The 108697-nt window shown below is 67.9% G+C and carries 111 protein-coding genes, 2 tRNA genes, 2 rRNA genes and 1 pseudogene (2 of these 116 cut by a window edge); 69 read left to right on the top strand and 47 right to left on the bottom strand.

Annotated features, from left to right (window positions below):
- The 8 genes from ACRAQ3_RS01960 to ACRAQ3_RS01925 form a co-directional block, all read left to right on the top strand.
- On the top strand, nucleotides 1-542 hold the 3' portion of the coding sequence (locus tag ACRAQ3_RS01960; RefSeq protein ID WP_269397717.1) for an ABC transporter ATP-binding protein. It extends 1060 nt beyond the left edge of the window; only the last 542 of its 1602 coding nucleotides appear in the window; its start codon lies beyond the left edge, outside the window; the stop codon is at nucleotides 540-542.
- Nucleotide 543: 1 nt separating this feature from the next.
- Nucleotides 544-1665: an ABC transporter permease gene (locus ACRAQ3_RS01955; protein WP_269397716.1), complete on the top strand. Its 1122-nt coding sequence runs from the start codon at nucleotides 544-546 to the stop codon at nucleotides 1663-1665.
- A 4-nt stretch (nucleotides 1666-1669) separates the two neighbouring features.
- The gene (locus tag ACRAQ3_RS01950; protein ID WP_085896827.1) at nucleotides 1670-2641 is read left to right on the top strand and encodes an ABC transporter permease; all 972 of its coding nucleotides are present in this window, start codon (nucleotides 1670-1672) and stop codon (nucleotides 2639-2641) included.
- On the top strand, nucleotides 2625-3428 hold the full coding sequence (locus ACRAQ3_RS01945; RefSeq protein WP_432255464.1) for a purine-nucleoside phosphorylase: 804 nt from the start codon (nucleotides 2625-2627) through the stop codon (nucleotides 3426-3428). The genes ACRAQ3_RS01950 and ACRAQ3_RS01945 overlap by 17 nt, the downstream gene beginning before the upstream one ends.
- Before the next feature lie 96 nt (nucleotides 3429-3524).
- Complete coding sequence (locus ACRAQ3_RS01940; protein WP_269397714.1) at nucleotides 3525-4442, top strand: sulfite exporter TauE/SafE family protein; 918 nt, start codon at nucleotides 3525-3527, stop codon at nucleotides 4440-4442.
- Entirely contained in the window at nucleotides 4439-5203 is a 765-nt protein-coding gene (locus ACRAQ3_RS01935; RefSeq protein WP_432255463.1) for a TIGR02186 family protein, read from the top strand. The genes ACRAQ3_RS01940 and ACRAQ3_RS01935 overlap by 4 nt, the downstream gene beginning before the upstream one ends.
- Nucleotides 5204-5303: 100 nt before the next feature.
- Nucleotides 5304-5486, top strand: a complete 183-nt coding sequence (locus tag ACRAQ3_RS01930; RefSeq protein ID WP_269397712.1) for a hypothetical protein — start codon at nucleotides 5304-5306, stop codon at nucleotides 5484-5486.
- A gap of 50 nt (nucleotides 5487-5536) precedes the next feature.
- Nucleotides 5537-7069, top strand: a complete 1533-nt coding sequence (locus tag ACRAQ3_RS01925) for an ATP-dependent DNA helicase (protein WP_432255462.1) — start codon at nucleotides 5537-5539, stop codon at nucleotides 7067-7069.
- Here ACRAQ3_RS01925 and ACRAQ3_RS01920 read toward each other — a convergent pair.
- Nucleotides 7044-8459 carry a 1-acyl-sn-glycerol-3-phosphate acyltransferase gene (locus tag ACRAQ3_RS01920; protein ID WP_432255461.1) on the bottom strand — a complete coding sequence of 472 codons (1416 nt, stop codon included), beginning with the start codon at nucleotides 8457-8459 and terminating at the stop codon, nucleotides 7044-7046. The two genes, ACRAQ3_RS01925 and ACRAQ3_RS01920, sit on opposite strands and share 26 nt — an antisense overlap.
- A 322-nt stretch (nucleotides 8460-8781) precedes the next feature.
- Between ACRAQ3_RS01920 and ACRAQ3_RS01915 the strand changes: the two genes are divergently transcribed.
- The 3 genes from ACRAQ3_RS01915 (at nucleotide 8782) to deoD (ending at nucleotide 11487) form a co-directional block, all read left to right on the top strand.
- Nucleotides 8782-10299, top strand: coding sequence for a methylmalonyl-CoA mutase family protein (locus ACRAQ3_RS01915; RefSeq protein WP_432255460.1), 1518 nt, complete (start codon nucleotides 8782-8784; stop codon nucleotides 10297-10299).
- A gap of 104 nt (nucleotides 10300-10403) precedes the next feature.
- A complete protein-coding gene (locus tag ACRAQ3_RS01910; protein WP_085896819.1) occupies nucleotides 10404-10724 on the top strand; it encodes an H-NS family nucleoid-associated regulatory protein in 321 nt (106 codons plus the stop codon).
- A gap of 58 nt (nucleotides 10725-10782) precedes the next feature.
- A complete protein-coding gene (deoD, locus tag ACRAQ3_RS01905) occupies nucleotides 10783-11487 on the top strand; it encodes a purine-nucleoside phosphorylase (RefSeq protein ID WP_269397708.1) in 705 nt (234 codons plus the stop codon).
- On the opposite strand, the gene ACRAQ3_RS01900 is transcribed toward deoD, so the two are convergent.
- The 9 genes from ACRAQ3_RS01900 to ACRAQ3_RS01860 all read right to left on the bottom strand — a co-directional run bounded on the left by ACRAQ3_RS01900 (nucleotide 11484) and on the right by ACRAQ3_RS01860 (nucleotide 17919).
- Nucleotides 11484-12329 carry an urea carboxylase-associated family protein gene (locus tag ACRAQ3_RS01900; protein WP_432255459.1) on the bottom strand — a complete coding sequence of 282 codons (846 nt, stop codon included), beginning with the start codon at nucleotides 12327-12329 and terminating at the stop codon, nucleotides 11484-11486. The two genes, deoD and ACRAQ3_RS01900, sit on opposite strands and share 4 nt — an antisense overlap.
- Nucleotides 12326-13105 (bottom strand): succinate dehydrogenase iron-sulfur subunit, encoded by a 780-nt coding sequence (locus ACRAQ3_RS01895; protein ID WP_085896817.1) that lies wholly within the window; start codon nucleotides 13103-13105, stop codon nucleotides 12326-12328. The genes ACRAQ3_RS01900 and ACRAQ3_RS01895 overlap by 4 nt, the downstream gene beginning before the upstream one ends.
- Before the next feature lie 64 nt (nucleotides 13106-13169).
- A complete protein-coding gene (locus ACRAQ3_RS01890; protein WP_370162010.1) occupies nucleotides 13170-13457 on the bottom strand; it encodes a hypothetical protein in 288 nt (95 codons plus the stop codon).
- Complete coding sequence (sdhA, locus tag ACRAQ3_RS01885; protein ID WP_432255458.1) at nucleotides 13457-15262, bottom strand: succinate dehydrogenase flavoprotein subunit; 1806 nt, start codon at nucleotides 15260-15262, stop codon at nucleotides 13457-13459. Before sdhA ends, ACRAQ3_RS01890 begins: the two co-directional genes overlap by 1 nt.
- 13 nt (nucleotides 15263-15275) lie before the next feature.
- Nucleotides 15276-15647 (bottom strand): succinate dehydrogenase, hydrophobic membrane anchor protein, encoded by a 372-nt coding sequence (sdhD, locus tag ACRAQ3_RS01880; protein WP_269397704.1) that lies wholly within the window; start codon nucleotides 15645-15647, stop codon nucleotides 15276-15278.
- Nucleotides 15648-15658: 11 nt separating this feature from the next.
- Entirely contained in the window at nucleotides 15659-16042 is a 384-nt protein-coding gene (gene sdhC, locus ACRAQ3_RS01875; protein ID WP_269397703.1) for a succinate dehydrogenase, cytochrome b556 subunit, read from the bottom strand.
- A gap of 289 nt (nucleotides 16043-16331) precedes the next feature.
- Nucleotides 16332-16535, bottom strand: coding sequence for a DUF1737 domain-containing protein (locus tag ACRAQ3_RS01870; RefSeq protein WP_085896812.1), 204 nt, complete (start codon nucleotides 16533-16535; stop codon nucleotides 16332-16334).
- Nucleotides 16532-17083 carry an NnrU family protein gene (locus ACRAQ3_RS01865; RefSeq protein WP_432255457.1) on the bottom strand — a complete coding sequence of 184 codons (552 nt, stop codon included), beginning with the start codon at nucleotides 17081-17083 and terminating at the stop codon, nucleotides 16532-16534. The genes ACRAQ3_RS01870 and ACRAQ3_RS01865 overlap by 4 nt, the downstream gene beginning before the upstream one ends.
- Nucleotides 17080-17919: an HpcH/HpaI aldolase/citrate lyase family protein gene (locus ACRAQ3_RS01860; RefSeq protein WP_432255456.1), complete on the bottom strand. Its 840-nt coding sequence runs from the start codon at nucleotides 17917-17919 to the stop codon at nucleotides 17080-17082. The genes ACRAQ3_RS01865 and ACRAQ3_RS01860 overlap by 4 nt, the downstream gene beginning before the upstream one ends.
- A 141-nt stretch (nucleotides 17920-18060) precedes the next feature.
- On the opposite strand from ACRAQ3_RS01860, the gene ACRAQ3_RS01855 reads away from it, so the two are divergent.
- The 12 genes from ACRAQ3_RS01855 (at nucleotide 18061) to lpdA (ending at nucleotide 31139) form a co-directional block, all read left to right on the top strand.
- A complete protein-coding gene (locus ACRAQ3_RS01855; protein ID WP_432255455.1) occupies nucleotides 18061-18366 on the top strand; it encodes a hypothetical protein in 306 nt (101 codons plus the stop codon).
- Between the two features lie 183 nt (nucleotides 18367-18549).
- A complete protein-coding gene (locus ACRAQ3_RS01850) occupies nucleotides 18550-19782 on the top strand; it encodes a PRC-barrel domain-containing protein (RefSeq protein ID WP_432255454.1) in 1233 nt (410 codons plus the stop codon).
- A 160-nt stretch (nucleotides 19783-19942) separates the two neighbouring features.
- Nucleotides 19943-20905 carry a malate dehydrogenase gene (gene mdh, locus ACRAQ3_RS01845; protein WP_085896807.1) on the top strand — a complete coding sequence of 321 codons (963 nt, stop codon included), beginning with the start codon at nucleotides 19943-19945 and terminating at the stop codon, nucleotides 20903-20905.
- Nucleotides 20906-20962: 57 nt separating this feature from the next.
- Nucleotides 20963-21808: a putative nucleotide-diphospho-sugar transferase gene (locus ACRAQ3_RS01840; protein ID WP_432255453.1), complete on the top strand. Its 846-nt coding sequence runs from the start codon at nucleotides 20963-20965 to the stop codon at nucleotides 21806-21808.
- 321 nt (nucleotides 21809-22129) lie between these two features.
- On the top strand, nucleotides 22130-23323 hold the full coding sequence (gene sucC, locus ACRAQ3_RS01835; protein ID WP_085896805.1) for an ADP-forming succinate--CoA ligase subunit beta: 1194 nt from the start codon (nucleotides 22130-22132) through the stop codon (nucleotides 23321-23323).
- 5 nt (nucleotides 23324-23328) lie between these two features.
- A complete protein-coding gene (gene sucD / locus ACRAQ3_RS01830) occupies nucleotides 23329-24210 on the top strand; it encodes a succinate--CoA ligase subunit alpha (protein ID WP_085896804.1) in 882 nt (293 codons plus the stop codon).
- Between the two features lie 110 nt (nucleotides 24211-24320).
- On the top strand, nucleotides 24321-27284 hold the full coding sequence (locus ACRAQ3_RS01825) for a 2-oxoglutarate dehydrogenase E1 component (RefSeq protein WP_432255452.1): 2964 nt from the start codon (nucleotides 24321-24323) through the stop codon (nucleotides 27282-27284).
- A gap of 2 nt (nucleotides 27285-27286) precedes the next feature.
- Nucleotides 27287-28531: a 2-oxoglutarate dehydrogenase complex dihydrolipoyllysine-residue succinyltransferase gene (gene odhB, locus ACRAQ3_RS01820; RefSeq protein ID WP_432255451.1), complete on the top strand. Its 1245-nt coding sequence runs from the start codon at nucleotides 27287-27289 to the stop codon at nucleotides 28529-28531.
- A gap of 57 nt (nucleotides 28532-28588) precedes the next feature.
- Nucleotides 28589-28831, top strand: coding sequence for a hypothetical protein (locus ACRAQ3_RS01815; RefSeq protein WP_432255450.1), 243 nt, complete (start codon nucleotides 28589-28591; stop codon nucleotides 28829-28831).
- Between the two features lie 83 nt (nucleotides 28832-28914).
- Nucleotides 28915-29301 carry an MAPEG family protein gene (locus tag ACRAQ3_RS01810; RefSeq protein ID WP_432255449.1) on the top strand — a complete coding sequence of 129 codons (387 nt, stop codon included), beginning with the start codon at nucleotides 28915-28917 and terminating at the stop codon, nucleotides 29299-29301.
- A gap of 16 nt (nucleotides 29302-29317) precedes the next feature.
- Nucleotides 29318-29731: an MAPEG family protein gene (locus ACRAQ3_RS01805; protein ID WP_085896799.1), complete on the top strand. Its 414-nt coding sequence runs from the start codon at nucleotides 29318-29320 to the stop codon at nucleotides 29729-29731.
- 19 nt (nucleotides 29732-29750) lie between these two features.
- Entirely contained in the window at nucleotides 29751-31139 is a 1389-nt protein-coding gene (lpdA, locus tag ACRAQ3_RS01800; protein ID WP_432255448.1) for a dihydrolipoyl dehydrogenase, read from the top strand.
- Nucleotides 31140-31217: 78 nt separating this feature from the next.
- Here lpdA and ACRAQ3_RS01795 read toward each other — a convergent pair whose 3' ends face one another.
- The 3 genes from ACRAQ3_RS01795 to ACRAQ3_RS01785 all read right to left on the bottom strand — a co-directional run bounded on the left by ACRAQ3_RS01795 (nucleotide 31218) and on the right by ACRAQ3_RS01785 (nucleotide 33057).
- On the bottom strand, nucleotides 31218-32087 hold the full coding sequence (locus ACRAQ3_RS01795) for a CAP domain-containing protein (protein WP_432255447.1): 870 nt from the start codon (nucleotides 32085-32087) through the stop codon (nucleotides 31218-31220).
- 450 nt (nucleotides 32088-32537) lie between these two features.
- A tRNA-Ala gene (locus ACRAQ3_RS01790) sits at nucleotides 32538-32613 on the bottom strand.
- Between the two features lie 111 nt (nucleotides 32614-32724).
- Nucleotides 32725-33057 (bottom strand): TIGR02300 family protein, encoded by a 333-nt coding sequence (locus tag ACRAQ3_RS01785; protein WP_085896796.1) that lies wholly within the window; start codon nucleotides 33055-33057, stop codon nucleotides 32725-32727.
- 148 nt (nucleotides 33058-33205) lie between these two features.
- Between ACRAQ3_RS01785 and ACRAQ3_RS01780 the strand changes: the two genes are divergently transcribed.
- From ACRAQ3_RS01780 to ACRAQ3_RS01770, 3 genes are all read left to right on the top strand, one after another.
- Entirely contained in the window at nucleotides 33206-33916 is a 711-nt protein-coding gene (locus ACRAQ3_RS01780; protein ID WP_269397690.1) for a M48 family metallopeptidase, read from the top strand.
- On the top strand, nucleotides 33913-34575 hold the full coding sequence (locus tag ACRAQ3_RS01775; RefSeq protein ID WP_269397689.1) for a GntR family transcriptional regulator: 663 nt from the start codon (nucleotides 33913-33915) through the stop codon (nucleotides 34573-34575). Before ACRAQ3_RS01780 ends, ACRAQ3_RS01775 begins: the two co-directional genes overlap by 4 nt.
- Nucleotides 34576-34739: 164 nt before the next feature.
- Nucleotides 34740-35144, top strand: a complete 405-nt coding sequence (locus ACRAQ3_RS01770) for a hypothetical protein (protein ID WP_432255446.1) — start codon at nucleotides 34740-34742, stop codon at nucleotides 35142-35144.
- Here ACRAQ3_RS01770 and ACRAQ3_RS01765 read toward each other — a convergent pair.
- The gene (locus tag ACRAQ3_RS01765) at nucleotides 35122-36231 is read right to left on the bottom strand and encodes an ABC transporter ATP-binding protein (protein WP_432255445.1); all 1110 of its coding nucleotides are present in this window, start codon (nucleotides 36229-36231) and stop codon (nucleotides 35122-35124) included. The two genes, ACRAQ3_RS01770 and ACRAQ3_RS01765, sit on opposite strands and share 23 nt — an antisense overlap.
- Complete coding sequence (locus ACRAQ3_RS01760; protein ID WP_432255444.1) at nucleotides 36216-37271, bottom strand: substrate-binding domain-containing protein; 1056 nt, start codon at nucleotides 37269-37271, stop codon at nucleotides 36216-36218. The genes ACRAQ3_RS01765 and ACRAQ3_RS01760 overlap by 16 nt, the downstream gene beginning before the upstream one ends.
- A gap of 193 nt (nucleotides 37272-37464) precedes the next feature.
- Here ACRAQ3_RS01760 and malE point away from each other — a divergent pair, with 193 nt between their 5' ends.
- The 5 genes from malE to ACRAQ3_RS01735 all read left to right on the top strand — a co-directional run bounded on the left by malE (nucleotide 37465) and on the right by ACRAQ3_RS01735 (nucleotide 43287).
- On the top strand, nucleotides 37465-38631 hold the full coding sequence (gene malE / locus ACRAQ3_RS01755; RefSeq protein ID WP_432255443.1) for a maltose/maltodextrin ABC transporter substrate-binding protein MalE: 1167 nt from the start codon (nucleotides 37465-37467) through the stop codon (nucleotides 38629-38631).
- Between the two features lie 103 nt (nucleotides 38632-38734).
- A complete protein-coding gene (gene malF, locus ACRAQ3_RS01750) occupies nucleotides 38735-40279 on the top strand; it encodes a maltose ABC transporter permease MalF (protein ID WP_432255442.1) in 1545 nt (514 codons plus the stop codon).
- A complete protein-coding gene (gene malG, locus ACRAQ3_RS01745) occupies nucleotides 40276-41166 on the top strand; it encodes a maltose ABC transporter permease MalG (protein WP_432255441.1) in 891 nt (296 codons plus the stop codon). Before malF ends, malG begins: the two co-directional genes overlap by 4 nt.
- A 77-nt stretch (nucleotides 41167-41243) precedes the next feature.
- Complete coding sequence (locus ACRAQ3_RS01740; RefSeq protein WP_432255440.1) at nucleotides 41244-42431, top strand: NAD(P)/FAD-dependent oxidoreductase; 1188 nt, start codon at nucleotides 41244-41246, stop codon at nucleotides 42429-42431.
- A gap of 22 nt (nucleotides 42432-42453) precedes the next feature.
- Nucleotides 42454-43287, top strand: coding sequence for an NAD-dependent epimerase/dehydratase family protein (locus ACRAQ3_RS01735; RefSeq protein ID WP_432255439.1), 834 nt, complete (start codon nucleotides 42454-42456; stop codon nucleotides 43285-43287).
- Between the two features lie 121 nt (nucleotides 43288-43408).
- Here the strand turns inward: ACRAQ3_RS01735 and rpe are convergent, their stop codons facing one another.
- A complete protein-coding gene (gene rpe / locus ACRAQ3_RS01730) occupies nucleotides 43409-44095 on the bottom strand; it encodes a ribulose-phosphate 3-epimerase (protein ID WP_269397680.1) in 687 nt (228 codons plus the stop codon).
- Between the two features lie 113 nt (nucleotides 44096-44208).
- Between rpe and ACRAQ3_RS01725 the strand changes: the two genes are divergently transcribed.
- Entirely contained in the window at nucleotides 44209-45057 is an 849-nt protein-coding gene (locus ACRAQ3_RS01725; protein WP_432255438.1) for an AraC family transcriptional regulator, read from the top strand.
- Here ACRAQ3_RS01725 and ACRAQ3_RS01720 read toward each other — a convergent pair.
- From ACRAQ3_RS01720 to ACRAQ3_RS01710, 3 genes are read right to left on the bottom strand one after another with little or no spacing between them, the layout of a single operon-like run.
- A complete protein-coding gene (locus tag ACRAQ3_RS01720) occupies nucleotides 45054-45701 on the bottom strand; it encodes a DUF1523 family protein (protein ID WP_432255437.1) in 648 nt (215 codons plus the stop codon). The two genes, ACRAQ3_RS01725 and ACRAQ3_RS01720, sit on opposite strands and share 4 nt — an antisense overlap.
- Nucleotides 45702-45747: 46 nt before the next feature.
- A complete protein-coding gene (locus ACRAQ3_RS01715; RefSeq protein ID WP_432255436.1) occupies nucleotides 45748-46080 on the bottom strand; it encodes a hypothetical protein in 333 nt (110 codons plus the stop codon).
- A 1-nt stretch (nucleotide 46081) separates the two neighbouring features.
- Nucleotides 46082-46924, bottom strand: coding sequence for a L,D-transpeptidase (locus ACRAQ3_RS01710; protein WP_269397676.1), 843 nt, complete (start codon nucleotides 46922-46924; stop codon nucleotides 46082-46084).
- Between the two features lie 213 nt (nucleotides 46925-47137).
- Here ACRAQ3_RS01710 and ACRAQ3_RS01705 point away from each other — a divergent pair, with 213 nt between their 5' ends.
- A complete protein-coding gene (locus ACRAQ3_RS01705) occupies nucleotides 47138-48121 on the top strand; it encodes a P1 family peptidase (RefSeq protein ID WP_432255435.1) in 984 nt (327 codons plus the stop codon).
- 105 nt (nucleotides 48122-48226) lie between these two features.
- On the opposite strand, the gene ACRAQ3_RS01700 is transcribed toward ACRAQ3_RS01705, so the two are convergent.
- Nucleotides 48227-49036, bottom strand: coding sequence for an alpha/beta hydrolase (locus ACRAQ3_RS01700; RefSeq protein ID WP_432255434.1), 810 nt, complete (start codon nucleotides 49034-49036; stop codon nucleotides 48227-48229).
- Between the two features lie 79 nt (nucleotides 49037-49115).
- Here ACRAQ3_RS01700 and ACRAQ3_RS01695 point away from each other — a divergent pair, with 79 nt between their 5' ends.
- Nucleotides 49116-50594 carry an NAD-dependent succinate-semialdehyde dehydrogenase gene (locus ACRAQ3_RS01695; RefSeq protein ID WP_432255433.1) on the top strand — a complete coding sequence of 493 codons (1479 nt, stop codon included), beginning with the start codon at nucleotides 49116-49118 and terminating at the stop codon, nucleotides 50592-50594.
- A 252-nt stretch (nucleotides 50595-50846) separates the two neighbouring features.
- Here the strand turns inward: ACRAQ3_RS01695 and ACRAQ3_RS01690 are convergent, their stop codons facing one another.
- Nucleotides 50847-51434 carry a DUF1285 domain-containing protein gene (locus tag ACRAQ3_RS01690; RefSeq protein ID WP_432255432.1) on the bottom strand — a complete coding sequence of 196 codons (588 nt, stop codon included), beginning with the start codon at nucleotides 51432-51434 and terminating at the stop codon, nucleotides 50847-50849.
- A 59-nt stretch (nucleotides 51435-51493) separates the two neighbouring features.
- Here ACRAQ3_RS01690 and ACRAQ3_RS01685 point away from each other — a divergent pair, with 59 nt between their 5' ends.
- Genes ACRAQ3_RS01685 through ACRAQ3_RS01670 form a run of 4 tightly spaced genes read left to right on the top strand, consistent with a single transcriptional unit; the run spans nucleotide 51494 to nucleotide 58300 of the window.
- Complete coding sequence (locus ACRAQ3_RS01685) at nucleotides 51494-52510, top strand: AAA family ATPase (protein ID WP_432255431.1); 1017 nt, start codon at nucleotides 51494-51496, stop codon at nucleotides 52508-52510.
- On the top strand, nucleotides 52507-53397 hold the full coding sequence (locus ACRAQ3_RS01680) for a DUF58 domain-containing protein (RefSeq protein ID WP_432255430.1): 891 nt from the start codon (nucleotides 52507-52509) through the stop codon (nucleotides 53395-53397). Before ACRAQ3_RS01685 ends, ACRAQ3_RS01680 begins: the two co-directional genes overlap by 4 nt.
- The gene (locus tag ACRAQ3_RS01675; protein WP_432255429.1) at nucleotides 53397-56228 is read left to right on the top strand and encodes a DUF4159 domain-containing protein; all 2832 of its coding nucleotides are present in this window, start codon (nucleotides 53397-53399) and stop codon (nucleotides 56226-56228) included. The genes ACRAQ3_RS01680 and ACRAQ3_RS01675 overlap by 1 nt, the downstream gene beginning before the upstream one ends.
- Nucleotides 56225-58300, top strand: a complete 2076-nt coding sequence (locus tag ACRAQ3_RS01670) for a hypothetical protein (RefSeq protein WP_432255428.1) — start codon at nucleotides 56225-56227, stop codon at nucleotides 58298-58300. Before ACRAQ3_RS01675 ends, ACRAQ3_RS01670 begins: the two co-directional genes overlap by 4 nt.
- A gap of 134 nt (nucleotides 58301-58434) precedes the next feature.
- Here ACRAQ3_RS01670 and ACRAQ3_RS01665 read toward each other — a convergent pair whose 3' ends face one another.
- A complete protein-coding gene (locus ACRAQ3_RS01665) occupies nucleotides 58435-58905 on the bottom strand; it encodes a GNAT family N-acetyltransferase (RefSeq protein ID WP_432255427.1) in 471 nt (156 codons plus the stop codon).
- Between the two features lie 172 nt (nucleotides 58906-59077).
- A complete protein-coding gene (locus tag ACRAQ3_RS01660) occupies nucleotides 59078-59770 on the bottom strand; it encodes a DUF599 domain-containing protein (protein WP_432255426.1) in 693 nt (230 codons plus the stop codon).
- A 105-nt stretch (nucleotides 59771-59875) separates the two neighbouring features.
- Here ACRAQ3_RS01660 and ACRAQ3_RS01655 point away from each other — a divergent pair, with 105 nt between their 5' ends.
- The 5 genes from ACRAQ3_RS01655 (at nucleotide 59876) to ACRAQ3_RS01635 (ending at nucleotide 65230) form a co-directional block, all read left to right on the top strand.
- Nucleotides 59876-61306 carry an FAD-linked oxidase C-terminal domain-containing protein gene (locus ACRAQ3_RS01655; protein WP_269397666.1) on the top strand — a complete coding sequence of 477 codons (1431 nt, stop codon included), beginning with the start codon at nucleotides 59876-59878 and terminating at the stop codon, nucleotides 61304-61306.
- Nucleotides 61303-62412: an FAD-binding protein gene (locus ACRAQ3_RS01650; RefSeq protein WP_432255425.1), complete on the top strand. Its 1110-nt coding sequence runs from the start codon at nucleotides 61303-61305 to the stop codon at nucleotides 62410-62412. Before ACRAQ3_RS01655 ends, ACRAQ3_RS01650 begins: the two co-directional genes overlap by 4 nt.
- Before the next feature lie 10 nt (nucleotides 62413-62422).
- Nucleotides 62423-63712 (top strand): glycolate oxidase subunit GlcF, encoded by a 1290-nt coding sequence (gene glcF, locus ACRAQ3_RS01645; RefSeq protein WP_432255424.1) that lies wholly within the window; start codon nucleotides 62423-62425, stop codon nucleotides 63710-63712.
- Between the two features lie 82 nt (nucleotides 63713-63794).
- On the top strand, nucleotides 63795-64613 hold the full coding sequence (locus ACRAQ3_RS01640; protein ID WP_432255423.1) for a trypsin-like serine peptidase: 819 nt from the start codon (nucleotides 63795-63797) through the stop codon (nucleotides 64611-64613).
- 146 nt (nucleotides 64614-64759) lie between these two features.
- Nucleotides 64760-65230 (top strand): Hsp20 family protein, encoded by a 471-nt coding sequence (locus tag ACRAQ3_RS01635; protein ID WP_269397663.1) that lies wholly within the window; start codon nucleotides 64760-64762, stop codon nucleotides 65228-65230.
- Between the two features lie 207 nt (nucleotides 65231-65437).
- Here the strand turns inward: ACRAQ3_RS01635 and ACRAQ3_RS01630 are convergent, their stop codons facing one another.
- From ACRAQ3_RS01630 to ACRAQ3_RS01620, 3 genes and pseudogenes are all read right to left on the bottom strand, one after another.
- Nucleotides 65438-65929 carry a pyridoxamine 5'-phosphate oxidase family protein gene (locus ACRAQ3_RS01630; protein ID WP_432255422.1) on the bottom strand — a complete coding sequence of 164 codons (492 nt, stop codon included), beginning with the start codon at nucleotides 65927-65929 and terminating at the stop codon, nucleotides 65438-65440.
- Nucleotides 65930-66013: 84 nt separating this feature from the next.
- Nucleotides 66014-68809, bottom strand: a complete 2796-nt coding sequence (gene polA / locus ACRAQ3_RS01625; RefSeq protein ID WP_432255421.1) for a DNA polymerase I — start codon at nucleotides 68807-68809, stop codon at nucleotides 66014-66016.
- A 167-nt stretch (nucleotides 68810-68976) separates the two neighbouring features.
- Nucleotides 68977-69150 (bottom strand): annotated as a pseudogene (locus ACRAQ3_RS01620) (zinc-finger domain-containing protein); the annotation flags it as partial.
- A 108-nt stretch (nucleotides 69151-69258) separates the two neighbouring features.
- Between ACRAQ3_RS01620 and ACRAQ3_RS01615 the strand changes: the two are divergent.
- Nucleotides 69259-70209 carry an ABC transporter ATP-binding protein gene (locus tag ACRAQ3_RS01615; RefSeq protein ID WP_432255420.1) on the top strand — a complete coding sequence of 317 codons (951 nt, stop codon included), beginning with the start codon at nucleotides 69259-69261 and terminating at the stop codon, nucleotides 70207-70209.
- 30 nt (nucleotides 70210-70239) lie between these two features.
- Nucleotides 70240-71247, top strand: coding sequence for a mechanosensitive ion channel family protein (locus ACRAQ3_RS01610; protein WP_432255419.1), 1008 nt, complete (start codon nucleotides 70240-70242; stop codon nucleotides 71245-71247).
- A 48-nt stretch (nucleotides 71248-71295) separates the two neighbouring features.
- On the opposite strand, the gene ACRAQ3_RS01605 is transcribed toward ACRAQ3_RS01610, so the two are convergent.
- Complete coding sequence (locus ACRAQ3_RS01605; protein WP_432255418.1) at nucleotides 71296-71661, bottom strand: HIT domain-containing protein; 366 nt, start codon at nucleotides 71659-71661, stop codon at nucleotides 71296-71298.
- A 10-nt stretch (nucleotides 71662-71671) separates the two neighbouring features.
- Complete coding sequence (locus ACRAQ3_RS01600; protein ID WP_432255417.1) at nucleotides 71672-73243, bottom strand: DUF5928 domain-containing protein; 1572 nt, start codon at nucleotides 73241-73243, stop codon at nucleotides 71672-71674.
- A 142-nt stretch (nucleotides 73244-73385) separates the two neighbouring features.
- Between ACRAQ3_RS01600 and ACRAQ3_RS01595 the strand changes: the two genes are divergently transcribed.
- A complete protein-coding gene (locus ACRAQ3_RS01595; protein ID WP_432255416.1) occupies nucleotides 73386-74204 on the top strand; it encodes a sulfotransferase family protein in 819 nt (272 codons plus the stop codon).
- 45 nt (nucleotides 74205-74249) lie between these two features.
- On the top strand, nucleotides 74250-74975 hold the full coding sequence (locus ACRAQ3_RS01590) for a phosphatase PAP2 family protein (RefSeq protein WP_269398546.1): 726 nt from the start codon (nucleotides 74250-74252) through the stop codon (nucleotides 74973-74975).
- On the opposite strand, the gene ACRAQ3_RS01585 is transcribed toward ACRAQ3_RS01590, so the two are convergent.
- The gene (locus ACRAQ3_RS01585) at nucleotides 74972-75955 is read right to left on the bottom strand and encodes an adenosine kinase (protein ID WP_432255415.1); all 984 of its coding nucleotides are present in this window, start codon (nucleotides 75953-75955) and stop codon (nucleotides 74972-74974) included. The genes ACRAQ3_RS01590 and ACRAQ3_RS01585 overlap by 4 nt on opposite strands.
- A complete protein-coding gene (gene nth, locus ACRAQ3_RS01580; protein ID WP_085896759.1) occupies nucleotides 75952-76596 on the bottom strand; it encodes an endonuclease III in 645 nt (214 codons plus the stop codon). The genes ACRAQ3_RS01585 and nth overlap by 4 nt, the downstream gene beginning before the upstream one ends.
- 221 nt (nucleotides 76597-76817) lie before the next feature.
- Between nth and ACRAQ3_RS01575 the strand changes: the two genes are divergently transcribed.
- From ACRAQ3_RS01575 to ACRAQ3_RS01560, 4 genes are all read left to right on the top strand, one after another.
- On the top strand, nucleotides 76818-77648 hold the full coding sequence (locus ACRAQ3_RS01575) for a methylated-DNA--[protein]-cysteine S-methyltransferase (RefSeq protein ID WP_432255414.1): 831 nt from the start codon (nucleotides 76818-76820) through the stop codon (nucleotides 77646-77648).
- A gap of 152 nt (nucleotides 77649-77800) precedes the next feature.
- Nucleotides 77801-78460: an OmpA family protein gene (locus ACRAQ3_RS01570; RefSeq protein WP_269398542.1), complete on the top strand. Its 660-nt coding sequence runs from the start codon at nucleotides 77801-77803 to the stop codon at nucleotides 78458-78460.
- Nucleotides 78461-78571: 111 nt separating this feature from the next.
- Nucleotides 78572-79345, top strand: coding sequence for a FadR/GntR family transcriptional regulator (locus ACRAQ3_RS01565; RefSeq protein ID WP_269398541.1), 774 nt, complete (start codon nucleotides 78572-78574; stop codon nucleotides 79343-79345).
- 60 nt (nucleotides 79346-79405) lie between these two features.
- The gene (locus ACRAQ3_RS01560) at nucleotides 79406-79645 is read left to right on the top strand and encodes a hypothetical protein (RefSeq protein WP_432255413.1); all 240 of its coding nucleotides are present in this window, start codon (nucleotides 79406-79408) and stop codon (nucleotides 79643-79645) included.
- Nucleotides 79646-79719: 74 nt separating this feature from the next.
- Here the strand turns inward: ACRAQ3_RS01560 and ACRAQ3_RS01555 are convergent, their stop codons facing one another.
- The 5 genes from ACRAQ3_RS01555 to ACRAQ3_RS01535 form a co-directional block, all read right to left on the bottom strand.
- Nucleotides 79720-80280, bottom strand: a complete 561-nt coding sequence (locus ACRAQ3_RS01555) for a F0F1 ATP synthase subunit B (RefSeq protein WP_085896754.1) — start codon at nucleotides 80278-80280, stop codon at nucleotides 79720-79722.
- Complete coding sequence (locus ACRAQ3_RS01550) at nucleotides 80277-80834, bottom strand: F0F1 ATP synthase subunit B' (RefSeq protein ID WP_269398539.1); 558 nt, start codon at nucleotides 80832-80834, stop codon at nucleotides 80277-80279. Before ACRAQ3_RS01550 ends, ACRAQ3_RS01555 begins: the two co-directional genes overlap by 4 nt.
- Nucleotides 80835-80910: 76 nt before the next feature.
- Nucleotides 80911-81147, bottom strand: coding sequence for a F0F1 ATP synthase subunit C (locus ACRAQ3_RS01545; RefSeq protein ID WP_085896752.1), 237 nt, complete (start codon nucleotides 81145-81147; stop codon nucleotides 80911-80913).
- A gap of 71 nt (nucleotides 81148-81218) precedes the next feature.
- Nucleotides 81219-81995 (bottom strand): F0F1 ATP synthase subunit A, encoded by a 777-nt coding sequence (locus ACRAQ3_RS01540; protein WP_085896751.1) that lies wholly within the window; start codon nucleotides 81993-81995, stop codon nucleotides 81219-81221.
- Between the two features lie 4 nt (nucleotides 81996-81999).
- Complete coding sequence (locus ACRAQ3_RS01535) at nucleotides 82000-82338, bottom strand: AtpZ/AtpI family protein (RefSeq protein ID WP_269398538.1); 339 nt, start codon at nucleotides 82336-82338, stop codon at nucleotides 82000-82002.
- Nucleotides 82339-82558: 220 nt separating this feature from the next.
- On the opposite strand from ACRAQ3_RS01535, the gene ACRAQ3_RS01530 reads away from it, so the two are divergent.
- On the top strand, nucleotides 82559-82924 hold the full coding sequence (locus ACRAQ3_RS01530) for an ArsR/SmtB family transcription factor (RefSeq protein WP_269398537.1): 366 nt from the start codon (nucleotides 82559-82561) through the stop codon (nucleotides 82922-82924).
- A 148-nt stretch (nucleotides 82925-83072) separates the two neighbouring features.
- Here the strand turns inward: ACRAQ3_RS01530 and ACRAQ3_RS01525 are convergent, their stop codons facing one another.
- Nucleotides 83073-83948, bottom strand: a complete 876-nt coding sequence (locus ACRAQ3_RS01525) for a LysR family transcriptional regulator (RefSeq protein WP_269398536.1) — start codon at nucleotides 83946-83948, stop codon at nucleotides 83073-83075.
- 234 nt (nucleotides 83949-84182) lie between these two features.
- Between ACRAQ3_RS01525 and ffh the strand changes: the two genes are divergently transcribed.
- The 11 genes from ffh to ACRAQ3_RS01470 all read left to right on the top strand — a co-directional run bounded on the left by ffh (nucleotide 84183) and on the right by ACRAQ3_RS01470 (nucleotide 90696).
- Nucleotides 84183-85679 carry a signal recognition particle protein gene (gene ffh, locus ACRAQ3_RS01520; protein WP_432255412.1) on the top strand — a complete coding sequence of 499 codons (1497 nt, stop codon included), beginning with the start codon at nucleotides 84183-84185 and terminating at the stop codon, nucleotides 85677-85679.
- Nucleotides 85676-86194 carry a GNAT family N-acetyltransferase gene (locus tag ACRAQ3_RS01515; RefSeq protein ID WP_432255411.1) on the top strand — a complete coding sequence of 173 codons (519 nt, stop codon included), beginning with the start codon at nucleotides 85676-85678 and terminating at the stop codon, nucleotides 86192-86194. Before ffh ends, ACRAQ3_RS01515 begins: the two co-directional genes overlap by 4 nt.
- Complete coding sequence (locus ACRAQ3_RS01510) at nucleotides 86191-86487, top strand: chorismate mutase (protein ID WP_085896745.1); 297 nt, start codon at nucleotides 86191-86193, stop codon at nucleotides 86485-86487. The genes ACRAQ3_RS01515 and ACRAQ3_RS01510 overlap by 4 nt, the downstream gene beginning before the upstream one ends.
- A gap of 42 nt (nucleotides 86488-86529) precedes the next feature.
- Nucleotides 86530-86892, top strand: a complete 363-nt coding sequence (gene rpsP / locus ACRAQ3_RS01505) for a 30S ribosomal protein S16 (protein ID WP_269398533.1) — start codon at nucleotides 86530-86532, stop codon at nucleotides 86890-86892.
- Nucleotides 86892-87542, top strand: a complete 651-nt coding sequence (bluB, locus tag ACRAQ3_RS01500) for a 5,6-dimethylbenzimidazole synthase (protein ID WP_432256251.1) — start codon at nucleotides 86892-86894, stop codon at nucleotides 87540-87542. Before rpsP ends, bluB begins: the two co-directional genes overlap by 1 nt.
- Before the next feature lie 61 nt (nucleotides 87543-87603).
- On the top strand, nucleotides 87604-88113 hold the full coding sequence (gene rimM / locus ACRAQ3_RS01495; RefSeq protein WP_432255410.1) for a ribosome maturation factor RimM: 510 nt from the start codon (nucleotides 87604-87606) through the stop codon (nucleotides 88111-88113).
- An 83-nt stretch (nucleotides 88114-88196) separates the two neighbouring features.
- Nucleotides 88197-88361, top strand: a complete 165-nt coding sequence (locus ACRAQ3_RS01490) for a DUF1328 family protein (protein WP_017929173.1) — start codon at nucleotides 88197-88199, stop codon at nucleotides 88359-88361.
- Between the two features lie 66 nt (nucleotides 88362-88427).
- Complete coding sequence (trmD, locus tag ACRAQ3_RS01485; protein ID WP_432255409.1) at nucleotides 88428-89258, top strand: tRNA (guanosine(37)-N1)-methyltransferase TrmD; 831 nt, start codon at nucleotides 88428-88430, stop codon at nucleotides 89256-89258.
- Between the two features lie 52 nt (nucleotides 89259-89310).
- Nucleotides 89311-89703, top strand: coding sequence for a 50S ribosomal protein L19 (rplS, locus tag ACRAQ3_RS01480; protein WP_183473305.1), 393 nt, complete (start codon nucleotides 89311-89313; stop codon nucleotides 89701-89703).
- Between the two features lie 11 nt (nucleotides 89704-89714).
- Nucleotides 89715-89936, top strand: coding sequence for a 50S ribosomal protein L31 (gene rpmE / locus ACRAQ3_RS01475; protein WP_269398530.1), 222 nt, complete (start codon nucleotides 89715-89717; stop codon nucleotides 89934-89936).
- A 247-nt stretch (nucleotides 89937-90183) separates the two neighbouring features.
- Nucleotides 90184-90696, top strand: coding sequence for a hypothetical protein (locus tag ACRAQ3_RS01470; protein WP_432255408.1), 513 nt, complete (start codon nucleotides 90184-90186; stop codon nucleotides 90694-90696).
- A 59-nt stretch (nucleotides 90697-90755) separates the two neighbouring features.
- Here ACRAQ3_RS01470 and ACRAQ3_RS01465 read toward each other — a convergent pair whose 3' ends face one another.
- Nucleotides 90756-92024: a DEAD/DEAH box helicase gene (locus tag ACRAQ3_RS01465; protein WP_432256250.1), complete on the bottom strand. Its 1269-nt coding sequence runs from the start codon at nucleotides 92022-92024 to the stop codon at nucleotides 90756-90758.
- A 373-nt stretch (nucleotides 92025-92397) separates the two neighbouring features.
- On the opposite strand from ACRAQ3_RS01465, the gene ACRAQ3_RS01460 reads away from it, so the two are divergent.
- Nucleotides 92398-93207 carry a division plane positioning ATPase MipZ gene (locus tag ACRAQ3_RS01460; RefSeq protein ID WP_432255407.1) on the top strand — a complete coding sequence of 270 codons (810 nt, stop codon included), beginning with the start codon at nucleotides 92398-92400 and terminating at the stop codon, nucleotides 93205-93207.
- Complete coding sequence (locus ACRAQ3_RS01455; protein WP_432255406.1) at nucleotides 93207-93707, top strand: N-acetyltransferase family protein; 501 nt, start codon at nucleotides 93207-93209, stop codon at nucleotides 93705-93707. Before ACRAQ3_RS01460 ends, ACRAQ3_RS01455 begins: the two co-directional genes overlap by 1 nt.
- 45 nt (nucleotides 93708-93752) lie before the next feature.
- Here the strand turns inward: ACRAQ3_RS01455 and ACRAQ3_RS01450 are convergent, their stop codons facing one another.
- The gene (locus ACRAQ3_RS01450) at nucleotides 93753-94607 is read right to left on the bottom strand and encodes an SDR family oxidoreductase (protein ID WP_432255405.1); all 855 of its coding nucleotides are present in this window, start codon (nucleotides 94605-94607) and stop codon (nucleotides 93753-93755) included.
- Nucleotides 94608-94797: 190 nt separating this feature from the next.
- On the opposite strand from ACRAQ3_RS01450, the gene ACRAQ3_RS01445 reads away from it, so the two are divergent.
- Nucleotides 94798-96102: a dihydrolipoyl dehydrogenase family protein gene (locus ACRAQ3_RS01445; RefSeq protein ID WP_432255404.1), complete on the top strand. Its 1305-nt coding sequence runs from the start codon at nucleotides 94798-94800 to the stop codon at nucleotides 96100-96102.
- Between the two features lie 81 nt (nucleotides 96103-96183).
- Here ACRAQ3_RS01445 and glgX read toward each other — a convergent pair whose 3' ends face one another.
- The 3 genes from glgX to treZ all read right to left on the bottom strand — a co-directional run bounded on the left by glgX (nucleotide 96184) and on the right by treZ (nucleotide 102689).
- The gene (gene glgX / locus ACRAQ3_RS01440) at nucleotides 96184-98343 is read right to left on the bottom strand and encodes a glycogen debranching protein GlgX (RefSeq protein ID WP_432255403.1); all 2160 of its coding nucleotides are present in this window, start codon (nucleotides 98341-98343) and stop codon (nucleotides 96184-96186) included.
- Nucleotides 98344-98520: 177 nt separating this feature from the next.
- On the bottom strand, nucleotides 98521-100929 hold the full coding sequence (treY, locus tag ACRAQ3_RS01435; RefSeq protein ID WP_432255402.1) for a malto-oligosyltrehalose synthase: 2409 nt from the start codon (nucleotides 100927-100929) through the stop codon (nucleotides 98521-98523).
- Nucleotides 100926-102689 carry a malto-oligosyltrehalose trehalohydrolase gene (gene treZ, locus ACRAQ3_RS01430; protein ID WP_432255401.1) on the bottom strand — a complete coding sequence of 588 codons (1764 nt, stop codon included), beginning with the start codon at nucleotides 102687-102689 and terminating at the stop codon, nucleotides 100926-100928. The genes treY and treZ overlap by 4 nt, the downstream gene beginning before the upstream one ends.
- Nucleotides 102690-102842: 153 nt before the next feature.
- Here treZ and ACRAQ3_RS01425 point away from each other — a divergent pair, with 153 nt between their 5' ends.
- Nucleotides 102843-103637, top strand: a complete 795-nt coding sequence (locus ACRAQ3_RS01425; protein WP_432255400.1) for an SDR family NAD(P)-dependent oxidoreductase — start codon at nucleotides 102843-102845, stop codon at nucleotides 103635-103637.
- A 56-nt stretch (nucleotides 103638-103693) separates the two neighbouring features.
- Here ACRAQ3_RS01425 and ACRAQ3_RS01420 read toward each other — a convergent pair whose 3' ends face one another.
- The gene (locus ACRAQ3_RS01420; RefSeq protein ID WP_432255399.1) at nucleotides 103694-104065 is read right to left on the bottom strand and encodes a rhodanese-like domain-containing protein; all 372 of its coding nucleotides are present in this window, start codon (nucleotides 104063-104065) and stop codon (nucleotides 103694-103696) included.
- Between the two features lie 351 nt (nucleotides 104066-104416).
- On the opposite strand from ACRAQ3_RS01420, the gene ACRAQ3_RS01415 reads away from it, so the two are divergent.
- Nucleotides 104417-105568 carry a THUMP domain-containing class I SAM-dependent RNA methyltransferase gene (locus ACRAQ3_RS01415; protein WP_432255398.1) on the top strand — a complete coding sequence of 384 codons (1152 nt, stop codon included), beginning with the start codon at nucleotides 104417-104419 and terminating at the stop codon, nucleotides 105566-105568.
- A 6-nt stretch (nucleotides 105569-105574) separates the two neighbouring features.
- Here ACRAQ3_RS01415 and ACRAQ3_RS01410 read toward each other — a convergent pair whose 3' ends face one another.
- The gene (locus tag ACRAQ3_RS01410) at nucleotides 105575-105964 is read right to left on the bottom strand and encodes a hypothetical protein (RefSeq protein ID WP_432255397.1); all 390 of its coding nucleotides are present in this window, start codon (nucleotides 105962-105964) and stop codon (nucleotides 105575-105577) included.
- 253 nt (nucleotides 105965-106217) lie between these two features.
- Between ACRAQ3_RS01410 and ACRAQ3_RS01405 the strand changes: the two genes are divergently transcribed.
- Complete coding sequence (locus ACRAQ3_RS01405; RefSeq protein ID WP_432255396.1) at nucleotides 106218-106628, top strand: hypothetical protein; 411 nt, start codon at nucleotides 106218-106220, stop codon at nucleotides 106626-106628.
- 11 nt (nucleotides 106629-106639) lie between these two features.
- Here ACRAQ3_RS01405 and ACRAQ3_RS01400 read toward each other — a convergent pair whose 3' ends face one another.
- The 4 genes from ACRAQ3_RS01400 to ACRAQ3_RS01385 all read right to left on the bottom strand — a co-directional run.
- Nucleotides 106640-107128, bottom strand: coding sequence for a molybdopterin-dependent oxidoreductase (locus ACRAQ3_RS01400; RefSeq protein WP_432255395.1), 489 nt, complete (start codon nucleotides 107126-107128; stop codon nucleotides 106640-106642).
- A 393-nt stretch (nucleotides 107129-107521) separates the two neighbouring features.
- Nucleotides 107522-107598 (bottom strand) — tRNA-Met (locus tag ACRAQ3_RS01395).
- Nucleotides 107599-107693: 95 nt separating this feature from the next.
- Nucleotides 107694-107808, bottom strand: a 5S ribosomal RNA gene (gene rrf / locus ACRAQ3_RS01390).
- A 187-nt stretch (nucleotides 107809-107995) separates the two neighbouring features.
- Nucleotides 107996-108697: ribosomal RNA gene (locus ACRAQ3_RS01385) — 23S ribosomal RNA — on the bottom strand (it continues 2130 nt past the right edge of the window).

The raw sequence follows: 108697 nt of genomic DNA, 5'->3' as shown, positions 1-108697 counted from the left end.
TCGACTTCACCGCTTGGGAGAACGTGGCCTTCGGCTACCACGACAAGCCCGAGTTCAACAAAGGCGTCTTCATGGACAACGCGGCCATCAAGGCCGATGCCGCCGCGAAGATGGAGCGCTTCGACGTGCGCCCGCCGAACCCGAACCTCGCCGCCAAGAACTTCTCTGGCGGCAACCAGCAGAAGATCGTCGTGGCGCGCGAGATCGAGCGCAATCCCGACCTGCTGCTGATCGGTCAGCCGACCCGAGGCGTCGACATCGGCGCAATCGAGTTCATCCACGAGCAGATCGTGGCGCTGCGCGACATGGGCAAGGCCGTGCTTCTGGTGTCGGTCGAGCTCGACGAGATCATGTCGCTGTCGGACCGCATCGCGGTGATGTTCGACGGCCAGATCATGGGCGAGCGCCTGCCGTCCGAAACCGACGAGCGCGAGCTGGGCCTGTTGATGGCGGGCATCACCGATACCGACAAACCGCATAGCGAGGCCGAGATCGAGGCCAACCTTGCCAAGAAGCGCGCCAGCGCCGCGAAGGAGGCCTGAGATGCAGAAGATGCCGCAATGGGCGGATGTCGTGCTGATCCCGCTGATCAGCCTGATCCTCGCCGCCCTGCTCTCGGCCCTGGTGATCCTCGCCATCGGCGAGAACCCCTGGGCCGCGCTGAAGCTGATGGTCGAGGGCTCGCTCGGCTCGACCTATGCCTGGGGCTACACGCTCTACTACACCACCAATTTCATCTTCACCGGCCTCGCCGTGGCGATCGCCATCCATGCGCGCCTGTTCAACATCGGCGGCGAGGGTCAGGCGATGCTGGGCGGCCTCGGCGTGGCGCTGATCGCGCTCTTCATCCCGTGGCCGCACTGGACCCTCGCGCTTCTGGGCGGTGCGGTCGGCGCGGCGCTGTTCGGCGCAGCCTGGGCGCTGATCCCGGCCTGGCTGCAGGCCAAGCGCGGCAGCCACATCGTGATCACGACGATCATGTTCAACTTCATCGCCGCGGCGCTTCTGAACTACCTACTGATCGGCGCGCTCAAGCCCTCGGGCTCGATGGAGCCCGCCACGGGCCGCTTCCCCGAGGCCACGCATCTGCCGACCTTCCAGGACATGTTCTCGACCGCCGAGACGGCGCTGTTCCGCGGCGCGCCGGTCAACGTGTCGTTCTTCGTGGCGCTCTTGGCCTGCGTCGCGGTCTGGGCGCTGATCTGGCGCACCCGGCTCGGCTACGAGATCCGCGCCTTCGGCCAGTCTGAATCGGCCGCGAAATACGCGGGCATCTCGCCCACCCGGATCATCGTCGTGACCATGCTGATGTCCGGCGGACTGGCGGGCATGATGGCGATCAACAACGTCATGGGCGAGGCCGAGCGGCTGGTGCTCAACGCCGTCGAGGGCGCCGGCTTCATCGGCATCGCGGTGGCGCTGATGGGCCGCAGCCATCCCTTCGGCGTGCTGCTCGCGGCGCTGCTCTTCGGCTTTCTCTACCAGGGCGGCGCCGAGCTGGCGCTCTGGACCTCGATCCCGCGCGAGCTGATCGTGGTGATCCAGGCGCTCGTAATCCTGTTCACCGGCGCGCTCGACAACATGGTGCGGATGCCGCTCGAAGCGATGTTCCTGAGGCTGAGGCCGGCGCCGAAGCCCGCCCGCAAGACCGAACCGGCGGAGTGAGCCCATGGATTTCCTGACCCTTCTTCAGGTGCTCGACACCACCATCCGGCTTGCCACGCCGCTGCTGCTGGCCTGTCTCGCCGGGCTGTTCTCCGAGCGCGCGGGCATCTTCGACATCGGCCTCGAAGGCAAGATGCTGGCCTCGGCCTTCCTCACCGCCGCCGTCGCCGCCGTCACCGGCTCGGTGCTGATCGGCACCGCGGCGGGCATCGGCGCGGCGCTGATGCTCTCGGGCATCCACGGCCTCGCCTCGATCACCTTCCGCGGCAATCAGCTGATCTCCGGCGTCGCGATCAACTTCCTCGCCGCCGGCCTCACCGTGGTGATCGCCCAAAGCTGGTTCGGCCAGGGCGGCCGCACGCCGCAGCTTTCGGGTAGCGCCCGCTTCGAGACGATCGACCTGCCGCTGGCCGGCGAGATGCGCGGCGACATTCCGTTCATCGGCCCGATCTATGCCGAGCTGATCTCCGGGCATTCGCTGCTGGTCTATATCGGCCTGCTGGCGGTGCCGGTGACTTGGTGGGTGCTGTTCCGCACCCGCTTCGGCCTGCGGCTGCGCGCGGTGGGCGAGAACCCCGCCGCCGTCGATACCGCCGGCATCTCGGTGGTGGGGCTGCGCTTTGCCGCCGTGGCGATCTGCGGCCTGCTCACCGGCCTCGCCGGTGCCTATCTTTCGACCGGCCTGCAGGCGGGCTTCGTCAAGGACATGACGGCCGGGCGCGGCTATATCGCGCTCGCCGCGCTGATCTTCGCCAAGTGGCGGCCATGGTACGCGCTCGGCGCCTGCCTGCTGTTCGGCTTCCTGCAGGCGCTGGCGCTGCGCCCGGACGTGATCGAGAGCACGCTCGGCTTCGAAGTGGGCGTGCAGCTGCTCGACGCCCTTCCCTACATTCTCACGGTGGTGATCCTCGCGGGCTTCGTCGGCCGCGCGATCCCGCCCCGCGCCGGAGGCGAACCCTATGTCAAAGAGCGTTGAACTCGCGGGCCTGATCCGGGCCCAGGCCGGGCAGGAACCGGTCAAATACGGGCTGATCCTCGGCTCCGGCCTCGGCCATATCGCCGGTGCCGTCGACGGCGTCACCATCCCCTATGACAAGCTCGCGGGCTTCCCGCATGCGGGCGTGTCGGGCCACAACCCGGTGCTCGCCGTGGGGAACCTCGAGGGGCAGCGCGTCGCGGTGTTCGGGGGCCGGGCGCATTACTACGAGAACGGCAATCCCAACGAGATGCGGCTGCCGCTCGAGGTGCTCAAGGCGCTCGGTGCCGAGGCGGTGATCCTGACCAACGCCGCCGGGAGCCTACGCGCCGACATGCCCACCGGCTCGATCATGGCGCTGTCGGATCATGTCAATTTCTCGGGGCTAAACCCGCTGATCGGCGAAAAGACCGATGCCCGCTTCGTGCCGATGGGCGACGCCCACGACCCGGAGTTGCGCGCGAAGCTGCGCGCGGCGGCCGAGGCCGAGGGGGTGGATCTGCACGAGGGCGTCTATGCCTGGTATTCCGGCCCCTCCTTCGAGACCCCGGCGGAGATCCGCGCGATGCGCACGCTGGGCGTCGACGCGACCGGCATGTCGACCGTGCCGGAGGTGATCCTCGCCCGCTTCCTCGGGCTCAAGACGATGGCCGTTTCGGCGATCACCAACATGGCCGCCGGCATGTCCGACGAGGCGATCGGCCATGAGCACACCAAGGCGATGGCGCCGCTGGGCGCGGCCAAGCTCGAGCAGGTTCTGCGGCGGATGCTGCGCGACGCGGGCTGAGCGAAGCGCCGCCGCCGCATCGCGGCATTCTTCCCTGCCGGGGCTTGGAAAACCCGGCGGGGGCTGCCTTAATCGACCTACCGCAAGGGGTCGATCATGCAGCTCTACCTCCCTATCGCCGAGGTTTCGGTCAATATCTTCCTGATCCTCGGCCTCGGCGGGCTGGTGGGCGTGCTGTCGGGCATGTTCGGTGTCGGCGGCGGTTTCCTGATCACGCCGCTGCTGTTCTTCGCGGGCATCCCCCCGGCGGTCGCGGTCGCCACCTCCCCCAACCAGATCGTCGCCTCCTCCTTCTCGGCACTGCTGGGCCATCTGCGACGGCGCACCGTCGACATCGCGATGGGCTCGGTGCTGCTCGCGGGCGGGCTCGCGGGGTCGGCCTTGGGCATGGTGGTCTTCAACTGGCTGCGGGCGCGGGGCCAAGTCGACCTGCTGGTCGAGCTGAGCTACGTGATCTTCCTCGGCACCGTCGGCGCGATGATGTTCGTCGAGAGCGTGAACGCGCTGGTGAAATCGCGCCGCCCCGGCGCCCGGCCCAAGCGGCGCCGGCACAACTGGGTCCATGCCTTGCCGCTGAAGATGAAGTTCCGCGTCTCGGGGCTCTATATCTCGATGATCCCGCCACTGCTCGTGGGGCTTGCGGTCGGGGTACTGGCGGCGATCATGGGCGTGGGCGGCGGCTTCGTCATGGTGCCGGCGATGATCTACCTGCTCGGCATGCCGACCAAGGTGGTGATCGGCACCTCGCTGTTCCAGATCATCTTCGTCACCGCCTTCACCACCATGCTGCACGCCATCACCAACCAGACGGTGGATATCGCCCTGGCGCTGCTGCTGATCGCGGGCGGCGTGGTCGGCGCGCAGCTCGGCAGCCGCATCGGCGCCCGGATGCGCGCCGAACAGCTGCGCATCCTGCTGGCGCTTCTGGTGCTCGCGGTCTGCGGCCAGCTGGCGCTCGGCCTCGTGCTGCGGCCGGCCGAGCTCTACGAGATCGAACTGGTGGACGCCGCATGATCCGGCTCGCCATCCTGCTCGTCGCGCTTGCTCTGCCCGCCGCCCAGCCCGCCCGCGCCGAGGAGATCGTGCTCGGGCTGAGCCGCGACGAGGTGGCGATCACCGCCACCTTTGACGGCTCCGAGATCCTGATCTTCGGCGCGGTGCGGCGCGAGGCGCCGCCGCCCCGGAACGCGGCGCCGTTGCAGGTGATCGTGACGGTCTCCGGCCCGCTCGCCCCGGCCATGGTACGGCGCAAGGAACGCCGCGCCGGGATCTGGACCAACACCGAGGCCTTCGAGGTGGATGCCGCGCCCTCCTTCTACGCGGTGGCCACCACCGCGCCCCTGGCGCAGGTGCTGACCGCCACCGAGGACCTGCGTCACGCGATCTCGATCCCGCGCGCGATCCGCGCCGTGGGCAACCGCATCGCCGGCGCCGGGGATTACGTCTCGGCGCTGGTGCGGATCCGCGAGGACGCCGATGTCTACCGGCTGCAGGAGGGCGCCGTCGACCTCGAGGAGGAGACCCTGTTCCGCACCTCGCTGGCGCTCCCCGCCAACCTCGTCGAGGGCAATTACACCACGCGGATATTCCTCACGCGCGAGGGCGCGGTGGTCGACAGCTACGAAACGGTGATCGGCGTGCAAAAGGTCGGCATCGAACGCTGGCTCTACAATTTCGCCCAGGAGCGGGCTGCGCTTTACGGGCTGATGTCGCTGGCCTTGGCAATCATGGCGGGTTGGGCGGCCTCGGCCGCCTTCGCCGGTTGGCGGCGCTGAGACCCGTTAAAATCCCGGCTATTCGGCGGCTCCCCGGTGACGGTATCCTCATGCTAACTTGGCATTTGGGTGAATTGCACACAGGCCAAGAGGAGCACCGATGTCTCATCGCTGGATGTTCGAGGTATTGAGCGATCTTGAAACCTACGCCCGCTGCAACGGGCTGCCCCAACTCGCCAATAGGTTGTCACTCGCCGCGGGTCAGGCCGCGCATGAACTGGCCGCCGCGCAGCGAACGGAGCGCGGCGAGCCGCCGCTGTTGCTGTCGCGGCGTGCCGAATAGGCGCAGCCCCGCCTCTGGCCCCCGCTGCGGCGCGGGGATAGGGTCGCGCCATGACACTTCCCGCCGTGACGTTCTCCTCCGACCAGGCCGAAGCCTGGGATGCCGTGACGCAGCTCCTGCGCCTCACCGGCATCGATCTCGACGACGAGCTGCTGAGCGCCCCCGCCTCGGAAGCGCGCCGCGCCATCGCCGTCATCGGCAAGGCCGGCTCGGGCAAGACGCTCCTGCTCGCCGAGCTGACGCGAAAGCTCAAGGAGGCCGGCGTCGACATCGTTTCGGGCGATTGGGAGGGCCGCAAGAAGAAGGACCGCCGCACGCTGGCGATCCTCGCACCGACCAACAAGGCGGCGAGCGTGCTGCGCAATCGCGGCGTGCCCGCGACGACGATCCACCGCATCCTCTACACCCCCGTCTATGATCCGGAATACGAGAAGATCGCCGAATGGCTCGCCGGCGAAGGCGAGCGTCCCAACATCGAGGGGCTGTCCGATGAGGCGCTGGCCCGCGCCGCCAGTGCCTTTGCCACCCACGGCTCGGTGCCCGCGGCGCTGGCCGCGGCCGGGCTCAGGGGTTCGGATTTCATCACCGGCTGGAAGCGTCGCGAGGAGCCGCTCGACATCGGCTTCATCGACGAAAGCTCGATGCTCGACGAAAAGCAGGTCGAGGACCTCAAGGAGATCTTCCCGACTCTGGTGCTGTTCGGCGACCCGGCGCAGCTGCCGCCCGTGCAATCCTCGGGCGGCATGGTGTTCGACGCGATGCCCGACAGGGACAAGCACGTCCTGCACCGGATTCACCGGCAGGACGCCGACAACCCGATCCTCGACCTTGCCCATGCGCTGGCCGATCCGCAGGTCGATTTCTACGCCTTCGAGCGGCTGGTGCAGGAGGCCGCGAACCGCGACGAGCGCGTCGTCATGGCGCGGCGGGTCGAGGCCGAGCTGATGGCGCGCTCGCCGGTGCTGGTCTGGCGCAATGCCACGCGGATTCGCCTGATCCATGCCTTCCGCGCGGCCTATGGCGCGCCCGAGGGCGATCTGCTGCCCGGCGAGCCGCTGATCTGCGACGGCATCGAGCTGCCCTTGAAGCATCGCAAGAAGCGGCTCGACCTCGAGGCGCGCGGCCTGATCAAGGGCGCGCAGGTGGTCTATATGGGTCCCGGTCGCAAGCCGGGCTTCTCGCGGCTGCATGTGATGGGCGCGCCTGAGCCGCAGCTCTCGGCCGCCTCGATCGTGCGGATCGAGCAGGAGGGCGACGCCGAGCCCTTCATCCCCTATGCCGCGCGGATGGGCGCCACCTTCCTGCACGGCGCGGCGGTGACGATCCACAAGGCCCAAGGGTCCCAGTGGGACACGGTGCAGGTCTTTGCCCCCGACATCGAGATCGCCTCGCGCATGGGCCGGGTCGAGGCCGGGCAGCCGCTATGGAAGCGGCTGGCCTATGTCGCGATCACCCGCGCCGAGCGCGAGCTGCGCTGGGTGGTGCGCTCGATGCTGGCCAAGCCGAGCGACAGCCTGAACACCGACGACCTCGTCGCCCCGGCCGCGCCCTTCGAGCTCAGCGCGCAGGCGGCAGGGGAATAGCGGCCGGAACAGGTGCCGCAAGCCGCGCGGGTGCGAAGTGGTGCGCCACCGAATCCGCGTAGAAGCGCAGCAGCGGCTCGGCCCCCGGCGCCGGGCGCAGCCCCTCGCCCCCCTCGCGCAGCAGCCCCCGCTTCCGCAGGATCTCCAGCGCATCGGCGGTGATCCGCTTGGCGTCGCGGCGCGGCAGCGCCACGCCGCGCGCATGCAGCATACCGAGCCGCGCCGCCACCCGGATCTCGATCCGTTCGGGGGGCAACGGCGAGACGTCGAGCAGGATGCCAGCGACCAGCGGCACCGGCAGCACCGGCATCACCTCCTCGATCCGCGTCTTCATCTCGTGCGCGAGCCGCGCCGTGTCCTGCGGTCCGGGCGTCGCGCCGCCCAGGAACTCGGCCAGCGAAAGCGGACGGCCGAAGCCCACCGAGGCGGTGCCGAAGCTTCTGAACCGGCCGGAGATACGTTGCCACAGATGCGCCAGCACCGCGCCCACGAGCCGCGAGGGCGGCACGCGGAAGCGTCGGTTTCCCGCCGCCGCCGCGCCGATCAGCACCCGGTCCTCGAGCACCCGGTCGTAGTTGAGCGCCACGGGCACGAAGATCACGTCGCGCCCGTGATTGCCGAAATCCTCGACGATATGCCCCAGAAGACCGGTCTTGGGCGTGGCCATGCGACCGGTCAGGCTGAGCCCGCCTTCGGGAAAGATCGCCTGCGTGACGCCCCCGGCGGTCGCCATCTGCACGTAGCGCTGCAGCACCCGGCGATAGAGGGCACCGCGGTCGCGCCGCCGGATGAAATAGGCCCCCATCGCCCGGATCACCGGCGACAGCGGCCAGACCCGCGCCCATTCACCCACAGCGTAGGAGAGCGCCGAGGTGCGCGCGGCCAGCCAAGTGACGAGGACGTAATCCATGTTGGAGCGGTGGTTCATGACGAACACCACCGCCGCGCCCGGATCGATCGCGTCGAGCGCGTCGCGATCGAAGGCCCCCAGCCGGATCCGGTAGAGTGCACGGCTGAGCCACTTCGCCAGCCGTGTGCCGAAAGTGAAATAAGCGGTGGCGGAAAAGGAGGGCACGATCTCGCGGGCGTAGTCGCCGGCCAGCTCGAAGGCCACGTTCTCGGGCACGCCGTGACTCTGCGCGTGTTCGACGACCGCCTGCGCCACGGCGGGATCGTAGATCAGCCGCTGGATCATGTCGTGGCGCCGCGCCAGCTTGAACGGCTCGATCGGGCGCGCGAGCCGCGTGTTGAGCCGTGCCACCGCCCGCTCCATCCGCTTGCGAAAGAACCAGCGCACCGAGGGAAACAGGAAATGCGAGGCAAAGGTGACCGTGGCGAAAAGCACGATCAGCACCAGCAGCCAGAGCGGGATCTCGACGGATCTGAACATGGGGCGACCCTGCCGCAATCCGGCGCGGAACGGTAGCGTCCAGCATCGCGCCCGTGGGGCGGGCACGCCTTCGGACAAGGGAGCGATGCGTTTCGATCACGCCTGGGCGTCGCGCCTGTCATCACCCCGCATACCGCCGAAACCGTGGCCGGATGGCCCGTCCGGGGCGTTTCCTTTGGGCCGGTCTGGACGCTTCCTTGCGGAAAGCCCATCATGAGGCTCCGCAGAATGCGGGCCAATTTCAGTGGTGGGGTACCGGCGGAAGCGCCGGTTTCCCGGGCATGGCATGTCCGGCCTCACCCCCGCGAACCGGACGATTGCCATGACCGATCACCGCCGCCAGCCGCTCCGGCCATCCGATGCCGCCGTCCTGACGCTGCGGCCCGATTTGCCGAGCCGGGCGGGTTTCGATTCCGATCACCCCCTTGCGAAAGGGATGGCAGCGGTCGATGGCCCCGCTCTCTCGCATCTGGGTGACCTTGCCGCGCTCTTGCCAAATGGCGATGCAGGACCGGTCGAGATCATGTCCGACGCGACCGGCCCATGGATGCTGGCGATGCTGGTGGCACTGACCGAGAACCGGGGCGCGGCACGCGCGACGCTGCGCGGCGCGCTGTGCAACGACGTGATCGCCGACGCGCAGTCCCCGGCGGCCCCGCGCTGGTCGACCGCCGCCGCCCTGGACCTCGGGGCGGACACCTTGTCATGGGCCCGCCGGGCTCTGCCGGATCTGCGGGGTGCGCGGCTGCAGGTGTCGCCAGAGGGCGATCCGGTCACCGCGATGGCCATGGCCCTGCGATCGGGGCTGGCGCTGCTCGCAGCATCGGCACGGCGCGAGAAACCGGAGCATCTGCGTGCCGCCGCCCAAGGCGTCGAGTTCGTGATGCCCGGCGATAGCGCGCGGCATCGTGCCGCCGGCGCGACCCTCGCCGCGCTGTGGCATGATCTGCTGGTCGAGCGACACGGGCCGGATTTCGCCCGCCGCGATGATCTCGTTCTTTATCGAAGCGATGCCGTGGCCCCCGCTTGGATCGAGAATGCGATTGGCGCGGCCGAGTTGCGTGAGGCACTCGAACGGGTCGAGCGCGAGGCGATCTGCCCTTCCCTCGCGGACACCCCTCGCCCTCCCGGTGCTGTGCCGAAGGACCGGACAGAAGCGCTGGCGCGGTGGCGGCGCGAGCGTGACGGCAACGCGGTGCAGAAATCGCTTCTGGCCCTGCGCGAGGCGGCCAAGCGCGGCATCAACATCATGGGCCCCTCGGTGGCCTGCGCCAAGGCGGGGGTGACGACGGGCGAATGGGCCCGCGTGCTCGCCGATGCCCTGCCCGCGGCCGAACCGCTGCTCGTTCACGAAATCCCCCCCGTCACGAACCTTGGCGATCTGGACGATGCCTGCGCGTCGATTGAGCAGGCCGCCCGTGGTCTTGCCCGTCCGGTTACCGTTCTCGTGGTTCGCCCCGGCCTCGATGCGCGGCCACCCGCCGGGCTGCCTCTGCTGCGCGCGGCACAGGATTGCGGCGTCGAATTGCGCGATCCCGGGCCGCGCCGTTTGCCCGGCGATATCGCCGCAGCGGTGTCGCGCGACCGGCCGCATGTGGTGATCTTCGCCATCCATTCGCCGCAATCGGTCGAAATGGCGATCGAAAGCATCGACGCATTGAGACAAGCCGGTTTCGGCATGATCCCGATGCTCTGCCTCTTGGGCTTCGATTGCAAATACGCCACAAAAGATGAATTTCCGAAGGAGGTTCACCTCAGAGTGGCCGGCGAAATATCGGCTCAGGCCTTTCTGAATGACTTGGCCGCGCTCGTGACGTTGCGAAAATCCGATACATCCTGATACAAAATATTGCTTCGCCTGAACTTTTAGCCATCTCGCAGCTTTCCAATATTCACTACAATGAGCAGTGACGAAAACATCGCTCTAATACGGAAAGAGAAACCATGGCGCATAACCTGCACGAAATGTCCCGCAAGGAACTCGAGAAGCTTCGGAAGGATATCGACGAAGCATTGTCGACCGTTTCCCAGCGGGAGCGTAAAGCCGCCCTCGAGGCTGCCGAGCGGGCCGCGGCCGAGCATGGGTTTTCGCTGGCCGAGCTGGCCGACGCTGCCGGCAAGGGCCGGAAATCCAAGACGAAGAATCCCGCGAAGTACCGCAATCCCGAAGATCCGACCCAGACCTGGTCGGGCCGTGGCCGCAAGCCGCGCTGGATCAACGAGGCGGAAGCGGCCGGCCGGCCCCTGTCGGATTTCGAAATCTGATTTATCGACGCCGGGTCGCAGGACCCGGCCTGAACCCATCGTAATGAGCGAGGCGCATATGAGCACGCATATCGGAGCGGAACCAGGGGACATCGCATCGACCGTGTTGATGCCGGGCGATCCGCTGCGCGCCAAATGGGCCGCAGAGCGCTTTCTCGATGCGCCGCGCTGCATCAACGAGGTTCGCGGCATGCTCGGCTTTACCGGGAAATGGCGCGGAAACGAGGTCACGATTCAAGGGTCGGGCATGGGAATGCCCTCCCTTTCGATCTATGCGAACGAGCTGATCCGGGAATACGACGCCCGGACGCTCATTCGCATCGGCTCCTGCGGCGCGATGCAGGCGGATATCGCGGTTCGCGACGTGGTGCTCGCGATGACCGCCTCCAGCGTCGGAAATCCGTCGCGCGCGATGCTGCGCGAAATTCATTACGCGCCGCATGCCGATTACGCGCTGCTGCGCGCGGCGCATGACGCGGCCGCGCGTCGCGGCACGCCGGTGCATGTGGGCGGGATCTATTCCTCGGACACCTTCTATGACGAGCGCCCCGACCTGCACGAGCAGATGGTGCGGCACGGCATCCTCGCGGTCGAGATGGAGGCGGCGGAACTCTACACCCTCGCCGCGCGCCACGGGCGTCGCGCTCTCGCCGTGCTGACCGTCTCGGACCATCTCGTCACCGGCGAGGACCTGCCGGCGATCGAACGCGAACAGAGCTTCGGCGACATGGTCGAAATCGCGTTGGAGGCGGCCTTCACCTAGGCCCCGTGCCCGCCCGCATAGCCGTTGCGCGACGGGCTCTCCCACCCGTTCAGCATACCCGGCTCCGGCCGCAGCACGGTCATGGAGAGCGGGTAGCAGGCTGCGCGGTCGCTCGAATGCCCGGCCCCGCAATCACCGCCCGGGCAGGCGCTCATCACTGCCAGCAGATCGATCTCGGCGAAGAGGTCGAGGTGGTCCCCCGCCCTGACCGGGCTCGCCTTCATGAAATAGCGCCCGGTATCGCGGGTGAAGCCGGTGCACATGAAGACGTTCAGCACGTCATGCACATGGCGCTCGGCTTCGGCCAGCGACAGCCCTGCATGCGCCGCCAAGGCGCGGGCCAGGTTGGAATGGCAGCAGCGGTCGTAATCCTCACCCGAGAGCAGGTGATGCGTATAGGGATCGCAGCGCGTGCCGATCACGTCATGCACCGAGGCGCCATCGGCGTCTATGCCGTACCAATCGAGGCTGTCGGCGATGATCGTGGCCATCGGGCGCAGATACGGGAAGCAGGACCAGAGCCGGTCGCCGGCACTCACATGGGTGCCGTGCAGGGCGCGGGTCTTGCCGGAGAAGAAGCGCTCGCAGAGGTCGCCGCGGGCGAAGAGGTTCAGATCCCCCACCTGAGGCCCCTCCGGGCAGCCCAGCCGCAGGATCGAACCCGCCGGAACCTCGATCGCGGCCGCGTCGCGCGGCGGCACGATCACCTCCGACACCGGCCGCGCCGTCGCGGCGGCGCGGCCGTAGAGGTGCATCGGCGGCGGGCTCAGGCTCCCGTCAGGATAGACGAGAACCGGAGACGCCGCCCGGCGCGCATCGGCGTCGGGCGGCGGCTGCGTCATACGGCGCGCTCGACCATCATGTGCTTGATCGACTGGATCGCCTTCGCGGGGTTCAGCCCCTTGGGGCAGGTCTTGGCGCAGTTCATGATGGTGTGGCAGCGGTAGAGCTTGAACTCGTCCTCGAGATCGTCGAGCCGCTCGCCCGTGGCCTCGTCGCGGCTGTCGACGATCCAGCGATAGGCATGCAGCAGCGCCGCCGGCCCCAGATAGCGATCGCCGTTCCACCAGTAGGACGGGCATGCCGTCGAGCAAGACGCGCACATGATGCACTCGTAGAGCCCGTCGAGCTTCTTGCGGTCCTCGATCGACTGGCGCCATTCCTTGGCCGGGGTGTTGGTCTCGGTCTCCAGCCACGGCTTGATGCTCGCGTGCTGGGCGTAGAAATGGGTCAGGTCGGGGATCAGGTCCTTGACCACCGGCATGTGCGGCAACGGGTAGATCTTGATGTCGCCCTTCACCTCGTCGAGGCCATAGGTGCAGGCCAGCGTGTTGATGCCGTCGATGTTCATCGCGCAGGAGCCGCAGATCCCCTCGCGGCAGGAGCGGCGGAAGGTCAGGGTCGGGTCGATCTCGCTCTTGATCTTGATCAGGGCGTCGAGAATCATCGGCCCGCAGCTGTCGACATCGACGAAATAGGTATCGACGCGCGGGTTCTTCCCGTCATCGGGGTTCCAGCGATAGATCTGCACCTTGCGCAAGTTGGTCGCGCCCTCGGGCTTGGGCCAGGTCTTGCCATGGGTGATGCGGCTGTTCTTCGGAAGGGTGAGCTGGACCATGGTCAGGTCTCCTTGGGGAAAGCGCCGGGGGTCGTGCCCCCGGTCGTCGTCGCATGGATCTGGATCATCTGAGGCGCGGCGGCCGCACCGGCGCCTGACCGCTGCGGGCCACCACGCAATCCTCGTAGACCTCATAGGGGTCACGACCGCGCAGGTAGTCGTCGGTCACCCCGATCGAGATGCCCGAGGACAGGCCGCTGCGCGAACTGGCGCCGACGCTGACGCTGCCGGTGGGGCCCTGCGCGGCGCGCGCGCGCTCCTCGCAGACCCGCGCCGCGTCGAGTGGCGAGAGCGGGGCCTGCGTACAGGCCCCGGCCAGCAGCGGCAGCGCCAGGAAGAGCGCCGCGCGCATCAGTAGACCCGCGCCTTGGGCGCGATCTTCTTGAGATCGATACCACCCTCTTCGGCCTTGGTCAGCGGATCGAGATGCACCGGGCGATAGTCGAGCCGCGCGGTGTTGCCCTCGATCCAGGCGAGGGAGTGCTTGCGCCAGTTCTCGTCGTCGCGGTCGGGATAATCCTCGTGCGCATGGGCGCCGCGGCTTTCCTTGCGTGCCTCGGCGGCGGTGATGGTGGCCAGCGCGTTCGGCATCAGGTTGGCCAGCTCCAGCGTCTCCATCAGGTCCGAGTTCCACACGAGGCTGCGGTCGGTGACATGGATGTCGTCCATCTTCGCTGCCGTGGCCTGCATCTTCTGCATGCCTTCCGCGAGGGTCTTGTCGGTGCGGAACACCGCCGCGTCGGCCTGCATGTTGCGCTGCATCTCGAGCCGCAGCTCGGCCGTCGGCACGCCGCCCTTGGCGTGGCGCAGACCGTCGAAGCGGTCGAAGGCCTTCTCGATCGACGACTTGGCCGGGGCCTTCACGGAGGTCGCGGGATCGACCACCTCGCGCGCCCGGATCGCCGCGGCGCGGCCGAACACCACGAGGTCGATCAGCGAGTTGGAGCCGAGCCGGTTGGCGCCATGCACGCTGGCGCAGCCCGCCTCGCCAACAGCCATCAGACCCGGGGTCACCGCGTCGGGGTTCTCGGCCGTCGGGTTCAGCACCTCGCCCCAGTAGTTCGTGGGGATGCCGCCCATGTTGTAATGCACGGTCGGCAGCACCGGGATCGGCTCCTTGGTGAGATCCACGCCGGCGAAGATCCGCGCCGATTCCGAGATGCCGGGCAGGCGCTCGGCCAGCGTCTCGGGCGGCAGGTGGTTGAGGTGCAGGTGGATGTGGTCGCCATCCTTGCCGACGCCCCGGCCTTCGCGGATCTCCATGGTCATGCAGCGCGAGACCACGTCGCGAGAGGCGAGATCCTTGTAGGTCGGCGCGTAACGCTCCATGAAGCGCTCCCCCTCGGAGTTGGTGAGGTAGCCGCCTTCGCCGCGCGCGCCTTCGGTGATCAGGCAGCCCGCACCGTAGATGCCGGTCGGGTGGAACTGCACGAACTCCATGTCCTGCAGAGGCAGCCCGGCCCGCGCCACCATGCCGCCGCCATCGCCGGTGCAGGTATGCGCCGAGGTGGCGGAGAAATAAGCGCGGCCATAGCCGCCGGTGGCCAGGACGACGGTCTTGGCGGCGAAGACATGCATCGTGCCGTCGTCGAGCTTCCACGCCAGAACGCCACGGCAGGTGCCGTCATCGTCCATCAGCAGGTCGATGGCGAAATACTCGATGTAGAACTCGGCCTTCTGCTTGAGGCTCTGTCCGTAGAGCGTGTGCAGGATCGCGTGGCCGGTCCGGTCGGCGGCGGCGCAGGTGCGCTGCACCGGCGGGCCCTCGCCGAACTCGGTGGTGTGCCCGCCGAAGGGGCGCTGATAGATCCGGCCCTCCTCGGTGCGCGAGAAGGGCACGCCGTAATGCTCCAGCTCGTAGACCGCCTTCGGGGCCTCGCGGGCGAGGTACTCCATGGCATCGGTGTCGCCGAGCCAGTCGGAGCCCTTCACCGTGTCGTACATGTGCCACTGCCAGCTGTCGGGGCCCATGTTGCCCAAGCTGGCGGCGATGCCGCCCTGCGCCGCGACGGTGTGCGAGCGGGTCGGAAAGACCTTGGAGATGCAAGCGGTGCGCAGGCCCTGCTCGGCCATGCCGAGCGTGGCGCGCAGGCCCGCGCCGCCGGCGCCGACCACCACCACGTCGTATTCGTGGGTCTCGTATTCGTAGGCTGCCATCAGGGGTCTCCGATCAGAGGGCGAGGCGGATCAGGGCGAGAACGCCGATCGCGGCCAGAGCATAGGAAAGACAGGTCACGCCGATGATCAGCGCCTTGCGGGTCAGGCCCTGCGCGTAATCCTCGATCATGATCTGGGCGCCGGCCCGGAAATGCCAGAAGCCGACGAGGAAGGTCAGGACGGCGATCGCCGCCGGGATCGGCCGCTGGTAGTAGATCACCACCTCTTCATAGGTGCCGCCCAGCACGGCGCCGAAGGTGAAGACGAAGAGCGGGATCAGCAGCGCCAGCGCCACCGAGGACATGCTCATGCGCCAGTGCTGCCGGGTTCCGGAATGCGACGCCCCGAGGCCGTGCGCGCGCTTGCGATCGGTCAGATAAGCCATTGGGTGCCCCTTCAGAGAACGACGACGGTGAAGATGGTCAGCAGGACCGAGACGATCAGGATGATCTGGCTCAGCAGCTCGGCCTTGTCGATCTCGAGCATCTTCACCTCGTCCCAAATCAGGTGCCGGATGCCCGCGAGCGTGTGGTACCACAGGCCGAGAACCGAGAAGAACAGCACCAGATCGCCGAACCAGCTGCGCAGGAAACCGTCGGCGGTGGCAAAGCTTTCGGGCCCGGCAGCGGCGGCGGCGAACCACCAGACGATCAAGGCGGCGGCGACGATCATCGCGTTGCCGGTGATCCGGGTCAGGATCGAGGTGATCGCGGTGATCGGCCATCTGTAGATCGTCATATGGGGCGAAAGCGGGCGGTTGCCCCGGTTCACGTCGGCCATGGCGTCGTCCTTATCTGGCGTGCGGGCCGGCTCTCGGGCGGCCCCGGCTGGCTTATCCCTAGCGATTTTGGACCGTCTGTCACCCATGCCTTCGCTGAAAGCCGTGGGAAATTCGCCAAATCAGGCGGGAAAATGCCGGGCGTGATCACAGTCCTCGAGACTGTGATCACGGGATCTTCCATGCGGGTTGCGCTGCGAGTGACCGACATGCGCCTCATTTAGAGGCGGCGATTCCCCGGCCCAGCCTCTGCGGCGATCCGCCTCGTCCCGGGGCGGGCTCGAGGCCGGCTCAGAGTTGGCCGAGCTTGAGATCCGCGGAATAGTCGACATCCGCCTCCTTGGTGACGGCCTGCCCGCAGCGCATCACGCCATTGGCGGCGTCATAGGCGTAGCTGGGCTCGCCATAAAGCTCCCAGCCCTTCGACAGGGCCTCGGTCACCTTGTGGCAGAAGGCCGAGGTGTCGTCCCCGGTGAGAAAGCGGTAGATCTTCATGACATGGCTCCGAATGGGTTGGGTCCGATCCAGCCATGCACCAGCCCGATCAGGATGAAAACCACCACCCCGCCGATCACGGCCCGCACCTCGCGCGCCTTGGTGGAGGGCGCGAATTGCGGGACGGGCGCGCGGGCGTCGAGCAGCGCCATCTCGGTCACAGCCCAGAGCCCGAGCCCTCCGAACAGCACGAAGGAGGCCCAGTCGCCATTGGCCAACAGATGCGCCCCCGCCCAGAGCGTCACCGCGAGAAGCTGTGGATGGCGCAGCGCGGCGGCGGCGCGCGTCTTCAGCCCCGAGGCGGCGAAGAGATAGACGGCGACCAGCATCATCAGGTTGTTGAGGTGGCGCGTCCACGAGGCGGGCACATGGTGATGGGCCGCGTCCCAGGCGCCGTATCCGAAGATCATCAACAGCAGCCCGAGCAGTACCAGCCCCGCCACGACCCCGCGCGCGGAGCCGCCCAGCCGGGTATGCAGCCCGGGCGCGAGGCGTGGCATCAGATGCGCCGCGCTCCACAGCGCCAGCCCGAGGACAAGCGCCGTCATGCGTCCGCTTCCGCCGCGATCCGTTCGGCGAGCGCCAAGGTCCTGCGGGCGGTTTCCACGTGCAGCGCCTCGACGATCTCGCCATCGACCACCGCCACCCCCTGCCCCGCCGCCTGCGCGGCCTCGAAGCCCGCGATGCGGCGCCGCGCCAGGTCGATCTCCTCGGCGCTCGGCGCGAAAGCCGCGTTGGCGGCGGCGATCTGGGCCGGGTGGATCAGGCTCTTGCCATCGAAGCCCATGTCGCGCCCCTGCGCGCATTCGGCGGCGAAGCGCTCGGGCTCGTCGAGCGCGTTGCACACGCCGTCGATCGCCGGCACCCCGGCGGCACGCGCCGCGAGCAGCACGCCCTGCAGCGCGGTCCAGAGCGGCATCCGATCGGCGCGCGATCTCGCCCCCAGTTCGCGCGCGAGATCGTTGGTACCCATGATCACCCCGGCGAGGCGGGGATGCCCGCAGATCGCGGGCGCCGACAGCACCCCGCGCGCCGTCTCGATCATCGCCCAGAGCGGCAGATCGCAGCGCGCGGCCACAGCGTCGAGACCGGCGGGGTCGGACACCTTGGGCACCGCAACCCCGTCACAGCCGAGACCGCCCAGCGCGTCGAGATCGTCTTGGCCCCAAGGGGTCGACAGCGCGTTGATCCGCACCAGCCGCAGCCGGTTACGGCCCCCGCCCCCCTCCAGAGCGGCGGGCAGCGCCGCACGCGCGGCCGCCTTCGCCTGCGGCGCGACCGCATCCTCGAGATCGATGATCACGCCGTCGCATGTCAGGGAGCGCGATTTTTCCAGCGCGCGGGCATTCGAGGCGGGCACGTAGAGAAGGGAGCGGATCGGCAAGGCAGGCCTCCTGGAATGGACCACCCGGAGAGTGCAGCGCCGCGACCCCGGGCGCAACGGGGGCACCGTTAACGGCATCTTCGCCGGAAGGCGGCAGGCTGTCCGGTGACCGAAAGGCTGCCCGATACCGAGGAGACACCCATGGACCCGATCCGGACGATGCTATTCTCGCTGCCGCTCTGCGCGCTCGCTCTTCCGGCGGCCGCGATGCCACGCTGCGGGGCGCATGACGCGATCGTGGCGCAGCTGGTGGAACGCTACGGAGAGAGCCGGAAGGCCATCGCGCTCGACGGTGCGAATCAGGTGGTCGAGGTTTTCGCCTCGGACGCCACGGGCAGCTGGACGCTGCTGGTGACCCGCGCCGACGGGCAAAGCTGCCTTCTGGCGGCAGGGCAGGCATACGAGCCGCTCAACGAGCGCCCCGCCCTGACGGATCCCGAGGCCTGAGTGGCTGAAAACAGCTTGTTTTGCCCTCGGGGTTGCGCCGGTTTCAGCCACCCGCGCCCAGAGTGAAAAAAATTCGTTCCAGCCATGCAACCCGTGCCCACACCACGTGTTCAACTTTCGTAACGGGTAGCGCATCCGAACCGGATCGGCGCGGAACCCGGAAGGACGAAAGGTTCTGGAACGATGAAAATTCTTCTGACCACTGCGGCGACCGCGCTCGTCATGGGGACGACCGCCTACGCCGAATCGCATGCGATGGGCATGGGGAGCTACGAAGTCTCGGCAGACGACTTCTACGCCTCCAACCTGATGGGAATGCGCGTCTACTCCTCCGAGCAGGAGCTTGGCGAGAATGGCGACCCGATCAACTTCACTGAACAGCAGTGGGACGACATCGGCGAGATCAACGACCTGATCATCTCCGAAGACGGCTCGGTGCAGGCGGTGATCGTCGGCGTCGGCGGTTTCCTCGGGATCGGCGAGAAGGACGTCGCCCTCACCATGGATCAGATCCGCACCTATGATGACGAGAACGGCGAGCGGTTCCTCGTGATCAACTCCAGCCAGGAGGCCCTCGAGGCCGCCCCGGCCTTCGAGCGCGCGACCGCCGAAGAGACCGCGATGACCGAGGGCGAGGCTGCCGAGCCGGGCATGGTCGAGCAGACCGATGCCGCCGCCGCGACGGCGGCCGCCACGGCCACCATGGCCGAGGGCGAAGCCGAAATGGAAACCGAAGCCGAGGTCGAGACCGAGATGGCCGAGGGCGAAGCCGAGATGGAGGCCATGGAGACCGAGGTCGAGACCGAGATGGCCGAGGGCGAGGCCGAGATGGAGGCCATGGAAGCCGAGGTCGAGACCGAGATGGCCGAGGGCGAAGCCGAGATGGAGGCCATGGAGACCGAGGTCGAGACCGAGATGGCCGAGGGCGAAGCCGAGATGGAGGCCATGGAAGCCGAAGTCGAGACCGAGATGGCCGAAGGCGAGGCCGAGATGACCGAGACCGCCCCGGTGGCCGGTGCCACCGGCATGGTCGAGCGTGAAGGCTACACCACCGCGGCCGTCAGCGATCTCAGCACCGACGAGTTGAACGGTGCCACCGTCTACGGCGCCGATGACGACAATATCGGCGAGATCGAGGACCTCGTGGCTTCCGACAGCGGCGAGATCACCGAGGCCGTGATCGGCGTCGGCGGCTTCCTCGGCATCGGCGAGAAGAAGGTCGCCGTGAACTTCGAGGATCTGCAGATCCTGACCAACGAAGACGGCTCGGACATCCGGGTCTATATCAGCGCCACCGAGGACGAACTGAAGGCGCTGCCGGCCTATGAGGCGCCCGAAGAGGCGGCAATGGATGCCGGCATGGAGACCGAAACCGAGATGGAAGTGGAAACCGAAACCGCGCCTGCCGCGCAGTAAGGTCTTTCCCTGCCTGACGAGATGGCCGCCCTCCGGGGCGGCCATTTGCGTTTGCGCAAACATCCGGCGCCTTGACCCCCGCCGGGCCCGTCAGCCTTGCAAGAGCGTTCCGCGCGGCTTAGGCAAAGCCTCGCAAACACATTCTCGACAGGAGCCATTCATGGCCAGACCCAAGATCGCCCTCATCGGCGCCGGTCAGATCGGCGGCACGCTCGCCCATCTCGCCGCGATCAAGGAACTCGGCGATGTCGTGCTGTTCGACATCGCGGAAGGCACTCCCCAGGGCAAGGCGCTGGACATCGCCGAATCCGGTCCGGCCGAGGGCTTCGACGCCGTCCTCAAGGGCACCAACGACTATGCCGACATCGCCGGCGCCGATGTGTGCATCGTCACCGCCGGTGTGCCGCGCAAGCCCGGCATGAGCCGCGACGACCTGCTCGGCATCAACCTCAAGGTCATGAAATCGGTGGGCGAGGGCATCGCCAAGCACGCCCCCGACGCCTTCGTCATCTGCATCACCAACCCGCTCGACGCGATGGTCTGGGCGTTGCGCGAATTCTCGGGCCTGCCGCACGAGAAGGTCTGCGGCATGGCTGGCGTGCTCGACAGCGCCCGCTTCCGCCACTTCCTGAGCCTCGAGTTCAACGTCTCGATGCGCGACGTCACCGCTTTCGTGCTGGGCGGCCATGGCGACACGATGGTGCCGCTGGCGCGATACTCCACCGTCGGCGGCATCCCCCTGCCCGACCTGGTGCAGATGGGCTGGACCACCCAGGAAAAGCTCGACGCGATCATCCAGCGCACCCGCGACGGCGGCGCCGAGATCGTCGGCCTGCTGAAGACCGGCTCGGCCTTCTACGCCCCGGCGACCAGCGCGATCGAGATGGCCGAGGCCTATCTCAAGGACCAGAAGCGCGTGCTGCCCTGCGCCGCCTATGTCGATGGCGCGCTGGGCCTGAACGGCATGTATGTCGGCGTGCCGACGGTGATCGGCGCCGGCGGCGTCGAGCGGATCATCGACATCAAGATGAACCGCGACGAGCAGGCGATGTTCGACAAATCCGTCGATGCGGTGAAGGGCCTCGTCGACGCCTGCAAGGGCATTGATCAGAGCCTCGCCTGATCGTAGGCCTCCGGGGCGGGCCATACCGGGCCCGTCCCAGCAAGGACCCCGGCGCAGATGACGGATCAAGACCTCGACCGCGGTTTCGTTTTCGCGGTGACCGGCAAGGACTACGTCACCCTCGCCCGGCGCGCAGCGCGCAATCTCAGGGGGGTCATGCCCTCGGCGAAGATCGACCTCTTCACCGACGCGCCCCTCGAAGATGAGGTCTTCGACCGGGTTCACCTCCTCGAACAGGTGTCCCGCCGACCCAAGATGGAATCCCTGCAGCGATCGAGATTCGCGCGGACCATCTATCTCGATGCCGACATCGTCACGCTGGCGCCGCTCGACGACGTGTTCGACATTCTCGACCGCTTCGACATCGCCGTGACGGCGAGTCAGCGGCGTAACGACTACCGAAACCGCGAACAGTATCCGGGCCATCCGGTGCCGCCAGCCTTTCCGCAGATGAATGGCGGTGTGATGGCGATCCGGCGCAACCCCGCGACCGACCGCTTTCTCGAGGACTGGCATGCCATGGTGCATGACGGCACCCAGAAATTCGATCAACCGGCGCTGCGGGTGCTGCTCTACGAGGGCGACCTTCGGCTGCATGTGCTGCCGGTGGAATACAACGTCATGTTCTTCCGCCCCTTCATGCTGAACGGCAACGGCTACACGGCGCCGCGCCTGCTTCACGAACCCAAGCTGCACCAGAAGCCCGCGGGTGACCCGCTCCGCCCCTTCTCGCCGAGTGAGGTTCTGGCCCCGCCGCAGATCGCCAAGCTGGCGGAGTTCCTCGACAACGACCAGACGCTGACCCACTACGCCCCGGTCAACGGTGGCGCGCCGGTCGCGCCGACGCCGCACCGAACGGGCTGGCGCAGCTTTCTGGGCAATCTCAAGCGCCGGGTCATCTGAACGGCCCGATACGGAGACCGCTGGTCACCTTTCGAAGCGCGCACAGATGTAGCCTGTATCGGCGGAACTCCGAATCTTCTGCCGGCAAAGAAGGCCAAATGACCTCTCCTGCAGGTTCTTTTCGGATATTGCGCAGGCAGGTTTTTGCCGGTGCGAAGACCCACCCCGACCAACGCGATCATGAGCGATCCAAACGTGATCACATGATTTTTTCTTGTGATCACGTTGGTCGCATTTATGGGCCGCGATCCGACAAACCGGTTCTTTTGTAGGTTTCGATATGGTTCAAGGGGCCAAATCACGGCAACCGAGGACCGGTCCATGAACATCCACGAATATCAGGCCAAGGCCCTTCTGCGCAGCTACGGCGCGCCCGTCTCGGACGGGCGACCCGTCATGCGCGCCGAAGAGGCGAAAACCGCGGCTGGCGAACTCGACGGCCCGCTTTGGGTGGTGAAGGCGCAGATCCACGCAGGCGGCCGCGGCAAGGGCAGCTTCAAGGAGGCCGATGCCGGCGAGAAGGGCGGCGTCCGCCTGGCCCGCTCCGTCGAGGAGGCGGCCGAGGAAGCCAAGAAGATGCTCGGCCGCACGCTGGTCACGCACCAGACCGGCCCGGCGGGCAAGCAGGTCAACCGCATCTACATCGAGGACGGCTCTGAGATCGAGACCGAACTCTATCTCGCGCTGCTGGTCGATCGCGCCACCTCGCGCATCTCCTTCGTCTGCTCGACCGAGGGCGGCATGGATATCGAGGAGGTCGCCGAGAAGACGCCCGAGAAGATCCTGAGCTTCTCGGTCGATCCGGCCACCGGCTACCAGCCCTATCACGGCCGCCGCATCGCCTTTGCCCTCGGCCTCAAGGGCCAGCAGGTCAAGCAGTGCGTCAAGCTGATGGACACGCTCTATCGTCTCTTCGTCGAGAAGGACATGGAGATGCTGGAGATCAACCCGCTGATCGTCACCGACAAGGGCGACCTGAAATGCCTCGACGCCAAGATGGGCTTCGACGGCAACGCGATCTACCGCCACGACGACATCGCCGCGCTGCGCGACGAGACCGAGGAGGACAGCAAGGAGCTGGCCGCCTCGAAATACGACCTGAACTACATCGCGCTCGACGGCGAGATCGGCTGCATGGTGAACGGCGCGGGCCTCGCCATGGCGACGATGGACATCATCAAGCTCAAGGGCGCGGAACCGGCCAACTTTCTCGACGTGGGCGGCGGCGCGACCAAGGAGAAGGTCACCGAGGCCTTCAAGATCATCACCTCCGACCAGAACGTCAAAGGCATCCTGGTCAACATCTTCGGCGGCATCATGCGCTGCGACGTCATCGCCGAGGGCGTGATCGCGGCGGTCAAGGAAGTCGGTCTGCAGGTGCCGCTGGTCGTGCGTCTCGAAGGGACGAATGTCGATCAGGGCAAGGAGATCATCAACAATTCCGGTCTCGACGTGATCGCGGCGGACAACCTGTCCGACGCCGCCGAGAAGATCGTCAAAGCGGTGAAGGGGTAACAGCAATGGCGATTCTCGTCGACGAAAACACCAAGGTCATCTGTCAGGGCCTGACCGGCTCGCAGGGCACGTTCCACACCGAGCAGGCGATCGCCTACGGCACCAAGATGGTCGGCGGCGTCACCCCGGGCAAGGGCGGCCAGACCCATCTCGACCTGCCCGTGTTCGACAGCGTGCACGAGGCCAAGGCCAAGACCGAAGCCAATGCGAGCGTCATCTACGTGCCGCCGCCCTTCGCGGCCGACAGCATCATGGAGGCGATCGACGCCGAGATGGAGCTGGTGATCTGCATCACCGAGGGCATCCCGGTGCTCGACATGATGAAGGTCAAGCGGGCGCTTCTGAACTCCAAGACCCGGCTGATCGGGCCGAACTGCCCCGGTGTCATCACGCCCGACGCCTGCAAGATCGGCATCATGCCCGGCCATATCCACAAGCGCGGCTCAGTGGGCGTCGTGTCCCGCTCGGGCACGCTGACCTACGAGGCGGTCAAGCAGACCTCGGATTCGGGCCTCGGCCAGTCGACGGCCGTGGGCATCGGCGGCGACCCGATCAAGGGCTCGGAGCATATCGACATCCTCGAGATGTTCCTCGCCGATGACGAGACCCAGTCGATCATCATGATCGGCGAGATCGGCGGCACCGCCGAGGAAGAGGCGGCGCAGTTCCTGGCCGACGAGAAGAAGCGCGGCCGCTGGAAGCCGACCGCCGGCTTCATCGCCGGGCGCACCGCCCCTCCGGGCCGCCGCATGGGCCACGCGGGCGCGATCGTCTCGGGCGGCCAGGGCGACGCGGAGAGCAAGATCGAGGCGATGAAATCCGCCGGGATCGTGGTCGCCGACAGCCCCGCCTCGCTCGGCGAAGCCGTGCTCAAGGCGATCGGCTGAACCCCTCGCGAAGGGGGCCGCGCCGCCCCCTTCGCATGACATCCGCGCCGCGCGCCCTATCTGGGCCCGGCGCATCCCCAGTTTTTGCCCCGAGGATCAAGGATCCTGCCATGACCGAGCAAAGCCCCAACGACGTGTTCCACGCCTCTTCCTTCCTGCAGGGCACGAACGCCGACTACATCGAACAGCTTCACGCGCGCTATGCCGAGAACCCGTCGAGCGTCGACGAGGCCTGGCAGGAGTTCTTCCGCAGCCTCGGCGACAGCGGCTCGGATGCCCGCGCCGAGGCCGCCGGCCCGTCCTGGGCCCGCGCCGATTGGCCGATGCAGCCCAATGACGACCTGACGGCCGCGCTCGACGGGCAGTGGGCCGCGCCTGCCGAAGCCAAGGGCGCGCGCGACAAGATTGCCGCCAAGGCCGCCGAGAAGGGCGTGGGCCTGTCCGAGCAGCAGCTGCGCGCCGCCGTGCTCGACAGCATCCGTGCGCTGATGATCATCCGCGCCTACCGGATTCGCGGCCATCTCGCCGCCGATCTCGATCCGCTGGGCCTGCGCGAGCAGACGCCGCATCCCGAGCTGGACCCCGCGAATTACGGTTTCACCAAGGCCGACATGGACCGGCCGATCTTCATCGACAACGTGCTCGGCCTCGAGATCGCGACGATGAACGAGATCCTGGCGCTGGTGAAGCGCACCTATTGCGGCACCTTCGCGCTGCAATACATGCACATCTCCGATCCCGAGCAGTCGGCTTGGCTCAAGGAGCGGATCGAGGGCTACGGCAAGGAGATCCAGTTCACCAAGGAAGGCCGCAAGGCGATCCTGAACAAGCTGGTCGAGGCCGAGGGCTTCGAGAAATTCCTGCACGTCAAGTACATGGGCACCAAGCGCTTCGGCCTCGACGGCGGCGAGGCGCTGATCCCGGCGATGGAGCAGATCATCAAGCGCGGCGGCCAGCTCGGCGTGAAGGACATCGTGATCGGCATGCCGCATCGCGGTCGCCTCTCGGTGCTCGCCAACGTCATGCAGAAACCCTACCGGGCGATCTTCCACGAATTCCAGGGCGGCAGCTTCAAGCCCGAGGAGGTCGATGGATCGGGCGACGTGAAGTACCACCTCGGCGCCTCGTCGGACCGCGAGTTCGACGGCAACAAGGTGCACCTGTCGCTGACCGCGAACCCCTCCCACCTCGAAGCGGTGAACCCGGTCGTGCTCGGCAAGGCGCGCGCCAAGCAGAGCCAGCTCGGCGACACCGACCGCACCCAGGTGATCCCGATCCTGCTGCATGGCGACGCGGCCTTCGCGGGCCAGGGCGTCGTGGCCGAGGGCTTCGGCCTGTCGGGCCTCGTCGGTCACCGCACCGGCGGCACGATCCACATCGTGGTGAACAACCAGATCGGCTTCACCACCGCGCCGCATTTCTCGCGCTCCTCGCCCTACCCCACCGACATCGCGCTGATGGTCGAGGCGCCGATCTTCCACGTCAACGGCGATGATCCGGAGGCCGTGGTGCACGCCGCCAAGGTGGCGACCGAGTTCCGGCAGAAGTTCCACAAGGACGTCGTCATCGACATCTTCTGCTACCGCCGCTTCGGTCACAACGAGGGCGACGAGCCCATGTTCACCAACCCGGTGATGTACAAGAAGATCAAGAACCAGAAGACCACGCTCACGCTCTACACCGAGCGGCTCGTCCGCGACGGGCTGATCCCCGAGGGCGAGATCGAGGACATGAAGGCGCAGTTCCAGGCGATGCTGGGCGAGGAGTTCGAGGCCGGCAAGACCTACCGCCCGAACAAGGCCGACTGGCTCGACGGGCGCTGGAGCCATCTCGACCGGCGCGACCACGAGAGCTACCAGCGCGGCCAGACCGCGATCGACGAGAAGACCATGACCGAGATCGGCCGCGCCATCACCCGCGCGCCCGAGGGCTTCCCGCTGCACCGCACCGTCTCGCGCCTGCTCGACGCCAAGGGGCAGATGTTCGAGACCGGCAAGGGCTTCGACTGGGCCACGGCCGAGGCGCTGGCCTTCGGCTCGCTGCTGACCGAGGGCTACCCGGTCCGGCTCTCGGGCCAGGACAGCACCCGCGGCACCTTCTCACAGCGCCACTCGGCCTTCATCAACCAGGAGAACGAGGAGCGCTACTACCCGCTCAACAACATCCGCGAGGGGCAGGCGCGTTACGAGGTCATCGACTCGATGCTCTCCGAATACGCGGTGCTGGGTTTCGAATACGGCTACACGCTGGCCGAGCCCAACGCGCTGGTGATGTGGGAGGCGCAGTTCGGCGATTTTGCCAACGGCGCGCAGATCATGTTCGACCAGTTCATCTCCTCGGGTGAATCGAAGTGGCTGCGCATGTCGGGCCTCGTGATGCTGCTGCCGCATGGCTACGAGGGTCAGGGCCCCGAGCACTCCTCGGCGCGGCTCGAGCGGTTCCTGCAGATGTGCGGCCAGGACAACTGGATCGTCGCCAACTGCTCGACCCCGGCGAACTACTTCCACATCCTGCGCCGGCAGCTGCATCGCACCTTCCGCAAGCCGCTGGTGCTGATGACGCCGAAATCGCTGCTGCGCCACAAGATGGCGATCTCGGACGCCGAGGATTTCACCACCGGTTCGTCCTTCCACCGCGTGCTGTGGGACGACGCCGAGAAGGGCCACAGCGACACCCAGCTCAAGCCCGACAGCGAGATCAAGCGCGTCGTGATGTGCTCGGGCAAGGTCTATTACGACCTTCTGGAAGAGCGCGACGCGCGCGGGTTGGACGACGTCTACCTGATGCGGATCGAGCAGTTCTATCCCTTCCCGGCGCTGAGCCTCGTGAAGGAGCTGGAGCGGTTCAAGGGCGCCGAGATGGTCTGGTGCCAGGAAGAGCCCAAGAACCAGGGCGCCTGGAACTTCATCGAGCCCAACATCGAATGGGTGCTGAGCCGGATCGACGCCGCGCATAAGCGCCCCACCTATGTCGGCCGCCATGCGAGCGCCTCGCCCGCGACCGGCCTCGCCAGCCAGCACAAGACCCAACAGCAAGCGCTGGTGAACGAAGCGCTGAGCATCGAAGGAAACTGAGAATGAGCACCGAAGTCCGCGTCCCCACCCTGGGCGAAAGCGTCACCGAGGCGACCGTCGCCACCTGGTTCAAGAAGCCGGGCGACGCCGTCGCGGTGGACGAGATGCTGTGCGAGCTGGAAACCGACAAGGTCACGGTCGAGGTGCCCTCGCCCGTCGCCGGCACGCTGTCGGAGATCGTCGCGGCCGAAGGCGACACCGTCGGCGTCGACGCGCTGCTCGCCCAGGTGAGCGAGGGCGACGCGCCCGCCAAGTCCGAGCCGGAGGCGCCGGCCGAGGACGGCCCCAAGGAGCAGCAGGCGGCGACCAACGTCTCGGGCGATCCCAAGGGCGAGCCCGCGGAGAAGGGCGAAGCCAGGGGCGACACCGAGGACGCGCCCTCGGCCAAGAAGCTGATGGCCGAGAACGACCTCAAGGAAGGCGACGTCAAGGGCACCGGCAAGGATGGCCGGGTGATGAAGGAAGACGTGCTGAAGGCGCTCAACGCGCCCAAGCCCGCCGAAACCTCCAAGCCCGCCGCGCGCGGCCCGGTGTCGTCGGACGACGCCGACCGCGAGGAGCGGGTCAAGATGACCCGTCTGCGCCAGACCATCGCCCGCCGCCTCAAGGAGGCGCAGAACACCGCCGCGATGCTGACCACCTACAACGAGGTGGACATGACCGCGGTGATGGAGCTGCGCAACGAGTACAAGGCGCTGTTCGAGAAGAAGCACGGCGTGAAGCTCGGCTTCATGTCCTTCTTCACCAAGGCCTGCGTGCACGCGCTCAAGGAGGTCCCGGACGTCAACGCCGAGATCGACGGCGATCACGTGGTCTACAAGAACTACGTCCACATGGGCATCGCGGTGGGCACCCCCACCGGCCTCGTAGTGCCGGTGATCCGCAACGCCGACAGCATGGGCTTTGCCGAGATCGAGAAGTCGATCGCCGAGATGGGCGTGAAGGCGCGCGACGGCAAGCTCAGCATGGCCGACATGCAGGGCGGCTCCTTCACCATCTCCAACGGTGGCGTCTACGGCTCGCTGATGTCCTCGCCGATCCTGAACCCGCCGCAGTCGGGCATCCTCGGCATGCACAAGATCCAGGACCGTCCGATGGCGATCAACGGCAAGGTCGAGATCCGGCCGATGATGTATCTGGCGCTGAGCTACGATCACCGTATCGTCGACGGCAAGGGCGCCGTGACCTTCCTCGTGCGCGTCAAGGAAGCGCTCGAGGATCCGCGCCGGCTGTTGATGGATCTGTGAACATGTGAAGGGGCCGGGCGTTGAGCCCGGCCCCATTCCACAACGAAGGCCCGTGCCATGCAGATGCTCTGTCAAATCGACACCCCCGATTTCGCCTCCTGGAAGGCCGCCTTCGACGATGATTACGAAGAGCGGATGCAGGCCGGCCTGAGCCAGCTGCAGATCTGGCGCGACGCCGACCACGGCTCCACCGTGCTGGTGCTGTTTGATGTCAACGACCGCAAGCGCGCCGAGGCCTGGATCGCCAAGGAGCAGGGCTTTGGCGGCGCGATGACCTGCACCTTTCTCGAGACCGCCTGACATGGCCCATGCCTCTTCCGAGCACTTGCTGCACGCGATCGTGTTACACTCGCCGCGTGCAGATCGGTTGTGGGAGGGGTTTCATGTCCAGCGAACTCAATATCTTGGCAATCTACGGGCTTCTGGTGCTCGCGCTGATCCTCGTGCAGGTGCTCTACGCCATATCGCAGGTCGGCCTGCCGATGCTGGCGCGACCGCGCGACGACATGCCCCGGCTGACCGGCGTGGCCGGGCGGATGGAGCGCTGCGTCGCCAACTCGGTCACCGCGATGGCGCTCTTCGCGCCCGCCGTGCTGATCCTGGCGGTGCGCGAGGGCTTTGGCGGCGGCACGCTGCTGGCGGCGCAGGTCTTCCTGATCGCGCGGCTGGCCTATGCGCTGCTCTACCCGGCCGGCATTCCCTGGGCGCGCACCGCGGTCTGGGGCCTGGGCTTCTTCGCGACGCTCTACCTCTACGCCGCTGCCCTCTAACGTCGCCGGGGCCGCGATGACGGCCCCCGAGCTTCAGGTTCTGGCCTTGGCCGGGCTGCTGCAGGCCGGGCAATATGTCTGGCTGTCGGTGCGCGCCAACCGCGAGTTGGGATTTGGCCGCACGCTCGGGCCGCGCGATCCGCAGCGGCTCGGCGCGCCGCTCGAAGCCTTGGCCAGCCCGCGCACCGGGCGGCTCTACCGGGCGCTGAACAACCATTTCGAGGGGTTGATCCTGTTCACCCTCGCCGTCGTCGTGCTGATCCTCGGCGACAAGACCACCGGTCTTTCGGGCCTGCTGGCCTGGACCTATCTCGCGGCGCGGGTGCTCTACGTCCCCGCCTATTATTTCGGGCTCCGGCCCTGGCGGTCGCTGATCTGGCTGGTGGGGTTCTGCGCCACCATCGCGATGATCGGCCTCGCCCTCGTCTGACACCCCACAGGAGTTTTCCATGGCATCCTACGATCTCATCGTCATCGGCGCCGGCCCCGGCGGCTATGTCTGCGCCATCAAGGCGGCCCAGCTCGGCCTCAAGACCGCGGTGGTCGAGGGGCGCGAGACGCTGGGCGGCACCTGCCTCAACGTGGGCTGCATCCCCTCCAAGGCGCTGCTGCACGCCACCCACGCGCTGCACGAGGCCGAGCACAACTTCGCCAAGATGGGCCTGAAGGCCGAGACGCCGACGGTGGATTGGGACCAGATGCTCGCCTACAAGCGCGACAGCGTCGGCCAGAACACCGGCGGCATCGAATTCCTGTTCAAGAAGAACAAGATCGACTGGCTCAAGGGCTGGGGCTCGATCCCCGAGGCGGGCAAGGTCAAGGTCGGCGACGAGACCCACGAGGCCAAGCACATCGTCATCGCCTCGGGCTCCGTCCCCACCTCGATCCCCAATGTCGAGATCGACGAGAAGGTCGTCGTGACCTCGACCGGCGCGCTGGAGCTGGGCCGCATCCCCGAGAAGATGGTGGTGATCGGCGCCGGCGTGATCGGGCTCGAGCTGGGCTCGGTCTATCGCCGTCTCGGCAGCGAGGTCACCGTGGTCGAGTATCTCGACGCGATCACGCCGGGCATGGATGCCGAGGTCGCTCGCAACTTCCAGAAGATCCTGACCAAGCAGGGGCTGAAATTCGTGCTGGGTTCGGCGGTGCAGGGTGTCACGGTCGAGGGCGAGAAGGCCACCGTGACCTGGAAGAGCCGCAAGGACGACAGCGAGGAAAGCCTGACGGCCGATTGCGTGCTCGTGGCCACCGGTCGCAAGCCCTATGTCGAAGGGCTCGGGCTCGAAGAGCTCGGCGTCGATATGACCGATCGCGGCCAGATCAAGATCGACGATCATTTCAAGACCAGCGTCGACGGCGTCTATGCGATCGGCGACGCGGTGCCCGGGCTGATGCTCGCGCACAAGGCCGAGGATGAGGGCGTGGCGATCGCCGAGATCCTCGCGGGCCAGAAGGGCCACGTGAATTACGAGGTGATCCCTGGCGTCGTCTACACCCACCCCGAGGTGGCGACCGTCGGCAAGACCGAGGAGCAGCTCAAGGAGGAAGGCCGCGGCTACAAGGTCGGCAAGTTCCCGTTCCTCGGCAACGCGCGGGCCAAGGCCAACTTCTCGGCCGAGGGCTTCGTGAAGATCCTCGCCGACAAGGAGACCGACCGGATCCTCGGCGCGCATATCATCGGCCCGATGGCCGGCGACCTGATCCACGAGGTCTGCGTGGCGATGGAGTTCGGCGCCGCCGCCGAGGACCTGGCCCGCACCTGCCACGCCCACCCCACCTATAGCGAGGGCGTGCGCGAGGCGGCACTGGCACTGGGCGACGGCGCGATCCACGCCTGATCGCCAAGGCTGCCGCAAAACGAGATACGGCCGCCCGAAGGCGGCCGTCGAAGTTCTCCGAGCTGGGCGCAGCCTCAATCAGGCGAGCCAGTCCTCGGCACTCAGAGTGGTGAGGGTGAAAACCTCCCACTCGCCGGAATCCTGCCCGTCGGAGGCCCGCACTTCGAGTTCTGTCTCGCCGAGACGGCGATTGACCCGCAGCCGGATCATGTCGAGATCGTCGGCGGCGATCCGAACCCCGTCATCGGCATCGATCCGGCCCTGGCCCTTGAAGATGAAGTTGTCGCGCCCCGCGGTGTCGCGCAGTTCGAACCACTTGATCGCGTCGCCATCGGTGTCGGCAACCTCGAGATGCTTGTCGAGACGGGTCCGATAGCCGCCCTTCACCTTGCCGAGCGTCACATCGTCCACGGTAACGACCGGTGCGGTGTCCTGAGCGACCGGCCTGTTCTGGGGCGCCGAGGTGTCCGAGGGTGTCGTCGAAGCGCCCTTATCCAGATCAACCTGTCCGCCGGTGCGGGCAAAGTTCTGGGTGACCATGACACCATCCCAACCCTTGAAATCGCCCCGCTCGATCCCGATGCCGACATATTCGAAGTCGGGGTTCAGGATGTTGGCGCGGTGGCCCGGGCTGTTCATCAGCGATTCGTGCAGATCGACCACGTCATCGGAGAGCCCGGAGGCGCCGCGCTCGGATTGCCAGGCGAGGTTCTCGCCCGAGGCCCAGCTTCCGGAGAAGTCGAAATCGGCGGCGCGCATGCGGTCGGTCGCGCTCGAGCCGCCCTGGCCGGTATGGGAGAAGGTATCGCTCTGCAGCATCCAATTGCTGTGATCCTCGCTCGAGTCGTTCAGGTTGAGTTCGAGCTTGAGGGAGCTGAGACCGAGCGTGCTCCGCTCTTCGTTGATCAACGACAGCATCTGCCGTTCGAGGTCGTTCGCGATAGACATGTGTAGTGGTGATCCTTGATCGGTACCGGTTTGCGCCGGTTGCCCTATGCAGGATCATGCGAATTGCGAAGCCGGTGAGGCGGTACGGGGGAGAAAAGGCGGTTTCGCGCCGCGAAACGCCGTTCGACCTAGCCGAACTTTGCCGAACAAGTACCACTTAGCGGCTATGCCCCCCAACCGCGAAAACATGCCTGATGGTTGTAAAAGCGCAACGGGACGGCCTGCGTATGGGGTGGGCAGCCCCCGAACCCGCGGTCACGGGCTTACGGCAGAGCCGGGGCGGACGAACGCGGCGCGGAACGCCGTAATATCCTGCCGGGCCGGCACTACGAAGGAGCGGAGATAGGCCGTTTGCACGCTCAAGGGCCCGTCGGGACCGCTCAGGGCAAATGAAGCATGTTCGGATCAGGTTCGATCCGCATGGCTAATATAAAGGCGTCTGGAAGATGATGGTGGAGCCTAGGGGGATCGAACCCCTGACCTCTTGCATGCCATGCAAGCGCTCTCCCAGCTGAGCTAAGGCCCCATCATGTCCGGCGTTTCCGCCGTGTCGGTCAGCGTCGCTGCCCGTGTGCCGCTCTCTAAGGGTGGCGCCGGGCGGGTGCAAGCGGAAAACACGCGCCCGGGCCGAAAAATCTTACTCGTCGTCCTCGGCCGGAACATCGGCCAGCTCGTCGAGCGACACGTCATCGCTGTCGTCGTCATCATCGAGCACGTCATCGCCCAGATCGACGTCGTCATCGTCGCTGTCGTCGTCGTCGAGCAGCAGCTCCTCGTCATCCTCCGAGGACTTCTTCATCTTCTTGGTCTGCGCGTCCTCGGCATCCGCCACCATGGTGCGGTGCTTGCCGGTGTCGAGCGTGACCACCTGCCCGGTATAGGGGCTGATGATCGGGTTTGCGTTCAGGTCATAGAAGCGCTTGCCCGTGGTCGGGCAGATGCGCTTGGTTCCCCATTCTTCCTTCGGCATGGGCTGTCCTTCCAGTTCCGTGCGACGATGATCGGCGGGCGCGCCGGCCCGGGCGCGAAACGCGCCTCGGCCTTGCGGCGGATCGCGCTCCCCTGCCATAAGCGCGGCAGGCTGTCAAAGCCTTTGGGCGGAGGGAGGCAAGCGGGATATGGGTGAACACGTGCTGCCGGGCAACCCGCCCCTGACGGTGGCGCTGCGCCGCTCGGATCGGGCGGGGCGAATCACGCTTCGGGTCTCGCATCGCGACGGGCGGGTGACGCTGACGCTGCCCCGACGCACGCCCGAGCGCGAGGCGCTGGCCTTCCTGCGCGAACGCGAGGCCTGGGTGCGCGGTCATCTCGAACGGGTGGCGCCGCCACGCGCGGTGCGGCTGGGCGGCTCGCTGCCCTATCTGGGCGAGGAAATCGCGCTGCGGCCCGCCGCCCTGCGCAGCCCACGGCTCGAGGGTCGGGTGCTGCTCCTGCCCGATGACGCGGCGCGCGCCCCGGCGCGGGCGATGGCCTTCCTCAAGGCCCGCGCCCGCGATCGCCTTTCGGCCGCCGTGGACCGCCACGCCGCCGCGCTGGGCCGCCGTACCGGGCGGCTGAGCTTTCGCGACACCCGCTCGCGCTGGGGATCGTGCAGCTCGAAGGGCGACATCATGCTGTCCTGGCGGCTGGTCATGGCGCCGCCCGAGATCGGCGACTACGTCGCCGCCCACGAGGTCGCGCATCTGGCCGAGATGAACCACTCGCCCGCCTTCTGGGCGGTGTGCGAGCAGCTGTTCCCGCAGCATCGCGCCGCGCGCGACTGGCTGCGTCTGCATGGCGACGCGCTGCAGCGGATCGATTTCACCGCCCCCGCCGGAGCCACCGCGTGATCCCGCCCGCCGTCGCCACCCCCCGCGCCCCCGACCCCGCCGGGGCGGCGCATGACCGGGTGTATCGCTCGCTCAGAACCCGCATCATGCATGGCGAGATCGCCCCCGGTGAATCGCTGACGCTGCGCGGCATCGGCAAGCTGTTCGAAGTGTCGATGACCCCCGCCCGCGAAGCGGTGCGGCGGCTGGTGGCCGAGGGCGCGCTGTCGCTCTCCTCCTCGGGCCGCGTCGCGACGCCGGCACTCACCAACGAGCGGATCGAGGAGCTGGCAGCGCTGCGCGCCATGCTCGAGCCGGAACTGGCCTCGCGGGCGCTGCCACGGGCGCATTTCGCGCTGATCGACCGGCTCGAAGCGATCAACGCCGGGGTCAGCCAGATGGTCGCCCGGCACGACGCCACCGGCTATATCCGCATGAATCTCGAATTTCACCGCACGCTCTACCTGCGGGCCCAGTCGCCCGCGATCCTCGCCATGACCGAGACCGTCTGGCTGCAGCTCGGCCCCACCATGCGGGCGCTTTACGGGCGACTGCGTCGCACCGAGCCGCCCTATCATCACAAGCTGATCCTCGCGGCGCTCAGGGCCGGGGACGAGCCGGGGCTGCGTCTGGCAGTGCGGACCGATGTGACCCAGGGGCTGCGGCTGCTCAAGGGGTGATTGACATACCCGACATTTATTGTCAGGTATGGCTCAGCCACGACGGACCAGCCGTCGCAAGCCGGACGCGTTCAGGACCATCGAGGCCCGTCATGCCCCGCGACTTTCCCCAGGATTTTCCTTCCGACGATTCTCGTCCCCGCAGTCCCATCGGCGGTGCGCCGGTGGGGCGTCTCGACGATCTCGGCGCGATCGAGGCGCGCGCCGTGCGGCTGCTCAGGCTGTGGTGCGATGCCGGCTTCGAGGCCGTGGCCGCCCGGCTCGCCCCCGATCTCGACCCCGGCCCGGCCGGTGCGGCGGCGCGCGCGCTCGACGCGCTGGCGCGGCTCTGCGCCACGACGGGACGTCGGCCGCTGATGCGCCACGCCGCCGACTGCGCCTGTCTCGGTGCCGATGAAGCCTGGTTCGCGCGGCTGATCGGCCATGGCTCCGAAGCCGCGCGGGAAGAGGCGATGATGCTCGCCATGGCGTTCCTGCGGCCGGAGGCCGCGGCGGAGGCCGCCCATCTGGCCGAGGCGCTGGGCCTCGGCCTGCGCCGCGCCGGGATCAGCCGGCGACGGCTGCACTGAGCGCCGGCGCCCGCTCGATCCGGGTGCCGGTCTCGATGTCGAACAGGCACAGCCCCTCTCGCGCCACCGCGAGATCGACATGGTCGGTGGCGTCCTCGGGGATGCGGCCCGGCAGCCGCGCGGTGATGGTTTCGCCACCGAGCACGAAATTGACATAGGCCTCGGCGCCGGTGTTCTCGATCATCTTCGGCGCGACCACGAGGTCGGGGGTGCCGGTGGCCCGGCTCAGATGCTCGGGCCGGATACCGAGCGTCACCCGCGCCGGCAGATCGGCCGCGCGCCAACCCGGCCCCATGGCGAGCGCGATGCCGTCGATGTCGAGACCGGTCTCGGTGACGCGGGCGGGTACGAGGTTCATCGGCGGCGAGCCCATGAAATCCGCGACGAAGGTATTGGCGGGCGTGTCGTAGATCTCCTGCGGCGTGCCGATCTGCTGCACCACACCGCCCTTGAGCACGACGATCCGGCTGGCCAGAGTCATCGCCTCGATCTGGTCGTGGGTGACGTAGACGATCGAGGCATGGGTGGTCTTGTGGATGCGCTTGATCTCGGCGCGCATCTCGACGCGAAGCTTGGCATCGAGGTTCGACAGCGGCTCATCGAACAAAAACAGCTTGGGATCGCGCACCAGCGCCCGGCCCATCGCGACGCGCTGGCGCTGGCCACCCGAGAGCTGGGAAGGCTTGCGGTCGAGCAGGTGGTCGATCCGCAGGAGCTTCGCGACCTCCTCGATCCTGCGCTGCGCCTCGGCCTTGGGGACCTTGCGTACCTTCATGCCGAAGCCGATGTTCTCGGCCACGTTCATCGTCGGGTAGAGCGCGTAGGACTGGAACACCATGGCGATGTCGCGGTCCTTTGGCGGCTCGTGCGTCACGTCGCGCCCCCCGATCTCCAACGCGCCGCCCGATATCTCCTCGAGCCCGGCGATGCAGTTGAGCAGCGTGGACTTGCCGCAGCCGGACGGGCCGACGAGGACGAGGAATTCGCCCGGCTTCATGTCGATATCGATCGAATGCAGCACCTCGACGCCGCCATAGCTCTTCTTGAGCTGGTCGGCGCGCAGTGCGCTGGTCACGGGGTCTGCCATGGTCTCTCCTCTCCCTTCGGGACGGGGCCGGTCGAGGCCCGGACGATCAGCCCGGCCCGGTTCACGGTTTGCAGGCGCGCGGGCGGCGCGCCGTTCAGATGGTCGACGAGCATCTGCGCCAACGGTGCGCAGGCGTCGCGCAGCGGCGCGTGGGTCACGGTCAGGGCCGGGTTGAAATGCGCGGGCCGGATGCCGGGCAGCGCGTCGTCATGCGCGATGACCGAAAGGTCCCCCGGCATCGAAAGCCCGAGATCGCGCGCCGCACGCAGCACGCCCTGTGCCACCGGGGTGGTGGCGCAGAGAATCGCGGTGGGCCGCGGCCCGGCTCGTCCCGAGAGCCAAGCCAGCGCCTGCGTGTAGCCGGTGCTCTCGGTCGGCGCGCCACCCGCGACGAAGCCATCGGGCACCGCCAGCCCCTCCACCGCCATGGCGGCACGAAATCCCTGCTCGCGCTCCTCGGCAAAGGCGAAGCGCGCCTCGCCGTTGATCAGCGCAATCCGGGCATGGCCGAGGCTGGCAAGCAGCTCGACCGCGTCGGCGCAGACGGCGCGATTGTCGATGCCGAAGAAGGCGTAATCCGGCGCGGCATGGGCCTGGCCGTGCATCACGAAGGGCACGCCGCGCGCACGCAGAAAGCCCGGCCGCGGATCGTTCGGCACCGGCGCGTTCAGCACGAAGCCGTCGAGCAGGTCGCGCTCCAGCATCCGCTCGTAGGGCGCGACCGGGTCGTTGCCCTGATCGACCGAGAGCACGAGGTCGAGATCGCGCGCCGCCAACTCGGCAGTCAGCGTGGTCAGCACGTCGAAGAAGGTCTGGTCGGCCGACATGTCGGCGCGCAGCTTGACGATCATGCCGACCACGCCCGAGCGGCCGGTCGCCAGCCGCTGCGCCGAGCGGTTGGGCCGGTAGCCCAGCCGCGTCGCCGCCTCCTGCACCCGGGCCCGGGTCCGGGCGCCGACCTCCGGAAAGCCGTTGAGCGCCCGGCTCACCGTGGCGACCGAGAGACCGAGCTCGGTGGAGATGTCCTTGAGAGTCGCCATGCCGCGACCCCTCCCCCGGCCGTTCAAAGCGCTTGCAGCGGCAATCTATGCCTCGCGCCCCCGCAATTGCAACGAAAAGCTCGGTGTCCCGCCGTCAGCCTCAAAGCGGTTTGAGAAAACCGGCCGCTTTGCTATCGTGCCGCGAATCGCGCCGTGGGGAGGACCCGGCGGCGGGACGATCTGGGAGGATGACATGACCAAGACCAAGACCCTCGGCGCCGTGGCGCTGTTGATGCTGTCGGCCGCGCCGGCGCTGGCCTTCGAGGATGGCAAGCTGCTGATCTGGACCGGCGACAACCGCGCCCCCGACGCGCTGCGCGAGATCGGCAAGACCTTCGAGGAGGAGTTCGGCGTACCGGTCGAGGTGGCCGTGGTCGAGCCGCTGCCCGAGAAGTTCCAGCAGGCCGCCGCCACCGGTGACGGGCCGGACATCGTGATGCACGCGCATGACCGCCTCGGCGAATGGTCCACGGGCGGCATCATCGCCCCCGTGACCCCTGGCGCCGATTTCACCGACGGCATCCTGCCCGCCGCGATAGAGGCCGTGACCTTCGACGGCGCCACATGGGGCTACCCGGTCGCGGTCGAGGCCGCGCACCTGATCTACAACAAGGAATACGTCGACACCCCGCCCGCCGATTTCTCGGAGATCGCGGCGATGGAGTTGCCCGAGGGCGTGGCGCCGATCCTGTGGGACTACAACAACACCTATTTCACCTTCCCGATGCTCGCGGCCAATGGCGGCTTCGCCTTCCAGAAGGTCGAAGGCTCCTATGACGGTGCGACCTCGGGCGTGAACACCGAGGGCGCGGTCGAGGGCGCCGAGGTGCTGGCCTCGCTGATCGAGGACGGCGTCATGCCCAAGGGCGTCGATTACGGCGTCATGGAAGGCGCGATGAACAATGGCGAGGTCGCCATGGTCATCAACGGGCCGTGGGCCTGGGCCAACCTCGCCGGATCGGGCATCGATTTCGGCGTGGCGCCGCTGCCCAAGGTCGATGGCGAGCTGGCCCCGCCCTTCCTTGGGGTGCAGGCGCTGGCCCTGAACGCCGCCTCGCCCAATCTCGACCTCGCGCAGGAGTTCATCGAAAGCTACCTGCTCACCGACGAGGGGCTGAGCGTCTGGAACGAGAGCGGTGCGCTGGGTGCGCTGGCCGACCAGTCGGCCGCCGCGGCGCAGGACGACGAGAAGGTGAGCGCCATGCTCGACGTCGCCAAGGACGGCATCCCGATGCCCTCGAACCCCGAGATGGGCGCGTTCTGGGCCGCGATGCAGCCGGCGCTGACCAATATCACCAACGGCGCGCAGGAGCCGCAGGCGGCGCTCGACGACGCCGCCGCCCGGATCAAGGGCGAATAAGCGCCAAGCCCGGGGCGGCATCGTCGCCCCGGCCCCCTGCCCCGTCGCCGCCGGGGCAGCCCAAGGGCCAAGGACGCGGCGTGCTCCGGGAGGGATCACCGACATGACCATCGCCGATGCGGGCCCCGGCCCGTCCGAGACGCATATCGAAACCCGGCCCTGGCTGCGCCTGGCCGTCGTGGCGGTGCTGGGCGTGGCGATGCTCTACGGCGCCTTCTTCCTCTATCAGATCGCGCAGCCGCTCTTCGGCGCGATCCTGCTCGCGGTGGCCACCGGCTTCGTGGTGATCTTCGGTGCCAACCGCTTCTACGGCGCACGTTTCATCTTTCCCGGCGTCGCGGCGGTGCTGGTCTTCATCGCCTTCCCGGTCGCCTACACGATCTGGCTCGGCTTCACGAACTACTCCTCGTTCAACCTGCTGTCCTACGAGCGAACGATCGAGGTGCTGACCTCGCGCGGCACGGTCGATCCAGAGACCGAACAGCCTTTCACGGTGGCCCGCGATGGCGACGGCCACCGCATCTGGCTGCCCGAAAGCGGGCTGCTCTCCGAGCCGGTGACGCTGGCGGTCGAGGAGGAGGCGGTGACGCTTGCGCCTGCCGAGCCGCCGTTCGACCTGCTCAGCCCCCGGGAGGCGATCAAGCTGCGCGCGGGTCTGCAGAGCCTGACCCTGACCACCCCCGACGAGATCGACCTGCGCAATGCCGGGCTCAGGACCTTCGCCAGCGTCACGCCCGACTTCGTGCGCAGCGGCGAGGACATGCTGACCCGCAGCTCGGACGGGCTCGTCCTCACCGCCAATCACGACACCGGTTTCTTCGAGACGCCGGATGGCGAGCCGGTGCCGCCGGGCTGGCGCGTGGGCGTCGGCTTCGACAATTTCAAGCGCATCCTCGAATCCAAGGGCGTACGCGGCCCGATGCTGTCGATCTTCGCCTGGACCTTCGCCTTCGCGGCGCTGTCGGTGGCGGGCGTCTTCGCCGTGGGGCTGTTGCTGGCGGTGATCCTCCAGTGGGAGCATCTGCGTTTCAAGACGCTGTACCGGATCCTGTTGATCCTGCCCTACGCGGTGCCGGGCTTCATCTCGATCCTCGTGTTTCGCGGGCTGTTCAACCAGAATTTCGGAGAGATCAACCTGATCCTCGAGGCGCTGTTCGGCATCCGCCCCGACTGGTTCACCGACGGCAATCTCGCCCGGGCGATGATCCTCTTCGTCAATATCTGGCTGGGCTATCCCTACATGATGCTGCTGGCGATGGGCTTTCTTCAGGCCGTGCCGCAGGATCACAAGAAGGCCGCCGCTCTGGAAGGGGCGTCCAGCTTGCGGGTGTTCTTCACCATCACCCTGCCGCAGATCATCCCGCCCTTTCTGCCGCTGCTGATCGCGGCCTTCGCCTTCAACTTCAACAACCTCGTGCTGATCCTGCTGCTGACGCGCGGCGGGCCCGACATCCCCGGCACGGTGATCCCGGCGGGCGAGACCGATATCCTCGCCTCCTTCACCTATCGCCTCGCCTTTCAGGATTCGGGCCAGCAATTCGGCCTCGCGGGGGCGATCACGCTGCTGATCTTCCTCGTCGTGGCCGCCATCTCCTATGCCAACTTCGTGGCCATGCGCCGCGCCGCAGCCAAGAGGTCCGGCCGATGATCGTCGAACGCCCGCGTGACCTGGCGCTCAAGAAGATCGCCGCGCATGGCTTCATGCTGATCTTCCTGGCGCTGATCCTGTTCCCGTTCTTCATGATCGTCTCGATCAGCTTCCGGGAGGGCAACTTCGCCACCGGGTCGCTCTGGCCCGAGAACCCGACGTTGGAGCACTGGTATCTCGCCTTCGGGCTCGACTACACCCGCTCCGACGGCACCGTGGTCGCGCCGCCCTACCCGGTGCTGTTGTGGATGTGGAACTCGATCAAGATCGGGCTGATCGCCTCCGCGGGCGTGCTCGCGCTCTCGACCATCTCGGCCTATGCCTTCAGCCGGATCCGCATCCGTGGCAAGCAGGGCCTGCTCGACGGGCTGTTCCTGATCCAGATGTTCCCGACGACGCTGGCGCTGGTGGCGATCTTCGCGATCTTCGACGCGCTGGGCGAGGTGACGCCCGCGCTCGGGATCAACAGCCACCTCGCGCTGATCCTCGTCTATCTGAGCCAGATCACGCTGCATATCTGGACCATCAAGGGCTATTTCGACAGCGTCGACACCGCGCTCGACAAGGCCGCCGAGATCGACGGCGCGAGCGCGTGGCAGACCTTCCGCTACATCTTCCTGCCGCTTGCGGTGCCGATCATGGCGGTGGTTTTCGTGCTGAGCTTCATTGGCGTGATCAACGACTACCCCATCGCCAGCGTGCTGATCCGCTCCGAGGACCAGATGACTCTGGCGGTCGGCTCGCGGCTCTATCTCAACGAGTTCAAGTATCTCTGGGGCGATTTCGCCGCCGCAGCGATCCTCTCGGGCCTGCCGATCACCATCGTGTTCCTGATCGCCCAGCGCTACCTCGTCTCGGGACTCTCGGAGGGGGCGGTCAAGGGCTGAGGCCTCTGCCGAGCTTCGAAGAAAGAGGCCCGCAGCGGCCCCTTTCTTTTGTCTTCCGAGCGGCCTAGCGTCACCCCATGGCAGCGGCGCATTCCTCATATGACGTGGTGATCATCGGCGGCGCGATGATCGGCAGCGCCGTGGCATGGTGGCTCGCGCGCGATCCGGGATTCGGCGGTCGCATCCTCGTGGTCGAGCGCGATCCCTCCTTCGAGTTCGCTTCGACCAGCCACACCAATTCCTGCATTCGCATGCAGTTCGGTACCGAGGTGAACGTCGCGATCAGCCGCTTCGGGCTGGAGTTCATTCGCGCCTTTCGGGATTACGCGGGCGAGGACGCGCCCGAGATCCACCTCGACGATTTCGGTTATCTCTATCTCGCCGCCGATCAGGCCTCGGCCGACAGGCTGCGCGCGGCGCAGGCGCTGCAGGCGCGGATGGGCGCTGGCACGCGGCTGCTGTCACCGGCGCAGCTGCGCACGGCCTTTCCCTTCATGGCGTGGGACGACATCCTGCTCGGCAGTCACAATCCCGGCGAGGAAGGCTGCTTCGACGGCGGCACCATGTTCTCGGAGTTCCGCCGCCGGGCGCGGCGCATGGGCGTCGAGGAAATCCGCGCCGAGGCCACCGGGCTGCGGCTGAAGGGCGATCGCGTCACCCATGTCGAGCTGTCCGACGGCAGCGCCGTCGCCTGCGGCCAAGTCGTGAACGCCGCCGGGCCGCGTGCGGCGCGGGTGGCGGCGATGGCCGGCATCGCCATCCCGGTCGAGCCGCGCAAGCGCTATACCTTCATCTTCGAGGCCGAGGACAGGCTGCCGCGCAAGCTGCCGCTGACCGTCGATCCCTGCGGCATCCATTATCGCTCGGACGGCGCGCTCTACATGGCGGGCTGCCCGCCCGAGACGGACGGCCCCTGCGAGGCCGGTGATTTCGCCATGGACCACGCGATCTGGGAGGACCGCGTCTGGCCGGCGCTGGCCGCCCGCATCCCCGCCTTCGAGCGGGTGAAGCTGCGCAATTCGTGGGTCGGTCACTACGCCTACAACACGCTCGATCAGAACGCGCTGCTGGGCCCGCATCCGGCGGTCGCGAACCTGCTCTTCGCCAACGGCTTTTCCGGCCACGGGCTGCAACAGGCCCCGGCGGTGGGGCGCGGCATCGCCGAGCACATCATCCACGGGGGCTGGCGCAGCCTCGACCTTGCACCGCTCTCGGTGGCGCGCCTCGTCGAGGGCCGGGCGCTCACCGAAGCGGCGGTGATCTGACCCGACGACCAAGGAGACTCCCATGAAGAAGATCGTCCTCACCGGCGCCTGCGGCGCTCTCGGCTCGAAGCTGCGCGAACCGCTCTCGAAGCTCGCGGACGAGCTGCTCTCGACCGACATCGCCGAGGCTCCGGCCGAGCTCCTGCCGAACGAGCGCTTCGTGCAGGCCGATCTCGTCGATCTCCCCGCGATCGAGACGCTGATGCGGGACGCCGAGATGGTCGTGCATTTCGGCGCGATTCCCGACGAGCGGCCCTTCGAGGAGTTGCTCGGCCCGAACTACATCGGCGCCTACACGGTCTGGGAGGCGGCGCATCGTGCCGGCGCGCGGCGCGTGGTCTATGCCTCCTCGGTGCACGCGGTGGGGCTGCAGGAGACGATGGCCGGCCACGATACCGACGTGCCGCACAAGCCCGACAGCTTCTACGGCCTGTCGAAATGCTTCGCCGAGGACATGGGCCGGATGTTCTGGGAAAAGCGCGGTCTCGAGGCAGTCTGCCTGCGCATCTTTTCCTGCACGCCCGAGCCGCAGAACGCCCGGGCGCTGCACACATGGCTGAGCCATGGGGATCTGGTGCGACTGGTCGAGGCCTCCGTGACGACGCCGGTTACCGGCTTCACCGTGGCCTGGGGCGTCTCGGCCAACAGCCGCGCGCCGGTGTCGAACCACAAGGTCGCGTTCCTCGGCTACCACCCGCAGGACAATGCCGAGGACTGGGCCGACCGGCTGCTGCCGCCGACGAAGACGCCGGACCCGTCCGACCGGGCGCAGCGCTGCCTCGGCGGACCTTTCGCCGTGGTGCCGCTGGGAGAAAGCGGGGTCGAGGCGATCCGGAGGATGAGCGCGGGCGACTGAGGACGCACGACCCCGCCCTCGCGCCAGCGGAAACGAGGGCATCCGCGTATTCGGGAGAAAGACGAAGGGGATGGCGCGACCGTCCCCTTCATCTTTCGTCAAATACGCATGGCGCGCCGCCTCAGCCCTGCGCCGCGGCGCGAATCGCGGCGATGTTCTCACCATAGACCGAGGCCGTCTCGACCGAGCCGCCCCGGAACACCGCCGAGCCCGCGACCAGCGCGTCGGCACCTGCCCGCGCCACCAGCGGCGCGGTGGCGGTGTCGACGCCGCCATCGACCTCGAGATGGATCTCGCGGTCGCCGATCATCGCGCGCAGGGTCGCGATCTTGTCGAGCATCGAATGCAGGAATTTCTGCCCGCCGAAGCCCGGATTGACGGTCATCGCCAGCACCAGATCCACGTCGTCGAGAAGCGGCGCCACCGCCTCGGCCGGCGTGCCCGGGTTGAGCGCCACGCCGGCCTTCATCCCGGCGCCGCGGATCGCCTGAAGCGTGCGGTGGATATGCGGCCCCGCCTCGACATGGGCGGTGAGGATGTCGGCGCCCGCATCGGCGAAGGCGTCGATATAGGGATCGACCGGCGCGATCATCAGATGCACGTCCATCACCGTCGTCACATGCGGCCGGATCGCCCGCACCAGCTGCGGCCCGAAAGTGATGTTGGGCACGAAATGCCCGTCCATCACGTCGACATGGACCCAATCGGCGCCCTGCGCCTCGATGGCGCGAACCTCGGCGCCGAAGGCGGCGAAATCGGCGGAGAGGATCGAGGGGGCGATCTTGAGATTGCGGTCGAAGGCGGTCATCGGCGGGGCTCCCTGTGCAGTCGCGCCATGCCCTAGCGCGAAATCGCGCGCACGTCACGCGCGGCGCGCAACCGGCCTTTCGCATCTGCAGAAGCTCCTGCTAACGTGGCGTCATGCAACCCGCTCCGCTGATCCTGTCGTATGAGGACATCCTGCCGCCCGGCGCCTGCGCGGCGCTGACCCGCGCCATGCTCGGCACGGGACGGCCGGTGCTGCACGGGCACGACTTCTTCGAACTGGCCTGGGTGCAGAACGGGCGGGTGCGGCACCATTTGCCCGAGGGGCGCGAGGATCTGGTCGAGGGCGACGTGATCTTCGTGGCGCCGGGCCATTCGCACGGGCTGCAGGGTCGCGGCGCCGATGCGCTTCTGGTCTCGGTGACGCTGCATCCCGAGCTGATCGCAGAACTCGGACAGCGGTATCCCGACCTTGCGGGACGGCTGTTCTGGACCGGTGCCAAGGCGCCGCTGCGGCTGTCGCGCGACAGCCGCCAGATGGCCGAGCTGAACCGCGCCGCGCTGCGGCTCGAGCGGGGCAGGCGCGACCGGCTCGGCGCCGAAGCCTTCTTGCTGCCCTTGTTGTGCGGGCTGGCCGAGGAGGCCGCGCCGCTGCCCGGCGGCGCCCCCGACTGGCTGGCGCGCGCCTGCGCCGCCTCGCGCGCGCCGGAGGTGTTTCAGGACGGGGCCTCGGGCTTTGCCCGCGTTGCAGGCAAGGCGCATCCGCATGTCAGCCGCTCGATGCGGCGCTTTCTCGACATGTCGCCCTCGGACTGGATCAACGCGCAGCGCATGGATTACGCGGCGCGGCGGCTCCTGGGGAGCGCCGACAGCCTTGCCGAGATCGCCGCCGAATGCGGCGTCCCGAACCTGTCGCATTTCCACAAGCTGTTCCGCCAAGCGCATGGCGAGACGCCGCAGCGCTTCCGCCGCGCTCGCCAGCGCGACGTGGTGCAACCCGGCTAGCTGTCGTCGCGGCGTCCCGCGCGGGCATCGCGGCGGCGGCGAATCGCATCGGTCCAGATCGCGACACGTCGGTCGCCCCGGTCGAGCCATGGCGAGACATGTCGGCGCGACCAGCGCCGCAGCCGCACGCCGACGGCCCAGACCACGGCGAGCAGCACCGTCAGGAAGACGATGTTGAACCAGGGGATCAACCGGGTATCGGGCCCCTCGACAGGCCGGACCGACAGCGCGTTCGGGTAGACCGAGAGCAATGGCAGCCGCCAGCCGTAATAACGCACCGCGACCCATTGCGGATCGCCGGCGGTGGAGACGAGGTTGCGCGCCTCGGCCTGCAGGTTGGCGCTGTCGAACTTGAAGTAGGGCGGCCAGCCGCCGCCCGTGTCCTCGTTGCGAAACACCATGACGCCGCCATCGGCGCGTACCGTGTCGATGAAGCGCACGTCACGCTCCACGAGCCCGGTGGTGGTGGTGGCGTTCTCGGAGGCGGCCCAGAACACCGAGTTCGGGTCGATCCGCTCGAGCTTGATCTCGACGCCGGTGATGCGGACGATCTCGCGACGCGGCAGGTTGTAGTGCAGCAGCGCGGCGACGAGCGCCAGCACCACCCCCCAAAAGATCCAGCCGAACCAGCGCATCGCGTTCATCCCTCTCCTGTCGGGCCCCGGCGCATTCGGCCCCGCGCCCCGTGATCTACCATGTCGCGCGTCGCCAGCGCCGTGGCAAGCTCGCGATGGTCAGCACCAGCACCGGTCCCCAGATCAGCGCCGCCCCCATGCCGAGCCGAAGCAGGTGCAGCGCCAGCGCGCCGAATCCGGGCCGCGCCAGCGTGGCCAGCGGCACGCCCTGCGCCATGTAGAGGCCGAGAAACAGCGCCATCGACAGGAGCAGCATCAAGACCGTCGCCGTCAGCCCGAGCCAGATCAGAGGCCCCACCCCTTCGGGCCAGACCCGCGCCAGCAGCAAAGGCACCGCCCAGCCGGCGAGGCCGAGGCCCAGCGCCGGCAGGACGAGGCCCCACCACATCTCAGTAGCCGAAGCTCTCGACGTTCGTGGCGGTGCCGAACTGCGGCGGGCCGCTCTCGGCGGCGGCCGTGTAGAGCTCCTCGGGCGGCACGTAGGTCGGCGGCAGCTCGCTGCCCCGGTTCGCCACGGCAGCCCCCTCGATCGCGACCGAATCCTCGTAATCGCGGATCACCACCTTGGTGCCGAGCGGCACCTTGGGGAACAGGAAGATCACGTCGTGATTGAACATGCGGATGCAGCCGGCCGAGCCCGAATTGCCGATCGAGGCGAGGTCGTTGGTGCCGTGGATCCGGTAATAGGTGTCGCGGTTGCCCTGGTAGAGGTAGAGCGCGCGCGCGCCCAGCGGGTTGGCGAGACCGCCCGGAACGCCATTGCGGTACTCGCCGTAGATCTCCGGCTCGCGGCGCAGCATGTTCTGGGTCGGGGTCCAGCTCGGCCACTGCTCCTTGCGCTTGATCGTGGTGTCGTAGCTCATCGACAGGCCCTGCCGGCCGACGCCGACGGGAAAGCGCCAGGCCATGCCACCCGGCTCGATCCAGTAGAGCAGTTTGGCGTGCAGGTCGGCCTCGATCGTGCCGGCGGGCTCATAGCCCCGATAGGGCACATAGGCGCGGCGATTCATGCCCTGGAGGTATTTCGGCGGCACCGGCGGCAGGCGGTAGCCCGCATCCTCGATCAGCCCGTAGCCATCGACGATCTGACTCAACGGCACGCCACCGATCTCCTGCTCGGAGCTGGTGGCGATGGAGGAGGACGGGACCTGCGCGGCGCAGGCGGGAAGCACGGTCAGCGCGGCCGCGCCGGTCAGCAGACGGCGGCGCGTCAGCGCGGAAGAATGGGACATCATCAATGACAGCCTTTGACGCAAGGTTTCGCGGCAACCTATCATCACGGGCCGGAACCGCAATGAGGCCGGTTCGCGCACCGCCCGGGGTGAGGCAATCAGAACGAGGGGGAGGAATATGTCAATTTCGCCAGAACCTTGGTCCCACGACAGGCTCCATGGTACGAATGGCCCTGCCACGAAGCGGGGTAAATTCTGCTTGAGCGCGGCGCGATGAGGCCGGGTTCGCGCAATGCCATCACCGATGTTGACGGTCTTCTGGTCGGCCAGTCGCAGGATGCGGCGCTGTGCTCGGGCGTCACGGTGCTGACCGGCGCTGCGCCCTTCACCGCCTCGGTCGATGTGATGGGCGGCGCGCCTGGCACACGGGAGACCGATCTGCTCGCGCCGGACCGGCTGGTGCAGGCGGTCGATGCGCTGGTACTGTCGGGCGGATCGGCCTTCGGCCTCGACGCGGCCTCGGGCGTGGCCGAGGCGCTGCGCGTCGCCGGGCGCGGCTTCGAGGCGGCGGGGCAGCGCGTGCCGATCGTCCCCGCCGCGATCCTGTTCGACCTCGGCAATGGTGGCGACAAGGGCTGGAGCGCCAACCCCTATGCCGCTCTGGGCCGCGCGGCTTTCGAAGCGGCGGGCGAAAATGTGGCGCTGGGCAGCCACGGCGCGGGATACGGCGCCACCACCGCGACGCTGCGCGGTGGCATCGGCTCGGCCTCGCTGATGCTGGAAAGCGGCCACATGGTCGGCGCGCTGGTGGCGGTGAACCCGGTCGGGTCGGCCACGATCGGCGACGGTGCGGAGTTCTGGGCCGCGCCCTGGGAGATCGGCGCCGAGTTCGGCGGACGCGGTTTCGCGATGCCACCCGGGGGGCCGCCACCCACCAAGCTGGCTCGCGCGGGGGAGAGCACCACCATCGCCATCGTCGCCACCGATGCCGCGCTCGACAAACCCGGTTGCCGCCGCATGGCGGTGGCGGCGCAGGACGGGATCGCCCGGGCGCTTCTGCCCGCGCACACGCCGCTCGACGGCGATCTGGTCTTTGCCGCCGCCACGGGGGCCCGCCCGCTCGCCGACCCGGTCGGCGACGCGCTCTGGATCGGTCATGCCGCGGCGACCTGCCTTGCCCGCGCCATCGCCCGCGCCGTCTTCCACGCTGCCCCGGGCGGCCCGCAACCCTGCTGGCAGGAGCGGTTCGGGCCCTGACCTCCTTCATCTTTCTTCAACCGCGCGGATTCCGGCTCCGATGCGGGGCGCATGGTGGCGGGTGGAGCGATGCGTATTTTCGGAAAGATGAACGAGGGGACGCGCCTAGCGCATCAGCCGGTCCACCAGCGGAGCCGCAGGATCGGCCAGCTCCTCGATCACGTCGAAATGGTGCCGGTCCGGTGCCTCGACCAATTCGCAGTCGCGCCGCTCGGCGAGCCAGCGCGCCTGATCGATGAAGGCGGGACGTTCGGCCGCGCCGACCCAGACCGTCATCGGCAGATCGACCTGATCCAGCAATGCCGGGCTCTCGGCCATGGCCTCCTCTTCGTCGAGCCGCAGATCCTCGTTCATCGTGGCCCCCATGAGCGGGCGCAGATCCGACAGGGGCGAGATCGGCACGATCCGCCCCACCCGGTCGCGCCAGCCGGGGGTGAGATCGGCGCAGGCCATCCGCGCCACTAGATGCCCACCCGCCGAATGCCCGGTGAGCCTGAGCGGCCCCGGCACGGCATCGGCCACCGCGCCGATGGCAGCCTCGATCTCGCGCGTCATCGCGCCGATCCGCGCCTCGGGCGCCAGCGTGTATGAGGGCATCGCCACGGCCCAGCCCCGCGCCAATGCGCCCGCCGCCAGATGCGACCAGGCGCTCTTGTCGAACGCCTTCCAGAAACCGCCATGCACGAAGACCACCGCGCCCTTCGCCTCGCCTTCGGGCCGAAACAGGTCGAGCCTTTGCCGCGCCCCGTCACCATAGGCGATCTCGCGGGGCGGATGCGCCTCGCGGAAGGCGGCGGCGGCGGCGGCCCAGCGCGCGGGGTATTCCATGCCGCCGGGAATGTGGCTGGCATTGGCATAGGCCTCGTCGATCTCGGCACGGCTCTGCCCATGCGCCCCGGTGCGGTTCTCGGTCATGTCGTTCCTCCCTGTCAGGGGGCTGGACCCGCCCTACCCTCGCGGTGAAGGATGCGCCCGAACTCCTGGAGGAAAAGTCATGCTCGACGACCGCACCGACATCAAGTCACTGCTCCGCCGCCCCGACCTCGTTCGCGACCGTGCCTTTCTCGGCGGCAAGTGGGTCGCCGCCAAGGACGGCAAGACCTTCGACGTCACCAACCCGGCGCGCGGCGACGTTCTCGCCTCGGTCGCCGATCTGAGCCGGGCCGAGATCGCGCAGGCCATCGATATCGCCCATAAGGCCCAGAAACCTTGGGCCGCCCGGACCGGCAAGGACCGCGCCAAGATCCTGCGCCGCTGGTACGACCTGATGATGGAGCATCAGGAGGATCTGGCGATCCTGATGACCGCAGAACAGGGCAAGCCCCTGGCCGAGAGCCGCGGCGAGGTCGCCTATGGCGCCAGCTTCGTCGAATGGTTCGGCGAGGAGGCCAAGCGGGTCTATGGCGAGACCATCCCCGGCCACATGCCCGACAAGCGGATCACCGTGATCCGGCAGCCGATCGGGGTGGCCGCCGGGATCACGCCATGGAACTTCCCCAACGCGATGATCGCGCGCAAGGTCGCCCCGGCGCTGGCCGCCGGTTGCTCTTTCGTGATCCGCCCCGCCTCGCTCACCCCGCTCTCGGCGCTCGCCATGGCGGTGCTGGCCGAGGAAGCCGGCGTGCCCGAGGGCGTGTTCTCGGTGGTCACCTCGACCTCCTCCTCGGAGGTGGGAAAGGAGTTCTGCGAGAACCCTAAGGTCCGCAAGCTGACCTTCACCGGCTCGACCGAGGTGGGCCGGACGCTGCTGCGGCAGGCCGCCGACCAGGTCATGAAATGCTCCATGGAACTGGGCGGCAACGCGCCCTTCATCGTGTTCGACGACGCCGATCTCGACGCGGCGGTCGAGGGCGCGATCCAGTGCAAGTTCCGCAACAACGGCCAGACCTGCGTCTGCGCCAACCGGATCTACGTGCAGAAGGGCGTCTATGACGAGTTCGCCAAGCGCCTCAAGGTCGCGGTCGAGAAGCTGCGCGTGGGCGACGGGCTCTCCGACGGCACCGATCTCGGACCGCTGATCGAGCCTTCGGCCATCGACAAGGTGCGCGAACACCTGAAGGACGCGCTCGATCGCGGCGCGACGCTGCTCACCGGCGGCGAGGCCCATGATCTCGGCGGCCAGTTCTTCCAGCCCACCGTCGTCACCGGGGCGAAACAGGGGATGAAGGTCGCCCATGAGGAAACCTTCGGTCCCTTCGCGCCGCTTTTCGCCTTCGAGGACGAGGACGAGGTGATCGAGATGGCGAACGACACGATCTTCGGCCTTGCCTCGTATTTCTACGCCAAGGATCTGAGCCGCGTGACCAAGGTGGCCGAGGCGCTGGAATACGGCATCGTCGGGGTGAACACCGGCATCATCTCGACCGAGGTCGCGCCCTTCGGCGGGGTCAAGCAGTCGGGGCTGGGCCGCGAGGGCTCGCGGCATGGAATCGACGACTATCTGGAGATGAAATACATCTGCAGCTCGATCTGATCCGTCCGAGAAGACGGCATGGCGACGTACAGATGCCGCCTGCTTGCCGGGCATCCGTGCCACTTCCTCGCGCGGATGCCCGAACTTTAGCGAAGGGGCCCTCCTGCCGCACATTGCCGTCGCGTCAATGTCGTAGTTCTTCGGCACGATGCGAGATGACGCCCGATGCGGCCCCGTGGCGTCGTCTTGACGAGTGACCTTGGTAACGCGTGGCGCGGAAGCCCGGTCGTCGGGCTTCCGCGTGCCATCACGTCAGGGAAGTTCCGCCGCCGGGATGATCGGGAAGAACACGCCGTTCGACCGTACGCCGAACCAGTCCTCGCCCTCATGCGGCGCGGTTTCGCCCAGCTCCACCAGCCGGTAGAAGCTCTTGCGGTCGATCAACGCCTCCAGCCCTGACCGGATCTCGATATAGGGCGCGGGCTCCCCCGTTTCCGGGTCGCGGACCACCCGGATCGGATGCTCGGGCCCCGCCACCGCCGTCTCGTCGAGATTGGTGGTAAAGCGCAGCCCCTCCCCCTCCCGCGCGACGTCGACCGCGACGAAGGGCGCGTCGTCGACGGTGATGCCCACCTTTTCGACCGGGGTGACGAGGTAGTGCCTGTCGCCCTCGCGCTTGAGGATCGAGGCGAAGAGCTTGACCATGCGTTCGCGGCCGATCGGCGTGCCCTCGTGAAACCAAGTGCCGTCGCGCGCGATCCGCATGTCGAGATCGCCGCAGTAGGGCGGATCCCACAAATGCACCGGCGCCGGGCCGCGCGCGCCGGCGCGGCTCGCCGCCGATGCGAGGTTTTCCGCCGAAGGCGCCTCGGTCGTCTCACTGTTCTTTGTGTTTGCCATCCGGACCCGCCACGGTATCTGCTGGGACTGCAATGCTAGACTAGGACGGGAGTGCTGTCATGCCAGAGCAGGTGAGCGACGCCGATCTTCTTGCCGAAATCGAGCGCCTCGGCGACCGTCTCGCGCAGGCCCGCGACAGCGTGGCGCGGCGCTTCGTCGGGCAGGAACGCGTGGTCGAACTGACGCTCTCGGCGCTGCTATGCGGCGGCCATGCGCTGCTTGTCGGCCTGCCGGGGCTGGGCAAGACCCGGCTTGTCGACGCCCTCTCGACGGTAATGGGGCTCGCGGAGAGCCGGATCCAGTTCACCCCCGACCTGATGCCAGCCGACATCCTCGGTTCGGAGGTGCTCGAGACCGGCGCCGACGGCTCTCGCGCCTTCCGCTTCATCGAAGGCCCGGTGTTCTGCCAACTGCTGATGGCCGACGAGATCAACCGCGCCTCGCCTCGCACCCAGTCAGCGCTCCTTCAGGCGATGCAGGAGCGCGAGGTGACGATCGCCGGGCAACACCGACCGCTGGGTCGTCCGTTCCACGTTCTCGCCACGCAGAACCCGCTGGAGCAGGAGGGCACCTACCCGCTGCCCGAGGCGCAGCTCGACCGGTTCCTGTTCCAGATCGACGTGCCCTACCCGACCCGCGACACCGAACGCGCGATCCTTCTGGCCACCACCGGCATCGAGGAAGCCGAGGCCGAGCCGGTCTTCACCGCGCAGGAGCTGCTGGAGGCACAGCGCCTGCTGCGCCGCATGCCGGTGGGCGAAGGCGTGATGGAGCTGATCCTCGACTTGGTGCGCGCCTGCCGCCCGGACGAGCCCGAGGCGCTGCCGGAGTTGCGGCAATCGGTGAGCTGGGGGCCGGGACCGCGCGCGGCGCAGGCCCTGATGCTCGCGGTGCGCGCCGAGGCGCTGCTCGACGGCCGCCTCGCGCCGGGGCCGCAGGACGTGACGCGGCTGGCGGTGCCGGTGCTGGAGCACCGCATGGCGCTGGGCTTTGCCGCGCGGGCGCGGGGCGAAAACCTGCCCGCATTGATCGAGAGCGTGGCGGAGAGGGTGACGCGGGCCGAGGCGGCCGCGTGAGCGCCAGCCCCGCCACGACCACGGCCCCGCTCGGCCTGCGCGGCCGGGCCGAGGATCTCGCGAGCCCGCTGCCGCCGCTCCTGGCCGAGGCCGAGCAGCTGGCCCAGACCGTGCTGATGGGCGAGCATGGCCGCAGGCGGGCCGGCGCGGGCAGCAATTTCTGGCAATACCGCGCGGCGCAGCCGCACGATACCGCGCGCTCCATCGACTGGCGCCGCTCGGGCCGGGCAGATCAGGCCTTCGTGCAGGAGAAGGAATGGCAGATCGCACAGAGCGTCGCGCTCTGGGTCGATGACGGTGCCTCGATGGGCTTTGCCTCGACGCCGAAGCTGCCTCCCAAGGGCGACCGCGCCCGGCTCATCGCGCTGGCCATCGCGGTGGTGCTGACCCGGGGCGGCGAGCGGGTGGGCCTCGCCGATGCGCGGCTACCGCCGCGCCGTGGTCGCGGACAGCTGTCGCGGCTGGCGCAACTCCTGTCGCAGGACACGGCCGAGGATCACGGTGCTCCCGAGGCGAAAGGCCTCGCGCCGCAAAGCCGGGCGGTGCTGGTCTCGGATTTCCTCGGGCCGGTCGAGCCGGTCGAGACGATGCTCACCGCCGCGGCAGACCGTGGCGTGCGCGGGGCGCTCCTGCAGGTGCTCGACCCCGCCGAAGAGGCGTTTCCCTATGATGGCCGCACCATTTTCGAGAGCATGTCGGGCGCGCTGCGCCACGAGACCCTGAAGGCCGGCGATCTGCGCGACCGCTATCTCCAGCGGCTGGCCGAGCGTCGCGACCGGCTGGCCGATCTGGCCCGCGCCACCGGCTGGCAATTCTCGACCCACCGCACATCCGACAGCGCCGCCTCGGCGCTGCTGTGGCTCTATGCCGCGCTGGAGCGGCGCTGATGTGGAGCCTCGGCCCCGTCGGTTTCCTCTCGCCCTGGCTGTTGGCGGGGCTGGTGCTGTTGCCGGTGCTGTGGCTGATCCTGCGCGCCGTGCCGCCCGCGCCGCTGCGCCGCCGTTTTCCGGGCGTCGTGCTGCTCCTGGGTCTCGACGACCGCGAAAGCCAGTCCGACCGCACGCCTTGGTGGCTCCTGCTGCTGCGCATCCTTGCCGTCGCCGCCGCGATCATCGGCTTCGCGGGGCCGGTACTGAACCCGTCCGAGCGCGCCGCGCCGGGCAGCGGTCCGCTGCTGATCCTCGCCGATGCCACATGGGCCGATGCGCGTGACTGGCCGGCCCGCGGGGCCCGGATCGAAGCGCTGCTGGGCGAGGCGCGCCGCGCCGGTCGCCCCGCCGCCTTGGTGGCGCTGACCGATCCGCCGCCCGAGACGCGCTTCGACCCCGCCGAAGCGGTGCTGGCCAGCCTGCCCGGCCTCGCGCCGCGGCCATGGCAGCCCGATCCGGCCGCGCTCGATGACTGGGCCGAAACGCTGGAGGGGCGGTTCGAGACGGTCTGGCTCTCCGACGGCCTCGCCCGTGACAGCCGCGACACCCTTCTGACCGCGCTCGAAGCGCATGGCCCGGTCCGGGTGATCCAGACCCCGCGCCGGATCGCGGCGTTACGGCCGCCACAACTCGACGGCACCGCCATCGCTCTGGAGGCCGTGCGCACGCCCAGCGGCGGCGCCGAGAGCGTGACCGTCGCCGCGCATGGTCTCGACCCGGCCGGGATCGAACGCCGCCTCGCCGCCGCCGCGCTCGACTTCGCGCCCGGCGATGCGGTGGCGCGGGCCGATCTGTCGCTGCCGCCGGAGCTGCGCAACCGCGTCACCCGCTTCGAGATCGATGGCGCGCGCTCCGCCGCCGCGGTGGCGCTCACCGACGATGCGCTCCGGCGGCGCGAGATCGGCCTCGTCGAAAGCCGAGAGTCGCGCGAATCCACCGAGCTGATGTCGCCGCTGCATTACCTGCGCGTGGCGCTGGAGCCGCAGGCCGATCTCGTCTCGGGCGACCTGCCGGCGCTGATCCCCGCCAATCCGGACGTGATCGTCCTCGCCGATGCCGGCAGCCTGCCGCCCGCCGAGGCCGAGGCGCTGCAGGCATGGGTGGAAGATGGCGGGCTGCTGCTGCGCTTCGCCGGGCCCAGACTCGCCGCCTCGGATGCGGGCCGCGACGGCGACGACCCCCTGATGCCGGTGCGGCTGCGCGCCGGTGGCCGCTCGGTCGGCGGCAGCATGAGCTGGGGCGAGCCCAAGACCATCGCCCCCTTCGCGGCCGACAGCCCGTTTCATGGCCTCGCCGTGCCCGACGACGTGACCGTGCGCGCGCAGGTCGTGGCCCAGCCCGGCCCCGATCTGGCCGCCCGCGTCATCGCCCAGCTTTCGGACGGCACGCCGCTGGTCACCCGCAAAGCGCTCGGCGACGGTCAGGTGGTGCTGATGCATGTCACCGCCAATGCCGAGTGGTCCTCGCTGCCGCTGTCGGGGCTGTTCGTGTCGATGCTCGAGCGGCTTGCCATCTCGGCCCGGGCCGATGCGGACGCCGCCGCGGATCTCGCGGGGACGACCTGGCAGCCGGTCGAGGTGATGGACGCCGAGGGCCGCCTGACCGGGACCGACACCCGCGCCGCCGTGGCGGGCGAGGATCTCGCGACAGGCGATCTGGGTCCCGAATTGCCACCGGGCCTCTACGAGGGCGAGGCCGGGCGCTACGCGCTCAACGTCACCCGTGCCGACACCACGCTCGCGCCGGCCCGCTGGCCCGCCCGCATCGCGGTCGAGGGGCTCGACCGTCCGGCGGAACGACCGCTCGGCGGGCTGCTGCTGGCACTGGCCGTGGCGTTGATGGCCATCGACGCCGTCGCCTCGCTGCTGGTCGGCGGCCGGCTGCGCGGCCTGCGGGCCGCATCCGTGGTGCTGGCAATGCTGCTGGCACCGGTCCCGCCGGCCGAGGCACAGGAGGGCACCGTCCCCTCCGCGCCGCCGGTCAACACGCCCCCATCCGGTTCCGCCGCCGCCGAACCACCGATGGACCCGCAGGCCGAGGACTTTGCCCAGGCCGCTACCGGTTCCGTCGTACTAGGGCATATCCTGTCCGGCGATCCGGCGGTGGACGATATCGCCCGAGCCGGGCTCGAAGGGCTCGGTCGAACGCTGTGGCAGCGCACCTCGGTAGAGCCCGCCGCCCCGATGGCGGTCGATCCCGAGACCGACGAGTTGGCCTTCTTCCCCCTGCTCTACTGGCCGATCACCGCCGCGACGCCGATCCCCTCTGGGGCGGCCTATGACAAGCTCAACGCCTATCTGCGCGGCGGCGGCATGATCGTCTTCGACACGCGCGACGCCGGGATCGCGGGGCTCGGCGCGACCACGCCCGAGGGCCGCCGCCTGCAGGCCATCGCCCACCCTCTCGACGTGCCGCCGCTCTCGCCGGTGCCCGAGGACCACGTGCTCACGCGCACCTTCTACCTGCTGCAGGATTTTCCGGGCCGGCATCAGGGCCGCGACGTCTGGGTCGAGGCGGCGCCGGACGAAGAGCCGACCCCCGGAATGCCGTTCCGCAACCTCAACGACAACGTGACCCCGGTGGTGATCGGTGGCAATGACTGGGCCTCGGCCTGGGCGATGGACGAGATCGGCATGCCGCTCTACCCGGTCGGGCGCGGCATGGCGGGCGAGCGCCAGCGCGAGATGGCCTATCGCTTCGGGGTGAACCTCGTGATGCATGTGCTCACCGGCAACTACAAATCCGACCAAGTCCACGTGCCGGCGCTGCTCGAGAGGCTTGGCCAGTGAACGGCACGGTGATCTTCGACCCGCTGCTGCCATGGCCCGCGCTTTGGGCGCTGGCGGCGCTGACCGTTCTCGTGGTCGCGCTGGCGCTTTGGCGCGGCCTGCCGGGCTGGTGGCTGCGGGCGCTCGCCGGGCTCGCTCTGCTGGCGGGCCTCGCCAACCCGGCGCTGCGGCGCGAAGAGCGCCAGCCGCTCTCGGACATCGTGATCGCCGTCGTGGACGAAAGCGCGAGCCAGACCCTGTCGAATCGGGCCGAACAGACCGAGGCCGCGCTCGAGGCATTGCAGGGCCGGATCGCCGCACGCGAGAACACCGAGTTGCGCGTGGTGCGCCTCGGCGACGCGCCGGAGGATGGCGGCACCAGGCTGATGACCGCGCTCTCCGAGGCCTTGGCCGAGGAGCCCGCGGGCCGGGTCGCGGGCATCGTCATGCTGACCGACGGGCGGCTGCACGACGCCGCCCGTGCGCCCGACCTGCCTGCCCCCGCCCATGTGCTGCTGTCGGGGCGCGACAGCGACTGGGACCGCCGCGTCGTGGTGCGCAACGCCCCGGCCTTCGCGATTCTCGGCGAGGAGGTGGAGCTGACCCTGCGGGTCGAGGATAGCGGCGCGGCGCCACGGAGCGCCGGGCCGGTGCCGCTTACCATCGCCATCGACGGCGGCGAGCCGATGCGTTTCGAAGTGCCGCTCGGGCGTGACATCCGGCTTCCCGTCGCGCTGCCGCATGGCGGCATGAACGTGCTGCAATTCGCCACGCCGGAGATCGAGGGCGAGCTGACTGCGCGCAACAACGAAAGCGTCGTGCAGATCAACGGCGTAAGAGACCGGCTGCGCGTGCTTCTGGTTTCGGGCGAGCCCTATGCCGGCGAACGGACCTGGCGCAACCTTCTGAAGTCCGACCCCTCGGTCGATCTGGTGCATTTCACCATCCTGCGCCCGCCCGAGAAACAGGACGGGGTGCCGGTCGAGGAGTTGTCGCTGATCGCCTTTCCGACCCGCGAGCTGTTCATCGAGAAGATCGACGAGTTCGACCTCATCGTCTTCGACCGTTACCGCAGGCGCGGCATCCTGCCCTCCGACTACTTCGCCAACGTCGCCCGCTACGTCGAAGAGGGCGGCGCGGTGCTGGTCACCGCCGGGCCGGAATATGCGGGCGCCGACAGCATCTTTCGCAGCCCGCTGGGCTTCGTCCTGCCCGGCATGCCCAGCGCCCGCGTGGTCGAGCGCGCCTTTCGCCCCGAATTGACCGAACTGGGAGCGCGCCATCCCGTCACCTCCGGCCTCGCCGATCCGTGGCTCGAGGCCGGGGCCGATCCGCTCACCCCCGATTGGGGCCGCTGGTTCCGTCAGATCGAGATCGAGCCGACCCAGAGCGCCACCATCGCCCTGACCGGACCGGGAGAACGGCCGCTTCTGGCGCTCGATCGGGTCGGCGAGGGTCGCGTCGCGCTTCTGGCCTCGGACCAGGTCTGGCTCTGGGGGCGCGGCTATGACGGCGGCGGCCCGCAGCTCGACCTGCTGCGCCGTCTCGCGCACTGGATGATGAAGGAGCCCGAGCTCGAGGAAGAGGCGCTCTGGGCGGAGCCCTCGGGGCTCGTCATGCGTATCGTGCGCCGCTCGCTCGCCGATGAGGTCGGCCCCGTCACCGTGACCGCCCCGGATGGCAGCGAAACCGAGGTCGAGCTCGAGGAGGTCGAGCCGGGTCGTTTCGAGGCGCTGTGGGGCGCGCCGCGCATGGGGCTCTACCGCCTGTCGGAAGGCGAGCAGGAGGCGGTGATCGCGCTCGGCCCGGCCGCGCCGCGCGAGTTCGAGGACACCATCGCCAGCGCCGTGGCGCTGGAGGATACCGTGTCGGAAGCGCGCGGCGGCATCGTGGCGATGGAGGACGGGTTGCCAGCGCTGCGCGACGTGCGCCCCGGTCGACCGGCCGCGGGGCGCGGCTGGATCGGGCTGACGCCCCGCGGCGCCTACCGCACGCTCGATCTCACGGTGATCCCGCTCGTCCCCGCCTGGGCATTGCTACTGCTGGCGGCGGCGCTGATGCTGGGCGCATGGCTGCGCGAGGCGCGGCGATAGTCGGAAAATTCGGGCTTGGCGTATTTGAAGAAAGATGAACGGGACGGGCACGCCCTCCGCTTCATCTTTCTCAAATACGCGCGGGGGGGCAGCGGCGGGGGCGGCAGCCTCCAGCCCTTTGCAATAGATGGTGCTCACAAGCCCCCGACTTCCCTTTGCAGGAAGCAGTGCGTTTCTGAGCGACCGATCTCTTGGAAGCCGTGTCGACGATAGAGCGAGCCGACTGGATTCCAGTGCAGATATTCAAGCCTAACAGGTAGGCTCAAGCTATCGGCCACGGCGAGGGAGTGTGCGAGAATGGATGAACCGATTCCACAGCCTTGGTACTCTGGGAGCAAATAGAACTCGCCGAACCGGATGTGATCCGGTCGCCTATGAAATGAAAGCGCTCCAAGTCTTTGCTCCGAGCGCCTTATTTCGAGGAATAGTTTCTCCTTATACTGACGCTCATGCAAGTCTCGCTGGAATGCTTCGACCCAAGGCCAGCGTTTGATGATGTGTGGGCCCATAGCTGCCCGCTTGGCCTCGAAAGCAAAGGCAACGTCAGCTGCGTCGTCGCTTAGTCGAGCGAATTGCATATCAGGCGCGAGATCAGGCAGTTCCATACTGCGGACCCTCTCAACTCATGGCAGCGTCAGTAGTGTCCCGTTTTTCGGCATCCATTGCGAACAACTCCCTTAGATTTCTTCGGGGGTAGTATTTCGACATAGTGCAATGCCGGCTCCGCCGCGGGCCCTACACCGCACCATTTACTGCAAAGGGCTGGCAGCAGCCCCCTCAACTTTGTTCCAGAAGCACCGCGCGCGGAACCGAGGCGAACTCCCGGCTCCACAACACCCACAACACCGCCGCCATCGCAAGGATCAGCGCCCAGCCGCCGAGCAACCAGGCCAGCGCGCCGAGCGCGAAATACATGGCCCTGAGGCCGCGATTGAAGTTCCACGCCGCGCGGATATTCAGCTCCGCCGCCTGCATCGCGCGCGGCAAAGCGCGCGGGTCCTCGGCGGCGTTGGGCACCGAGGCCATCAGCACCGAGCAATAGCCGAAGATCCGATGGGCCCAGACGAATTTCAGGAAGGCATGCGTCAGCAACAGCGCCACCGGCAGCAGCTTGATCTGCCATAGCACGTCCGGCTGGCGTTCCTGGCCGAAGCCCTCTGCCACGCCCTGCAATGGCTCGGTATTGCCGATCAGCGCCAGCACGCCACCCACCGCCAGTAGGCAGGTCGAGGCGAAGAAGGAGGTGCCCTGCCGCAAGCTGCCCATGATCGTCGCGTCGAAGATCCGATTTCCGCGCAACACGAATTCGCGCATCCACTCACGCCGGTGCTCGGCCATCAACACCGTCACCGAGGGGCGCCGGCCCGGATGCTCGATGCGCCAGCCGATGAGCCAGTAGCCCACCACCAGGAGCGCGAGCCCAAGGGTATCGAACAAGGTGAGATGCGGCAGGCTGGCGAGCGGATCCATGCCGCGCAACCTAGCCGCGCTGCTACGCGCTTGCCATGGGGCGATTTTGGTTATATTTCCTTACCAATCTCGGAAAGACCCCTTGCGTGATTGGAGGCGCGAGCCATGCAGATGCCATCTCCCGACGCCCGCATCATGGCCCGGAAGGCACAGGTCGTGCAGCGCCTGACCGAGGCGCTGGGCGAGAGGGGCGTGATTCATGATCCCTCCGAAACCCGCGCCTATGAATGCGACGCGCTCACCGCCTACCGCTGCCCGCCGCTTTGCGTGGTGCTGCCCTCGACCACCGAGGAGGTCTCGGCGGCGCTCAGGATCTGTCACGAGGAGAACGTGCCGGTGGTGCCGCGCGGCTCCGGCACCTCGCTCGCGGGGGGCGCGCTGCCGACCGCCGATTCCGTGATCCTGGGCGTGTCGCGGATGAACCGGGTGCTCGAGACCGACACCATGGACCGGATCATCCGGGTGCAGACCGGGCGCACGAATCTGAGCGTCACCGGCGCGGTGGAGGAGCTGGGCTTCTTCTATGCCCCCGACCCCTCCTCGCAGCTCGCCTGCGCCATCGCGGGCAACATCGCGATGAATTCCGGCGGCGCGCATTGCCTGAAATACGGGGTGACCACCAACAACCTGCTCGGCGTCACCATGGTGCAGATGGACGGCACCGTGGTCGAGATCGGTGGCGCGCATATGGATGCGGGCGGGCTCGACCTTCTGGGCGTGATCTGCGGCTCCGAGGGACAGCTCGGCGTCGTCACCGAGGCGACGCTGCGCATCCTGCCCAAGCCCGAGGGCGCGCTCCCGGTACTCATGGGCTATGACAGCGCCGAAGCGGCGGGCGCCTGCGTCGCCGACATCATCAAGGCGGGCGTTCTGCCGGTGGCCATCGAATACATGGACCGTCCCTGCATCCGCGCCTGCGAGGCCTTCGCCAAGGCGGGCTACCCCGATTGCGAGGCGCTCTTGATCGTCGAGGTCGAGGGCTCGGCCGATGAGATCAACCACCAGCTCGAAACCATCCTGAAGATCGCCCGCGACCACGACCCCGTCGAGATCCGCGCGGCGCAGGACGGCGACGAGGCGGCGCGGATCTGGCTGGGGCGCAAATCCGCCTTCGGCGCGATGGGCCAGATCAACGACTACATGTGCCTCGACGGCACGATCCCGGTCTCTGCCCTGCCCGAGGTGCTCAAGCGCATCGGCGAGCTGAGCGACCAGTACGGGCTCGGCGTCGCCAACGTGTTCCACGCCGGCGACGGCAACATGCATCCGCTGATCCTGTTCGACGCGAACAAGGAAGGCGATCTGGAGAAATGCGAGGAGATGGGCGCCGACATCCTGCGGCTCTGCGTCGAGGTGGGCGGCTGCCTGACCGGTGAGCACGGGGTCGGCGTGGAAAAGCGCGATCTGATGACGGTGCAGTTCGAACCGGAGGATCTCGAGGCGCAGATGAAGGTGAAGGACGTGTTCGACCCCAAATGGCTGCTGAACCCCGCCAAGGTGTTTCCGCTGGCGGCCAGCGAAGGACGCCGGGCATGATCCGCCCCGGATCAGAGGCCGAGCTGGCCGAAGCGCTGCGCGATGCGACCGGTCCGCTCTCGGTGCGCGGCGGCGGCACGCGCGGGCCGCTGCCCGATGGCACGCCGCTCTCCACCGCGGCCCTGTCGGGCATCACCCTGCACGACCCGGCGGCGTTGACGCTGGTGGCACAGGCGGGCACGCCGGTCGAGGAGATCGACGCGGCGCTGGCCAAGGCCAACCAGCGGCTCGCCTTCGAGCCGATGGATCACCGCGCGCTGCTTGGCACCACCGGCGCCCCGACCATCGGCGGCGTCGTCGCGGCCAACGTGTCGGGTCCGCGCCGGATGCAGGTCGGTGCGGCGCGCGACCACCTGCTAGGGCTGCGCTTCGTCGATGGCGAGGGCACGGTGGTCAAGAATGGCGGTCGGGTGATGAAGAACGTCACCGGCTACGATCTCGCCCGCCTCGTCGCGGGAAGCCGCGGCGCGCTGGGCGTGATCACCGAGGTCGCGCTCAAGGTGCTGCCGGGGACCGAAACCGCCGCCAGCCTCGTGATCCGCGGTCTCGACGATGCCACGGCGGTACGGGCGATGTCCGAGGCGCTTGGCACGCCCTTCGAGGTGTCGGGCGCCGCGCATGACCCACAGGCCCAAGGCGGGGCGCGCACGGTGCTGCGGATCGAGGGCTTTGCTCCCTCGGTCGAGTATCGTTGCCGGGCGCTGGCCGAACGGCTGGCATCGCACGGCGCCTGGGAGGTCGAGGCCGACCGCGAGGCGGTGCGCGCCGATTGGCGCGGCATCCGCGACGTCGCCCCCTTCCACGGTACCGCCGGCGATGTCTGGCGCGTCTCGATACGCCCCAGCCAGGCCGCCGATCTCGTGGCCCGCGCCGGGGCCGAGCAGGTCCTCTACGACTGGGGCGGCGGTCTGATCTGGCTGCGCTGCGCGGAGGGAGACGACCTGCGGGCGCGGCTCGGCCGCTATGACGGCCATGCGACGCTGGTGCGCGCCGCCCCGGAAACCCATGCGAAGCTGCACACGCTGCAGCCCGAGCCGCTGGCGGTGCAGGCGCTGACCCGCGGCCTGCGCGAGACATTCGACCCGCGCGGCATCCTCGCCGCCTGACGGAGACCCCATGCAGACCAGTTTCACCCCCGAGCAGCTGCGCGATCCGAAGATCGCCGAGGCCAACGCGATCCTGCGATCCTGCGTGCATTGCGGCTTCTGCACGGCGACCTGCCCGACCTATCAGGTGCTGGGCGACGAGCTGGACAGCCCGCGCGGCCGGATCTACCTGATCAAGGACATGCTCGAGAACGAGCGCGTCCCCGACGACAAGACGGTCACCCATCTCGACCGCTGCCTCGGCTGCCTCGCCTGCATGACCACATGTCCCTCGGGCGTGCATTACGGCCACCTGATCGACCAGGCCCGCGGCTATATCGAGAAGAACTACGAACGGCCGGTGATGGACCGTTTCCTGCGCTGGGTGCTGGCGCGGATCCTGCCCTATCCGGGCCGGTTCCGGCTGGCGCTTCTGGCCGCGAAACTCGGCAAGCCGTTCAAGGGGCTGATGCCCGACCGCCGGCTGCGCGCGATGCTGGAGATGGCGCCCGCGAAGATCCCCCCGGTGTCGCGCAACGACGATCCGCAGGTGTTCCCCGCCATGGGCGAGCGGCGGATGCGCGTCGGGCTGTCGATCGGCTGCGCCCAGCGCGCGCTCGACACCGAGATCAACGATGCGACGATCCGGCTGCTCACCCGGCTGGGCTGCGAGGTGGTGATCCCCGAGGGCGTCGGCTGCTGCGGCGCGCTGACCGAGCATATGGGCAAGCATGACGAGGCGCGCGGCACCGCAGCCAAGCTGATCCGCTCGATGGCCTCGATCGAGGGGCTCGACGCCGTGGTGATCAACACCTCGGGCTGCGGCACCACGATGAAGGATTACGGCCACATGTTCGCGGGCCACGAGATGGAGGCCGAGGCCGCGCGGATCGGCGGGCTGTGCCGCGACGTATCGGAGATCGTGGCCGAGCTGGGCCTGCCCGAGAAGGCGAAGGTCGCGCCGATGCGCGTGGCCTACCACGCCGCCTGCTCGCTGCAACATGGCCAGAAGCTGAAGGCCGGGCCGAAGAACCTGTTGAAGCAGGCCGGGTTCGAGGTGCTCGAGCCCGCCGACAGCCACCTGTGCTGCGGCTCGGCCGGCACCTATAACCTGATGCAGCCCGAGATTTCCGCCGAATTGCGCGACCGCAAGGTCGAGACGCTGGAGGTGCTGAAGCCGCAGGTGATCGCCGCCGGCAACATCGGTTGCATGATGCAGATCGGCCGCGGCACCGGTGTGCCGGTGGTGCATTCGGTGCAGCTTCTCGACTGGGCGACCGGCGGGCCGCAACCTCCCGCGATTTCGAAACAATCGGCTTGATTGCCCTTTGAAGCCATCGCCGTCTGGCCTAGTCTCGCCTGCGAACCGGGTGCTCCCTGCCCGGCGACCCGAAGGAGGGCAGATGCGGCAGGCCATCGCGGTCGCCTTGCTGGTTCTGGTGGCGCTGTCGCTGCCGGTGCGCGCGGATCGTCACGATCTCGTCGAGATGGTGACGGGCGATGACGCGCGCGGCTGGGAGGCTGTGGGGCGTCTCGATATCGGGGGCCGCGGCTTCTGCACGGGGGCGCTGATCGCGCCCGACCTCGTCCTCACCGCCGCGCATTGTCTTTACGACCGCGACAGCGGCGATCGGATCGATCCGTCCGAGATCGAGTTCAAGGCCGGGATGCGGGGCGGCCGGGCGCTGGCCTACCGCTCGGTGCGCCGGGCGCTGGCCCCCGAGGGCTACGCCTTCGTCGGCACCGGGTCCGGCGCGGCCAGCGCCGAGGACGTGGCGCTTCTTGAACTCGCGCAGCCGATCCGCTCGGCCCGCATCACCCCGTTCGAGACGTTGGAGGGGGTCGTCGCGGGCGCCGAGGTCGGCGTGGTCTCCTACGCGCATGACCGGGCCGAGGCACCCTCGCTGCAGGAGACCTGCGACGTGCTGGGCGAGGAGAACGGCCTTCTGGTGATGGGCTGCGATGTCGATTACGGCTCCTCGGGTTCGCCTGTCTTCAGCTTCGAGGGCGGCAGGGCGCGGATCGTCTCGGTGATCTCGGCCAAGGCCGAGATGGATGGTCGCAACGTCGCCATCGGGGTCGCGCTCGACCGGCCCCTGCCCGATCTGCGGGCCCGCATGGAGAGCGGCACCGGCGCCTTCGGCGGCCTGTCCACGGGTCAGGTCCGGGTGGTTGGCGCCGGCCAGAGAACCGAGATCGGCGCCCGCTTCATCCGCCCCTGAGATCGCGGTCGCGGGGCTCTTGAAAGCCCGAAAATCCCCACCCACATTGCGGTTACGGAGCGCCAGACAGGGCTCCGGATCTCCGGCCCGTCCCCCGTCGGGAGGGCCATCACGACGTTATCGCTTTGAGACAGAGGATGACCATGATGCGTACGTTCGATCTTGCCCCGCTCTACCGCGCCACCGTGGGCTTCGATCAGGTTGCCGATCTGATGGACCGCGTGCTTGCCGGCGAGACCGCGCAGAACAACTACCCGCCCTACAACATCGAGAAGACCGACGAGAGCGCATGGCGCATCTCGATCGCCGTTGCCGGCTTTGGTGCCGACGACCTCGCCGTCGAGGTCCGCGAGAATGCTCTGATCGTGACCGCGCGCAAGGCCGAGGACGATCAGGAGGGCCGCACCTTCCTGCATCGCGGCATCGCGACGCGCGCCTTCGAGCGCCGCTTCCACCTTGCCGACCACGTGAAGGTGACAGGCGCCAGCCATCTCGACGGCATGCTGCATATCGACCTCGTGCGCGAGGTGCCCGAAGCGCTGAAGCCGCGCCGTATCGAGATCTCGAGCCAGAAGCCGCAGGATGCGAACCTGATCGAGGAGAAATCGGTCAACTGAGGAAACGGTCGGGCACTCCAGCCGGCCGTGCGCGACGCGGTCGGCGGGTGACGCGCCGGTCGTGACCACACCGCGAGAGGGCGCGGATCCGCAAGGGCCCGCGCCTTTCTTCGTGCCGTAACCCGTACCGAATAGGTATCGTTCGGACCGGCAGATACGGGAAGGGCGGCCCCGAGGCCGCCCTTCCCGCGTCGAGGACGCCTTGTTTCAGAACGTCAGCGAATACTTGTCGCCCACGTCGGGCTTGCTCTCCGACAGGTTGCCCTTGGCGGTCTCGTAGAGGAACCGCGCGGCGGAGGTGGTCGAGGTCCAGACCTCGGCCGATCGCAGCGTCAGGCACAGCAGCCGGATGTCAGGATCGCGGCGGCCATCCTCGAACCAGCTCGCGGCCACCTTCGACCACAGCTCGTCGAGCTTCTGCTCGTCATGGCTCAGCGTCAGCGTACCGTGGACATGGGTATAGATGCCATGCTCGTCGCTGGTCACCGCGAAGACCGCGTCCTGCGGACCGGTCTCGGCGCGCTCCGCCAGTTCGGTGCCGTCATGGCCGATAAACCACAGGCAGCCCGCTGCGGGATCGGTGTAATGCGCCATCGGAATCAGCCGATCAGTGCCCTTGAGCCCGATCAGCCCGGCATGCAGACCATCGATCCGCTTCCAGAACATTTCCACGCGCTTCTCTTGGCTGTGCTCGCCCATCATTGAATCCTCGTGCTGGACGGGCGGCCACGTTGCCGCCGCCCGCTTCGGCAAGGCAACGATGCGCGAGGGGCGCGGTTCCGTTCAGTGCGCCTCGGCCCAGGTCCGACCCTGTCCGCCCTCGGCCAGCAGCTGCACGTCGAGATGCACCGCGGGCCGCGCCGCGTTCTCCATCACCTCGCGGGCGATGGGGATCAGCGCCTCGGCCTCGGCCTCGTCGACCTCGAACAGCAGTTCGTCATGCACCTGCAGCAGCATCCGCGCCGAGGGCACGGCGGCGATGGCATCGTCCATGCGGATCATCGCGCGGCGGATGATGTCGGCCGCCGTGCCCTGGATCGGCGCGTTGATCGCGGCGCGCTTGGCGAACCCCGCCCCCGGCCCCTTGGCGTTGATCTCGGGCGTGTTGATGCGCCGCCCGAACAGCGTCTGAACATAGCCATTGGCCTTCGCGAAGGCGGTGGTCTCGTCCATGTAGGTGCGGATGCCCGGGAAACGCTCGAAATAGCGGTCGATGAAGCCCTGCGCCTGCTCGCGCGGAATCCGCAGGTTGCGAGCGAGGCCGAAGCCCGAGATGCCATAGATCACGCCGAAGTTGATCGCCTTGGCCTGGCGCCGAATCTCGGGTGTCATTTCGTCGAGGGGTACGTTGAACATCTCGGACGCGGTGGCGGCGTGGATGTCCTGCCCCTCGCGGAACGCCTGCTTCAACTCCTCGATCCCCGCCATGTGGGCGAGGATACGCAGCTCGATCTGGCTGTAGTCGAGCGAGACGAGGGTGCGCCCGTTGGGCGCGACGAAGGCCTCCCGGATGCGGCGGCCTTCCTCGGTGCGGATCGGGATGTTCTGCAGGTTCGGGTCGGTCGAAGCAAGGCGGCCGGTGTTGGCGCCCGCGATCGAATAGGAGGTGTGCACCCGCCCGGTGTCGGGGTGGATGTGCTCCTGCAGGCTGTCGGTATAGGTCGATTTCAGCTTCGAGATCTGGCGCCAATCCAGCACGAGGCGCGGTAGCTCGTGTTCGGTGGCGAGGTCTTCGAGGATGTCGGCCCCTGTCGCATAGGCCCCGGTCTTGCCCTTCTTTCCGCCGGGCAGGCCGAGATCATCGAACAGGATCTCGCCGAGTTGCTTGGGGCTCCCGACATTGAAGGGGCGTCCGGCCTTCTCGTGGATCTCGGCCTCCAGCCCCGCCATCTTCTGCGCGAAGGCATTGGACATGCGCGACAGCACCTCGCGGTCGACCTCGACGCCCGCCCGCTCCATCCGCGCCAGCACCGGCACCAGCGGGCGCTCCAGCGTCTCGTAGACGGTGGTGACTCGATTGCGGTGCAGATCCGGCTTGAACCGCTTCCACAGGCGCAGCGTGATGTCGGCGTCCTCGGCCGCGTATTTCACCGCCTCGTCGATGCCGACCCGATCGAATGTCACCGCCGATTTGCCGGTGCCGATCACCTGCTTGATCGGGATCGGCAGATGGCCGAGATAGCGCTCGCTGAGCGTGTCCATGCCGTGCCCATGCAGCCCCGCATGCATCGCGTAGCTCAGGAGCATCGTGTCATCGAAAGGCGCCACGTCGATCCCGAGACCGGCGAATATCTTCAGGTCGTATTTCATGTTCTGGCCGATCTTGAGGATCGAGGCATCCTCCAGCACCGGCTTCAGCATCGCCAGCGCCTCCTCCATCGGCATCTGCCCCGCGCAGAGCTGTGCACCCCCGAACAGATCGTCGCCGCCTTCGCTGTGGCACAGGGGGATGTAGCAGGCATGGCCCGGCGTCAGCGCCAGCGAGATGCCGACGAGCTCGGCACGCATCTCGTCGAGGCTCGTGGTCTCGGTGTCGACCGCGACATGGCCCAGCTCGCGGATCGCGTCGATCCAGACCTGCAGCTCCTCGGCCGTCGTCACCTTCTGATAACCGGCATGATCGAAGGGGGCCTCGGGCTCGGGCTCGACCGCCTCGGTCGCGGCCACCTCGGGCACCACCGGCGCCTCCTGCCCCAGTTTCTCGGCAACTCGGCGGGTGATGGTGCGGAACTCCATCTCGGCGAGGAAGCCCAGCAGCACCTCGGGGTCCGGCTCGCGGATCTCGAGATCGTCGAGCGTGAAGTCGAGCGGGCAGTCGCAATCGAGCGCCACCAACTGCTTCGACAGCCGGATCTGTTTTTCGTGCTCGATCAGGGTCTGGCGTCGCTTGGGCTGCTTGATTTCGCCGGCGCGCTCCAGAAGCGTCTCCAGATCGCCGAACTCGTTGATCAGGAGCGCCGCCGTCTTGATGCCGATGCCGGGCGCGCCGGGAACGTTATCGACCGAATCGCCCGCGAGCGCCTGTACATCGACGACACGGTCGGGCCAGACGCCGAATTTCTCGAAAACGCCGTCGCGGTCGATGCGGCGGTTCTTCATCGGGTCGAGCATTTCGACCCCGTCGCCGACGAGCTGCATCAGGTCCTTGTCGGAGGAGATGATGGTGACGCGGCCGCCGGCGTCCCGGGCCTGGCAGGAGAGCGCCGCGATGATGTCGTCGGCCTCGAAGCCTTCCCTCTCCTTGCAGGCGATGTTGAACGCCTCGGTGGCGCGACGCGTCAGCGGGATCTGCGGCCGCAGATCCTCGGGCATCGCCTCGCGATTGGCCTTGTAGAGGTCGTAGAGATCGTTGCGGAAGGTATGCGAGCCCTTGTCGAAGATCACTGCGACATGGGTGGCGGCGTCGGGGCCGGTATTGCCGTCGATATAGCGCTGCAGCATGTTGACGAAGCCCGACACCGCGCCAACCGGCAAACCGTCCGATTTGCGGGTCAGCGGTGGCAGTGCGTGATAGGCGCGGAAGATGAAGGCCGAGCCGTCGATCAGGTGCAGGTGGCACCCCTTGCCGAATTGCGTCATGCCCGCCCTCTTTCGCGATGTCGTGTCAATTCAAACCGAATTCTTGCAAGAATTCGGGCAATTTCCTTTGCAAGGAAATTGGGACCGGAGCGCCCGCCTCAGCGGGTCTCGTTCTCCTGGCCCGAGCGATCCTGCCCGCGGGTGATGTCGTCCAGCCCCTCCGCGCCCTTCTCGGCGAAATCGCGGTGAACATAGCGCGCGTCGCAATAGGAGCAGTCGACCCAGCCGGTATCGTGCGGGATCATCAGCCAGACGCGCGGATGGCCGAGCCCTGCGCTGCCGCCGTCGCAGGCGATGCGCCATGTGTCGACGATCTTGGTCTCGGGCGCGGGAAGTGTCATGAGGGGCCTTGCCTTGCAAACGGGAGCGGCCGGGCATGGACCCGGCCCTGATCGCGCTACATTCTAGCCGCCCCGCCCGCAGGGACAAGACGCGAAAGGACTCGAGCCATGACCGACGCCGCCATCGAGATCACCGGCCTGAAGAAGACCTATGCGCCCAGCGCCAGATCCCCCGCCAAGCTGGCGCTCGACGGTGTCGATCTGTCGATTCCGGCGGGCTCGATCTTCGGCCTCCTGGGCCCCAACGGGGCGGGCAAGTCGACGATGATCAACATCATGGCTGGCTTGGTGCTCAAATCCGAAGGGCGGGTGAAGATCTGGGGCTTCGATCAGGACGTGAACCCGCGCCAGTCACGCGCGGCGATCGGCGTGATGCCGCAGGAACTCGTCCTCGACCCGTTCTTCACCCCGCGCGGCGCGCTCGACGTGCAGGCGGGGCTCTGGGGCGTGCCGAAATCCCAGCGTCGCACCATGGAGCTTCTCGATCTCGTCGGCCTCGCCGACAAGGCCGACGCCTATGCCCGTTCGCTCTCGGGCGGCATGCGGCGGCGGCTTCTGCTTGCAAAGGCGCTGGTGCACTCCCCCCGCGTGCTGGTGCTCGACGAGCCGACGGCGGGCGTCGACATCGAGCTGCGCAACATGCTCTGGCGCAACGTCCGCAAGCTGAACGAGCAGGGCACGACGATCATCCTGACGACCCATTACCTCGAAGAGGCGCAAGAGATGTGCGACGAGATCGCGATCATCGATCAGGGCCGCGTCATCACCCGCGACACCACCGCCAATCTCGTCGGCCGGGTCACCGGCAAGACGCTGGTAGTGACCCCCGAGGGCCCCGCTGCGATCCCGGCCCTGCCAGAGGGCGTCAGCGTCACCGAGCGGCCGGGCGGGGCGCTAGCCTTCAGCTACGACGCGCGCGTGATGGGCGCGGGCACGGTGCTCGACGCGATCCGCGCGGGCGGCATGCGGCTTTCCGACGTGAAAACCGAGGAGGCGGATCTGGAAGACGTATTCCTGCAGCTCACCTCCAAGGCCAAGGAACCCGTCTCCGCCGCCTGAGGTTGCCCCTCCGCCGACAGGAGGGACCGCATGGAAGAAGAGACGCAGATCGCCCCGCGCGAAGACATCGACAGCTTCGCCGGTGTCGATGCCGACACCGGCAACATATTCGAAAAGATCGACGCCTGGGCCGACGGCTTCTTCCGGCTGCTGCCGAACATCGCCGTGGCGCTGGTGCTTCTGGTCGTCTTCTGGTTTCTCGCCCGCGGCGTGGCGGCGCTGGTGCGTCGCTCTGGCAGGAAGCGTGGCCGCGACAACCTCGGCGATGTCGGCGCAAGCCTGCTTCGCTGGCTGGTGACGATTCTCGGAATCATGCTCGCCGTCACCATCGTCGCGCCGTCGATCTCGCCAGGCGATCTCTTCGCGGGCCTCGGGATCGGCTCGGTCGCGATCGGCTTCGCCTTCAAGGACATCCTGCAGAACATGCTGGCGGGCATCCTGATCCTGATCCGTCAGCCCTTTGAGGTGGGCGACCAGATCGTCTCGGGCGGTCACGAAGGTACGGTCGAGCGGATCGAGACCCGCGCCACCTTGATCAAGACCTATGACGGCCGCCGCGTGGTGATCCCGAACTCGGACATCTACACCGACGCGGTGGTGGTCAACACCGCCTTCGACAAACGCCGGTCGCAATACGACGTGCTGATCGGCTGCTCGGACGATATCGACGAGGCCTGCAGGATCATGGTCGAGGCTGCGGGCAACTGCGACGGCGTGCTCGCCGATCCCGCGCCCGAGGCGATCCCGTGGGGCATGGACGCCGACGGCAACACGATCCGCCTGCGCTGGTGGACCCAGCCGGCGCGCGCCGAAGTGGTGCATGTCTGGGGTCGGGTGATCCGCGACACCTACAACGCGCTGAACGAGAAGGGCGTCGATCTGCCCTACCCGACCCGGATGGTCCTGTTTCACGACCAGACCGAGGCGACCGACGGCGACCGCACCGCCCAGCGCGAGGGCTGGCCCGCCAAGGGCGAGAGCCCCGAGCCGCGCCGCATCGCCGATGCGATCCGCGCCGCCGCCTCGCAAAAGGCCTGAGCTCCATCGCGCCTTCCCGAACTCGGCGCGGCGACGCCCTGCCCGGTCTCAGCCGCGCTCCAGCATCCGGCCCAATGGCCGACCGCCGAGGATGTGCACGTGGAAATGCGGCACCTCCTGCACGCCATGGGCGCGGGCGTTGGAGATCGCGCGGAAGCCGGCCTCGACATCCGCCTCCTCGCAGATCCGTGCCACCGCACGGGTGAAGTCGAGGATCTCCGCGTCCGAGGCGTCGCGCGCGAAGTGGTCGTAGCTGACATAGGGCCCCTTCGGGATCACCAGCACATGCACCGGCGCCTGCGGCGCGATGTCCTCGAAGGCAAGCGTGTGCTCGGTTTCGAGCACGGTCTTGTTGGGAATCTCGCCGCGCAGGATCTTCGCGAAGATGTTCTGGTCGTCATAGTCGAAGCGCATCGCTTCCTCCTCAGTCGTCGAACAAGTGCGGCGTCCGCACGATATCCAGCGCAGTATCCGCCGGGATGTCGAGAAACGCCTGCAACGCCTTCGCGTTGTCCTCTGCGGGCGCGCCCTCGACAAGCCGGTAATGCCGCGCGATGCCCGCCTCGCCCAAGGCGCGGCTCTCGCCATCGAACTGCCGGCGCAGCGTCGGGATCAGCAGATCGAGCCCCGCCGCGTCGGTATCCGCCAGCTTCAGGCGCTGCGCGTGCAGGCGCAGATAGGCGTCGTCGATCCGCGTCGCGATCTCGAGAACGCGCAGATCGGTGCGATCTTCCGTAAGGTCTTGGATCAGGTCGAGACGGCAGGGATCGATACAGAACGCCAGCCGCGCCAGGTCCTGCGCCTCGAACAACACTCGCAGCATCGCCCGGGGATGCCGCGACCGCTTGACAAGGCCGCGCTCGAAGCCGCCCAGCGGAGGCAGCGCCGCCGCCTCCTCGTCGAAGACGTAGTCGAACACGGCGGGATCGCCCTGCTGCCTGATCATGCCCACCAGCCGCTTGGCCACGTGCCGCTTATGCGCGACGATCAGCAAAAGCTCGCGCCCGGCCCCGACCCTGCCGCCGACCTCCCACGCCCGTGGCCCGTATCTTTCCCCGATCCGGCCGCGCCCGGTCAGGTAGTCATGCAGCCGCCGCCCGTCGCCGCCGCGGGGATAATCGCGCCGCTGCGATGCCCACAGATCCGAAAGCCGCGCCCGCAGCCGCGTCGCGCCGGGGCTGATCTTGCGTGCAAAGAGCGCGTTCTGGGCCAGCAGCATGTCGTGATGCTCGTCGTGGAAGCTCGCGGGCATGCCGTAATCGGTGAAGGCGAGAAAGGTCGGGCTGCGCGACCGGATCTCTTCGCGGGGCACGAGGTGGCGCACCAGCGTCTGGAACAGCGTCTCGTCGGGGATCCAGCTCCAGCGGAACAGCCGCCGCAGATCGGGCCGCTCGTTCAGCAGACGCAGCACTGTCTCCACCGTGGCCCGGCGCAGGCACCACCATTGCGAGCCGATCATCGGCCGGATGTCGGCAGGCAGCCGGCGGCGCAGCCCCAGCCGCCGCTGCAGGCCGAGGCTGGCATAGAACAACCCCTTGCGTTCGCGCTCATTGAAGAGATGCCAGCGCGTCAGCCGCTCCTCCTGCATGCCGGTCTTGATCCAGCCGCCGTCGAAGAAGTCGACGCTCTCGATCCAGTCGACGTCGTCGCGCGCCAACAGCTCATGCGCATGGGCCGCGGACTTGATCGCCATGCAATCGCCCGAGAGCAGGTAGAAATGCGTGGCATCGGAAAACCGCGCGAGCGCGAGGCGCAGTGCCGAGATGGTGGCGGCGACGAGGCTCCAGCCGCCCCAGCCGCAGCGTCGGCGCCGTTCGACCAGCGCCACGCCGGGTTCGGCGCGCAACCCGTCCTGCAGGATCCGCCAGGCCTCGGCCGGGGCGCGGGCGTCGAGATGCACCACCACCACGTCGCCCGAGGCGGCGAGCCCGCGCGCTTGTCGGACGACCGCCTCGGGGTCCTTGTGAACCAGCAGGATGAAGGCGATGCGCGTCATGTCCGTTTCCGCTGCGCCACGCGCCGGAACTGGCGGCGGTTTGCGCCTTGATAGCCCGTCCGACCCTCCCCTAAACAGGGCTGCGGGGATTTCGCCGTCCCTTGTGGCGCAGGCGCGCCATCGCAGGCATGGGAGAGCGCGCATGGGGTTTCCGGGCACCTGGATGACCGAGAGCGAAAGCATGGTCTATCGGGTGGTGCCGAAATGCGCCTGCTCGACCATCGGCCAGATCATGTACCGCTCGGATCACGGCCGGTTCTTCGACGGCGACATCCACGACGCGCAGGAGGGACTGCACAAATGGGGCCTCGACCACAGCCGGGGCCCGATTTCCGACAACGTCACCGCGCATAAGAGCCTCGTCTTCAGCTGCGTTCGCAACCCCTATGAGCGCATCCTCTCCTCCTTCTTCGACAAGATCTGCGGCATCCAGCGCAACGGGCGACGCTATCGCGGCAATCTCGTCCCGAAGCTGATGGAGACATACGGGGTCGAGGTGGGCGATCCCGACACCGGCTTCGAGTTCGACCAGATCCGCAGCTTTCGCCGCTTCCTGCTCTTCGTGCGCGACACGATCCGCTTCAACAGGCCGATGGACCCCGACATCCACTGGTCGGCGATGTCAGGCCATGTCTCGACCCTGATCAAGGGGGGCGGACGTTACGACGTGATCCTGCATGTCGAGGATTTCGAGGCCGGCATGGCCGGGGTTCTGGCACGCGCGCCGCTGCGCCATCCGGTGGATCTCGGCGCGATGCCGCGTTTCAACGAAAGCGAAGGGCATGGGCCCAGGCGCGCCCACCCGGTCGAGGCGTTCTTCGACGACCTGTCGATGCATCTCGTGCAGGAAGTCTATGGCCGCGACTTCGAGCTATTTGGCTATGACATCGACGACCCGTCCCGGCGTGCGCCGCGGCGCGAGATCGATCTCGACGCGGTGCATGCGAAGCTCGGCGCATGAGGCGGCTCCGGAACCCTGCCCCGGCCCCGTTGTTGAGGGAACGACATGCCTGATCCCGCTGCCACAGACATCCCCGCCCGGCTGCGGCGCCGTCCCGAATTGTGGATGGTGCTGCTGTTTCTCGTGTCGCTGGCCGCGCTGGGCTTCTTCCTGCTCGCCGGGGAGGTGGTCGAGGGCGATACGGCGGCATTCGACGAGGCGATCCTGCTGGCGCTGCGCAACCCGGCCGATCTGAGCGATCCGATCGGCTCGCACTGGGTCGAGGAGATGGCGCGCGACATGACGGCGCTGGGCGGCGTGGCCTGGCTGAGCCTGCTGACGGCCGGCGTGGCGGGGTATCTCGCGCTGTCGCGCCATACCCGCACCATGTGGTTTCTGCTGATCGCGATCGGCAGCGGCACGCTGCTGAGCCGTACCGCCAAGATCTTCTTCGAGCGTGCCCGCCCCGACCTCGTGCCGCATGGCTCCTACGTCTACACGGCGAGTTTTCCCTCAGGGCACACCATGCTTTCGGCGGTGACCTATCTGACGCTCGCGGTGATGCTGTCCCGGCTCGAGCCGCGCCGCATCATCAAGGTCTACATCATGACCTGCGCGATCATCCTGACCGGGCTCGTCGGTGCCAGCCGGGTCTATCTCGGGGTGCATTGGCCCACCGACGTGATCGCCGGCTGGACCGCTGGCGCGGGCTGGGCCGTGCTGTGCCTTCTGATCGCGCAATGGCTGCAGCGCCGGGGCCAGATCGAGCCCGCGGAAGACGCCAAGGACTAGAGCAGTCCGGCCTGCGCGAAGAGCGCCTTGAGATCGGCCTCGGGTCGCGCTCCGAAATGCGAGATCACCTCGGCGGCGGCGACGCAGCCCATGCGTCCCGCCGTCTCCAGATCCCGGTCCGTGGCGATACCGTAGAGGAATCCGGCAGCGAACAGGTCCCCCGCCCCGGTGGCATCGACCGGCGTCACCTTGCGCACCGGGACCACGACGCGTTCCTCGCCCCGGATCAGCACCACATCCGCACCGGAACGGGTGCAGACCACGAGCCGGCACTCGGCCGCGGCGCGGGTCAGCGCCTCGTCGAGGCGGCATTCGTAGAGGCTTTCCCATTCATGCTCGTTGCCGATGACGAAATCGAGCTCGCGCACCAGCTTCTGGAAGTCGGCCCGGTGCCGGTCGGCACAGAATGGGTCCGACAGCGCGATCCCGGCCATGCCACCGCCCTGCTGGGCCAGCCGCGCCGCGCGTTCGAAGGCCTGCTTGCCCTTGGGCTTGTCGTAGAGATACCCCTCGAGATAAAGCAGTCCCGCTTGGCCCGCCACCGTATCGGAGACGTCGTCGGGCCCGAGCTCGGCGGAGATGCCGAGATAGGTGTTCATCGAACGCTCGCCATCCGGGCTCACGAAGATCATCGAGCGCGAGGTCGGCAGCTCGCCGCCCGAAACCGGCGGATTGGGAAAGCGGGTGCCCCCCTCCTCCATGCTCGCGGCATAGAAGCGGCCCAGAGCATCGTCGCGCACCCGTCCGATGAAGCTCGTCTCGAGCCCGAGATTGCCCAAGCCCGCCAGCGTGTTGGCGACGGAGCCCCCTGGCGCCTGCCGCCGCTCCTCCATGGCGCCGTAGAGCATTTCGCCGCGCTCGCGCTCGACCAGCTGCATGATGCCCTTCTCGATGCCCATCAGGTCGAGAAAGCTGTCATCGGCCTGCGCAAAGACGTCGACGATGGCGTTGCCGATGCCGAGGATGCGGGGAATGCTCATGCGGTCTTCTCCTCGAAGAGACAGTATTCGCGGATCGGGCAGGCCGGGCATTTGGGCTTGCGCGCCACGCAGATGTAGCGCCCGTGCAGGATCAGCCAGTGATGCGCATGGCCCTGCCAGCGCGCGGGCACGTGGTCCTCGATGCCGCGCTCGACCGCGTCGACATCCTTGCCGGGCGCGATGCCGGTGCGGTTGCAGACGCGGAAGATATGCGTGTCGACCGCCTGCGCCGGATGCTTCCACCACATGTTGAGCACGACATTTGCGGTCTTGCGGCCGACGCCCGGCAGCGACACCAGCGCGGCCCGCGACGAGGGCACCTCGCCGCCAAACCGCTCGACGAGGATCTCGCTCATCCGGATCACGTTCTTGGCCTTGTTGCGGTAAAGGCCGATCGTCTTGATGTGCTCGATCAGCCCTTCCTCGCCGAGATCGAGCATCTTTTGCGGCGTATCGGCGATTTCGAAGAGCTTCCGGGTGGCCTTGTTCACCCCCACATCGGTGGCCTGCGCCGAAAGCGCGACGGCGACGAGCAGCGTGTAGGCGTTGACATGCTCGAGCTCGCCCTTGGGCTCGGGCTCGGCGGCATGCAGGCGGGCGAAGATCGCGTCGATCTCGTGATAGTCGAGCTGTCGGGTCATCAAGCCTCTATGCCCGGCCAAAGACGCGCTCACAAGGCCGCCGCCTTGAGGGTCGATCACGGGCGCCATGCGTATTTGCAGAAAGATGAACCAAGGACGCGCGCCGCCCCCTTCAACTTTCCCCAAAAACGCAGGGCCTGCCGCCTTGGTCACACGCGCGGTTCGGCCGGATGCGCAGCTTCCGGGTCGCGCGGCCGTCGACGGCGGCCTATTCTCGGCCCATGGACCAGACCCATTCATATCATTACGGCGTCATGCGCCGCGCGATCGAGGCGATCGACGCCGCGCCCGCCCCGCTCGCGCTCGAGGATCTCGCGGCGCGGATGGAAATGTCGCCCGCCCATTTCCAGCGGGTGTTCTCCGCCTGGGTCGGCGTCTCGCCCAAGCGATACCAGCAATATCTGGCGCTCGGACACGCCAAGGCGCTGCTGCGGGCGCGGCGCACGACGCTGGAGACGGCGCAGGAGGTGGGGCTATCCGGCACGGGCCGGCTGCATGACCTGTTCCTGCGCTGGGAAGCGATGAGCCCGGGCGATTACGGCGCCGGCGGCGCCGGCCTCGACATCCGTTATGGCAACTTCGACAGCCCGTTCGGGCCGGTCGTCGCCATGGGCACGGAGCGCGGCCTTTGCGGCCTCGGCTTCGCCGCCGAGACCGGGGCGGAGGCGACCCTCAGGGACCTGTGCGACCGCTGGCCCGCCGCGCGGTTCTCGGAGGCGCCGCATGCCATCGCGCCTTGGGTCGAGGCGGCCTTTGCGGGCCGGGGCGAAGCGCGGGTCGCGCTCATCGGCGCCCCCTTCGCGATCAAGGTCTGGCAGGCGCTGCTCGAGGTGCCTTCGGGCCACGTCACCACCTATTCCGATATCGCCGCGCGGATCGGCGCGCCCCGCGCCATCCGCGCCGCCGCGACGGCGGTCGGGCGCAACCCGGTCTCGTGGCTCATCCCCTGCCACCGGGCGCTGCGCAAATCGGGCGAGCTGGGGGGCTATCACTGGGGTTTGCCGGTGAAGCGGGCGATGCTGGCATGGGAGGCCGCGCGGGGCGAGGCATGATGCCCGCGCGCAACAGCCGGTTTGGTTCCCGAAAAGGCTGGAACCTGCCTATCAAGGCTACGTTATTGCATAGCAGCCGCACGCGGCCTCTATCAAACCGGGACAGGCGCGGGCATCACTCCCCGCGCGACTCGCAAGAATTGGATAAACCGATGATCACCAAGCTTCCCCTCGCGCTCGTCACCGTGTCGGCCCTTGCCGTGGCCGCTTGCCAGCCCGTCACTCCGAACAACCCCGACCCGAACGCCAACACCCGCCGCGGTGCCCTCGTCGGTGCCGGTCTCGGCGCGGCCGTGGGCGCGCTGACCGCCGATGACAGCGACGAGCGGCTGCGCCGCGCCGCCGTCGGTGCGGCCCTTGGCGGTGCCGCCGGTGCCGGTACCGGTGCCCTGCTCGACCGTCAGGAAGCCGAACTGCGCAACCAGCTCGGCTCGAATGTGGGCATCGTCAACACCGGCGAGCAGCTGGTCGTGACCCTGCCGCAGGACATCCTGTTCGCCACCGACAGCGCCCAGCTGACTGGATCGCTGCAATCCGACCTGCGCGCCATCGCGGGGTCGCTCAACAACTATCCCAACACCACGGTCAACGTGGTGGGCCATGCCGACAACACCGGTTCGGCCGCGTACAACCAGCAGCTCTCCGAGCGCCGCGCCCAGGCCGTCGCCTCGGTGCTGACCTCGGCCGGCGTCTCGCCGTCGCGCGTCCGCGCCATCGGCCGCGGCGAGGACCAGCCCATCGCCTCGAACCTGAGCCCCGAGGGCCGTCGCCAGAACCGCCGGGTCGAGATCATCATCACCCCGAACAGCTGATCCGCATCACACCGGACAGGATCGGGCCGCCCTTCGGGGGCGGCCCCTTTTTATTTTCGGTTGAGCCGCGCCGCACGCGGTAATAGAAATTTACCAATCGCGGAGCAAACCATGCCTTTCAAGCCGATCCAGCCCGAAAAGCTTTCGCATGGCGTGGTGCGCCAGATCGAGGAGTTGGTGCTGCGCGGCATATTGCGCCCCGGCGACCGGCTGCCGCCCGAGCGCGAACTGGCCGAGCGGCTGGGCGTATCGCGGCCGAGCCTGCGCGAGGCGCTTGCCGAGTTGCAGACACGCGGCTTGGTGGAGACCCGGGCCGGTGCCGGCGTCTATGTCTCGAACGTCATCGGCTCGGCCTTTTCCCCCGCCCTCGTGCGGCTCTTCGCCACCCATGAGGAAGCGGTATCGGACATGGTCGCGTTCCGGCGCGACATCGAGGGGCTGGCGGCGGAGCGCGCGGCCAAGCTCGGCTCCGACAGCGACCTCGCGGTGATCGGCGCGGTCTTCGCGCGGATGGAAGCGGCGCAATCCAAGCCCACCGCCGATGCCGAGGCAGAGGCCGCGCTCGACGCCGAGTTCCACCTCGCCATCGTCGAGGCGAGCCACAACGTCGTCATGCTGCACATGATGCGCTCGATCTACGACCTGCTGCGCGAGGGCGTGTTCTACAACCGCCAAGTCATGTTCCGCCAGCGCATCACGCGGGCCTCGGTGCTGGAACAGCACCGAGCGATCAACGAGGCGCTGCAGGCGCGCGATCCCGCCGCCGCCCGCGCCGCCGTCGCGGCGCATCTCGACTACGTGCAGGGCGCCTTGAGCGATCAGCGGCAGGCCGATCGTCACGAGGAGATCGCGCGGCGACGGCTCAGCCGCGAGACCGGCCGCTGAGGCGCGACGCAAGACCCGATCCGTGCTAGGATCGCGTATCGCACCACAGGAGGATACGCGATGACACGACTTCTGGCCGCGGCCTGCGCCGCGCTCCTGACGGCCTCCACGGCGATGGCCGGGCCCGGCGGCTGCGGCGATCGGCACAATGTCACCGCCGACGCCGCGCAGGACCGCTCCCTCCCCGAAAGCAGCGAGATGGCCTCGGCCTCCCCCGTCGAGCCCCCCGCCCCCTCGATCGATCTTCTGGCGCTGCTGGACGGCGCGCTTCCGAGCGAGGCCGCGAGCACTCCGCGCTGAGGCGAACAACCTGAAAGCGGAAAGGCCCGGTCGCTGTCGCGGCCGGGCCTTTCGGTGTCGTCTCGACGATCCGGTCAGTGCAGCTTGGCGCCCACCGTCTGGATCGACTCGTCGATCATCTTGTCGGCGCGCTGGGCGGTCATCTGCTCGGCGATGACCTGGCGCGCGGCAGCCACGGCCACGGCCACGGCTTGGTCGCGGACCTCCTTGACGGCCTTGTCCTGAGCCGACTGGATCTGTTCCTCGGCGGCGGTCAGGCGGCGCTGGATCGACTTCGCGATATCGACCTTGGCCTGCTCGGCCGAGCGGTTGGCCTCTTCGCGCGCGTTCGACACGATGCGGTCGGCCTGGGTCTGCACGTCCTTCTGCTTGCGCTCGTAGGAGGCCAGCAGCGACTGCGCTTCCTCGCGAAGCCCGCGGGCCTCGTCGAGTTCGGCGCGGATGCCGTCGGCCCGCTTGTCGAGCAGCTTGCCCACTTCGCGCGGAACGCGGAAGTAAAGGAGCACGCCGACGAAGAGCAGGAACGCCAGCAGCACGATGAAGTCGGTGTTGCGGAGCGAGAAGAACGGCCCCGTCGCGGCCATCGCCGGGGCGGCGGTCAGGCTCAGGGCCAGGGTTGCGAGAACGAGTTTCATGCGCGCTCTCCCAGCTTGGCGTCGACCGCGGCATCGACCTTCGCGGCATCGGCATCGGCGCCGAAGGCGGCGACGATCTCGCGGGCGACGTCGCGGGCGACCTCGCTCACGTTGCGCGCGGCGCTTTCGCGGATCTCGTCGATCGCCGCCTGGCTTTCGGCGGTCTTCGCGGCGATCTGCGCATCGGCCTTTTCGATCTCGGCGTCGAGATCGGCCTGGATCTGCGCCTTGGTCTCGGCGACGATCCGGTTGGCCTCGGCTCGCGCATCGGCCAACGCCTTGTCATAGGCGGTCTCGGCCTCACGGGCGCGATGCCGCAGCTCCTCGGCGGCGGCGATGTCGTTGGTGATCGTGCCCGCGCGCTCGGCCAGCACCGCGCCGATGCGCGGCAGGGCAAAGCGGGACAGGACGAAATAGATCACGCCGAGCGTGACCAGGAGCCAGAAAATCTGGTTCGGGAAGCTGGAGACGTCGAGCTGGGGCATGCCCGGCCCAGCGGCTTCGGCTCCGTGCACCGCCAGTGCTTCTTCGGCGGTAATGGTTTCGGTCGCCACGGCGTCCTCCATCGAGCCCTAAGGAAATGGCGGCGCGGGAATTCCCGCGCCGCCGGTCAGGAGATCGAGGTCTGGATCAGACCGCGAACATCAGCAGCAGGGCGACGAGGAACGAGAAGATCCCGAGCGCTTCGGCGAAGGCCAGGCCGATGAACAGCGTGGCGGTCTGCGAGGCAGCAGCCGAGGGGTTGCGCAGCGCGCCGCCCAGGTAGTTCGCCGCGACCGAGCCCACACCGATGGCCGCGAGGCCCGAGCCGATGGCCGCGAGGCCGGCGCCGATGAACTGACCGAATTGTGCGATATCGCCTTCCATGGGGGTATCTCCTGATTTGGAATTGCGTGTTTGGTGAAGGGTGAACCGACCTCGGCGGATCGCGCCCCGTCTCAGTGCGACGGGTGCAGCGCGTCCTTGAGGTAGATGCAGGTGAGGATGGTGAACACGTAGGCCTGAATGCCGGCCACGAGCACTTCGAGCCCATAGATCGCGGTGATCGCCACGACCGAGAGCGGCGACAGCGCGGCGATGGCGGCAAAGCCCGCGAACACCTTGATCATCGCGTGACCGGCGACGAGGTTGCCGGCGAGACGGATGGAGTGGCTGACCGGGCGCACGAAATACGAGATCACCTCGATGATCGCGATGACCGGGCGCAGGAAGAGCGGCGCTTCCTTCATCCAGAACAGCCCGAGGAAAGCCATGCCGTTCTTCACGAAGCCGATCACGGTGACGGTGATGAACACGCCGAGCGCCAGCACCGCGGTGACGGCGATGTGCGAGGTGGGCGTGAAGGCCAGCGGCAGCAGCCCGAGATAGTTCGAGAACAGGATGAACAGGAACAGCGTCATGATCCAGGGGAAGTACTTGAGGCCTTCCTTGCCGGTGACGTCCTCGACCATCTTGTAGACGAAGCCATAGACCAGCTCGGCGGCCGACTGGACCCGGCTCGGGATCACGGCGCGACCGCGGGTGCCGATCACCAGCAGCCCGATCACGCAAAGCGCGGCCATCGCCATCCAGAAGGTGGCGTTGGAGATCGTGTACCAGGACACCGGGTCGCCGATCTCGCCGAAGAGCGGCTTGATCTCGAACTGGTCGAACGGGTGGAACACCAGACCGCCCGGCTCTTCACCCTCGACCAACGCCACCGCTTCTGTCGCCATTCTCTCAGCCCTCGTCGTCGCCGGCCTGATCGGCCTGCTGTTTAACCTGCAGTTCCTTGGCCGTGCGCAGCATCGTCTTCACGCCCGCCGCGAGGCCCAGGAATATGAACGGGATCAGGAAGATCGGCATGGTCCCGAAAAGGGTGTCCAAGCCGTACCCGATCCCGAAGCCGATCCCGAGACCGGCCACAAGCTCGATCACCATCCGCCAGGCGACCTGTGCCTGGCTGTAATGGCTCTCCTGATGAGCGGCTTCCTCTGGCTTGCCCTTCAGCTTCGCGAGACGCTCTTCCAGCGCGCGCAACCGCGCTTCGTGATCGTCGTCGTCTTGGCTGTCGGACACTCCGGGTCGGCCCCCTCATCGGTCGAGGAGGGTGCTATAGCGCGGGGCCGGTTTGGTCAAGCAGGCGAAATCCACGAGGGATAGCGAAGCTATGCCCTGTGTTTGCTGGATATTCTCGGAAACTTGCCGCGCGGGACGAGGCGCCAGCGCCATGGGAGCAGTGGTTGCGACATTCAACCGCGCGGTTGACGTTTGCCCCGGCGCGGGGTCAGGTCGCGCCATGGCCGCATCTCTCGATCTTGTCTTTTCCGCTCTTGCCGACCCGACGCGGCGCGCGATCCTCGCGCTGCTGCTCGAGGATGACATGGCGGTAACCGACGTGGCGGAGCCGTTCGAGATGTCGCTCGCGGCGATCTCGAAGCATCTGGGGGTTCTGGCAGAGGCGGGGCTGATCTCGCGCGACCGCCGGGGCCGCGTGACCTGGTGCCAGCTGGAGCCGGACGGGCTGCGCGAGGCCTCGGTCTGGATGCAGGGGTTCGGGCAGATGGAAGGCATCGATCTCGACGCCTTCGAGAGGTTCCTCGCACGGGAACTGGGGGCGTCCGCCGCGCCGGGTTCCGAAGACCCGGCCGCGGCGGAGGGTTGATCTCAGACCAGGCCGATCAACGAGAGAACGGCGATGACGACGACGACGAGACCGATGATGTAGATGATGTTGCGCATGGCTGCCCTTCAGGATGAATTAAGTAAGAAGCTGTCGGGCCAACGCCGCGCTCACGAAATCGTTCCTCGACCTAGCTCCAGCTTTTCGCGCGGTCCTTCAAAGCCTTGAGAAAGGCCTGCACCTTGGGCGTCCGGTGCAGGTCCACATGGGTGACGACCCAGATCGGCACCTCCCATTCCGGCAGCGGCCCATGAATGATTTCCAGATCGTCGCGCGTCTGCGCCTCGTGCAGCGGCACGAAGCCCAGGCCCGCCCCGGCCAGCACCGCGTCGCGCTGGTTGCGCTCGCCGAAGGCGCGAAAGGCGATCCGGTCGAGCGGCACTGTCTCGCGCAGCCAGCGATAGAAGGGGGCGCGGCTTTCGAGGTCGTCGGAGCACACGAAACGGTGCTCGGCCAGATCCTCAACCCCGCGCGGCAGGCCATGGCGCGCGATGTAGCTGCGCGAGGCCACCAGCACGACCTGCATCCGCAGCAGCGGCTGCACCACGTTGTCGGGCTGGTCCGGCGCGGCGCCGGCGCGGATCGCGACATGCGCCTCGCCATATTCGAGCCGGAACAGCCGGGTGCCGGTGAGCAGCCGCACGATCACGGACGGGTACTCGGCCTGGAAGTCGATCAGCAGCGGCGTCACCAGATCGGCCAGGGTATCGAGCGTGGTCACCGCCAACTCGCCCTCGACGCCGTCGCCCTGCCCCTTGAGACGACTGACCAGCTGCGCGAACTGGTCGTCCGTGGCCTGCGCCACCTGCAAGAGGTCGCGCCCCGCCTCGGTCGCGGTGTAGCCGCGCGGGTGGCGCTGGAACAGCTTCACGCCGAGCCGCGTCTCGAGCGCGTCGACATGGCGGATCACCGTCGCATGATGCACGCCCAGCACGTCGGCGGCGCCCGAGACCGTGCCCATGCGGGCCACGTGAAAGGCGGTGCGGATTTCGTCCCAGTTGTCCATGCGGCTCTCCTCGGGGGTGGGACCCTCTTCTAGGATGCATTTCCGCCGCCTCCAAGCGACTCCCGCCTCTTGACCGGAAGCGCGATCCGCCGTAATTGCGAGCCCCAAACCCGGAAGCTCAGGCTTTCCGGTCCCCGGCCATTGCGGGGATCGCCGTCCGTCAGCGCGTTGCGCCCACGGGCGCGCAACCGCATGGGGCAACCGGGACTGACGCAACGGTCGGAAAGGACCGCCATGTTCGAATCGCTCTCAGACCGCCTCTCAGGCGTCTTCGACAGGCTCACCAAGCAGGGCGCCCTCTCCGACGAGGACGTGCGTACCGCGCTGCGCGAAGTGCGCGTGGCGCTGCTGGAGGCCGACGTGTCGCTCAGCGTGGCGCGCGATTTCGTCGCCGCCGTGCAGGAAAAGGCCACCGGCCAGGCGGTGACCAAGTCGATCACGCCGGGCCAGCAGGTCGTGAAGATCGTGCATGACGAGCTGGTCTCGGTGCTCACCGGTGACAGCGACCCGGGCAAGCTCAAGATCGACAGCCCGCCCGCGCCGATCCTGATGGTCGGCCTGCAGGGCTCGGGCAAGACCACCACCACCGCCAAGCTCGCCAAGCGCCTTACCGAGCGCGAGGGCAAGCGGGTGCTGATGGCCTCGCTCGACGTCAACCGCCCCGCCGCGATGGAGCAGCTGGAGATCCTCGGCCGCCAGATCGGCGTCGACACGCTGCCGATCGTCAAGGGCGAGGACCCGGTCGCCATTGCCAAGCGCGCCAAGACGCAGGCCAGCCTGGGCGGCTACGATGTCTACATGCTCGATACCGCCGGACGCCTGCATATCGATCAGGAGCTGATCGCCCAGGCGGCGGCGGTGCGCGACGCGGTCACCCCGCGCGAGACGCTCTTGGTGGTCGACGGCCTGACCGGTCAGGACGCGGTCAACGTCGCCACCGAGTTCGACGACAAGATCGGCGTCTCGGGCGTCGTCCTGACCCGGATGGACGGCGACGGGCGCGGCGGTGCGGCGCTGTCGATGCGCAAGGTGACCGGCAAGCCCATTCGCTTCGTCGGCCTCGGCGAGAAGATGGACGCGATCGAGACCTTCGAGGCCGAGCGCATCGCGGGCCGGATCCTCGGCATGGGCGACATCGTCGCCCTCGTGGAAAAGGCGCAGCAGACGATCGAGGCCGAACAGGCCGAGCGGATGATGAAACGGTTCCAGAAGGGCCGCTTCAACATGAACGACCTGAAGATGCAGCTCGAGCAGATGCTCAAGATGGGCGGCATGGAGAGCCTGATGGGCATGCTGCCCGGCATGGGCAAGATGGCCAAGCAGGCGCAGTCGGCGGGCTTCGACGACCGGATGCTCAAGCGCCAGATCGCGCTGATCAACTCCATGACCAAGAAAGAGCGGGCCAACCCCGACATCCTGCAGGCCAGCCGCAAGAAGCGCATCGCCAAGGGCGCGGGGCTCGAGGTGTCGGAGCTGAACAAGCTGCTCAAGCAGCAAAAGCAGATGGCCGATGTCGTGAAGAAGATGGGCAAGGGCGGCATGCTGAAACAGGCCATGAAGGGCATGTTCGGCAAGGGCGGCGAGATGCCCGACATGAACGACCCCGCCGCGATGGAAAAGGCCGCCAAGATGCTCGGCAAGCAGCTGCCGCCGGGCATGGGCAAGATGCCCGGCATGGGCGGCGGCATGGGCCTGCCCTCGGGCCTCTCCGGCTTCGGCAAGAAGAAATGATCCCGTCGCTCGCCACGGACCGGCTGCACCTCGTGCCGCCCTCGCTGTCGGTACTGCCGGCGGAGCGCGAGTTCCTCGCGTCGGATCGCGCGGCCTTCGTCGGCGGCCCGGCCCCCCGGCACAAGGCGTGGCGGGTGATCGCGCTGCATCTGGGGCACTGGCAGATCCTCGGCTACGGCATGTGGGCCGCCATCGAGCGCGATAGCGGCGCGCCGGTCGGGCTCGTCGGTCTCTGGGGCCCCGAACCCTGGCCGATGCCGGAGTTGGGCTACCACCTCTACGAGGGGGCCGAAGGCAAGGGCTATGCCACCGAGGCCGGGCGCGCCGTTCTCGATTTCGCGCGCGACCGGCTCGGAATGCGCGAGCTGGCCTCGATGATCGACCCCGAGAACGCCGCCAGCCAATCGGTGGCGCGGCGGCTAGGCGCCGAGAACACGGGCCGCGAATTCCGCGCCGACCCCGACGGCCCCGCCGTCGAGATCTGGCGCCACGACCTGACGGGAGAGCGCCCATGACCGAGGCCAGCAACCGCGCCGCGCAGCTTCTGCGCGAGCACCGCGAGAGCATCGACCGGCTCGACGCGATCCTCGTCTACACGCTGGGCGAGCGGTTCAAGCACACCCAGGCGGTCGGCCGGCTCAAGGCCGAGCACGACCTGCCCCCGGCCGATCCGATCCGCGAGGAAGCGCAGATCGCCCGGCTCACCGATCTTGCGAAGGAGGCCGATCTCGACCCCGAATTCGCCAAGAAATTCCTGGCCTTCATCATCCAGGAAGTCATCAAGCACCACGAGAAACATCAATCCTGACGGGACGTTCCCGTCACCAGCCATACCCAAGGAGATACTCCCATGGCCATGAAGATCCGGCTCGCCCGCGGCGGTTCCAAGAAGCGCCCCCACTACTCGATCGTCGCCACCGACTCGCGCATGCCGCGTGACGGCCGCTTCCTCGAGAAGCTCGGCACCTACAACCCGCTGCTCCCCAAGGACAGCGAGGACCGCGTGAAGATGGACATCGAGCGCATCCAGGAATGGATCGCCAAGGGCGCCCAGCCGACCGACCGCGTCGCGCGCATGCTCGAAGCCGCCGGCGTCGCCGAGAAGAAGACCCGCTCCAACCCCAAGAAGGGCGAGCCGGGCAAGGCCGCCAAGGAGCGCGCCGAGAAGCGCGCCGCCCGCGAGGCCGCCCCGGCCGAAGAGAGCGCCGAGTGATCGGCGGTGGCCCGGAACGCCCCGGCGCCTTCGCGCCGGAGTTCCGGGCCGAACTGGCCCGGCTGATGGACCGCCGGCGCGACGTGCGCCGGTTCCGCACCGATCCGGTGGACGAGGCAGCGCTGACGCGCTGCCTCGATTCGTTTCTGACCGCGCCATCGGTGGGGCTGTCGGAGCCTTGGCGGGTGATCCGGGTCGAAAGCGAGAGAGCCCGCGCCGCGGCGCTCACCAATTTCGAGGCGGCCAATGCCGAGGCCCTCGCGGGGCAGCCGCGCGACCGCGCCACGCTCTATGCGCGGCTCAAGCTGTCGGGCATGCGCGACGCGCCGGTGCAGCTTGCCGTCTATTGCGACGAGACCACCGGCAAGGGGCACGGCCTCGGCGCGGCCACCATGCCCGAGATGCGGCGCTACTCGGTCGTCGCCGCGATCACCCAGTTCTGGCTCACCGCGCGCGCCGAGGGCCTAGGCACCGGATGGGTTTCGATCCTCGACCCCGAGCGGCTGGCGCGGGATCTGGACATCCCGCCCGGCTGGGCGCTGGTGGGCTATCTCTGCGTCGGTTACGCCCGCGCGCTCGACCGGGTGCCCGAGCTCGAGGCCGAGGGCTGGGAAGTCCGGCGCGGCCACCTGCCGATCGAGACGCGCTGAGCCTTGCCTTCGGGGCCGGGCTGTTGTTCCAACGCGCGAGAACAGGCTTGGAGGACATGACATGGGCGACATGATCTGCGTGGGGCGGCTGGCGGGCGCCTTCGGGGTGCGCGGCGAGGTGCGGCTCAAGAGCTTCTGCGCCGACCCCGAGGCGATCGTCGACTACGTGCCGCTCAGCACCGCCGATGGCCGCGAATTCCGGCAGATCGTGCTGACCGGTCAGGGCTCGGGCGCCTATACCGCCCGGGTCGACGGCATCACCAGCAAGGAGGAGGCCGACGCGCTCAAGGGCGCCGATCTCTTCGCGCCGCGCGACCGGCTGCCGGCCCTGCCCGACGACGAATACTACCACGCCGACCTGATCGGCCTCGCGGTGCACGATACCGGCGGCGCGCTCTTGGGCACGGTGCGCGCGGTGCTCAACCACGGGGCCGGAGACCTGCTGGAGGTGCTGCCGCCGCAGGGTCAGGCCACGGTTCTGCTGCCCTTCACGCTCGCCGCCGTGCCGACCGTCGATCTCGCGGCGGGGCGCATCGTCGCCGATCCGCCGGAGGGCCTGTTCGGGGGTTGAACGCCCCGGAACCCGCCTTACCCATCCGTGTTGAGCCCTTGAAGCGCCGGAGTTTTTCCGGGCGCAGACCGAAAGGCTATGACATGATCGAATGGATTCTGATCCTCCTCGCCATCGCTGCCGTCGCCGGTCTTCTGGGCATGGGCCGGATTTCCGGCGCCGCGCTTACCGGGGCCAAGTGGCTCGCCATCATCGCGCTGGTGCTGTTCCTGCTGGTGCTGTTCGGGATCATCGGCCTCGCGGCCTGATCGCGCAGCTAGCTCCGGGCCGCCGGGATCTTTCCCGGCGGCCCGTGATCCGCTAGAGCCGTCGCCATGAGCGACACCCCTTCCCCCTCCCGCGCCGCAGGTCGGCTGAGCGCCCGCCCCTCGGCGCAGCCGCGCGAGCTGATGACCGACACTCCGGACCTCGCCGGGGCCTGGACCGCGCAGGTCGTCACCCTGTTTCCGCAGGCCTTCCCCGGCGTGCTGGGCGAGAGCCTGACCGGCAAGGCGCTGAAGGACGGGCTGTGGCAGCTGCAGCCGATCGACCTGCGCCCCTACGGCGAGGGCAAGCACCGCAATGTCGACGACACGCCCGCGGGCGGCGGTGCGGGCATGGTGCTGCGCCCCGACATCGTCGGTCGCGCCATCGACGACGCCAAAGCGCGCGCCAAGGGCGTGACCCCGGTGATCTACCTTTCGCCGCGCGGTCGCCGCTTCGATCAGGCGCTGGCGCGGGAACTGGCGCAGGCGGACGGGGTGATCCTGCTTTGCGGCCGCTTCGAGGGAGTGGACGAGCGGGTGATCGAGGAGCACGGCATCCTCGAGGTTTCGCTCGGAGATTTCGTGTTGACCGGCGGCGAGATCGCGGCGCAGGCCTTGATCGACGCGACGGTCCGCCTTATACCCCGCGTGCTCGGGAATCAGGCGTCCACGGAGGAGGAATCCTTCTCCCACGGTCTCCTCGAACACCCGCAGTACACCAAGCCCGCGCTCTGGAAGGGTCGTGCGATCCCCGAGGTTCTTCTCTCGGGTCATCACGCGAAGATCACCGACTGGCGCCGGGAGATGGCCGAGAGGCTGACGAAAGAACGGCGACCTGATCTCTGGCGGGCATATTGCGCGGCGCGCGGTATGGACCCGGATGAAGACCGAGAGCTCTGAGGTTGCGAGCAACTTCGCGGAGATAACCGCGAGCAATCAAGGAGTGACAGGCATGGACCTGATCGCACAGCTCGAAGCGGAGCAGATCGCTTCGCTGGGAAAGACCATTCCCGACTTCAAGGCCGGTGACACCGTGCGCGTCGGCTACAAGGTGACCGAGGGCACCCGGACCCGCGTCCAGATGTACGAAGGCGTCTGCATCAGCCGCAAGAACGGCTCCGGCATCGCCGGCTCGTTCACCGTGCGCAAGATCTCGTTCGGCGAGGGCGTCGAGCGCGTCTTCCCGCTCTACTCGACCAACATCGATTCGATCGAGGTGGTGCGTCGTGGCCGCGTGCGCCGCGCGAAGCTCTACTACCTGCGTTCGCGTCGCGGCAAGTCGGCCCGTATCGCCGAAGTCAGCAACTACAAGCCCAAGGCCGACACGGCCGCGGCCCAGGCCTGAGGAGCGCCGACATGAAAGCGGACATCCACCCCGACTACCACATCATCGACGTCAAGATGACCGACGGCACCGTGGTCAAGATGAAGTCGACCTGGGGCAAGGAAGGCGACCAGCTGTCGCTCGACATCGACCCCTCCGTGCACCCGGCCTGGACCGGCGGCTCCTCGCGCCTGATGGATGCCGGCGGCCGCGTCTCGAAGTTCAAGAACAAGTACGCCGGCCTCGGCTTCTGATAGCCCCGGCCTCTGCGAATCGGAAGCGCCGCCCTTCGGGGCGGCGTTTTGCATTTGTGGCGCAATTGCGGCGACGCGGCGCCCACCCTGCCCCGGAAACCCGCCCGATTTGCCCCTGCATCGCACAACAATGGCAGGGCGACGTCGAAATATGGCGTTTTGCGGGCAACAATCGGCACCTAATTGTGTCGCAATGCGTTCGACCCTGCTAGACCATGACAAATATGTCATTTCAGGGGCTTTTTCGATGCAACATTCCGGCGCCCGTTCCTTCGCCGACAAGGCCCACCTGATCGATCATCATGAAATGATGCGTATCCTGGGCCGGGTGCCCCCGATCGAGCCGCGCGGGCGCCACGAAAAAGCCACGATGGGCCGGGCCGCCTATGGCATGCACAAGGCCGCCGCGCGCCCCCGTGCCATGCGGTGGGACGAGGCGAGCCCGATCCGCCAGACCCGCCGCGAGGTCTGGATGCTGGTGCCCAATGCCCGGCTGGTCTCCGACGCGCTTGCCCAAGGGCGCGGCCCCGCGCTGGTGGCGCAGTGGGACGAACTGAGCCGCGTCGCGCCATGGTCGGAGATCGCGGCCGCATTCGGCGCGGCGCACGCCGCCCGGCCGCATGGCGCGCTGGCCGAGAAACACCGCGCGCGGGCAGCCTCGGGCGGCTTCGACATCGTCACCGCCGAGCAGTGCGCCACGCTTCGGGCGCGGCTCCTCGGCGCGACCCAACCACGGGCGCGCGTCGATCTCGACGTCTGATCGCTTCCGACAGCTTTCGGAAATGAAAAACGCCGCCCCGAGGGGCGGCGTTTTCGTCTTCAGGCGGCCTTGCGGGCGGGCCTGCGACGCCGGGCCGGACGGCCGCCCGGCTTGGCCGCGCCCTCGGGCTTGGGCGCGCCGCCGCCGAACCGGCGACCGCCCCCGCCGCCGCGACGGCCCTTCTTCTCGGGCTCGACCGGGTCCCAGCGGGTGCCGGAGGCCACGGGGATCGCCGCCTTCATCGCCTTTTCGATATCCTTCAGCTCACCCATCTCGTCGGGCGCGCAGAGCGCCACGGCGCGGCCATCGGCACCGGCACGCGCGGTGCGACCGATCCGGTGCACGTAGTTCTCGGCCACGTTCGGCAGCTCGTAGTTGTAGACGTGGCGCACACCCGGGATGTCGATGCCGCGTGCGGCGACATCGGTGGCGACCAGCACCCGGACCTTGCCCTCGCGAAAGTCGCGGATCGCCCGTTCGCGCTGACCCTGGCTCTTGTTGCCATGGATCGCGGCGGCGGCGAAGCCGGCGGCGGCGAGCTGCTTGGAAAGCTTCTCCATGCCGTGCTTGGTACGTCCGAAGACCAGCGCCAACTCGTCGCGGTGCTGGTCGAGCAGCTCGGTCAGAAGCTCGGTCTTGGCGGCCTTGGCGACGAAGTGGATCGACTGGTCGATCTTGTCGGCGGCCTTGCCCGGCGGGTTCACCTGCACCCGCACCGCGTCGGTGAGATAGGCCGAGGCCAGCTCTTCCATCTGCTTGGGCATGGTGGCCGAGAACAGCATCGTCTGACGCTCCTTCGGCAACAGAGGCGCGATCCGGCGCAGCGCGTGGATGAAGCCCATGTCGAGCATCTGATCGGCCTCGTCGAGCACCAGGAACTCGGTCTTCGACAGGTCGACCGCACGACGGTCGAGCAGGTCGATCAGCCGGCCCGGCGTGGCGACGAGCAGCGAGCAGCCGCCTTCCATGCGCTTGATCTGGCCGTTGATCCCGGCGCCGCCGACGACCAGCACGGTCTTGAGGTGGCTGCCTTGGGTATAGGCGGTAAGGTTGTCGGCGATCTGCTTGGCCAGCTCGCGCGTCGGCGCCAGCACCAGCGCGCGGGCCGATTTCGGCGCGGGCTTGCCGCCGGACTTCATCAGCCGGTCGATCATCGGCAGGCCGAAGGCCGCGGTCTTGCCGGTGCCGGTCTGGGCCAGGCCCATCACGTCGCGGCCGTTCATGGCGTGCGGGATCGCCTGGGTCTGGATCGGGGTCGGATCGGTGATGCCCTGCTCGGCGAGGGCGGAAACGAGACGGGGCGCCAGCCCCAGCATGTCGAAATCCATGTGCATCCTTGTAAGCGGCACGAAACGCACCGCGGCATGGGCGCAGACCCGCGGCATGCGGGTCGACGGTCGGGTTGCGCCCTTGCGCTCACGCGGGGCCGAATGCCCACGCGCCGACAGGACGCGGCCCCTTGCGTGAAATGGGAACCTGAGATCCGAAGCGGTGCGGGCGCCAGCGCAGATCCTGCGGGGGCGGCGCGGCTGCTCACGCGGGCCAAGCGCTTCGGTCTTGAGGGGCAGATGGACCCGAAAGCCGCACAAGTCAATGGGCAGGGCCGTCGTGCGCCGCGTGGGACTTGCGCGGTAAGGCGCCATCCCCTACCCCGGAAAGCAGTGCGGGAACGGCCCCTTGCGGCCGGAGGGGACGGAACACGTGGCGCATATCATCGTCGTCGGCAACGAGAAGGGCGGAGCCGGAAAATCCACCGTGGCGATGCATGTCGCGACCGCGCTCGCGCGGATGGGCCACAAGATCGGCACGCTCGATCTCGATCTGCGGCAGAAATCTCTCGGGCGCTATATCGAGAACCGCCGCCGCTACTGCGAACGCGCGGGGCTGGAGCTGCCCTCGCCCGCCCATGTCGAACTGCCCGAGATCGACGCCTCGGCCTTGCAGCCGGGCGAGAACGCCTCGGATCACCGGCTCTCGGCCGCGGTGGCGCAGCTCGAGGACGACAGCGATTTCATCCTGATCGACTGCCCCGGCAGCCATACCCGTCTCAGCCAGGTGGCGCATTCGCTGGCCGATACGCTGCTCACCCCGCTTAATGACAGCTTCATCGACTTCGACCTGCTGGCCAAGATCGACAATGACGGGGAGACGATCCTCGGGCCCTCGGTCTATTCCGAAATGGTCTGGAGCGCGCGGCAGCTGCGTGCACAGGCCGGTCTCGACCCGATCGACTGGGTGGTGCTGCGCAACCGGCTCGGCGCGCAGCAGATGGTCAACAAGCAGAAGATGGAAAGCGCGCTGTCGCGGCTGTCGGAGCGGATCGGCTTCCGCTCGGCCCCGGGCTTCAACGAGCGGGTGACCTTTCGTGAACTGTTCCCGCGTGGGCTGACGCTTCTGGACCTGCGCGATGTCGGGGTGAGCAACCTCAACATCTCCAACGTCGCAGCGCGCCAGGAACTGCGCGACCTGATGCGCGCGCTCGAGCTGCCCGGTGTCGAGGTGGAGTTCTGATGGCGCCATCGATCCGCCCGGCGCGGCGCGATGATGCGGGCGCCATGTGTGCCATCCTCAACCCGCTGATCGCGGCGGGTGGCAGCACCGCGCATCGCCGGCCTTTCGACGCGGCGCGGATGCGGCAGCACTATCTCGCCCCCGACGAACTGGTCAGCTGCGTGGTCGCCGAACGCGACGGGGATGTGGTGGGGTTCCAGTCGCTCGTATGGGCGGGCGATCCCGAGGACCCGCTCCCGGAGGGCTGGACGGTGATCGCCAGCTTCGTGCAGCGGGGATTGACCGGTCGCGGTATCGGACGGGCAATGTTCGAGAGGACCCGTGCGGCGGCGAAGGCCGCCGGGGTCGTCGCGATGGATGCCCCGATCCGCGCCGACAACCCGGCTGGTCTGCGCTACTACGCGGCGATGGGCTTCGACGACTGGGACCTGCTGCGGGCCGTGCCGCTCTCGGACGGCACACCGGTGGACAGGATCCGCAAACGCTACGACCTGATCTGAATAGGGGCACCCGTCGGCGCCCCTGTCCGGGTCGATTACCAATCCTCAGGCCCCGACGATCTTGCCGCCATTGGGGTGCAGCGTCTGGCCGGTGAAGTAGTTGCCGTCGGACGAGGCGAGGAACAGGTAGGAAGTCGCCACCTCCCAAGGCTGCCCGGGCCGGCCCAGGGGCGTGTTCTTGCCGAAGCCCTCGACCTTGTCGGGCGGCATCGAGCCCGGGATGAAGGGGGTCCAGATCGGCCCCGGTGCCACGGCGTTCACGCGGATGCCCTTCTCGGCCAGCGCCGAGGACATCGAGCGCGACAGGGCCAGCGTCGCGCCACGCGTGGTCGAATAGGTGACGAGACCGGCATTGCCTTTGAAGGCATTGACGGAAGTGGTGTAGACCACCGCGTCGCCCTCCTTCAGATACGGCAGCGCAGCCTGGGTGATGAACATCGGGTGCATGATGTTGCTGTCGATGGTGCGGCGCAGCCGCTCTTCCGAGATGTCCTCAAGCCCGTCATCGAGCCATTGCTGCGCGGCGTTGACGATCAGCACATCGAGCTGGCCGTATCGCTCCACGGTCTTGGCGACGGCGCTTTCGCAATGCTCCTTCTGGCCCAGATCGCCACGGATCAGCAGCGCCTCGGAGCCTTCTTCCTCGACCAGCCGCTTGGTTTCCTCGGCGTCCCGGTCCTCTTCGAGATAGGCGATGGCGAGCTTCGCGCCCTCGCGCGCGAAGAGCACCGAGACGGCGCGGCCGATACCGCTGTCGCCACCGGTCACGAGGGCGACCTTGCCCTTGAGCTTGCCGACGCCGGGATGGCGCGGGCGGTAGTCGGGGGCGGGATGCATCTCGTGCTCGTTGCCCGGCATGTGATCCTGGCTCTGCGCGGGCATGTCCTTGGGTTCGGTCATGATCGATCTCCCGGTTCGGAGTGTCGTTTTCGGGGTGTGGGGTATTCCTCTCGACAACGGCAGCGGGAAGACGGGGTTCCCGGGCGGGATGCGTCCTCGGGACCGCCGCGCGGCGATCCGCCGCCCCGGCCGATCCGGAACCCGCGCCCCTGCCCTTCGGTTGCCCACCTGACCTGCTGGAGGAGCGCCCATGGATACGGACTACGACGCGATCGTCATCGGAGGCGGCTCCGCCGGGCTGTCCTTTGCGCGCCACGCGGCGGGGCTCGGGCGCAAGATCGCGCTGATCGAGCGCGACAAGCTGGGCGGCACCTGCGTCAATCGCGGCTGCGTACCGAAGAAGATGCTCTGGACCGTGGCCGACGCCCTGCATCGGGGCACCGGGCTGACCCGTGCCGGGCTTCTCGGGCCGACCCCGCAGGTCGACATGCCGCGGCTCTGCGCCGCGCGTGGCGCCAAGCTCGAAGGCATCCGTCAGAGTTACCGCGACAAGCTGCACGAGGCGGGTGTCACGCTGATCGAGGAGACGGCCGAGCTGACCGCGCCGGGCGAAGTCACGATCCAGGGCCAGCGCCTGCGGGCGCCGCGCATCGTGCTGGCCACCGGTGGCCACCCGGTCAAGCCCGACATGCCCGGCGCCGAGTTGGCCTGCGACAGCGACGAGGTGCTGAACTGGACCGAGCTGCCGCGCGCGATGGCGATCATCGGCGGCGGCTATATCGGCTGCGAGATGGCGGCGATCCATGCCGCCATGGGGGTGCGCGTGACGCTGGTGACGGATACCGAGCGCGTGCTGACCGAGTTCTCGGAAAGCGCCGCTCTGGTCGGTCAGGCCAACATGCAGGCGCAGGGGATCCGGATCGTCACCTCCTGCACCCCCGAAGCGGTGCGGCGCGGCGATGACGGGCTGGAGCTCATGCTCGATGCCGATACCTTGCTGTCGGTCGACAAGGTCGTGGCCGCCACCGGGCGGGCGCCGAACCTCGAGGCGCTGGGCGATCTGAGGACGCGCGTTTCGCTTACCGAAAAGGGGGTGATCCGGATCGACGAGCGGTTCGAGACCTCGCTCCCCGGCCTGCATGCGGTGGGCGACTGTGCCGACCGGTTGCCGCTGACGCCGGTCGCCTCGAGCGATGGCGAGACGTTGGCGCTGCAGCTCTTCGGGGATTACCGCCCGCCGGTCGATCTGCGCCACGTCGCCACATCCGCCTATGTGCTGCCGCCGGTGGGCGAGGTCGGGCAGCCCTCGAAGGAGACGGTTTTCGAGGAGAACACGCTGTCTCCGTTGTCGGCGGCGCTACGCTCGGATGCCGCGCAGGACTATTGGGGGCTGGGCGGCTCCGAGGCGGAGGTCACTTCGGTCTCGCTCGTGGCCGAGGGCGCGCACGAGGCGATCGGCTGGGCCGCGCAGATGTTGCTGCACCGCCCCGACCGCGCAACGATGCGCCGGGCGCTGGGCGTGCACCCATCGACCTCCGAGGAAGCCATGGGCTGAAGCCCCCTCACAGGTTCATCAAGAAAGCGCCCCCGCGTCTCGCGACACGGGGGCGTTCCTTTTCGGGGTTTCGTCTGGGGATCAGCCCTTTTCGGCACTTGCGGCCTGGCTCTCGCCGGCGGCATCAGCCTCGGCGACCTCGTCCTCGGCTTCGATCTCCGCCTCGGGGTCCGGCACCCAGACCACCACCGATTGCCAGCCGACGCCGACCACGCCCTGTTCGGGCGTGTCGCAGCTCACCGGGTCGAGCGTGGTGTCGATGGCGCGGCGCCAGCCGCCCTTGGGCAGCTTGAACTCGCAATTGTCGCCCGAGTTCAGCACCACCATCACCTCGCGCCCTTCGCTATGCGGCACCAGCCGCATGCCGAAGCAGCTCAGTTCGGGGTTTTCCCAATCGCCCGGCTCCATCCGGCGCCCCTCGGGGTGGCGCCAAGTGACGGTCGGGCCGCCATCGGGCGCGTCCTCGGGCGCGCGGGCAAAGCGCAGCCGCGCCAGACCGCCCTCCCCCTTTCGGAATGCCATCAAGTCGGCCACGGCGCTGGTAATCTCGTCGCGCCGGTTCTCCCAGTCGAGCCAGGTGGTCTCGTTGTCCTGGCAATAGGCGTTGTTGTTGCCGTTCTGGGTCTGGCCGAAATCGTCGCCGGCAAGGATCATCGGCACGCCCTGGCTCATCAGCAGCGTCGCCAGCATCGCCTTGACCCGGCGCACCCGGCTGTCGTTGACGGTCTCGTCGTCTGTCGCGCCCTCGACACCCATGTTGTCGGAGAGGTTGTTGGAATGGCCGTCCTTGCCGTCCTCGCCATTCGCCTCGTTGTGCTTCTCGTTGTAGGACACGGTGTCCCACAGCGTGAAGCCGTCATGCGCGGCGATGAAATTGATCGACGAGGTGGCGGGCCGGTGCGAGTGGTTGAACTGCACCGGGGAGCCCAAGAGCCGCTCCGCCATCGCCGGGATCAACCCCTTGTCGCGGCGCCAGAAGGCGCGAATGTCGTCGCGCGCCTTGTCGTTCCATTCGCGGAACGGCCAGGGAAAGCCACCGACCTGATAGCCGCCATCGCCGATGTCCCACGGCTCTGCGATCAGCTTGACCTTGGAGAGCACCGGGTCCTGCCGGATCGCCGCGAAGAACGAGCCCTCGCGCTCGAAGCCCTGCGCCTCGCGGCCCAGCGTCGAGGCGAGATCGAAGCGGAAGCCGTCGACATGCATCACCTGCACCCAGTAGCGCAGGCTGTCGAGCACCATGCGCAGCACCATCGGATGCGCCACGTTGAGCGTGTTGCCGGTGCCGGTTGTGTCGAAGCTGTGGCGCGGGTTCTCGGGCGACAGCAGGTAGTACGAGGCGTTGTCGATGCCGCGGAACGACAGGGTCGGCCCCATCTCGTTGCCTTCGCAGGTGTGGTTGTAGACCACGTCGAGGATCACCTCGAGACCGGCGGCGTGGAACTTCTTCACCGCCTGCTTCACCTCGCGGTAGAAGCCCGATTTCAAGTAGGGCTTGTGCGGCGCGAAGAAGGACAGGGTATTGTAGCCCCAGTAGTTCGACAGCCCCTTGTCGACGAGATGACCGTCATTGGCGAAGGCGTGGATCGGCAGCAGCTCGACCGCGCTGGCCCCAATCCGGGTCAGGTGGTCTATGAAGGCGTCGGAGGCGAGACCCGCGAATGTGCCGCGATCCTCGTCGGGCACGTCCGGGTGGCGCATCGTCGCGCCCTTGACGTGGGTTTCATAGATCAGCCCGTTCTGCCAGCGGCGGCGCAGCGCGCTGTCGGCCTCCCAGTCGAAATCGGTGTCGACGACCACGCCCTTGGGCACGAAGGGCGCGGAATCGCGCGGGTCCGGGCCCTGAAGGTCGTCGCCCGGCTGGGTGTAGCCGAACAGCGCCGGGTCCCACTTGATCTCGCCGATCAGCTCGCAGGCATAGGGGTCAAGCAGCAGCTTGTTGGGGTTGAAGCGGTGCCCCTCTTCCGGCACCCACGGGCCGTGCACCCGGTAGCCATAGACCTGACCCGGTCCGATATCGGGCAGGTAGCCGTGCCAGATCCCGCCTTCCATGCGCGGCATGTCGAGGCAGGCAATCTGCTCCTTGCCCTCGTCGTCGAAGAGGCAGAGCTGCACCCGGGTCGCGTTCTCGGACCAGAGCGCGAAATTGGTGCCGTAGCCGTCGTAATTCGCGCCCAGCTCGTCCGAGCGCGAGGCTGCGAGATCGAAGCTGGGCAGGTTCGGTTGGATGTCCTTGGCCATCGGGATGTCTGAACTCCGTGGCGGCGCTCGAGGACGAGCGGCGCGGCTGACCGGCGCGAGGGCATGCGCCGGAGGGGGTGGAACTTGGAGATGCGGGGCACGCGCAAACGGCCCCCGCACGGATTGGAGGCTGCCGCAGCAACGCGGCAACGGCAGCCCGGTTCCTTGGCCCGAGGATCAGCCCGCCGCCGCGACCCAGTCGAGGCAGACCGGTGCGTCGAGATCGGCCTCGTGGCGCGGCCAGATCCGCTCGGCCTCGCGCGCCGCGTCAGGCAGGCCATGGCCTTGGCGGTCGATGCGCAATTCCAGCCGCCCCTCGGCGCTTTGCCGGGTCAGCACCAGATGGCCATCGCCGGAGGTTTCGAACCGGGTTTCGGACTGCTCGAAGAAGCCCGGCATCCGGCGGCGCAACGCCAGCCCGTGGCAGATCAACCGCGCTTTGCGGCCCGCGAAGCTGTCGAGATCGGGGGCGGGCTCGGGATCCGGCCCGTCGGTGGCGGCAGCGCCGGGGATCTCGTCGAGCGACAGCTCTCCTTCGAAGCAGTCGGGCGCCCCCCGGATCGCGAGATCCGCGACGGCGCGGAAATCCACGGCCATGCGGTTGTCGGGGTCGGTCAGCTGGAACGCCCCCAGCTCGGTGCCCTGATAGATGTCGGGGATGCCCGGCATGACCAGCTTGAGCCCGGTCTGCGCCAGCGACAGCACCTCGCCGCGTGCCATCAGCTGGCCCGCCCCGGCGGGCAGCTCGCCCTCCCAACTCTGCGCCAGCGCCTTGGCAAAGCGCTGCGCATCGGCCTCGGCCTCCTGGTTCTGATGCGTCCAGGTCGTGACTTCCTTGGCCTCGCGCATCGCCTTCTCGACATGCTGGCCCAGTCGCTCGGCGATGTCGCCGCGTCCCGCCTCCCACATCGCCAGCAGCGTCTGCAGGATGTACCAGCGCAGGTTCGGATCGATGTCATGCGCGCCATCGACATCCTCGCTGTGCTCCCAAAGCGCCAGAAACGCCTCGGGCAGATGGCTGATCGCCACGAGCCGCATCCGCGCATCCTCGGAACGCTTGGTGTCATGGGTCGAGGTCAGCGTCATTTCGGTGGGCGCGCGGCGCTGCAGCCAACCGGAAAGCTCTTCAGGCGTAATGGTTGGCTCGTCTGGATCGGCGCCGACCTCGTTGGCGGCGATGTAGCGGTTCCAACGGAAACCCGCCGTGTCCTCATGCGCCTTGGCCAGAAGCGCGCCGGTCACCTGCTGGAAACGCACCTGCAGGGCCCGTTCCTCGGGGGTTTCGGGATCGGTGATGAAGCCCGCGATCCGTTTGACCGTGGCGTCCGTGCGCAGACCCTCGCCCGCCTCGGCCGTGACGCTGTCCATCAGCGCGCGCTCTTCGTCGGAGGGCGCTTCGCCTTCGGCGAAATAGGTGCGGTAGCGCGGAAAGGCCACGAGCAGCGCGATGATCGCCTCGCGCAGCGCCTCATCGCCGGTCTCCAGCGAATCCTCGGGCCCCACGGCGCTGCGCGCCATGTCAATCAACTGGTGCAGCTCGGCTGCCAGCTCCTGCCGGATCACCTCGTGCTTTGCGGTCTTGAGCGCGTCGTGGAAGCTGCCCTCGCGCCCGGTTTCGCGGCGCCAGCTCTCGTCGAGCCGCGCCAGCCCCTCGGCATCGGTGAGGATGCGCGAGATCGCCCTTGCCGCCTCGTAGCCGGTGGTGCCCTGGATCGGCCATGAGGCCGGCACGGTCTCGTCGCCGGTGAGGATCTTCTCGATCCAGATCGGCGTGTCGCCGACGCGCTCGCGCAGGCGGCGCAGATAGGCCGCCGGATCGGCGAGCCCGTCGATGTGATCGAGCCGGATGCCCTGCACCAGGTCCTTATCAAGCAGTTCGAACAGCAGCGCGTGCATCTCCTCGAACACCGCCTCGTCCTCGACCCGCATGCCGATGAGCCCGGTGACGTTGAAGAAGCGCCGATGCGTGACGCCGTCGCGCTCGTATTCCCAATGCGTCAGCCGCCACGGCTGGGCGGCATGGGCGTCGCGGATCGCCTCTGGATCGCGGCGCATCTCCTCCGAGGGCAGCGTGCCCTGCGACATCGGCACCGCGAAATGCTCGGTGGCGAGCTGCGGTCCCTCATCGCCTTCCTCGAGCCGGAAGGCGCCCGCTTCCAGCATCTCGTCGAAGGGCTGGCCGAGGAAGGGCAGCACCAGCCGCCCCTTGGCCCAGTCGATGTCGAAATGGCGCGCGTAGCGGCTGTCCTGCCCGTGGCGCAGCACGTCGCGCAGCCACGGGTTCTCGAGATGGAAGGCAGTGTGGTTGGGCACGATGTCGAGGATGATCCCGAGCCCCGCCGCCCGGGCCGCCTCGGCCAGCGCCTCGAAGCCCGCGCGGCCTCCGAGGCAGGGGTCGATCTCGGCCGGGTTGGTCACGTCGTAGCCATGGGTCGATCCCGAGGCCGCGGTGAAGATCGGCGAGAGGTAGAGATGGCTGATGCCGAGCCCGTCCAGGTAGGGCACGAGCCGCCGCGCGGTATCGAAATCGACGCCCTCGCGCAGCTGCAGACGGTAGGTGGCGCGGGGAAGCGGGGCAGCGTTCATTTATGCGGGCTCACGATCAGGGAAAAGGCAAAGGGATCGGCGGCGGGATCGCCGATGATGAAATCCTCGGGCTCGGCCGTGGGCGGGGTATCGGGTGGAGAACCGAGATTGATGCGCGCCACGACGAGCCCCTCCGCGAAGGGCCAGCAGGCAGAGATCGCGCGCGGCCCGGTACGGGTGACGCGCGCGGGCCCGGCCCGGCCCGATTTCATCAAGGGTACGATGCGCTCGGCGCGCAGCGACAGCAAGCGCCGCGTGAGGTCTCGCCAATGCTCCATATGCGCCGGATCGCCTTGGAACGGGCGCGAGCGCTCGAAGGTCTCCGGGGCGTTCGGGTCCGGCACCTCCTCGCCAAAGCTCAGGAAATCCTTGAACTCCCTCTGCCGCCCCTCGCGGGTAAGCCGCGCCAGCTCGCCCTCGTGGTCGCAAAAGAACAGGAAGGGCGCGATCTCGCCCACCTCTTCGCCCATGAACAGCATCGGGATGAAGGGCGAGGTCAGCAGCATCGCATGCGCCACCTCGACCCCGCGCGGATCGGCAAGCGAGATCAGCCGGTCGCCCAGGGCCCGGTTGCCGACCTGATCATGGGTCTGGTTGGAATTGACGAAACCGGTCCACGGCAAATGCGATGCCGGACGGCCGCGGCGGGTTTCCTTGCCGTGGCGGGGCTGGCCCTCCTCGACATGGCCCCGGGTCAGCGACAGGACCAGATCGCCGATCGGATCATGCGCAAACGGGGCGTAATACCCCTCGGACTCGCCGGTGAGCGCGGTGTGCACCGAGTGATGGTAGTCGTCGTTCCAACTCGCGACGTAGCAGCCGGTGTCGCGCAGCTCGGGCTCGTTGCGCTCATCCTCGGTGATCAGGTGCAGCGGCCGCCCGAGATCGAGCGCCTGCACCCGTTCGCCCAGTTCGACGAGGAAATGATGCGGCGAGGGGTCGATGATCTGGTGCACAGCGTCGAGCCTGAGCCCGTCGAGCCTATAGTTGCGCAGCCAGTAGATCGCGTTCTCGATGAAGAATTCGCGCACGGCCGGTTCGGTGAAGTCGATCGCCGCGCCCCAAGGCGTGTGACGCTCTTCTTCGAAGAACTCGGGCGCATAGGCATGGAGATAGGCGCCATCGGGACCAAAGTGATTGTAGACCACGTCGAGGATCACCATCATCCCGGCAGCTTGCGCCGCCTCGACGAATTCCTGCATGTCCTCGGGGCTGCCATAGGCCGGGTGCGGCGCGTAAGGCAGCACGCCGTCATATCCCCAGCCGCGTGCGCCCTGCCACTGGCCCACCGGCATCAGCTCGATCGCGGTGATGCCGAGATCGGCCAGCTCCTGCATGCGTTTCGCGGCGGCGGCGAAGGTACCTTCCTTGGTGAAGGTGCCGACATGCATCTCGTAGATCACCGCCTCGTCCCAAGCGCGTCCGCTCCATTCCGAGCGCCACTCCCGGGCTGCGGTATCGACCAGCAGCGAGGGGCCATGCACGTCGCCCGCCTGCTGCCGCGCGGCCGGATCGGGACGGCGTTCGCCGTCGATGACGAAGGCGTATTCGAGACCCGGCTCGGCCTTGGCCGCGAGGCTCCAGAAGCCGTCATCATCCTGGGTCATGGGCGTTTCGGAGCCGTCGAGCCAAAGGGCGACCTTCTTGGCCGCGGGGGCCCAGAGGCCGAATTGCCACTGGCCCGTTCCATCGGGCCGCGCGCCCCAGCGATTGCGAGATGCGGCCGCCCCTGCCGCCGGCGGCGTGTCGTTCTTGGTCATGATGGTCCTCTTAGCCCCTGTAGCGCGAACAGGCCGGCGTGCCCGCCGGTTCCATGCAGAGCGACATCCTGTCGGGGAACCAGCAGGGTTTCGTGGCTCTTGGGTCCGCAACGGGTCCAGTTGGCCCGATCCCAGCAATGAACGGAACACAGCATGGATCTCGGCATCAGGGGCAAGCGCGCCCTCCTCACCGGCGGCTCCGGCGGCATGGGCATCGAGGTGGCCAAGCTGCTGATACAGGAAGGCGCGCGTCCCTTCCTCACCGATATCGGCGAGGACGCGCTCGCCGAGGCGGACAGGCAGATCGGCGGCACCGCGGGCTACATGGCCGCCGACCTCACCGACACCGCCCAGATCGCGGCGCTTCAGGACAAGCTCGCGGAACAGGGTGGCTGCGACATCCTCGTCCATGCCGCCGGCGTCACCGGCGCCAAGGGCGATCCGCTCGAGATGACCGATGATGACTGGATGGAGGCCTGGGAGATCGACTTCATGTCCGCCGTCCGTCTCAGCCGCGCTCTGGTACCCGGCATGGTCGAGAAGGGCTGGGGCCGGGTCGTCTTCGTGACCTCGGAGAACGCGGTGCAGCCCTATGCCGACGAGGCGGTCTACAACGCAGCCAAGGCGGCGCTTCTGAACTTCACCAAATGCGTGTCGATGCCCTATGCGCCCAAGGGCGTGCTGTTCAACACCGTCTCGCCGGCCTTCATCGAAACGCCGATGACCGACGGCATGATGGAAAAGCGCGCCGAAGAGTTGGGCGTGTCCAAGGAGGAGGCGATCGAGAGCTTCCTCAAGGAAGAGCGCCCGTTCCTGACGCTGGGTCGGCGCGGCAAGGTGGAAGAGGTCGCCCCCGTTATCGCGCTGTTGTGCTCGGATCGTGCCAGCTTCACCGTGGGTTCGGCCTATCGGGTCGATGGCGGCTCCGTCGGCACGATGAACATCTGACGCGCAAAAGGGGCCGCGGATTCGGCGCGGCCCCTGTCTCTCGACCGAGAAGAGGTTCAGTCCTCCATCGGGCCGCCGGCTTCCTTCCAGTCGCCGATGCCGCCGATATTGGTGACCTTCTCGAAGCCCATCTCCCTGAGCGTCTTGCCCGCCAGCGCCGCCTGCCCGCCGGCACCACAGACAAGATGGATGTCGGCATCCTTGCGAAATTTCGGCTCGTGGAACTGGCTTTTCTCGTCGGCCATGAACTCGATGAAGCCACGCGGCGCCCGCAGCGCGCCTTGGATGGTGCCGGTCTTGGCGATCGCCGCCGAGTCGCGCACATCGACGAAAAGCGCGTCGCCGCCGTGCTTGCCGATGGCGTCCTTGGCCGGAATGCGCGTGACCTGCGCATTGGCCTCGTCGAGATAGTCCTTCGCGGTCTTCATGGATGCCCCCTGAACTGAAATGGCGCGGCCTTCGATCAAGGCCGCGCCGCGACATCTAGCTTCGGGCGGAGCGCGCTCAAGAGGCGGTGGCGCAGACCACACCTGCCCTTTGCGGCGGAGGCCTCCATTCTACGGTCACCATGGGGGCCGGCCACGACAGTCGCCGAGGCGGCGGGCGGGCACCCGGCGATCACGGCCACTCGGTGCCGTTCGCCGCATCGCGCAGGACATCCGTGTTTCCTGTGCCTCGCGGCGGATGGGCCGGTGCCGATATGGAAGGAATTCCGCCCGCCATCCCGCAGGAACGAGAAATCCATCGCGGTAGCCCAGCGATGCGGCTATGGGAGCCGCATGAGCGATGATACATTCGAGATCTTCCTGCAGGCTCCGCCCGGGCTGGAGCCGCTGCTTGCCGAAGAAGCGCGGGAAAAGGGCTTTGCCATGCCCGAGGCGGTGCCCGGCGGCGTGGTGACACGTGGCGGCTGGGAGGATGTCTGGCGCGCCAATCTCGAACTGCGCGGCGCGGGCCGGGTGCTGGTGCGGATCGGCTCCTTCATGGCCTTCCACCTCGCGCAACTTGACAAGCGGGCACGCAAGTTTCCCTGGGCCGGACTGCTGCGCCCCGGCGAGAGGGTGCGCGTCGATGTGAGCTGCCGCCGCTCCAAGATCTACCACGCGGGGGCCGCGAAGCAGCGGATCGAAACGGCGCTCGAAGCCTTCGGCGCGCGGATCGCCGGCGACACGGTGCAGGACGATGAGAGCGACGCCGAGGCCGGGATCGAGGCGCTGACGCTCAAGGTGCGGATCGAGGACAACGAGGTGATCTTCAGCCTCGACAGTTCCGGCGCACCGCTGCACCGGCGCGGCACCAAGCAGTTCGTCGGCAAGGCGCCGATGCGCGAGACCTTGGCAGCGCTGTTCCTGCGCGCCTGTGGCTATGACGGCCGCGAGCCGGTCTATGACCCGATGTGCGGCTCGGGCACCTTCGTGCTCGAGGCGGCGTCGATCGCCATTGGGCGCGCCCCCGGCCTGTCGCGCGGCTTCGCCTTCGAGCGGCTGGCAAGCTTCGATGCGACGCGCTGGTCGGCCCTTCGCGACGCCGCGGGCGGCTCCGCGACGCCGGAGCTGCGCTTTGCCGGTTCGGACCGCGACGCCGGCGCGGTCGCGGGCGCCAATGCCAATGCCGCTCGGGCCGGGCTCGGCGATCTCGCCACGTTCCACCACGCGGCGGTGAGTGACGCCATACCGCCCGAGGGGCCGCCGGGCCTCGTGATCGTCAACCCGCCCTATGGCGGGCGGATCGGCAACAAGAAGCTGCTGTACGGGCTGCATGGCGCGCTGGGCGAAACGCTGCGCCGCAATTTCAAAGGCTGGCGCGTCGGCATCGTCACCAGCGAGGCGGGGCTCGCCCGTGCCACGGGCCTTTCGGTGACCCCGTGGGGACCGCCAGTGCCGCATGGCGGGTTGAAGATCACGCTCTTCACCGCGCCGCCGATCACCTGAAGCCGATCAGGCGGCGGCGGGCGCCTGCCCTGTCGCCATGAGACGCGCCACCTCCAAAACCGCATCGGGCCGGAGCGGCAGCAGCTCGGCGGGGCGTGCCTCCTGCAATGCCGTGCAAGCCGTGCCGAGCCAGCGCAGGACATCCGCATCCGACATGCCCGGGCGCAGCACCAGGATCAACTCGCGCATCACCGGCAGAGGCAGGCCCACCGCATCGAACTGGCAGGCCGGGTAGAGCCGCCTCGCGCCCTGCGTCACCCCGACGATCCGCCCGGCTTCGGCCCAAGACCGCGCCAGGCTTGCGCCGAGCGGAACCCACCGGCCGAGCCGCGCCGCCACTTCGCCCGCGTCGAGCATCTCGATCCCCGCAGGAAAACTCCCCGTGTTCACCGTCATGACATGTGCCTCCCTGCGGGCGGAGATAGCGGGCAAGCGCACCGTGAAAAGAGAGAAAACCGTACAGACAACAACCCTTGGCTGCGTACGGCCGCTCGCCTGGCCCGTGGACGATCAGATCGCCCGCAAGGGAGATCCAGTCCCTACATTTGTTGAGTTTCGGTTAATGCCCGCGAGCCAAGCGGGCCGGCAGCCTATGCAGCGGGCCTTTGACGGTGTTCAATGAGAGCGCCCCTTTCCGAGGGAGGCGATGATGGGCCGCCTGCGAATCTGGCTGGACCGGCTCTCCGATGACCGGTGGCGCCGTTTCGTCGGCGACCGACTGGAGACCGCCGCCACCGAGACCTTCACCGTGCTGCGCTGGGGGCTTCTCGTCGGATTGGCGCGACTGATCGCGCTGGAGACCGGGCTATGGGGTTTCAAGGCGCTGCACTGGGCCCTGTCGGCGCTTCTCTTCGCCTATCTCGCCTCGATCTTCCTGCTGCGCCCCGAAATCCCGATCTTCGCCCGCACCGATACGCGACGCAAGCGGCTGATCCAGACGGGGGTGAACCATGCCGTCTGCATGGCCGCCTTCATGGCGGCCATGATGGCGATAAATGCGCTAGCCGACGTCGCGGCCGAGATGCGCTTCGTCGAGAAACTCGGCCTTTCGCCAGACTGAGCCTTAGGGGTTCAGTCGGTCAGGGTCAGGGATTTCAGCTGCCAGATGCTGCGATCCTCGAACTCCTTGGCCTTGTAGGCCTCGTCGCTGTCATAGGGATAGATGATCCAGTAGGGCCCCATCATATCGATGTCCAAGGGCTCGCCATCCATCTGGTAGGCAACGATCGGGCCGCCCGGCACGGCGTCGGTCACGGGAATCTCGACCGCATAGCCGTCGCGGGCCATCGCGCGGATCACCGTGCCTTCGGCATCGGCATCCTCCAGCAGGTCGGCGAGCGCCACGCCGGTGAAGCGGATCACCCCATCGGTCCAGACGGTGCTGGTCTCGAATTCGGTCACCGGCATCGCCTTGAGCGCCTCGAGATCGAATGTCGCGGGTTCCCCACCCTCTGCCTGCAATACCAGCTCATCGGCGACTTCGGGTGTTTCCTGAGCCAAGCCGGGGGTCGCGAGCGCCAGAGACAGACACAGCGCGGTGAGCAGATGCGATCGGATCATGGGAAACCTTCAAGGTTGGAATTTTCTGAGCGGATTGAACATCAGACGCCAGACGCCGCCAAACTTTCGCCGCCTCGGCCCGCAGTTTTATCCCGATCGTGTCAGCCGAGCCTCAACCCCAACGCGTGCAGTCGGCAGGGCCCGCTGCCGCAGGGCATATGGTTGGCTCAGGCAGCTGCGCCGGACTCTCCGGCCTGCTGCCAACGGCCTCGCCCAGCTAGCAGTGTCGCAGCTCAAGGCATGCCGGGAGGTCGTCGAGTTGGCAGATCACCCTCGACAAGTAAGTTCCGAGTGCCGGCCACAGATCGAGCTTCAGGGCAAGCTTCCAACCCGCTGGGGGAAACGCAGAAAGCCTCCCGAGGAAGGCTTGTCTGGATCTGTGTCAGATTACGGTGGTTGCGGGAGCAGGATTTGAACCTGCGACCTTCAGGTTATGAGCCTGACGAGCTACCGGGCTGCTCCATCCCGCGCCATGTTTTGTGGCCTATCGCCCGGAGGGCTGCTTGAGGCCGCATGTCGCTGTGTTCTGGCATCGTGTCAGAGAGAATGTGATGTTCTTTACTAGGTCTGGCGGTGACTTACTCTCCCACGTCTTGAGACGCAGTACCATCAGCGCGACGGCACTTAACGGCCGAGTTCGGAATGGGATCGGGTGTTTTGCTCGTGCTATGGCCACCAGACCGAGGAAAGAACATCTTGTTGGTGGCCTACCGCCCGGAGGGCTGCTTGAGGCCGGTGCGGCCTGTCGCGTGCTCCGATGGGAGGTCACCATATCAGCCGCCCTGCCCTTGCGGGGAGCGGTGTTCCAGGTCGTCGTACACCGTTTTGGTGCGTATGGTTTCGGATCCAGTCTTGCTGTTTCTGGATCGGATCAAGCCTATCGGACCATTAGTATCGGTCAACTGAACGCATTGCTGCGCTTACATCTCCGACCTATCGACGTGGTGGTCTACCACGGTCCTCGGGGATACCTTGTTTTGAGGGGGGCTTCCCGCTTAGATGCCTTCAGCGGTTATCCTGTCCGATCATAGCTACCCTGCACTGCCGTTGGCACGACAACAGGTCCACCAGTGGATCGTTCACCCCGGTCCTCTCGTACTAGGGGCAACTCCTCTCAAGTATCCTACACCCACGGAAGATAGGGACCGAACTGTCTCACGACGTTCTAAACCCAGCTCACGTACCTCTTTAAATGGCGAACAGCCATACCCTTGGGACCTGCTCCAGCCCCAGGATGAGATGAGCCGACATCGAGGTGCCAAACACTGCCGTCGATATGGACTCTTGGGCAGTATCAGCCTGTTATCCCCAGCGTACCTTTTATCCGTTGAGCGATGGCCCTTCCACTCGGGACCACCGGATCACTATGGCCGTCTTTCGACTCTGCTCGACTTGTCAGTCTTGCAGTCAGGCTGGCTTATGCCATTGCACTCGACGAGCGATTTCCGACCGCTCTGAGCCAACCTTCGCGCGCCTCCGTTACTGTTTGGGAGGCGACCGCCCCAGTCAAACTACCCGACACAGGGTCCCGGAACCGGATCACGGTCCGCGGTTAGACATCAAGAGTGC

It is taken from the genome of Limimaricola sp. AA108-03, from assembly GCF_050847355.1.
Lineage (GTDB): Bacteria > Pseudomonadota > Alphaproteobacteria > Rhodobacterales > Rhodobacteraceae > Limimaricola.
This window is presented reverse-complemented; position numbering and strand designations above follow the sequence as displayed.

Coding starts and splice junctions, on each gene's coding strand:
- ACRAQ3_RS01785 (WP_085896796.1), bottom strand. CDS start 33,057: ATGCCGAAGGAAGAATGGGGAACCAAGCGCATCTGCCCGACCACGGGC.
- ACRAQ3_RS01695 (WP_432255433.1), top strand. CDS start 49,116: ATGCTCGACGACCGCACCGACATCAAGTCACTGCTCCGCCGCCCCGAC.
- ACRAQ3_RS01895 (WP_085896817.1), bottom strand. CDS start 13,105: ATGGTCCAGCTCACCCTTCCGAAGAACAGCCGCATCACCCATGGCAAG.
- ACRAQ3_RS01465 (WP_432256250.1), bottom strand. CDS start 92,024: ATGGATTTCGACATGCTGGGGCTGGCGCCCCGTCTCGTTTCCGCCCTC.
- sdhA (WP_432255458.1), bottom strand. CDS start 15,262: ATGGCAGCCTACGAATACGAGACCCACGAATACGACGTGGTGGTGGTC.
- ACRAQ3_RS01420 (WP_432255399.1), bottom strand. CDS start 104,065: ATGAAGACCGCGAAGGACTATCTCGACGAGGCCAATGCGCAGGTCACG.
- ACRAQ3_RS01510 (WP_085896745.1), top strand. CDS start 86,191: ATGACCGAGGCCAGCAACCGCGCCGCGCAGCTTCTGCGCGAGCACCGC.
- ACRAQ3_RS01725 (WP_432255438.1), top strand. CDS start 44,209: ATGCAACCCGCTCCGCTGATCCTGTCGTATGAGGACATCCTGCCGCCC.
- ACRAQ3_RS01655 (WP_269397666.1), top strand. CDS start 59,876: ATGCAGATGCCATCTCCCGACGCCCGCATCATGGCCCGGAAGGCACAG.
- ACRAQ3_RS01640 (WP_432255423.1), top strand. CDS start 63,795: ATGCGGCAGGCCATCGCGGTCGCCTTGCTGGTTCTGGTGGCGCTGTCG.
- ACRAQ3_RS01930 (WP_269397712.1), top strand. CDS start 5,304: ATGTCTCATCGCTGGATGTTCGAGGTATTGAGCGATCTTGAAACCTAC.
- ACRAQ3_RS01490 (WP_017929173.1), top strand. CDS start 88,197: ATGATCGAATGGATTCTGATCCTCCTCGCCATCGCTGCCGTCGCCGGT.
- ACRAQ3_RS01955 (WP_269397716.1), top strand. CDS start 544: ATGCAGAAGATGCCGCAATGGGCGGATGTCGTGCTGATCCCGCTGATC.
- ACRAQ3_RS01735 (WP_432255439.1), top strand. CDS start 42,454: ATGAAGAAGATCGTCCTCACCGGCGCCTGCGGCGCTCTCGGCTCGAAG.
- ACRAQ3_RS01595 (WP_432255416.1), top strand. CDS start 73,386: ATGGGGTTTCCGGGCACCTGGATGACCGAGAGCGAAAGCATGGTCTAT.
- trmD (WP_432255409.1), top strand. CDS start 88,428: ATGAGCGACACCCCTTCCCCCTCCCGCGCCGCAGGTCGGCTGAGCGCC.
- ACRAQ3_RS01555 (WP_085896754.1), bottom strand. CDS start 80,280: ATGAAACTCGTTCTCGCAACCCTGGCCCTGAGCCTGACCGCCGCCCCG.
- ACRAQ3_RS01445 (WP_432255404.1), top strand. CDS start 94,798: ATGGATACGGACTACGACGCGATCGTCATCGGAGGCGGCTCCGCCGGG.
- ACRAQ3_RS01840 (WP_432255453.1), top strand. CDS start 20,963: ATGACGGATCAAGACCTCGACCGCGGTTTCGTTTTCGCGGTGACCGGC.
- sdhD (WP_269397704.1), bottom strand. CDS start 15,647: ATGGCTTATCTGACCGATCGCAAGCGCGCGCACGGCCTCGGGGCGTCG.
- ACRAQ3_RS01915 (WP_432255460.1), top strand. CDS start 8,782: ATGACCGATCACCGCCGCCAGCCGCTCCGGCCATCCGATGCCGCCGTC.
- ACRAQ3_RS01920 (WP_432255461.1), bottom strand. CDS start 8,459: ATGTTCAGATCCGTCGAGATCCCGCTCTGGCTGCTGGTGCTGATCGTG.
- ACRAQ3_RS01825 (WP_432255452.1), top strand. CDS start 24,321: ATGACCGAGCAAAGCCCCAACGACGTGTTCCACGCCTCTTCCTTCCTG.
- ACRAQ3_RS01455 (WP_432255406.1), top strand. CDS start 93,207: ATGGCGCCATCGATCCGCCCGGCGCGGCGCGATGATGCGGGCGCCATG.
- odhB (WP_432255451.1), top strand. CDS start 27,287: ATGAGCACCGAAGTCCGCGTCCCCACCCTGGGCGAAAGCGTCACCGAG.
- ACRAQ3_RS01540 (WP_085896751.1), bottom strand. CDS start 81,995: ATGGCGACAGAAGCGGTGGCGTTGGTCGAGGGTGAAGAGCCGGGCGGT.
- sucD (WP_085896804.1), top strand. CDS start 23,329: ATGGCGATTCTCGTCGACGAAAACACCAAGGTCATCTGTCAGGGCCTG.
- ACRAQ3_RS01665 (WP_432255427.1), bottom strand. CDS start 58,905: ATGGAACTGCCTGATCTCGCGCCTGATATGCAATTCGCTCGACTAAGC.
- ACRAQ3_RS01685 (WP_432255431.1), top strand. CDS start 51,494: ATGCCAGAGCAGGTGAGCGACGCCGATCTTCTTGCCGAAATCGAGCGC.
- ffh (WP_432255412.1), top strand. CDS start 84,183: ATGTTCGAATCGCTCTCAGACCGCCTCTCAGGCGTCTTCGACAGGCTC.
- ACRAQ3_RS01740 (WP_432255440.1), top strand. CDS start 41,244: ATGGCAGCGGCGCATTCCTCATATGACGTGGTGATCATCGGCGGCGCG.
- ACRAQ3_RS01425 (WP_432255400.1), top strand. CDS start 102,843: ATGGATCTCGGCATCAGGGGCAAGCGCGCCCTCCTCACCGGCGGCTCC.
- ACRAQ3_RS01525 (WP_269398536.1), bottom strand. CDS start 83,948: ATGGACAACTGGGACGAAATCCGCACCGCCTTTCACGTGGCCCGCATG.
- ACRAQ3_RS01605 (WP_432255418.1), bottom strand. CDS start 71,661: ATGCGCTTCGACTATGACGACCAGAACATCTTCGCGAAGATCCTGCGC.
- treY (WP_432255402.1), bottom strand. CDS start 100,929: ATGAACGCTGCCCCGCTTCCCCGCGCCACCTACCGTCTGCAGCTGCGC.
- ACRAQ3_RS01925 (WP_432255462.1), top strand. CDS start 5,537: ATGACACTTCCCGCCGTGACGTTCTCCTCCGACCAGGCCGAAGCCTGG.
- ACRAQ3_RS01570 (WP_269398542.1), top strand. CDS start 77,801: ATGATCACCAAGCTTCCCCTCGCGCTCGTCACCGTGTCGGCCCTTGCC.
- ACRAQ3_RS01890 (WP_370162010.1), bottom strand. CDS start 13,457: ATGCGCGCGGCGCTCTTCCTGGCGCTGCCGCTGCTGGCCGGGGCCTGT.
- ACRAQ3_RS01410 (WP_432255397.1), bottom strand. CDS start 105,964: ATGACGGTGAACACGGGGAGTTTTCCTGCGGGGATCGAGATGCTCGAC.
- ACRAQ3_RS01910 (WP_085896819.1), top strand. CDS start 10,404: ATGGCGCATAACCTGCACGAAATGTCCCGCAAGGAACTCGAGAAGCTT.
- glgX (WP_432255403.1), bottom strand. CDS start 98,343: ATGGCCAAGGACATCCAACCGAACCTGCCCAGCTTCGATCTCGCAGCC.
- rimM (WP_432255410.1), top strand. CDS start 87,604: ATGGGCGACATGATCTGCGTGGGGCGGCTGGCGGGCGCCTTCGGGGTG.
- glcF (WP_432255424.1), top strand. CDS start 62,423: ATGCAGACCAGTTTCACCCCCGAGCAGCTGCGCGATCCGAAGATCGCC.
- ACRAQ3_RS01810 (WP_432255449.1), top strand. CDS start 28,915: ATGTCCAGCGAACTCAATATCTTGGCAATCTACGGGCTTCTGGTGCTC.
- ACRAQ3_RS01470 (WP_432255408.1), top strand. CDS start 90,184: ATGCAACATTCCGGCGCCCGTTCCTTCGCCGACAAGGCCCACCTGATC.
- rpe (WP_269397680.1), bottom strand. CDS start 44,095: ATGACCGCCTTCGACCGCAATCTCAAGATCGCCCCCTCGATCCTCTCC.
- ACRAQ3_RS01795 (WP_432255447.1), bottom strand. CDS start 32,087: ATGTCTATCGCGAACGACCTCGAACGGCAGATGCTGTCGTTGATCAAC.
- ACRAQ3_RS01815 (WP_432255450.1), top strand. CDS start 28,589: ATGCAGATGCTCTGTCAAATCGACACCCCCGATTTCGCCTCCTGGAAG.
- ACRAQ3_RS01710 (WP_269397676.1), bottom strand. CDS start 46,924: ATGTCCCATTCTTCCGCGCTGACGCGCCGCCGTCTGCTGACCGGCGCG.
- ACRAQ3_RS01935 (WP_432255463.1), top strand. CDS start 4,439: ATGATCCGGCTCGCCATCCTGCTCGTCGCGCTTGCTCTGCCCGCCGCC.
- treZ (WP_432255401.1), bottom strand. CDS start 102,689: ATGACCAAGAACGACACGCCGCCGGCGGCAGGGGCGGCCGCATCTCGC.
- ACRAQ3_RS01575 (WP_432255414.1), top strand. CDS start 76,818: ATGGACCAGACCCATTCATATCATTACGGCGTCATGCGCCGCGCGATC.
- deoD (WP_269397708.1), top strand. CDS start 10,783: ATGAGCACGCATATCGGAGCGGAACCAGGGGACATCGCATCGACCGTG.
- ACRAQ3_RS01855 (WP_432255455.1), top strand. CDS start 18,061: ATGGACCCGATCCGGACGATGCTATTCTCGCTGCCGCTCTGCGCGCTC.
- ACRAQ3_RS01900 (WP_432255459.1), bottom strand. CDS start 12,329: ATGACGCAGCCGCCGCCCGACGCCGATGCGCGCCGGGCGGCGTCTCCG.
- ACRAQ3_RS01515 (WP_432255411.1), top strand. CDS start 85,676: ATGATCCCGTCGCTCGCCACGGACCGGCTGCACCTCGTGCCGCCCTCG.
- lpdA (WP_432255448.1), top strand. CDS start 29,751: ATGGCATCCTACGATCTCATCGTCATCGGCGCCGGCCCCGGCGGCTAT.
- nth (WP_085896759.1), bottom strand. CDS start 76,596: ATGACCCGACAGCTCGACTATCACGAGATCGACGCGATCTTCGCCCGC.
- ACRAQ3_RS01700 (WP_432255434.1), bottom strand. CDS start 49,036: ATGACCGAGAACCGCACCGGGGCGCATGGGCAGAGCCGTGCCGAGATC.
- ACRAQ3_RS01585 (WP_432255415.1), bottom strand. CDS start 75,955: ATGAGCATTCCCCGCATCCTCGGCATCGGCAACGCCATCGTCGACGTC.
- ACRAQ3_RS01870 (WP_085896812.1), bottom strand. CDS start 16,535: ATGAAGATCTACCGCTTTCTCACCGGGGACGACACCTCGGCCTTCTGC.
- ACRAQ3_RS01805 (WP_085896799.1), top strand. CDS start 29,318: ATGACGGCCCCCGAGCTTCAGGTTCTGGCCTTGGCCGGGCTGCTGCAG.
- malE (WP_432255443.1), top strand. CDS start 37,465: ATGACCAAGACCAAGACCCTCGGCGCCGTGGCGCTGTTGATGCTGTCG.
- ACRAQ3_RS01760 (WP_432255444.1), bottom strand. CDS start 37,271: ATGGCGACTCTCAAGGACATCTCCACCGAGCTCGGTCTCTCGGTCGCC.
- ACRAQ3_RS01400 (WP_432255395.1), bottom strand. CDS start 107,128: ATGATCCGATCGCATCTGCTCACCGCGCTGTGTCTGTCTCTGGCGCTC.
- ACRAQ3_RS01780 (WP_269397690.1), top strand. CDS start 33,206: ATGGGTGAACACGTGCTGCCGGGCAACCCGCCCCTGACGGTGGCGCTG.
- polA (WP_432255421.1), bottom strand. CDS start 68,809: ATGACGCAATTCGGCAAGGGGTGCCACCTGCACCTGATCGACGGCTCG.
- ACRAQ3_RS01610 (WP_432255419.1), top strand. CDS start 70,240: ATGGAAGAAGAGACGCAGATCGCCCCGCGCGAAGACATCGACAGCTTC.
- ACRAQ3_RS01530 (WP_269398537.1), top strand. CDS start 82,559: ATGGCCGCATCTCTCGATCTTGTCTTTTCCGCTCTTGCCGACCCGACG.
- ACRAQ3_RS01720 (WP_432255437.1), bottom strand. CDS start 45,701: ATGAACGCGATGCGCTGGTTCGGCTGGATCTTTTGGGGGGTGGTGCTG.
- ACRAQ3_RS01545 (WP_085896752.1), bottom strand. CDS start 81,147: ATGGAAGGCGATATCGCACAATTCGGTCAGTTCATCGGCGCCGGCCTC.
- mdh (WP_085896807.1), top strand. CDS start 19,943: ATGGCCAGACCCAAGATCGCCCTCATCGGCGCCGGTCAGATCGGCGGC.
- ACRAQ3_RS01450 (WP_432255405.1), bottom strand. CDS start 94,607: ATGACCGAACCCAAGGACATGCCCGCGCAGAGCCAGGATCACATGCCG.
- ACRAQ3_RS01415 (WP_432255398.1), top strand. CDS start 104,417: ATGAGCGATGATACATTCGAGATCTTCCTGCAGGCTCCGCCCGGGCTG.
- rplS (WP_183473305.1), top strand. CDS start 89,311: ATGGACCTGATCGCACAGCTCGAAGCGGAGCAGATCGCTTCGCTGGGA.
- ACRAQ3_RS01635 (WP_269397663.1), top strand. CDS start 64,760: ATGCGTACGTTCGATCTTGCCCCGCTCTACCGCGCCACCGTGGGCTTC.
- sucC (WP_085896805.1), top strand. CDS start 22,130: ATGAACATCCACGAATATCAGGCCAAGGCCCTTCTGCGCAGCTACGGC.
- ACRAQ3_RS01560 (WP_432255413.1), top strand. CDS start 79,406: ATGACACGACTTCTGGCCGCGGCCTGCGCCGCGCTCCTGACGGCCTCC.
- sdhC (WP_269397703.1), bottom strand. CDS start 16,042: ATGGCCGACGTGAACCGGGGCAACCGCCCGCTTTCGCCCCATATGACG.
- ACRAQ3_RS01590 (WP_269398546.1), top strand. CDS start 74,250: ATGCCTGATCCCGCTGCCACAGACATCCCCGCCCGGCTGCGGCGCCGT.
- rpsP (WP_269398533.1), top strand. CDS start 86,530: ATGGCCATGAAGATCCGGCTCGCCCGCGGCGGTTCCAAGAAGCGCCCC.
- ACRAQ3_RS01940 (WP_269397714.1), top strand. CDS start 3,525: ATGCAGCTCTACCTCCCTATCGCCGAGGTTTCGGTCAATATCTTCCTG.
- ACRAQ3_RS01630 (WP_432255422.1), bottom strand. CDS start 65,929: ATGGGCGAGCACAGCCAAGAGAAGCGCGTGGAAATGTTCTGGAAGCGG.
- ACRAQ3_RS01565 (WP_269398541.1), top strand. CDS start 78,572: ATGCCTTTCAAGCCGATCCAGCCCGAAAAGCTTTCGCATGGCGTGGTG.
- ACRAQ3_RS01705 (WP_432255435.1), top strand. CDS start 47,138: ATGAGGCCGGGTTCGCGCAATGCCATCACCGATGTTGACGGTCTTCTG.
- malG (WP_432255441.1), top strand. CDS start 40,276: ATGATCGTCGAACGCCCGCGTGACCTGGCGCTCAAGAAGATCGCCGCG.
- ACRAQ3_RS01850 (WP_432255454.1), top strand. CDS start 18,550: ATGAAAATTCTTCTGACCACTGCGGCGACCGCGCTCGTCATGGGGACG.
- ACRAQ3_RS01405 (WP_432255396.1), top strand. CDS start 106,218: ATGGGCCGCCTGCGAATCTGGCTGGACCGGCTCTCCGATGACCGGTGG.
- ACRAQ3_RS01865 (WP_432255457.1), bottom strand. CDS start 17,083: ATGACGGCGCTTGTCCTCGGGCTGGCGCTGTGGAGCGCGGCGCATCTG.
- ACRAQ3_RS01690 (WP_432255432.1), bottom strand. CDS start 51,434: ATGGCAAACACAAAGAACAGTGAGACGACCGAGGCGCCTTCGGCGGAA.
- ACRAQ3_RS01660 (WP_432255426.1), bottom strand. CDS start 59,770: ATGGATCCGCTCGCCAGCCTGCCGCATCTCACCTTGTTCGATACCCTT.
- ACRAQ3_RS01715 (WP_432255436.1), bottom strand. CDS start 46,080: ATGTGGTGGGGCCTCGTCCTGCCGGCGCTGGGCCTCGGCCTCGCCGGC.
- ACRAQ3_RS01615 (WP_432255420.1), top strand. CDS start 69,259: ATGACCGACGCCGCCATCGAGATCACCGGCCTGAAGAAGACCTATGCG.
- ACRAQ3_RS01950 (WP_085896827.1), top strand. CDS start 1,670: ATGGATTTCCTGACCCTTCTTCAGGTGCTCGACACCACCATCCGGCTT.
- ACRAQ3_RS01650 (WP_432255425.1), top strand. CDS start 61,303: ATGATCCGCCCCGGATCAGAGGCCGAGCTGGCCGAAGCGCTGCGCGAT.
- ACRAQ3_RS01675 (WP_432255429.1), top strand. CDS start 53,397: ATGTGGAGCCTCGGCCCCGTCGGTTTCCTCTCGCCCTGGCTGTTGGCG.
- rpmE (WP_269398530.1), top strand. CDS start 89,715: ATGAAAGCGGACATCCACCCCGACTACCACATCATCGACGTCAAGATG.
- ACRAQ3_RS01600 (WP_432255417.1), bottom strand. CDS start 73,243: ATGACGCGCATCGCCTTCATCCTGCTGGTTCACAAGGACCCCGAGGCG.
- ACRAQ3_RS01945 (WP_432255464.1), top strand. CDS start 2,625: ATGTCAAAGAGCGTTGAACTCGCGGGCCTGATCCGGGCCCAGGCCGGG.
- malF (WP_432255442.1), top strand. CDS start 38,735: ATGACCATCGCCGATGCGGGCCCCGGCCCGTCCGAGACGCATATCGAA.
- ACRAQ3_RS01765 (WP_432255445.1), bottom strand. CDS start 36,231: ATGGCAGACCCCGTGACCAGCGCACTGCGCGCCGACCAGCTCAAGAAG.